This is a genomic window from Streptomyces termitum, assembly GCF_014650175.1.
Classification (GTDB): Bacteria; Actinomycetota; Actinomycetes; order Streptomycetales; family Streptomycetaceae; genus Streptomyces; species Streptomyces termitum.
In genome coordinates this window covers 55,386-170,728 of record NZ_BMUL01000004.1, presented here as the reverse complement: position 1 = coordinate 170,728, position 115,343 = coordinate 55,386, and the positions used below count along the sequence as shown (strand labels likewise).

Sequence of the window (115,343 nt, the reverse complement as noted above, 5' to 3'; positions counted from 1 at the left end):
AGGCACAGCAGGCCCGGCCGCGCGTCCCAGGAGGGGACGACCCGGAAGCCGAGCTCCCGGTAGAGCGCGAGCGGCCCCGGCAGCCGGTCCCACACGGTGAGCCGTACGAGGGGCGCCCCGGCGTCCCGCGCCCGGCGCAGGGCCTCGGTCACGAGCGCCCGCGCGAGGCCCCTGCGGCGGGCCCCGGGCGCCACCCAGAGCCGCTTGACCTCGGGCGCGGCGCCGTCGCGCGCGGCCTTGAGGACGACGCAGCCCGCGGGGGCGTCCGCCCCGGCGGGGGTGGCGAGGAGGACGGTGTCGGCGGCGAAGGCGGCGGCCGGGTCCTCGGTCTCCCGGCGGTACGCGCCGGGCAGCGCGGCGGCGTCGGCGACCGGGCTGCCCTTCGCCTCCTGGTTGGCGAGGTGGTAGGCGGCCAGGAGGGCGGCGAGGTGCGGGTGGGAGCGGTTCTCCTCGATGAGCGCGTTCATGGCGCGAGGATCACACCCGGGTGTTTCCCGGAGGTGACGGACTCTTTGCGGGCGCCTCCCCCGGGCGGGCCGCCGCGCAGGGCGGCCCGCCCGGGAGGGTCACGCCAGGAAGTCGCGGGCGATCTGGGCGGCCACCCGCTCCAGGAGGGGGCCCGCGTTCGGGATGGACCTGGCCGGGTCGGGCTCCAGGGCCGAGAGCGGGTAGGCGCGGCGGATGCCGGCCGCGCCGAGGGCCTCGGGGGCGAGGGCGAGCCGGCCGCAGACCGCGACGACCTCCTTGCCCGCCGCGCGGGCCGCCGCCGCGACGCCCGCCGGGGCCTTGCCGTGGAGGGTCTGCTCGTCGAGGGAGCCCTCGCCGGTGATGACCAGGGTGGCGCGCTCCAGGGCGGGGGCGAAGCCGAGGACCTCCAGCATCAGCTCGATGCCGGGGCGGAAGCCCGCGCCGAGGAGGAGGGCACCGTAGCCGATGCCGCCGGCGCCGCCCGCGCCCGGGGAGGCGGCGAGCTCGGTGGCCCGGGGGCCGATCGCCTTCTCCAGGACGAGCGCGTAGTGGGAGAGGGCCGCGTCGAGGGTCGCCACGTCCTCGGGGGTGGCGCCCTTCTGCGGGCCGTAGACGGCGGGCGCGCCCTTGGGGCCGGTGAGCGGGTTGTCGACGTCGCTGGCCAGGACGAGGTCCACCTCGGCGAAGCGCGGGTCGAGGCCGCTCAGGTCGGCCGAGGCGAGGTCCGCGAGGGCCGCGCCGCCGGGGCCGACGGGCTCGCCGGCCGCGTCGAGGAAGCGGGCGCCGAGCGCGGCGAGCATGCCGGCGCCGCCGTCGGTGGTGGCGCTGCCGCCGACGCCGAAGACGAGCGTGGTGGCACCGGCGTCGAGCGCGGCGCGCAGCAGTTCGCCGGAGCCGTACGTGGTGGCGGTGAGGGCGGCGAACTCGCCGGGGGGCAGGAGCTGGAGGCCGGACGCCTCCGCCATCTCGACGACCGCCGTGGTGCCGCGCAGCGCGTACGCGGCGGTGACCGGTGCGCCGACCGGGCCGGTGACCCGCACCTCGCGGCGCTCGAATCCGGCCGCGACGGCCGCCGCGACCGTGCCGTCGCCGCCGTCGGCGACGGGCAGGGCCTCGACCGAGAGGCCGGGGACGACCTCGCGGAGCCCCGCCGTGACCCGCTCCGCGACCTGCACGGCCGTGAGCGAACCCTTGAACTTGTCGGCCGCCACCAGCACGTGAGCGACCTGAGTTGCTGCTCCGTCCGTCACCTTGCATCCCTTGCTTTCGAACGTGCAGTCGCGCCGTGGCCGACCCTATCCGGAGGGCCAGACGGCGTGCCACCCCCGGATAACCGGACATGTCAGACCATAGTGGGCTCACATGAGCACGGATACGCACGAGCGGTCGACCCCCGAGCGGCACGCGCCCGACGCCACGGTGATCGGCGTCGGCATCGCCGCCGTCGTCGCGGTCGTCGCCTGGGCGGCGCTGGGCGGGGACTCCTTCGACCGCGCCTCCTCCTCGGCCCTGGCCTGGGTCCTGAACAACTTCGCCTGGCTCTTCGTGGTCGCCGCCGACACCTTCCTGGTGCTCTGCGTGGTGATCGCGTTCAGCCGCTTCGGCCGGATCCGGCTGGGCGCGGACGACTCCGAACCGGAGTTCACCAACCTGGCGTGGATCGCGATGATGTTCAGCGCCGGCATGGGCATCGGCCTGATGTTTTACGGGGTCGGGGAGCCGCTCCAGCACTTCCTGAGCCCGCCGCCGTCGAGCGGCGCCCCGGCGGGGACGGGCGCGGCGGCCCGCACGGCGATGGAGTACTCCTTCTTCCACTGGACGCTGACCCCGTGGGCGATCTACGGCATCGCGGGCCTGGCGCTGGCCTACGCGGGCTTCCGCAAGGGCCGGGGCAACCGGCTGAGCAGCGCCTTCGTGCCGCTCCTGGGCGAGCGCCGGGCGGGGTCCTGGCAGGGGAAGGCGATCGACCTGCTGGCGGTCTTCGCGACCGTCTTCGGCACCGCGACCAGCCTGGGCCTGGGCGCCCTCCAGGTCGCCGAGGGCCTGGACATCACGATGGGCGTCGCGGACTCGACCACGACCGAACTGGTCATCATCGCCGCGCTGTCGGCCGCCTTCGTCCTGTCGGCCTTCTCCGGGCTCCACAAGGGCGTGAAGTGGCTGTCGACGCTGAACATCGTGCTGGCCGCCTGCCTGGCCCTCTTCGTCTTCCTGCTCGGCCCGACCGTCTACATCCTGGACACGATCCCGGCCTCGGTCGGCGGCTACCTGCACCAGCTGCTGCCGATGGCGAGCCGGACCGGCGCCTTCACCGACCGGACGTGGCTGGGCGCCTGGACGATCTTCTACTGGGCGTGGTGGCTGTCCTGGGCCCCGTTCGTCGGCACCTTCATCGCCCGGATCTCGCGCGGCCGGACGATCCGGGAGTTCCTGGTGGGCGTGCTGCTCGTGCCGTCCGGGGCGACAGTGGTGTGGTTCTGCGTGATGGGCGGGACGGCCATCCGGCTCCAGTCGACGGGCGCGGCCGACCTGGCGACGGCGGTCAAGGACGGCGCGGAGGCGTCGCTGTTCGCGATGCTGGAGGCCCTGCCGCTGGGCACGGTCACCTCGGTGGTGGCGATGCTGCTGGTGATGACGTACTTCATCACCAGCGCCGACTCGGCCTCCCTGGTGATGGGGTCGCTGACCAGCCGGGGCTCGCTGCACCCGCCGACGTGGCTGGTGGTGACGTGGGGCGTGCTGATGGCGGCCGTGGCGGCGGTGCTGCTGGTGGCGGGCGGCCTGAACTCGCTCCAGACGGCGACGATCCTGGTGGCGCTGCCGTTCGTGGTGGTGATGCTGGGGCTGTGCTGGGCGCTCCTGAAGGAGCTGCGGGAGGACCCGGGCGCGGGCCCGGCCCGGCACCAGGCGCTGCACGGACTGCGGGACGCGGTGCGGACGCTGGTCGGCGAGGCGATGACGGAGCAGAACCCGTCCCGGCACCAGCGGCTGCGCCGGGCGGCCCGGTCCCGGACGGGGTCGGAGGAGGACGAGTGAGCCGTGGCGGCGGGCGTACGCTGACGGGATGACCACCACCGACTACGCCACGTACATCGCCGGTCTGCCCCGGGTCCTGGCCGGTGCCGCCGTCCTCTTCCGGGACGCCGGGGGCCGGGTCCTCCTCGTGGAGCCGAACTACCGGGAGGGCTGGACGCTGCCGGGCGGCACGGTCGAGTCCGACACGGGCGAGTCGCCCCGGCGGGCGGCCCGCCGGGAGACCGCCGAGGAGATCGGGCTCGACGTGGCGCCCGGAGCGCTGCTCGTGGTCGACTGGGTGCGCGGCCCGGCCCGGCCGCCGATCGTCGCGTACGTCTACGACGGCGGGGTGCTGTCCCCCGAACTGCTGGCGGGAATCCGGCTCCAGGAGGAGGAGCTGCTCTCCTGGCGGCTGGTCGAGCCGTCGGAGGTGACCGCCCACCTGCCGGGGAGCCTGGGCCTGCGGGTGCTGGCCGCGCTGGACGCGCTGGCGGCCGGGGGCGGCCCGGTGGAACTGGAGGACGGGCGCCCGTCCCGGGACTGACCCGGGCGCCCCGGGACGTGCGGGCGCCGGGGCGCCGCCGCTCAGCCCTGCTGGGGCTCGGGCGGCAGCGTCTCGCCGGTGCGGTGGCCCTCGTCCCGACTGGCGGTCCTGGCCTCGGTGCGGTGGCCGCGCGCGATGTAGTCGCGGACGACGGCCTCCACGGCGTCCTGCGGGCTGCCGACGCCCGCCAGGACCATGACTTCCACGACGAGTTCCGCGTCGAGCGCGATGTTCACCTTGGCCATGACCGGGAACCTAGCACCGGAAAACCCGTTCGCGGAGCGGTTCGGCGGTGCCTACCCTGCCGGGCATGACCATGGTCGCGATTCTCACCGGTGCCGGCATCTCCACCGACTCGGGCATCCCGGACTACCGGGGGCCGAACGGGCTCTGGCGGCGGGACCCGGAGGCCGAGCGGCTGGTCACCTACGGGCCGTACATGGCCGACCCCGAGGTGCGCCGCCGCTCGTGGCTGATGCGGCGGGACGCGCCGGTCCTGACGGCGGAGCCGAACGCGGCACACCGCGCGATCGCCGCGTACGGGCGCACCGGGAACGCGCTGCGGGTGCTCACGCAGAACGTGGACGGGCTGCACCAGGCCGCCGGGACGCCGGACCGGAAGGTCCTCGAACTCCACGGCACCGTCCGGTCGGTGGTGTGCACGGCCTGCCACGCCCGCTCCCCGATGGCGGAGGCGCTGGAGCGGCTGGAGGCGGGCGACCCCGATCCGGCGTGCCGGGCCTGCGGCGGGATCCTCAAGCCCGCGACGGTGATGTTCGGGCAGAACCTCGACCCGGTGGTGCTGGGGAACGCCATGTCGATCGCCAAGGCGGCCGAGGTGTTCGTCGCGGTCGGCACCAGCCTCCAGGTGCAGCCGGCCGCCTCGCTGGCGGGCATGGCGGCCGAGCACGGGGCCCGGCTGATCATCGTGAACGCCGAGCCGACCCCGTACGACCCGCTGGCGCACGAGGTGCTGCGCGAGCCGATCGGCACCGCCCTGCCCGCCCTGCTCGACCGGCTCGGCCCGCTCGGTTAGAAGAGGGCTCCGGCGGTCGGGCCGCCCGCTTCGAGGGCGAGGAGGCGGCGTTTGCGGTCGAGGCCGCCGCCGTAGCCGGTGAGGGAGCCGCCGGAGCCGACGACCCGGTGGCAGGGGACGATGACGCCGATCGGGTTCTTGCCGTTGGCGAGGCCGACGGCGCGGGAGGCGCCCGGGTTGCCGAGGGCCTCGGCGAGTTCGCCGTAGCTGCGGGTCTCCCCGTACGGGATGTGCCGGAGCTGTTCCCAGACGCGCAGCTGGAACGGGGTGCCCTCCAGGTGGAGCGGCAGGTCGAAGACGGTGAGGTCGCCCGCGAAGTAGGCGTCGAGCTGGCGGACCGCCTCGGTGAAGGGGCGGGGGTCGGGCGCGCCGAAGGTCTCCTCGGGCGGGCGGTGGCGCTGGCCGGTCATGTGCAGGCGGCTGAGGACGCCGTCCACGGCCACCAGGGTCAGCGGCTCGTAGGGGCTGTCCACGACCGTGTGCACGACGGTGCGGGGCATGGGGGACTTCCTTACGCGGGGAGGAGGTTGACGGGGTGGTCGCCGGTGGCCCACAGGTACTGGACGGCGTAGGCGCGCCAGGGGGACCAGTCGGCGGAGCGGGCGGTGAGGGCGGCGGGGGTGCCGGGCAGGCCGAGCCCTTCGGCGGCGCGGCGGACGCCGAGGTCGCCGGGGAGGAAGGCGTCGGGGTCGCCGAGCGCCCGCATGGCGATGAGGTCGGTGGTCCAGGGGCCGAAGCCGGGCAGGGCGAGCAGCCGGGCGCGGGTCTCGGCGCGGTCGGCGGCCGGGCCGAGGGCGAGGGTGCCGTCGGCGAGGGCGGTGACGAGGCCGAGCAGGGTGGTGCGGCGGCCGCGGGGCATGGCCAGGGTCTCCGGGTCGAGTCCGGCGAGCGCCTCGGGGGTGGGGAAGAGGTGGGTGAGGCCGCCCTCGGGGTCCTCGACGGGGACGCCGTGGGCGGTGACGAGCCGGGCGGCGTGGGTGCGGGCGGCGGCGGTGGAGACCTGCTGGCCGAGGACGGCGCGGACGGCGAACTCGGCGGGGTCGACGGTGCCGGGGACCCGGCGGCCGGGCGCCTTGCCGACGAGCGGGGCGAGCAGCGGGTCGGCGCGGAGCCGGTCGTCGACGGCGACCGGGTCGGCGTCGAGGTCGAGGAGGCGGCGGCAGCGGCTGATGGCGTGGGTGAGGTCGCGGGGGTCGGTGAGGGAGAGCCGGCAGGCGATGTGGTCGGGGCGCGGGGCGAGGGCGGCGATGCCGTGCCCGTACGGGAGGGCGAGGGTGCGGCGGTAGGCGCCGTCGCGCCACTCCTCGACGCCGGGGACGGCGGTGGCGGCGAGGTGGCCGAAGAGGTTGGAGGGTTCGAGGGGGGCGCGGAAGGGCAGCCGGAGGGTGAGCGTGCCGGGGGTGTGGGGGGCGGCGGGGCGGGCGGCGCGGGCGCGGAGTTCGCCGGGGGTGAGGGCGAAGACGGCGCGGACGGTGTCGTTGAAGGAGCGGATGGAGGAGAAGCCGGCGGCGAAGGCGATCTCGCCGAGGGGCAGGGCGGTGGTCTCGACGAGGACGCGGGCGGTCTGGGCGCGCTGGGCGCGGGCCAGGGCGAGCGGTCCGGCGCCGAGTTCGGCGAGGAGCTGGCGTTCGATCTGGCGGGTGGACCAGCCGAGGCGGCGGGCGAGGCCGGGGACGCCCTCGCGGTCGACGACGCCGTCCTGGATGAGGCGGACGGCGCGGGCGACGGCGTCGGCGCGGACGTTCCACTCCGGGGAGCCGGGGCTGGTGTCGGGGCGGCACCGCTTGCAGGCGCGGAAGCCGGCCCGCTGGCAGGAGGCGGCGCTGGGGTGGAACTCCATGTTCCCGGGCTTGGGCGGGACGGCCGGGCAGCTGGGGCGGCAGTAGATCCGGGTGGTGCGGACGGCGGTGAAGAAGACGCCGTCGAAGCGGGCGTCCTTGGACTGGACGGCCCGTACGCAGCGCTCGGTCTGGGTGTGCATGGATCCAGGATCGCCGGACGCCCGGCCTCGGGGCTGGCAGGAAAACGACATGGACGTCCGGCGCGGGCGGCGGGCCCGGTCCGGGCCACCGGCCGCTTCCGGGGTCACTCGAAGCGGGTGGGGTCCCCGGCGCCGACGCGGAGGATCTCGGGCTCGTCGCCGGAGAAGTCGACGACGGTGGTGGGGACGGTGCCGCAGTCGCCGGAGTCGAGGACCGCGTCGACCTGGTGGTCGAGCCGCTCCTTGATCTCCCAGCCCTGGGTCAGCGGCTCCTCCTCGCCGGGCAGCAGGAGGGTGCTGGAGAGCAGCGGCTCGCCGAGGGAGGCGAGGAGCGCCTGGGTGACGACGTGGTCGGGGATGCGGACGCCGACGGTCTTCTTCTTGGGGTGCAGGAGCTGGCGGGGCACCTCCTTGGTGCCGGGCAGGATGAAGGTGTAGGCGCCGGGGACGGCGGCCTTGACGGCGCGGAAGACGCGGTTGTCGATGTGCACGAGCTGGCCGAGCTGGGCGAAGTCCGCGCACATGAGGGTGAAGTGGTGGCGGTCGTCGAGGCGGCGGATCTCCCGGATGCGGGTGAGGCCGTCGTGGTTGCCGATGCGGCTGCCGAGGGCGTAGCAGGAGTCGGTGGGGTAGGCGATGAGCCCGCCCTTCCGGAGGGAGTCGACCACGCCGTCGATGATGCGCGGCTGGGGGTTGTCGGGGTGCACGTCGATGTACTTCGCCATGGGGCGAGTCTAGGTTCCGCCGTGGCCGGCGCCCCTGAGGTGCCGCCAGACGGCCTTGGCCGCGTTGTGCCCGGACATGCCGTGGACGCCGGGGCCCGGCGGGGTCGCGGAGGAGCAGAGGAAGACGGCGGGGTGGGGGGTGCGGTACGGCCGCGGGGAGAGGGTGGGGCGCAGGACGAGCTGGAGGCCGCGGGCGGCGCCGCAGGCGATGTCGCCGCCGATGTAGTTGGCGTTGCGGGCGGCGAGTTCCGGGGGGCCGGCGGTGGCGCGGGCGAGGATCCGGTCGCGGAAGCCGGGGGCGAAGCGTTCGAGCTGCCGCTCGACGGCGTCGGTGAGGTCGCCGCGCCAGCCGTGCGGGACGTGCCCGTAGGCCCAGAAGACGTGCTTGCCGTCGGGGGCGCGGGTGGGGTCGACGAGGCTGGGCTGGGCGGTGATGAGGAACGGCGTGTCGGGGGCGGTGCCGGAGGAGGCGAGGCGCAGGGCGGTGCCGATCTCGCGGGCGGTGGGGCCGACCTGGACGGTGCCGGCCCGGCGGGCGGCCTCGGCGGTCCACGGGACGGGCCCGTCGAGCGCGTAGTCGAGTTTGAAGGCGGAGGCGCCGTACCGGTAGTGGGCGTAGTGGTCGCCGAAGCCGGCGATGCGGGCGAGGGCGGTGGGCGAGGTGTCGAAGAGGTAGGCGCGGGCGGGCGGGAGGTCGTCGAGCCGTTTGACCTCGAAGCCGGTGTGGACGGTGCCGCCGAGGTCGGTGAGGTAGCCGGTGAGGGCGTCGGGGATCGCCTGGGAGCCGCCCCGGGGCACCGGCCAGCCGACGGCGTGCGCGGCGAGCGCGAAGACGAGGCCGACGGCGCCGGTGGCGAAGCCGTCGAGGGGGGCGATGGCGTGGCCGACGAGGCCGGCGAGGAGGCCGCGGGCCTTCTCGTCGCGGAAGCGGCGCAGCAGCCAGGAGGCGGGCGGCAGTCCGGCGAGGCCGAAGCGGGCGAGGGTGACCGGGTCGCGGGGCAGGGCGGTCAGGGGCAGGCTCATGAAGTCGGCGGCGAGGGTGTCCCACCGGCCGAGGAAGGGGGCGACGAGACGGCGGTACGCGCCCGCGTCCCGGGGGCCGAAGGAGGCGGCGGTCTCGCCGACGGAGCGGGAGAGGACGGCGGCGGTGCCGTCCTCCCAGGGGTGGGCCATGGGCAGTTCGGGGTGGAGCCACTCCAGGCCGTACCGGTCGAGGGGCATGGTGCGGAAGACGGGGGAGCCCGCGCCGAGCGGGTGGACGGCGGAGCAGGGGTCGTGGCGGAAGCCGGGGAGGGTCAGCTCCTCGGTGCGGGCTCCGCCGCCGACGGTCTCCTTCGCCTCGAAGACGGCCGTGGAGAAGCCGCGCCGGGCCAGCTCCACGGCGGCGGTCAGCCCGTTGGGCCCCGCTCCCACCACGACGGCGTCGAGCAGCGACGTCACCTCGGACTCCTCACGTCGGCCGGCGGTTCGGGAGGGCCAGGATAGGCCCGTGCCCGCCGGCGGGGGCGCGCCGCGTCGGGGAGGCCCCGGTTCCGCTCCGGCGGGCGCGGTACGGGGGCGGTCAGGGCCGGTCCGGGGCGCCGGCCAGGAGGTCGCGGACGCGGGCGGCGGTGGCCGCGTCGCGCGCGGCGGTGAACGGCAGCGCGTTCCCCCCGGTGATCCGGAACGGCTCGCCCGCGACGGTGGTCTGCGCGCCGCCCGCCTCCGCGACCAGCAGGAGTCCGGCCGCGTGGTCCCAGGCGTACTCCCAGGAGAAGGCGACCGCGTCGAGCGCGCCCCGGGCGATCGCCAGGTACTCCAGGCCGGCCGAGCCGCACGGCCGGGGCCGTACGCCCTCGGTGGCCAGGCCGAGCAGGGCCCGCTTCTGGTCGGGGGTGGTGTAGTCGGGGTGCGAGGTGGCGACGGTCAGCTCCGCGCCGGGGGCGGGGGAACCGGAGCGTATCGGCGCGCCGTTCAGGGTCGCGCCGCGGCCCCGGACGGCGACGGCCAGCTCGCCGAGGGCGGGCGCGAAGGTCCAGGAGGCGAGGAGCTCGCCGCGGTGGGCGAGGGCGACCAGGGTGCAGAAGCCCGGGTCGCCGTGGACGAACTGCCGGGTGCCGTCCACCGGGTCGACGATCCAGACGGGCGCGTCGCCGCGCAGCGCCCCGTAGACGGCGGGGTCGGCGTGGACGGCCTCCTCGCCGACCACGACGGAGCCCGGCAGCAGGGCCGTGAGCGTCTTCGTCAGGTGCTCCTCGGCGGCCCGGTCGGCGACCGTCACCAGGTCGTACGGGCCGTTCTTCTCGATGATCTCGTGGTCGGCGAGCTGCCGGAAGCGCGGCGAGATCTCCGCCGCGGCCGCCTCGCGGACCGCCTCCTCCACCTCGGTCGTGCCGCCGTCGAGGACGTGTGCCAGGAACGAATCGATCATGTGTCCAGCTAAGCACGCGGGTCGGACAATCTGTACGGCGCCTCCGCCGCGCGCGAGCGGCCGGGCGCCAACACCCTTCGGCCCCACCCTGACGGTCGGGGTGGGGCCGAAGCCGTTGCACAGGCGCGTGCGGCTCAAGGAGTGAGGAGGTGGACGGCGGGGAGATTCCCGGCCTGTGCCGCGTCCTGGTCGATGCTCAGCCCCGTGTACGCGCCCAGCGCGGTGAACACCAGGGCGGGCAGGCGCGCGCCGTGCTGTTCGTAGAAGGCGGTCACCTCGTCGGCGGTGGCGTCGGGGATGGAGGGGAAGACGGCACCGGCGGCGGTGAGCGTCGTGTCCAACGCCGACTCGCGGCCGGTGGTGGTGCCGAACTCCGCGCGCCGTATCACCTCGTCGCCTTCGACGTGCAGGATCGCGGCGGGCGGGCTGTACAGGTTCCGGCTGGCGCACAGGATCTCTTCGCCCGGGCCGGGCCTCATCGAGGGGACACGGCGGAAGCCGGTTGCCCAGGTCGCGGCATGGTCGTTCTCCAGCACGTACGTCCACTCCCCCTCGCTGCCGTACATCGCGTAGGTGTAGCGGGTGGGATCGTGGCCGGGCGGGGTGGGCCGGCTACGCAGTTCGGCCAGCGGGGTGCGGGCGGCGAGCTGATCGAGGTCGGCCCCGAGGTTGATCAGGAACTCGTCAGGGTCGATGCCTCGGGCGAGAGTGAGGGAAATGCCGCCGCGCATTCCGGGGACGGGCGTGACGGTGTGGGCGTGGGCGCCTATCCAGGTGAGTCCGTTGGCCATGGAGGGGGTCCGTTCGCCGGCGAGGTGGGGTCGAGCTTAGTCGGGTAGCCGGGTCACGTTGCCGTGACCCGGCTACCCGACTTAAGGCGGCCGGAGATCACCGCGCCGGCCGTGCGGCACAGAGGGTCGGGCAGAGGGCGGGCAATCACCTCCCATGGCAGCGGCACCGGCCACCCCGCCGCGAGGAACCCGGACACATCAGACCCTGGTCCCGGAGCGCGACTCCAACCCCGCTGCTAGGGTGAGCCGTTGGTTTCGATCAGGGGTGGGGGACCCATGACGTTCGACGACGAGTGGGCGGCACTCAAGTCCGACGCGCGAGACAGACAGTCGGCGCAGATGAGCCTCAACACGGCTGGGGCCCAGCCCGGTGTTCCGGCATCCGGTACCGATTCCGACCTCGTAGTGCACCGGGACGAGCTGGGCGCGGTCGGTAACGAGGCCTTCCGGATCCACGGCGAGCTGCGGAAGCGTGCTGACGTGGCGGGTGCCGGTGCCGACAAGGCCGGCGCGGGGACCACTGCGCGGGCTGCGGCGGAGTTGCAGGGTCACAACTTCAGCGCGGGTGGCGAGTTGTACACCACGCTCGAAGTCTGGACTTCGCAGGTGAAGACAGTTCTACAGATGTTCGCGCATATCTCCAACCACCTGGACTACTCGAAGAAGTCGCACGCCAACGACGACGTGGAGATCGCCGCCACGCTGAGAGGACGGGACGGCTCCGCGGTGCCGGTGTCGGAGTTGCAGAAGTACGTGAAGTGATCAGAGGGAACGGGACAGCATGGGGGCGTTCTCGTACACGGATCTGATGGAAGCCGACCTGGACAAACTGAGCTCGGCGGCCGAGGACTGGTCCTCGACGGCGGCCGGTCTGAAAAGGTTGATGACCGAGGTCTACAGCGGTCTCCTGCAGTTGTCCGACGGGGCCGACTGGGCTGGGCTGAATGCGACCGTCACCAAGGAGTTCGTCCGCAAGTCGGTCAAGGAGGTCGCGGATCTCCAGATGGAGGCGCAGAGCATCGCGTCAGTCCTCCGGGACGGGCACGCCGAGCTGAAGCAGGTGCAGAAGCGTGCTCGCGAGCTTTCCGCGGAAGCCCGCAAGGGTGATCCTGGCCGTTCGGCGGGCCCGGATCCGGGGCTGTTGGTGTCGGATGGTCCCCACGGGACAGTGAAGGTCATGGAGGCCTTCTGCGGTGTGGAGGGCACGTCCCAGCGGACCAAGGATCTGATGCGGTGGTACGCCGATACCCTCACGGGTCTGGTGGCGCACGCGGCCGAGATCGACGCCGCCGTGACCCGGGCGCTGAAGCGAAGCCACGGCGGCGACCCGCACAACGCGGGGCACGCGACGTACACGTCGCTCGACGAGGACCAACTCCCCCGCGCCACCAAGCTCGCCTCCCTCGGGGGCGATGCGAACACGGCGCAGCGGGCCGAGCTGCGGCGGCTGTGGACATCGCTGAGTCCTCAGGCTCGTGCGGAGTTGTGGACCGGGCACAGGGACGGCCTTCTCGCGGCGGGACTGCTCGCTCCGACCATCAAGAAGGCCGCCCCCGACCGGGGCTCCGGGCCCCACGGTGTCGAAGATCCGGGAGCCGAGGAGCGCAGGACCCGGGAGAAGATGAACCTGATCGCCGAGGCCGCCGACTGGAAGGGCGACAACGACGCCGCGCGGCACATGGCGCACTACCTCGGGAACAGCGGGACGGACATGGAGCTGCCCGTCGACAAAATGATGTCGGACGTGCCCGGCTTCAACGCGCACATCGAGGACGGCATCAGGGAACATCAGGCGGCTTGGCGCGACGACGCTCTCGCGGAGTTCCGGTGCAATGGCGGACAACCCGTCTCGATGCCGGTGGAGACCGAAAACCGGGACTTCTCCTTCACGCGGGACGTGGACAACAACTGGTTCTACGCAGTCGGGTCCACCCGGTCGAACGTGACCGGGGTGGTCACCGTCATAGCGGACGAGAACGGGCAGCCCAAGGTCGGTCTCGACTACCAGGCCAACGCCTGGGACCGCTACAACTGGGACGAGAGCAAAGGCGTGACCATCGATCTCCCGTGGGGCGGCGAAATGAGCATTCCGGACGGTCAGATGGCCCGCCTCCACACCACGGGCATCGCCCAGGAGTTCGACATGGCGGGCAGCAGCTCCGTCAAACACTACGATCTGGGCGGACCCGCCCCGAACCAGGGATCTCTGCCACAGCCGGACCAACCGGGCCGCGAGGGCGACCGGACGGATCCGGGTCGTGAGCAGCAGGAAGCGCGATAGAGGATCACGGATGGACACCTCCCCCCGGCCCGCTGCCGACACCCGGCCCCTGCGCCGCCGTCGTGTGCCGGTCGCAGTCGTCGTCGTTGCGGTTCTCCTCGGCTGCGTCGCCACCGCGATCGGTGTGGTGTCCTGGGTCGCCGATGACGTGTCGTCGGATCTGACGGACCAGGAAATGACGTGTTGCTGGGAAGAAGGGGCCACGCCCGCCTGGATGAGCGACCAGCTCGGTATCCGCATTCCGGAGGGAGCCTCGGACCGGCGGTCGGGCTACAAGACCGGCCAGCGTTACGACACCGGCCTGCTCGCCTTCGTCCTGCCGAGCGAGGACGCGGAGCGGTACACAGGCAGACTCATCCGGAGCGGCACCGAGATGATCGGGAACCTGCACCCCGAGGAGAAGGGCTACCGGCCCGCCGCCGCCTTTGGTCACCTCGGACTGCCCGAACCCGAGACACTCGTCCAGGGCCTCCGGAAGGCCAGCCTGTGCCCGGACGACCTGGCGTCCCCGGAGGGCAAATACCTCCAGCGCTGCGTCGACATCTTCGCCCATGAGTTCACACCCGGCACCACGCGGATCTACGTCCGGTCGACCATCGAGCCGTCCCTCACGCCTCCACCCGCGAGCAGCGCTCCGTAAGCCGTTGCGCGGGCATCGCAGAAAGGCCGGCGGAACCCCTGCTCCGTACCGCTGTCACCCCCAGGAGCACGGGCGCGGCCAGGACGACGGCGTCTGAGCGCACTGCGGCCGAGTGGGAGCGGGTGCGGTTGGTGCCGCCGATCCCGGCGCACTCGGGGTGGCGCGGAGCGCTGCCCCGCCCCGCCGGCCGGCTCGCCGGAAGCCTGCTCGTCATCGCCGCACGCCCGATCCGGCCGAGCATCACCGACAAGGACACCGCCCCCTACGACCCGCTCCTGGTCGGCGGCGCTCTCACCATCCTGCTCTCGGTCGCCGCGGCATCGCTCGCGGCAGTCCTGACCACGCGTTACCCGGCAGGCGTGCCCGCACGCACGCCTATGGACTCCGGTGCTCTGCGGCCTGGCCGCCGTCAAGATCGCCGTCGCCATGGCCTTCCAGGACGACGAACTCATCTCCTCCAACGGGATGCGACGGTCCACGGCTGGTGCGAGGGCCACATCCAAGGTGAGGACGAGTGCCCCGGATGCGACTTCCGGGGCGGACTGCCGAAGAACACCCGGCGCGGCTGACCACCTTGAACGCCGAGGGGCGCCACCGACGTATCGGTGGCGCCCCTCGGCGTTTTACCTCTCGCTCGTCCACTTCAGGCAGATGCCCGCGAAGGCACCGTCGAGGGTCTGTCGAACGAATGGTGCAACTGGGGTTGTTAACGGAGTGAACTCCTCCCAGGCGTTCTCCCGCAGTCGGACGATCACCGGATACTTCTCGCCCCGCGCTCCGGTGAACTCCGCGAAGCGTTCCAGCGCGGCTTCCAGACCCACGAGAACCGCATCAGCGCCCTGGAACCCGGACGCAGTAGCATCCGGGACCGATCGGCGGGCGGGGCGGGAGCCCTCCGCTCCCTTGGGGGCAGGAAGAAGATGCCGAACTTCCCAACTTCCCAGGTCGGAGATGCCCTCCGCATCCACGCGCCAGGGAATTTTCAGGAACTTTCAGTGTTGTCCAAGGGGCTTTCCGCCGCCTCATGCGGCAAGCCTCCGAAAGATCGGTTTCACCCTTCTACCAAGAGAGCACCAGGCGGGCAGGCACGCTCGCGGGGCACTGTTGCCGGCAGCTCTTCCATCTCCCCATGAGGGCATGACCTGGAGCGCGATGCACAATATGCACACCACTGTCCGAATTCCGAGGCCGCGAGGACCAGGGTCCCCGCCACTCGCTGGAAGGGAACGAAACGGTGCACGGTGAGTACAAGGTTCCCGGCGGCAAGCTCGTCGTCGTCGATCTGGATGTCGAGGAGGGCCTGTTGCGCCGCGTGCGCGTCGCGGGTGACTTCTTCCTGGAGCCCGACGAGGCGATCGAGGCGATCGACGGGGCGCTGGAGGGCGCGCCCGCCGACACCGACGCGGCCGGGCTCGCCGCCCGGATCGACGCGGCGCTGCCACCGGGCACCCGGATGTTCGGGCTGACCAGCGAGGGCGTCGGGGTCGCGGTCCGGCGGGCGCTGGCGCACGCCACCGACTGGACGGACTACGCCTGGCAGCTGATCCACGAGCCGCCGCAGGCGCCCGCCCTGCACATGGCGCTGGACGAGGTCCTCACCGCCGAGGTGGCGGCGGGCCGCCGCCCGCCGACCCTGCGGGTCTGGGAGTGGGGCGCGCCCGCCGTCGTCATCGGCAGCTTCCAGTCGCTGCGCAACGAGGTGGACCCGGAGGCGGCCGGGCGGCACGGCGTGCAGGTGGTGCGCCGGATCAGCGGCGGCGGCGCCATGTTCATCGAGCCGGGCAACACCATCACGTACTCGCTCTCGGTCCCCGACGCCCTGGTGCAGGGTCTGTCCTTCGCCGACAGTTACGCCTACCTGGACGACTGGGTGCTGGGCGCGCTCGGCGACATGGGCGTCAAGGCGTGGTACCAGCCGCTCAACGACATCGCGACCGACGCCGGGAAGATCGCGGGCGCGGCGCAGAAGCGGATGGTGGGCGGCGCGGGCGCGGTGCTGCACCACGTGACGATGGCGTACGACATCGACGCGGACAAGATGACCGAGGTGCTGCGGATCGGCCGGGAGAAGCTGTCCGACAAGGGCACCAGGAGCGCGAAGAAGCGCGTGGACCCGCTGCGGCGGCAGACCGGGCTGCCGCGCGAGGCGGTCATCGAGCGGATGATCGCCTCCTTCCGGGAGCGGTACGGCCTGGCGGAGGGCCGGGTCACGGCGGAGGAGCGGGCGCTGGCCGAGGAGTTGGCGCGGAGCAAGTTCGCGACGCCGGAGTGGACCGCCCGGGTGCCGTGACCCCCCGTCCCCCCTGACGGGTGACCCTCCCGCGTGCCGGTCGTTGACGTCGTGGACAGCGCGTCGACGGGTACGGAGGGCACAGTGGGACGGGCGAGAGGACTGGCGGCCGCGCTCGCGGGGACGCTCCTGGCGGCGTCGCCGGTGACGGCCGGCGAGGCGGGGGCGGTCGTCGGGGGCCGGGAGGCGGCCCCGGGGGCGTACCCCTACGCGGTGGCGCTGGTGGACGTGGCGCGGCAGCGGCAGTTCTGCGGCGGGGTGCTGGTCGGTCCCCGGCACGTGCTGACGGCCGCGCACTGCCTGACGGGGTCGTACGCGGACACCGGGCGGGTCGCGGTGCTGCTGGGCGAGCACGACCTGGGCTCGGCGACCGAGTCGCGGTACGCGCGGACGGTGCGCCCGGCCCGGTTCACGACGCACCCGGACTACGACCCGGCCACCCAGCGCGACGACCTGGCGGTGATCACCCTGCCGGCCCCGGTGCGGACGGACGCCGGGGTGCGGCCCGTCGCGCTGCCCGCCGCTGACGAAACGTTCGCTCGGACCCGGCTGGAGGCGGTCGGCTGGGGCGCCACCGGGTACGGCGAGGGCTCCTCCCCCGTGCTGCGGACGGTCACCCTCGACACCCTGACCAACGCGGAGTGCGCGCGGCGCGGCGTCGGCGGCCTCACCCGGGCGCAGCTCTGCACCTGGACCCCCGGCCGCGACACCTGTGTGTACGACTCCGGCGGCCCGCTGGTCCACCGCGACGCCGCCGGGCGCCCGGTGCTGGCCGCCCTCGTCTCGTACGGCCGGGGCTGCGCCACCGACAGTCCGGCGGTCAACACCCGGATCACCGCCCACCTGCCCTGGATCGCCCGGGTCACGGGGCTCCGCCCGAAGGGGTGAGAGGAAACGCGAACGGGCCGTGACCGCCGGTCTTCACCGGTGGGCACGGCCCGTCTGCTGGTGTCCGAGGGGGGACTTGAACCCCCACGCCCGATAAAGGGCACTAGCACCTCAAGCTAGCGCGTCTGCCATTCCGCCACCCGGACAAGGTGTGTGTCGTCCGCCGGTGTTCCCCGCGGCGACAGACATCAATCTACCAGGTGTTCGAGGTGGTTCTCACCCGCGTTTGCGGTGGTCAGGGCGGGCGCCGGGCCGTGCGGACGGGCGGCGGCGCGGGCGGGTGCCGGGGGCGGCGGTGGTCGCCGGGGGCGGAGCGGGGATCCGGGTGGCCGAAGGGCGCTGCCGAGGGGCCGGGCGCGCCGTCCCGGGTGGGGTGCGGAAACGGCCAATGGTGGGGAAGGCCGCCCTCCGGAAGGGTCCGGGGGGCCGGATCGCGGGCGCCGGAAGGGGTGTCGGGCCGGGCCGTCGCGGAAGGATCGTCCGGCGGTCACGCGCCCGTCACACACCCATCGCCGCCCCATCGCACGACCGCGCCCCGGCGTGGCCGGAAAGCGGCGGGATCGGGGCCGTACCGCCTCGTGGGCTTTGATCGCCTCCTTCCCGGCCTCCCATACTGCGCTGGCCGGCGGCGGGCGCTCCCCGCGTCCCCCGGCCGGAAAGAGACCACTCCACCCCGAATCCCGAGCTCCTGGGGGAGACTTGCGCGCACATGTGAAGAGGGCGGGCGCCCTCGCCGCCGCGGCGGCCACGACCGTGGCCCTGCTGGCGGGCACGACCGGCCCGGCGGGGGCGGTCACCGCCGCCGCCCCGGCCGTACCGGACGCCTTCCGCTCCGGCGGCGACCAGCGGATCCCGCTCGTCACCGGCGACCGCGTGGTGGTGAACGCCGCCGGCCGGATGGTCCGCTTCGAGGCCGCCGCCGGCCGCGAGCGGATACCCGTCCAGATCGAACGCGTCGGGGACAGCACCCTGGTGGTGCCCGCCGACGCGCGGCGGCTGATCGCGGCGGGCCGCCTCGACCAGCGCCTCTTCGACCTGAAGGTGCTCGCCGACCCGCGGCTGCGCGCCAGCCACCGCGACGGGCTCAAGCTGATCGTGCAGTACGCGGGCGCCGCCGCCGGTGCGCGGGCCGAGGTCCGCGCCGCCGGGGACACCCGGGTGCGGCGCGTCTTCCCGACCCTCGGCGCCGAGGCCCTCAGCGCCTCCCCCGACGACACGGCCCGGATGTGGGAGGCGCTGACCGAACCGGCCCGCGCCGGGGCGCGGACCGTCGCGCCCGGCATCTCCAGGGTGTGGCTCGACGGGGTGCGCGCGGCGAGCCTGGACCGCAGCGTCCGGCAGATCGGCGCCGACCGCGCCCAGGCCGCCGGTTACGACGGCACCGGCGTCACCATCGCCGTCCTCGACACCGGCGTGGACAAGACCCACGAGGACCTGAGGACCCAGGTGGTGGGCGAGAAGAACTTCTCCGGCTCCCCCGACGCGGTGGACCGGGTCGGGCACGGCACGCACGTCGCCTCGATCGCCGCCGGGACCGGCGCCCGGTCGGACGGCCGGTACAAGGGCGTCGCCCCCGGCGCCCGGGTGATCAGCGGCAAGGTCCTCGACGACGACGGCTACGGCGACGACTCGGCCGTCATCGCGGGCATGGAGTGGGCCGCCGCCGAGGGGGCCGACGTGGTCAACCTCAGCCTCGGCAGCCCGGACAGCCCCGGCGTCGACCCGGTCGAGGAGACCGTCAACCGGCTCACCGCCGCGAAGGGCGTCCTCTTCGCCGTCGCGGCGGGCAACGAGGGCGAGTCCGGCCCGTCGAGCGTCGGCTCGCCGGGCAGCGCGGACGCCGCCCTGACCGTCGGCGCCGTCGACTCCGCCGACCGGCTCGCCCCCTTCTCCAGCACCGGCCCGCGCGCCGGGGACGGCGCCGTCAAGCCGGACCTGACCGCGCCCGGCGTCGCCATCACCGCCGCGGCCGCCGCGGGCAGCGCCCTCGACACCCGGCCCGGCGTCCCGCACCCGGCGCCCGGCTACCTCCAGATCGACGGCACCTCGATGGCGACCCCGCACGTCGCCGGCGCCGCCGCGATCCTCAAGCAGCGGTACCCGGCGTGGAAGGCCGCCGAGCTGAAGGGCGCGCTCACCGGCTCCACCGTCGACAGCGCCGGACTGACCGCCTTCCAGCAGGGCACCGGCCGGGTCCGGGTCGACAAGGCGCTGGAGCAGACGGTCATCGCCGAGCCCGCCTCGCTGAACTTCGGCACCGCCCTGTGGCCGCACGCCGACGACGAGCCCGGCACCCGGAAGGTGACGTACCGCAACCTCGGCACCGGCGACGTCACGCTCGACCTGGCCGTGTCCGGACTGGACCCCGAGGGCAGGCCGGTCCCGGCCGGGTTCTTCGCGCTCGGCGCGCCGAAGGTGACCGTCCCGGCGGGCGGCACCGCCACCGTGGACCTGGTCGCCGACACCCGCGTCGGCACGGCCGACGGCACCTACACCGGGTACGTGACCGCCACCGGCGCGGGCCTGTCCGTCCGCACCGCCGCCGTGGCCGTGCGCGAGGCCGAGTCGTACGACATCACCCTGCGGACCCTCGGCCGGAACGGCTCCGACTCCCCCTCCTACGCGACCACGCTGATCGGCACCGGCGGCCCGGCCGCGGGCTTCCAGGCCCGGATCGACCAGCCCGGCGCCCAGAAGCTCCGCGTCCCCAAGGGCTCGTACACCCTGAGCACGGCCGTCTACGAGGACCCCTCGGACTACGCCAAGGGCACCGACTGGATCTCCCAGCCCTCCCTGGAGGTCACCGGCGACACCACCGTCACCTCCGACGCCCGCACCGCGAAGCCGGTCGACCTGACCGTGCCCGGCATCGACCGGGCGGACTACGGCGGCTCGTACCAGGAGCGCGAGACCCCCATCGGCCGGGTCGGCAACGGCTGGGTGCTGCGCGGCTTCACCGGCTTCCGCACCGCCCACATGGGCCCGGCCGTCACCGACGGCTCCCTCCTCCAGACCTGGGACGCGCACTTCCTGAAGGACGCCACCAGCCAGTACTCGGTGGCCTTCGGCGGCAGGACCGAGCGGGCCGCGACCGGCTACACCCGGCACGTGAAGGCCAACGAGCTGGCCGTCCTCAAGGTGGGCCTCGGCGCCTCCGCGCCCGGCAAGTCCGCGTACGTCTCCCCCTTCGCGCACCTGCCCGGCGCCCCCGAGGGCAACGGCTTCACCGCGCCGCAGCCCGCCCCGGGCACCCGCACTTTCTACGTCTCCACCGCCGACCAGGTCACCTGGGCCACCAAGTTCGAGCAGGCGGGCGCCGAGGACGAGTGGGGCTGGCCGGCCTTCGAGGGCTCCCTCGCCACGCTCCGGCCCCGGCGGTACGAGGCGGGCCGCACCTACCGGGAGACCTTCAACACCGGCGTCTTCGGCCCGCTCCTCGGCGAGGGCATGGGCGTCTTCCGCTCCGCCCCCGACCCGGCCACCGGCGTCCAGCTGATCACCGGCGCGCTGCCGCTGCTCGCCGACGGCCAGGGCCACGCGGGCATCACGGTCTACGGCCCCGCCACCACCACGCTGTACCGCGACGGCGTCAAGGTCGCCGAGAACGACGACGCGCTGACCGGCGAGAAGTCCTTCGAGGTCGGCGCCGGTGAGGCCGAGTACCGGCTGACGACCTCCGTGGAGCGGCCGGCCGTCGTCGGCGCCGCGACCGGCCGGGTCGAGACCTCCTTCACCTTCCGCTCCGGCCAGGTCGCGGCCACCACCGCGCTGCCGGTCTCCACGGTCCGCTTCGCGGCCCCGGTGGACCTCTCCTCGCGCGCCCCGGCGGGCACCCTCGCCCCGGTGGGGGTCACCGTGCAGGGCGCCGCGGCCGGAGCGGGCCTCAAGTCCCTCTCCGTGTCGGTCAGCCACGACGACGGGAAGACCTGGAAGGCGGCCCCGGTCCGGGGCGGCGTGATCCTGGTGCGCAACCCGGCGAAGGACGCCGCGGTCTCGCTCCGGGCGACGGTCACGGACAAGCGGGGCAACGTCTCGACGGTGACGCTCCACCGGGCGTGGTCCGGCAAGTGAGCCCCGTACGGGCATGAGCGGTGACGGGCCCGGCACCTCCCCCGGCGGGAGGTGCCGGGCCCCCTCAGGTGCGGGGGAGGCCGTAGGTGCGGGGGAGGTCGTCCTCCGCCAGGCCCGCCACCATCGCGTGGGCCAGGGTCGCCGTGTGACTCAGGGAGATCAGCCAGGAGGCCACGCCCGCCCCGGCCGCGAGCCGCGCGGCACGGCCCGTCAGCCGGAGGGACGGGGCTCCGGTCGGGGCCCGCAGGACCTCGATCTCGGTGAGGACGGAGCCCGTGAGGCCCACCCCGAGGGCCTTCAGCACCGCCTCCTTGGCCGCGAAGCGGACCGCGTACCGCTCGGCCGGGTCCGCCGGGACCTCGCAGTAGGCCCGCTCGCCGGGCGTGAACACCCGGGCCGCGAAGGCCGGCCGCCGGGCCAGCACCCCGCGCAGCTCCGCCACGTCCGCCAGGTCCGTACCCACGCACACCACCCGGCGGCCGAGCAGCCCCGCCGCCCAGGCCGCGCCGTCCGCCGTGCCGGGCTCCGCGCCCCCGCCCGCCGCCACCGGTCAGCCGGCGGGGGCGGCCGTGAGCAGGCCGTGCCCGACGGCGTCGTTCGGGCAGGTCCCGCCGCAGTCGTCGCCGGTCAGCGTGCGGCCCTCGGTGACCGGGAGGCAGTCCGCCGCCAGGTCGTCGGCGGTCAGCGCCCGGCCCCGGCCGACGCCCCGCTGCACCGCGAGCGCCACCACCCCCGCCGCGTACGCCGTCGCGCCCGAGGTGCCGCTGGACACCAGCCAGCCGTCGTCGGGCGCGGTCCCGTCGTAGGCGCTGTTGCGCCGGTCGAAGAGGCAGCCGGGCTGGGTGGGGAAGACGATGTGGTCGCCGTGGGGCAGCGTCCCGCACGGGCCGGACAGGTCGGGGACGCGGCGGCCGGGGAAGGCCGCGGAGCGGTAGCTGGACGCCAGGTCGGAGGCGCGCAGCGTGCCGTCCGGGCCCCGGTGCACCCCGCCGACGGTGAGCGCGCCGGGGGTCGCCACCGACTGGAACATGGCGGTGCGGCGGTCCGTCGAGCCGTTCCCGGCGGCGAACAGGACCGTGATGCCCCGGCGCAGCGCGTTCGCGACCTCCAGGTGCAGGTGCGGCTCCTCGCGGAGGGTGCCCCAGCTGCACGAGAGGACGTCGGGCGCCAGCGACACCGCCCGCTGGAAGGCCGCCAGCGGGAAGGAGAAGCCCTCGCAGGCCATCTTGACCATGGTCAGCTCGACGCCCGGCGCGACCGCGAGGAGCAGGGCCGACATGGCGGTGCCGTGACCGCGTTCGTCGGCGGCGGGGTCGAGGACGGGGAGCGCCGGGACGACCCGGGTGTCGTAGCCGTGGGCGCGGTGGTGCGGGTGGTCGTAGAGACCGGTGTCGACCATCGCCACGCGGACCCCGTCGCCCCGGATCCCGGCCGCGTGCAACCGGTCGGCGCCCGCGAGGCGGGCCGCGTCGCCGGGGAGACGCAGCCGGGTCCGGCCGGTGTCGGGGAGGGGCGGCGGGAGGGCGCGCACCGCGCCGCCCGGGGCCAGTTCGAAGCCGGAGCGGGGGGCGCGGACCTCCGCGACCAGCTCCGGCAGGAGCCGGGAGGCCAGCGGTCCGGCCGCCGTCAGCTCGTAGCGGGCGGTCTCCCGGATGTACTTGTTGCGGACCGGGCGGACCGGATGGCCGAAGACCTCGGCGAGCAGCTCCGGGGCGCCGCCGACGGTGAGGCCGACGTCGGTGCGGGCCTCGACGGCGAGCCCCGCGCGGGCGTAGGCGTCGGCCAGCCGGTCCACGGTGCCGGGCGCGGGCAGGAAGTCGGTCACGGGCCGGCTCAGGAGCAGCGCGGGCTCGTCGCCGAGGGCGGCGCCGGTGGCCGAGCGGGGGACGACGGTCACCACGCCGTACCGGGCGAAGCGGTCGGTCTCCGGGGCGGTCACGCGGGGACCTCCGCGTCGAGGGCCGCGCGGAGCCGGTCGCGGTCGAGCTTGCCGGACGGGGTGAGGGCGATGTCCCCCTCGGCCAGGAACTCGACGCGGGACGGCAGCATGTAGTCGGGCAGCCGCAGGGCCAGCGCCCGGCGCAGCGCCGCCTCGTCCGTGCCGGGGGCCCCTCCCCCGGTGTTCTCGCTGTCCTTGGCGGCGGCGCCGTCCTTGCGGCCGAGGACGAAGAGGACGAGGGCGCGGCCGGTGAGCGGGTGGGGGACGGGGAGCGCGCAGCAGTCGTCGACCCCGTCGAGGGCGAGGGTCGCCGCCTCCACCTCGGAGAGGTGCACCAGGTTGCCGTTGATCTTCAGCGCGTCGTCGCGGCGGCCGAGGAAGACCAGGGCGCCGTCCCCGGGCCTGCGGCGGACGTAGTCGCCGGAGCGGTAGTAGAGGCCGGCGGCCGGGCGGTCCGGGAGGGTGACGAGGGCGCGGGCGGTGCGCTCCGGGTCGCCGCAGTAGCCCGTCATCACCTGCGGTCCGCCGATGAGGAGTTCGCCGGTCTCCCCGTCCGGGACGGGCCGCAGCCCGTCGTCGGCGACGACCGCGTCGACCGCCGGGAGCGGGTGGCCGATCGGCAGGAACTCCTCGCCGTGCGCGCCCGGCGCGTCGGTGAGGAAGAGGGTGGCGCTGTGCGTGGTCTCCGTCGGCCCGTACCCGTGGACGTACCGCAGTCCGGGGACGAGCGCGGAGAACGCCTCCAGGACCGGCACCGGGCAGGACTCGCCGCCGAACCAGAGGCGCCGCAGGGAGCCGAGGTCCCGGCGTCCGGCGTCGCTGAAGCGGCCCACCAGCATGCGGATCACGGAGGGGACGAGGAGGGTGTCGGTGATCCGCCACTCCTCGACGGCCCGGGTGATCTGGGTGGGCATCCGCAGCCGGGGCAGCAGGTGGACGGTGCCGCCGACGAGGAAGGTGGACCAGAGGTCGACGACGGAGGCGTCGAAGAAGAGCGGCGCCACGTTGAGGAAGCGCATGCCGTCCTCGAAGCCGACGGTCTCCTGCACCCCGGTGAGCAGGGCGCACAGGGCTCGGTGGCTGATGACGACGCCCTTGGGGGCGCCGGTGGAGCCGGAGGTGAAGACGACGTAGGCGTCGTCCCCGGGGGTCCGGCCGGGGACGGCGGGCGGGCGGGGGGCGGCCTCGGCGGCCGGGTCCCAGCCGCCGGTCCCGGCGCCGACGGGGATCACGGTGCCGGCCGGTGCCCCGGCGACGAGGTCCCGGTGGCCGGGGCCGACGAGGGTGACGGTCGGCGCGCAGGCGGCGAGGAGCCGGGCGGTCCGGGCGGCGGGGAGCGACTCGTCGAGGGGGACGTAGCGGGCGCCGAGGCGGAGCGCGGCCCAGAGGGCGGCGACCGAGGCGGTGGACTTGTCAAGGACCAGCGCGACCGTCCCGCCGCGGCCCACGCCGTGTCCGGCGAGGAGGTCGGTGAGGGCCTGGACGCGGCGGGCGAGGGTCCGGTAGGAGACCTGTTCGCCGGTGCCCAGGTCGACGACGGCGGTGGCCGGGTCGTCGCGCCGCCGCTCCAGGATGTCGTCGGCCAGGACGGGCGGGTTCACGGTGCCTCCCCGGGGGGTGTCGGGGCCGCCGGGCCGGGGGCGGCGAGGCGGCGGCGGAGCGCGGCGAGCAGTTCGGGGAAGGTGTCCATCCGCTGGTCGTAGGAGCCGAAGTGGCCCATGCCGTCGAGGGCGGTGAAGGTGCTCCCGGTGAGCGCGTGGAGTTCCTCGGCGACCTCGAAGGGGACCCACGGGTCGTCCTTGGAGTGGAACTGCTCGATGAACCGCTGGTTGGCGCGGATCGCCGCCCAGTCCCAGGGTTCGTCGAAGAAGCCGCTGCGGCGCTCCAGTTCGAAGCCGCAGTCGGTGTGGTGGCCGGCGACGGCGAAGGTGCCGAGGAGCGGCGCCCGCTCCGCGTACCGGAAGGCCGCCAGCGCGCCGGACGAGTGGCCGACGACGACCGTCCGCTCGTCCGGCCGGATGACGTCGGTGAGGTACGGCAGCCAGTACCGCATCCGTCCCTTGATGGGGTCGGGGAAGGTCTCGGCGACCACCTCGGCGCCGAGGGCCTCCAGTTCCCGTCGCAGGTACGGGAACCAGATGCCCTCGACGCTCGCCCCGGCGTTCCCGTGGATGAGGACCACGCGGACGCCCGCCTCGATCTCAGACAGGGGACACCTCGTCGTCGAGGAGCTCCTCCAGGAGTTCCGAGAGGGACCCGAGGGTGGCGAAGTTCTCCGTCGTCAGGAGCTCGGGTTCGAGCTCGATGTCGTAGAACGTCTCGAAGGCCAGGGTCAGTTCGATCATCTGGGTCGAGTTGAGCGACAGGCCGCCGTTGAACAGCGGGGTGGTGGTGTCGAGTTCGACCGTCTGGTGGGGGAAGATCTCGGCGATCACCTTGCGGAGGTCGTCCTCGATCTCCGCGCGGGTCCTGCGGGCGTCCACGGCGGTCAGCTCCCCTCGGGCTGCGCGGGGGCGTCGGCCGGGGGCGCCGACTTCGGGCGGGTCTGGAGGAAGAGCGGGGTGCGCGGGATGTTCTGCTGGTCCTGGTGGAAGGGGTTGCGCTTGTTCTTCAGGGAGAGGTACATGGTGCGGCGGGCGCGGGCCTTCTCCTCGTCGGAGTAGAAGAGGAAGGCGATGTTGCCGGCGTTCTCGCGGCCGTTCTCGGTGAGGGTGAGGTCCTCGTCGGTCTCGATCGCGTAGCCGCCGTCGACCAGCCAGTCGATCTCGCGGCGGTACTTCTCGAAGTTGGCGACGTCGGCCTTGCGGACGGTGCCGAAGACCGGGAAGAAGACCATGACGCGGTTCTCGACCTCGTCCTCGGAGCAGATGCGGCCCTGCTCGATGGGGATGATCCCCTCCTCCACCTCCCGCATCCACCGCTCGACGTCGGTGTGGTTGCGGTAGCTGCGCTCGCCCATGTAGTTCTCGGCGGCCGGGCCGATGCCCAGGGTGTAGCTGGCGCGGTAGCCGTTGCCGCCGCAGGCGTGGTTGAGGCCGATCTCGCCCGGGTCGTCGAGGTGGGTGAAGAAGTTGATGAGGAGCTGCTTGTCGTAGCCGTAGCCGGCCAGGCCCTCCTTGATCCGCCGGTACTGCTCCCGCTCGATGGCGCCCGAGGGCTTCACGTCCGCGACCTTGCCGGCCCGGATCTGCTGGTCGAGGCGGGTGCCCTCCCACTGGTTGAAGCGGTACGTCTGCACGAAGCTGGGGCGCAGCTCGGCGCAGATGCCCTCCAGGTCGGCGGCGAGGACCTCGTCGTCCTGGCCGGGCAGGTTGTACATGAGGTCGAGGGCGAAGGTGCGGATGCCGGCCTTGCGGATGTTCTCGGCGGTCCGGTGGACCTGTTCGACGGTCGCCTTGATGGTGAGCTTGCGGCGGATCTCCTCGTCCAGGGTCTGCACGCCGAAGGAGATGCGGGTGATGCCGAGGGACTTGAGCATCTCGATGTAGCCGTCCTGGGAGAGGCCGAGCGGGCTGCCCTCCAGGGAGATGCCGTCGACCTCGCTGAGGTCGAACTCGCGGTGGACGGCCTCCAGGATGGTGGCCATCGACTCCTGCTCCAGGGCGGACGGGGTGCCGCCGCCGAACTGGACGTACTTGACCTTGGTGCCCTGGAAGTAGCGGGAGCGGGCGTTGCGCTGGATCTCCTTGACCATCGCCTGGACGAAGCGCTTCTGCCGTTCGCCCTGGTACTTGGCGGCCGATTCCTTGAAGCAGGCGCAGAAGTTGCAGAACGCCTCGCAGAAGGGGATGTGGAAGTAGAGCAGGATGTCGGTCCGCTCCGGGTGGGACTGGCGGTCCAGGAAGGAGAAGTACTCGGCCTTCTCGTCCTCGGAGCCCAGGGCGTCCTGGAAGGCGCAGATCTTGGGGTAGAACCAGGTGACGTTGGTGCGCTTCTCGGGGCTCTCGAACTCGTCCTTCAGGTAGAAGTTCGAGTCGAGGCCCAGCATGAAGGGGTTCTCGACGTGGGTCGTCATGTGCTCGGCTCCCGCTCTGTGGGTCAGGAAGGCTGGCTGGACGGCTCGGCGGGGGCCTCGGTGGGCTCGCCCCTGGGGCCCCGGCTCTCGTGGATGACCGGGTACTTCTCGCTCATCTCGCCGTTGATCCCGATCCACTGGAGCTTGTCCTCCGGCAGGTCGATGTCCGCCCAGATGGCCTCGGGCGGGCATTCGGCGACGCAGGCGTTGCAGTCGATGCATTCCTCGGGGTCGATGTAGAGCATGTCGGGGCCCTCGTGGAAACAGCTCACGGGGCAGACGTCCACGCAGTCCGTGTACTTGCAGCCGATGCACTCGTCGGTGACGACGTACGCCATCGTTCTCTCCCTTCCTCTTCCTCTCCTCCGGACGGTTCCCCGGGACGCTCAGGCGTGGACGGGGGCCACTTCGGTGACGCGGCGCATCCAGCCGAAACGGTCGACGGCCCCGCCGCGCCGGATGCCCGCGAGCAGGTCGCGGAAGCGGGCGGTGACCGGTCCGGTGCCGTCCGGGAGCCGGTGCTCCTCGCCCTGGTGGCCGAGGGAGCCGACCGGGACGACGCCGGTGGCGGTGCCGGTGGCGAACGCCTCGGTGACGGTGCCGTCGGCGATGCCCTTGAGGATCCCGGCGAGTTCGACGGGCCGTTCGGCGATCTCGGTGCCGGTGTCCCGGGCCAGTTTCACGACCGAGTCGCGGGTGACGCCCGGCAGGACCGAGCGGTCGAGGGCGGGGGTGGTGAGCACGCCGTCGACGACGAAGAAGGCGTTGAGGTCGCCGATCTGCTGGACGAAGCGCCCCTGCGGGCCGTCGAGCCACAGCACGTGGCCGTAGCCGTAGTTGGCGGCGATCTCGCCGGGCACCACGCCGGGGGCGGTGCCGCTCGCGGTGCGCAGGTCGCCGGTGCCGCCGGGCCAGGCGCGGACGTAGCCGTCGACCGTGGTGGCCCGCAGCGGGCCGGTCTCCGCCGGGCCGGGGAGCGCCGCGAGGACGTAGAAGAGGCAGTCGTCGGCGGGGCCGGCGTCCAGGCCGGTGCCGTCGGCGGCGAGCACCGCGCGCAGCCGGAGGGCGGAGCCGGGTGCGGCCGGCAGCCAGTCGGCGTCCTGCCGGAGCAGGGCCCGGACCGCGCTCCAGACCCGGTCGAAGTCGACCTGCGGGAGGGCGAGGCGGCGGGCCCCGTTGTTGAGCCGCTTGACGTGGCTGTCGGGGCGGAAGACGGAGACGGTGCCGTCCGCGAGGCGGTACGCGGCGAACTCGTCGGCCACGCTCTGGCCGGCGAGGACGGCGGCGGCGGTCGGCCGCAGCGGGGGGATCGCGTCGCGGTCGGCGACGGTGAGGCCCTGCCACTGGCGGCGCTTGCCGGTCCGCATGAAGAAGGCGTGGTCGGTGAGGACGGGCCCGGTCTCCGTGCCCGGCTCGGGCCGGGGGCGCGGGGCGCCGGTGGGGGTGACGGTCAGTTCGCTGCTCATGCGCGGACACCTTCCTTGTCCTGGGGGCCGGCGTCCTCGACGTCGGCCCTCACGTCTGCGAGGACCGAGGCGACGAGGTGCTCGACCCGGTCGAGGTCTCCCTCGAAGTGGATGCGGGCGACGCGGTTGCTGAAGATGTCGCCGGGGTCGAGCGCGGCCCCCGGCTCCGCCTCCGGGAGGAGGCCGCGGAACTCGGGTGCCCGGGTGAAGGGTTCGATGCCGGAGAGGGTTCCGGCGAAGCTCCCGGCCCGGTCGGTGGTGACGAAGGCGAGGCCCGCGCTGACCGGGGAGGGCGCGCCCGGGTCGTGGTGCAGGCCGCGGGCGGCGTCGGCGGTGGCGGCGCACAGGTCCACGCCGGGTCCGGCGAGCACCAGCTCGGGGATGTTGTCCCCGGCCAGCCGGGCCCCGACCTCGATGAGGACCGGGCCGCGCGCGCGGTCGATCCGGGTCTCGATGTGGAAGGGGCCGACGGTGAGGTCGAAGGCGTCGACGACGTGGCGGGCGAACCGCTCCAGGACCTCCCCGTGCGGGGAGTGCCCGGGGGCGGTGGCGATGTGGCCCGTCTCGAAGAAGTCGGGTTCGGCGGAGAGGAACTTGGTGGTGACGCTCGCCAGGTGCGGCCCGGCGGCGTCGACCCAGCCGTCGAGGGAGAACTCGGGGCCCTCCACGTACTCCTCGACGAGGGCGATCCGGCGCGGGCTGGGGTGGAACCTGACCTCGCCGGGGCCGTGCACGACGGCGCGGGCGCGGGCGTACTCCTCCTGGTCCCGGCAGAGGCTCACCATCAGGCTGCCGCCGCAGTCGACCGGCTTGACGACGACGGGGAAGGGCAGCGGGCAGGCGTCCGGCGAGGCGGGGCCGACGGTGACCGAGCGGGGGAAGGGGACGCCGCGCTCCTCGCACCGCCGGCGCATGACGTCCTTCTGGCGGACGGCCTCGGCGGCCGGGGCGCCGAGCGCGGGCAGGCCCAGGATCCGGGCCAGTTCGGCGGCTTCCGGGACGGCGTACTCGAAGCCCGCGACGACGCCGGTGGGCGCGGTGCCGGTCTCGGCGGCGGCCTTCTCGGCGAGCCGGAGCAGGGCGGGCACGCCCTGTCCCGGGTGCCAGTCGGCGACGATCGCGCCGGTGTGCACCTCGGGCGGCAGGAGTTCGGGGAACTGGGTGGGGACGAGGCAGGGGACGCCGGCGGCCACCGTGCGGGCGGTGAGCCGGACCCCGGCCGAGAGGGGCTGGACGACGATCAGCACGGCAGGACCTCCGAGGACGCTCCGGCGAGGAACCGGCCGTCGTCCCCGAGGAAGCTCCAGTCGGGGGCGGGGGCCGGCGGGCGCCGGTCGGCGCGGGACATGAACAGGGTCTGGCGGGGGCGGAGTTCGGCGCCGCGCAGGGACTTGGCCCGGTAGGAGGTGACGCCGAGGTGGACCTCGTCGAGACCGCGCTCCAGGGCGTGCCGGAGCGGGCCGTAGACGGTGGCCTCGAAGTACTCGCCGTGGCCGCCGTGACCGCCGTCGTAGTCGCAGCCGAAGACCCGCATGTGCAGGCCGCGGCCGTGGACGATGCCGAGGGCGAAGGCGACGGGCCGGCCGGTGGGGTCGAGGACCTCGGTGACGACGACGTCGCCGGGGGCGCCGGTGCCGGTGCCTTCCGCCGCCGGGCCGCCGAGGCTGAGGCAGCGGCGGAGGTAGCGGACGGCGCCCTCCTCGGTGAGCTCCTCGCCGTGCCGGACCTGCACCTGCACGACGAGGGGGGCGTACGCCTCCAGGGCGGCCGGGTCGGTGGGGACGGTGCGGGAGCGGTAGCCGGCCGCCGCGAGGCGCTTGAGGTCGCGGCGGACGAGGGAGCGGCGGGAGGCGGGCAGGGCCGCCACGTGGGCGTCGAGGCCGTCGCCGCGCGGCCGGAGCACGGCGGTGGGGAGGCAGGGGGCGGCCGTCGTGGCGACGCCGGGCAGGGCGGCGAGTTCGCGGGCGGCGGCCTCGGGCAGGTACCACCAGGAGACGTGTCCGGCGCCGCGCTCCTCGGCCCGGTCGAGGAGCCGGTCGCAGAGCGCGGACAGCAGGGCCGTGCGGTCGGCGCCGTCGAGGGCGGGGTCGAGGAGGACGCGGTTGTCGTAGCCGGTGCGGGAGCCGGCCAGGACCTGGACGCCGGGGGCGCGGCCGAGCAGGGTGGCCTCGTTGTAGAGGGGGTTGCTGTCGCCGCCGTCGGCGGTGTGGAAGGGGACGAGTCCCCCGGTCCGGCCGTCGTGCGGGGAGCGGCCGACCAGGTAGGCGGTGTCGAAGCCGCGGTCGCCCTCCTGGGAGGCCGTCCAGCGGCGGCAGGTGTAGAAGCCGTGCTCGTCGAGCCAGCCCTCTCCCGGCCGGTGCGCGTCGAGGCGGTCCCGCTCCGTCACCTCGAAGGGTCCGGGGTGGGTCATGAGGGGTTCCGCCTTTCGGTCGTGTACGTGCCGCGGGCCAGGATCCAGGTGGCCACGACGCTCAGGCCCGCGACGAGCGTGGCCGCCACCGGGGCGCTGGTGAACAGCAGCAGGAGGGCGGCGAGGCCCGCCCCGATCGGGATGGTGCCGAAGGCGAAGGTCCGGTAGACGGCGTTGACGCGCCCCAGGACCCCTTCCGGCGACACCTTCTGACGGATGGTCAGCGAGTGGACGTTGTAGTAGGCCATGGCCGCGCCGTAGACGACCATGCTCGCCATGAACCCGGCGGCGCCCCACGGGCCCCGGCCGACCGACCAGAGGGCGGCGAGCAGGGCCGCCTGGGTGACGAGGAGCGCCCAGACCCAGGACCGGGCGCCGTCCCCGCCGCCGTACCGGGCGGTGGCGCGGGCCCCGGCGACGCTGCCGATCCCGGCGGCGCTGAAGCCGAAGCCGAGGAAGGCGACGGAGTGGTCGGCCTCCTGGACGACGGCGATGAACAGGACGCTCAGCGCGACCTGTTCGGCCAGGTTGAACAGGGAGCCGGAGGCGACCAGGCGGCGCAGCGGGTCCGAGGCGGCGACGGCCGTGAAGCCGGCCCGGATCGACGCGGTCTCGCGGGTGGCCCGGTGCCGGGCCGGCCGTCGGCGGGCCCGTACCGCCGCTCCGCCGAGGAGGTACGAGACGGAGTCGACGGCCATCGCGGCGACCGGTCCGAGGCCGGTGACGACGAGGCCGCCGACGGCCGGTCCGGCGGTCTGGGAGACCGCGTTGACCGCCGCCAACTGGCCGTTTGCCCGGGTCAGTTCCTCTTCCTCGACGGTGTCGGGGACGTAGGCGAGGAGCGCGGTGTCGAAGAGGGCGGTGAAGGCGCCGAGGAGGACGGCGGCGGCGAAGAGGACCGCGTAGTCGAGCCGGGAGAGCGCGGCGAGGAGCACCACCAGGGCGAGGACGACGGCACGGGCGAAGTGGGAGGCGTACAGGAGGGGGGCGCGGTCGCGCAGGTCGGCGAGGCGGCCGGCGAAGGGGGTGACGACGAGGACCGGCACGAACTGGGCGCCGCTGAGCAGCGCGATCCGGGACGGCGAGGCGCCGAGGTCGGCGGCGGCGAGGACGGGCATGGCCACCAGGGTGAGCTGGGAGCCCGCCGAGGAGAGGGCCTCGCTGGCCCGCAGGGCCCGGAAGGCCCCGGGGAGCCGCCGTCGGCCGGTGGCGGAGTCCGGCGCGGGTGTCGTCGTCATCGGGCCCTTCCGGTTCCGGCGCCGGAGCGGCGGCCGACGTGCAGGGTGAAGACCATCGGCACCGGGCCGAAGTTCTCGATCAGGTGGAGCCCCTCGGCCGCGGCGGCGGGTCCCGTGGTCACGCAGGCGTCGAACTCCCCGGCGGCGCACAGGGCGGCCGCGCGCGAGTTGCTGCTGGTCAGGGTGATGTCGCCGCGTCCGGTGACGAGGCAGCTGGGGGCCGGGTGGGTGACGATGGTGGCGACCGCTCCGGTGTCGCCGGGCCGGCCCGCGAGGACCATGTCGTGGGTGTCGAGGAGGAAGCTGTCGGCCATCTCCAGCCGGTGCAGGTTGCTGAAGACCAGGTCGTGCAGGCGGGGGTAGACGGCGCAGGCGAGGATCGCCTCGGTGCCGTCGAAGGCCATGGCGTCGAGCCCGTCCTCCACCTCGGGGTGGAGCAGGACGGTGCCGGCGAGGCCCCGTCCGGCGAACCAGTGGTGGGCGGCCTTCTCCAGGTTGGTGCCCGTCGGCCCCAGCGTGTGGATGGTGGTGATGTCCGACAGGGCACGGTCGTGGCTGGTCTTCAGGGCCGTGCTGTCGTTCATGGGCGTCGTCCCCCGTTCGCGTCGGCCGGCGGCACGGGCCGCAGCCATCCGTGGGTGTCGGGCGTGCGTCCTTGCTGGACGTCGAGCAGGGTGCGCCGCAGCAGCGCGGTGACGGGCCCCTCGGTGCCGTCGCCGACCGTCAGGTCGCCGTCGGGGGTGCCGACGCGGCCGACGGGGACGACGACGCCGGCCGTGCCGCAGGCGGCGATCTCGGTCAGCCGGCCGTCGCGGAGGCCGTCGAGGAGCGCGTCGAGCGAGGTGGGCTCCTCGGCGGCCGCCGGTCCGCCGGGGCCGGCGGCGAGGGTGAGGAGCGAGTCGCGGGTGAGGCCGCGGACGATGGTGCCGTCGCAGGGCGGGGTGGTGAGCCGGACCCCGTCCCCGTCGCGCCAGACGAGGAGGACGTTCATGGTGCTCAGCTCCTCGATCCAGCGGCGCTCCAGGCCGTCGAGCCACAGCACCTCGTCGTACCCCCGGGCCTGGGCCTCGGTGCGGGTGAGGAGGCCGGCGGCGTAGTTCCCGGCGCACTTGGACTCGCCGGTGCCGCCCCGGACGGCCCGTACGGCGTCGGTGGCGACGGTCACGGAGAGCGGCCGGAAGCCGGCGCCGAAGCAGGGGTCGGCGGGGTGGGCGAGGATCACGCAGCGCTGGCGGCGGGAGGGCCTGAGGCCGAGTTCGGCCTCGGTGGAGATGAGCAGCGGCCGCAGGTACAGGCTCTGGCCGTAGCCGCCGGGGACCCAGTGCGCGACGGCGGCGACCAGGGCGGCGCAGGCCCGGGTGCAGAGCTCGACGGGCATCGGGGTCATGGCGAGGCGGGCGGCGGAGCGGGCGAGGCGCCGGCCGTGGTCGTCGGGGCGGAAGAGGGAGACCGTGCCGTCGGCGGCGCGGAACGCCTTCATGCCCTCGAAGACGGCCTGGCCGTAGTGGAGTCCCAGGGCGGCGGGGTCCATCGCCAGGTCGGCGTAGGGCGCGATCACGGGCTCGGACCAGCCGGTTCCGGCGTCCCAGTCGACGACGGCGACGCGGCCGGTGGAGTATCGGCAGAAGCCGGGGTCCTTGAGGATCGCCCGGAGCGCGGAGGGGTCGGGGTCGGGGTCGGGACAGGGGGCGGGCGCGGAATCAGACATGGACTTCGGAACCCCACAGGTCGAGCGGTGCGAGCGGGCCGCCGTAGCGGGCGGGCTTGGCCTCCGGCCGTCTGAGGAGGGTCCCGAAGAGGAAGTCGACGGCTTTGGAGCGGTACGCCTCGTCGTCCTCGGTGCGCTCGATGTCCTCGATGAGGCCGATGAGTTCGCGGACGGACGCGACGATCTCCGCCTTGGGGCCGAGGGCGCGGCGGCCTCGGGCGTCCCGGGTGAACAGGCCGTGCGCGGCGAGCCAGGTGCCGAGCGCGAAGCCGGTCCCGGCGTCGAAGTTGCGCAGCGGCTCGGGCTGGGCGGGGTAGCGGAACAGCCGTTCCAGGATGACGTACTCGAAGACGATCGGCCCGTAGGGGACCTCGTCCTCGAAGCAGGCGACGGCCGACTTCATGTCGACCTTGAGCTCTTCGAGGAGGCCGGGGCGCCAGGTCGTCTTGATCGCCAGGTGCTGGTCGAGGGGGCGGGGCCCGGTGTGGTGGAAGTGGTCGTGGAGATAGCCCCAGACACAGCGGGCCTGGTAGACGTCCTCGGGGTCGACACCGGCCGAGACGAGTTCCTCCTCGCCGGCGAAGGGCGAACCGGGGCCGCACAGCCGCTCGGTGATGGCGAGGGTCTGGGCGTAGATGCCGGTGTGCCGGTCGAAGAAGAACCAGGCGAAGTCCTGGTCCGTGCAGCGGGTGGCGGACGGGATGTTCTCCGGGAAGAACACCACGCAGTTGCCCTCGCGCAGGCCCCGGGAGGCGGCCAGCAGCCGGGTCGACTGGAAGACGGCCTTGGGGTGCGGGTAGGCGCTCTGGAGGTACGGCGTGCAGTCGGGGTCCTGGCGGACCACCGAGAACGCCTCGATGTGGACCTCGTGCCGGTCGCTGTTGGGGAGGGTCACCGGGCCGACGTAGGCGGCGGCCTCGCCGTCGGCGGGGGCGGGCACGGTGGCGCGGGTGGCGTCGAAGTGCGGCACGCCCTCGCAGCCGGCGTCCCGCCAGGTCCGCAGGTCCGCGACGGTGGCGGCGATCTGGGCGTCCGGCATCAGGCCGGACGTCCTCCCGACGGCCTCGCACAGGGCGTCGACGGCCTCCCGCACCTCGCCGGTCCGCGCCTGCGCGCCGTCCCCGGACCGCGCGGTCCGCAGCTCTCTCAACCGGTCGGCCGCGGGGACCACGGCATGCTCGAACTCCAGGATCTCGACAGAAGTACGTGGACCCACGACACCCCCATGCGGTCGGTCCCCAGGCCGGAGCCGCGGGGACCCGCCCTCGGTCGCGCCTCGGTGGAAGCGCCGTCGGATCCGGACGCTAGCACCCGAACTCCCTGCCTAACAACGGATGTTCGCATATTGCCGTGGCACTCCCGTGACCTGCGCCGACACCGGGAAACCCGACCCGGACCGGTCCCCCGCCGGTCCCCCGCCGCTCCCCCGCCGGTCACCGGGACGATCTCGGGAGGGCGGGCGGCGGGAGCGCTCAGGCCGGTTTCGCCGCCGGGGGCCGGCGCCGGGCCGTCGTGACGGCCGCCAGCGCGGTGAAGGCGAGCATGACGGAGGCCGTGGACAGGAAGCCCGCGGTGAGCGAGAGCGCGGCGAAGTGGCCCACCAGCGGCATGAGCACGGTGGTGGCCAGGCCGATGGAGAGCATGCGCAGGCTCGCCATCTTCGCCTTCTCCCCGTCGCCCGCCCGCTCCTGAAGGGTCGTCAGGAGCCAGGTGAGGGCGGAGAGGTTGGCGAAGCCCGCCGCGAACAGGGCCGCGAGGTGGACGGCCGGCGCGGACGACAGGCCGAGGACCACGGCCGCCGCGCCCTGGAGCACGCACCACAGCGGCAGCAGCGCGGCCCGCTGGGTGTGCCGGGTGAAGAGGGAGGAGGCGATCATGCCGAGGGCGAAGACCGCCTCCAGCAGGGAGACGTACTGGCCCCGGCCGCCGTAGTGCTCCGCCACCAGCGGGACGACGAGGGTGCTCACACAGGACTGGAAGACGAAGTCGGCGGCGCACAGCACGATCACGCCGAGGACGGTGAGGTCGCCCCGGTGGCGGTGGAACATGGCCCGCCAGTCGCGCAGCGCCAGCGGCAGGGCCGTGCGCAGCACCCCGGCGGCCGGGGCGCGCGGTTCGGGGGCCACCGCCGGCAGGCTCCGTACGAGAAGGGCGACGGCCAGCGCGACGGCGGTGTCGGCCAGCAGGGCGCCCGCCAGGGAGGTGACCAGGAGCAGCAGGCCGAGCAGGGCCATGCCGGTCAGCGCCCCGACCTGGACGGCCACGTTGATCAGGGCGTTGAGACGGGCGCGGCGGGCGGGGTCGACGTGCCAGGCGGTGTACTTGAACAGCGCGGCGCGCTGGACGTTGTCCACGAAGGCCAGCAGGACGACACCGGCGCCGATCAGCACCACCGCGCCGGGCGGCCGGGTCGCGCCGGTCACGGCGAGCCCGGCGACGGTCACGGCGCGCACGAGGCTGCAGGCAGTGTGCACGTGCCGCGAGTCGAGCGCGTCGACGAGGGGCCCGGCGAAGGGCAGGACGCAGACGGCGGCGGCGCCCTGGAGGGTCAGGGCGAGCGCGAAGGCCCGCGGGCTGCCGGTGAGCTGGTACAGGAGCTGGCCGAGGGCGAGCAGGTAGACGCCCATGCCGATGCCCAGGAGGGCGAGGGAGACCAGCAGGACGGGGACGGTCCGGTCGGGGGCGGCCGGGGTCCCGGCGGCCGGGGCGTCCCGGGCGGGAAGGGGGGCGGTGGCCATCAGACGTCCACCCGGAGGTCCACGACGGGGCGGATCTTGCCGCTGGCCGGGTTGCGGTCGAGCTCCCCGGGGCCGTGGCAGGTGACCCGGAAGTCGGCCGGGGCGGCGGCGTCGGCGCTCTCCTCGTAGACCCGGGTGCCGGACAGGAGCGGGAAGCGCGCGGCCAGGTGGGCGCGGAGGGCTTCGGGGTCCAGCGGGCGGGCGGACTCGGTGCGGACGGTGAGCGTGTCGCGGCCGTCCTGCGAGGCGACCTCGGCCTGGAGCTCGGACACGCCGAACCCGGCGGCGGCGTCGAGGAGTTCGGCGTGCAGGAGCGCGCCGCCCATGAGGCGGACGACGCCGTCGGAGCGGCCGTGGTACTCCAGGGTGCGGCCAAAGACTCCGCAGGGGCAGTCGTGCCGGACGAAGCGGCCCCGGTCGCCGATCCGGTAGCGGATCAGCGGCCCCTCGCCCTTCTGGAGGGTGGTGGTGAGCAGTTCGCCCGCGGTGCCGTCGGGCACGGGGCGGCCGTCGTCGTCGACGACCTCCAGGTAGTTGTAGTCGTCGTTGACGTGGTGGAGCATCCCGTCGAGGTGGGCGCACTGGTAGCCGAGCTGGGCGCCGTCGTTGGCGGCGAGGACGCTGGAGACGATCCGGGTGCCGAGGTGCTCGCGCAGCCAGGCGCGGTCGGCGGGGCTCATGGCCGTCCCCAGGTAGAGGACCTTCTCGACGCGCAGCAGCGGGTCCCGCCGGTGGGCCTCGCGCAGCAGCGGGACGAGGAAGGCGGGCACGCCGATGACGGCGTTGGCGTCGAAGCCCCGGGCGAGCATGAGGAGGGAGTCGGGGGTGGCGGCCTGGGCGGTGGTGCAGCATTCGAGGGGCATCCGGCTGAACTCGGTGACCGTCGTGGTCAGGCCGCCGTACAGGTCCCCGCCGAAGAGGGTGTTGACGAGGCGGTCGCCGGGCGCCAGGCCCATGGCGTAGAAGAGGGGGACGGCCTCGCGGACCATGTTGTCCCAGTCCGCGCGGGCGTAGACGATGTAGCGCGGCGTGCCGGTGGTGGAGCCGCTGCGGAGCACCTCGCCGGTGGGACGGGCGCCGCTGGCGAAGCCCCGGCCCTCGGGGAGCGAGTGCGCGGCGAGGGCCGCCTTGTCGAGGACGGGCAGGCCGGGCAGGTCCGCCAGGGTCCGCACCGGGGGCAGGTCGCGGTAGTACGGGGAGCGGCGGGCGCGGGAGACGGTGTGGCGCAGCCGGGCGTCGAGCCGGCCGGTGCGGCGGGGGTCCTCGGCGGCGCGGGCGGCGGCGAGGGTGGTGCCGTGGAGGCGGGTGCGGCGGCTGAGCGCGCCGGTCCAGGAGGCGCGGCAGTCGCTCCGGAGCACTCCGGCGGTGAAGGCGTCCTGGCCGGGCAGCTCCCGTCCGGCCGGGAACCGGGTCTCCAGCGGGTCGGGTCCGGCGGCGCCGGGGGCGGCGTACAGCGCGGGGTCCCAGCCGGTGGCGGCGTGTCCGGCCGGTGTGCCCGGGGTGCCGGGGCGGGCCGCGAGGGGCAGCAGGTCGGGGACGCGCAGCGGGGTGCCGTGCCCGTCCCCGGGGGCGTCGCGGGGGACGGCGCGGAGGGTGGGCAGGGGCAGGCCGGGGCGGTGGAGGAGCGCCGCGAGCCCGTCCCAGAGGCCGGGGTCGCCGGTGCGCACGGTGACGTGGTTGCCGGTGGCCCAGGCGAGCAGGAGGCCGCGCAGGGTGGTGCCGGGGCGGTCGTCGTCGAGGAGGACCGCGCCGACGGGCCGCAGCTCCTCCACGTCGTCGGTGTCGGTGAGCGGCTGCCAGGGGTACTGGGCCAGGCCGCCGAAGAGTTCGTCGAGTCCGTGGGCGAACTCCTCGCGGGCGTCGAGGAGCGGGCGCAGGGCGGTCAGGCCCCGGCCGGCGAGGAGCGCGTCGAGTCCGGAGCCGGGCCGGGCGGCCTCCTCCAGGGCGAGCAGGAGGTCGGTCGGGTAGTACCGGACCACGGGCGCGGCCCCGCCCGTGGCGGAGGCGGGGGTGGGGGCGGCGAGGGTGCTCATGCGGCTTCTTCCGTGGCGGCGGGGGTGGTCATGCGGTGTCCTCCGTAGCGGCGCTCACGCGGCTTCTCACGTGGTGGCAGGGGTGGTTCACGCGGTGTCCTCCGTGACGGCGGAGGTGGTCACGCGGGGTCCGCCATGGCGGCGGAGGTGGTCACGCGGCTTCTTCCGTGGTGGTGGCGGTGGCTTCGGCGCAGGCCGCGAGGTAGGCGCGCAGGGTGTCCGGGTCCGGGTGGGACGCCTCCAGGGCCAGCGGGACGAGCCATTCCTGGTAGGTGATGTGCCGGGCCGCCGGGGTGCCCGGCGGGAGGGTGTGGATCCGGTCCGCGCAGGGGTGCTCGCGCAGGTGCGCGGGGAGGGACACCCCGTGCGGGCGGCCGGCCGGCCGGTGGTGGCCGGGGACGACGAGCCAGCCGTGGTAGCGCCCGCTGGGCGGCAACGGGGCCGGGCGCGGCAGGCCCAGCCGCAGGGCGATCTCGTGCGAGGGCAGGTGGACGCCGGTGTGCCGGAGGTGGGCGTCGACGACCCCGGCCCCGCCCATCCGGTTGGCCGCCTCCAGGAAGACGAGCTCCCCCCGGGGGGTCTCGAAGAATTCGAGGTGGAGCGTGCCCCGGTCGATGCCGAGCGCGGTGACGACGCGCCGGGCGAGGTCCTCGTACCGTGCGTCGGGGGGCAGTTGGTGCGAGCCGAGCGGGGCGCCCCCGGCGTAGTCGGCGGGCTTGCCCACGTACCGGCTCGTGACGCTGTGCACAAGGGTCCCGTCCGCGACGAGGCCGTCGGTGTGCAGGATGTCGCCGTCGACGTACTCCTCCAGTTGGTACGCCCCCGGCTCGGCCAGCGCGCGGTGCGCGGCCAGGGCGCGGCGGGCGCTGGGGAAGACGGAGACGCCCTCGCTACAGGTGCCCCGGCGCGGCTTGAGGACGGTGGGTCCCGACCAGGGCAGCGGTCCCTCGCGCGGCGGCTCGGCGGCGAAGCGGGGGTGGCGGACGCCCGATCCGGCGAGCGCCTGCTTCATGCGGACCTTGTCGTGGGCCAGTTCGGCCTGCTCCGGGGTGGGTCCGGGCAGTCCGAGGTGGGCGCGGACGCGGCAGACGGCGAGGACGCCGAACTCGGAGAGGGACAGCACCGCCTCGAAGCCGTCGGCGGGCGAGGTGCGGGCGACGACGGCCTCGGCGAAGTCCTCGTCGGCCGGGACGGGCAGCCGCCGGGCGGGCAGGCCGGCGGGCAGGTCGGCCAGCCGGTCGGCGTGTCCGGCGTAGGTCACGTCGTGGCGCCGGTGGTCGACGGCCCGGTCGTATCCGGCCTTGCGGTAGGGCAGTTGGTGAAGGACGAGGATCTTCATGCCTGACGCTCCCAGAGGACTGCCGTCCGCGGCACGGGCACGGCGGGAAGAACCCTCGCCCGGCCGCCGGAGGCGGGTCAACGCGGGGCGTGCGGGGATGCCGATGCCGGCCATCGGCCCCTTCGATCGGCCGCCGCCGAGTCGGCCCCGGCCCGGGCGCATCGGAATCTTCGATGGCGGCGATAGCGGTTCTCCATCGGGGACGCGTTGAACCGGGGCGGGCTCCGCCGCGACGATCGGTGCACCGCCTGCGCCGATCCGCCACCCGGGGGTGTCCCATGCCGAAGTACCGCAGCCGCTCGGGGAAGTTCGTCGTCTCCGGGGTCTCGTCCGACGCGCACACGTGGAACCTCGTCTTCCTCCAGCTGATGCTGGAGGAGCGCGGGCACGAGGTGGTCAACCTCGGCGCCTGCCCGACCGACGCCGAGGTCCTCGGGGCCTGTCTGCGCGAGCGCCCCGACGTCCTCGTGGTCAGCACCGTCAACGGGCACGGCCACATGGACGGGGCCCGGCTCGTGCGGGCGCTGCGCGCCCACCCCGGCCTCGCGGAGCTGCGCGCCGTGATCGGCGGCAAGCTGGGCGTGGACGGCGGGACCGGGCGGCACGTGGACGCCCTCGTGGAGGCGGGCTACGACGCGGTCTTCGCGTCCGAGGACGGTCTTGAGGAGTTCGCGGACTTCCTGCGCGAGCTGCGCCCGCGCCGCCGCGCGCCCGCGGAGCCGGTCGCGTGAGCGGCCCCGGCACCGCCGGTACCGGCCGGTTCGCGGCGCACGTGCGCGGGGCCCGGGAGTCGGGGGCGCTGGTCGTGCAGCCGCGGATGGGTTTCGCGGGCGCGGGCCGGATGCGGGAGGGGCTGCGCGCGGTGCGCGACGTGGCGGCGCCCACGGCGGGCACCGTCACCGTGGACAGCTACACGCGCGTCGGGGAGTACGCCCGGGCGCTGGAGGCGCTGCGCTCCGGGACGGAGCTGAACGGCTTCCCGCTGGTGGCCCACGGAGTGGACGGCACGCGCGGGGTCCTGGACGGCCTGGCCTCGGCGGACTTCCCGGTCCAGGTGCGGCACGGCGCGGCACGGGCCGAGCGGCTGGTGGCGACGGCCTGCGCGGCGGGCGCGGACGCCACCGAGGGCGGGCCGGTCTCGTACTGCCTGCCGTACGGCCGGGTCCCGCTGCGGGAGTCGGTGCGCGCGTGGTCGCGGTGCTGCGAGCTGGTCGCGGCGCGGGCGGAGCCGATGCACCTGGAGACCTTCGGCGGCGCCATGCTGGGCCAGTTGTGCCCGCCCTCGATGCTGGTGGCGCTCAGCGTGCTGGAGGCCCTGTTCTTCCGCGAGCACGGGGTGCGCTCGCTCTCCCTCAGTTACGCGCAGCAGACCCATCCGGGGCAGGACCTGGAGGCGCTCGGCGCGCTGCGCCGGCTCGCCGGGGAACGACTGGGCGGCATGGACGGCGCGGACGGCGCCGTGGACTGGCACGTCGTGCTCTACACGTTCATGGGCGTCTTCCCGCGCTCGGCGGCGGGCGCCTTCCGGCTGCTGGAGGAGAGCGCGCGGCTCGCGGTGCGGGGCGGGGCGGACCGGCTGGTGGTCAAGACGCCCGCGGAGGCGCACCGGATCCCGACGGTGGAGGAGAACGTGGGCGCGCTGGAGTTCGCCTCGGCCGTGGCCGCCGACGAGCGGGCCCGCGCCCGGACCCGGCCGGTGCCCGTCCCGGGGCGGTACGGCGTGTACGAGGAGGCGGTCCTGCTGGTGGACCGGGTCCTGGAGCGGGCGCCGACGGTGGGCGCGGCCCTGGAGCGGTCGTTCGCCGCGGGACTCCTGGACGTGCCGTACTGTCTGCATCCGGACAACGCCAACCGGGCGCGGGCCGTGGTGGATCCGTGGGGGGTGCTGCGCTGGGCGGACCCGGGGCGGGTCCCGCTCCCCCGGCGCGCCGGGTCCGGCCCGGAGCCGGAGGCCCGCGGGCCGGTCGGCTCCCGCCGGCTGCTGGACATGCTCGGCTTCAACGCCCGCCGCTTCGACGCGGAGGACGTGCTGGGCCGCCGCCTCGCCGACGGAGCGGCCGCGTGAGCGCGCCCGGGCCCGGTACCGGGCGCCGTACGGCCGCCGCTCCCGGCGGGCCGACGCTGGCGGCGGTGCGGGCGCGCGGGGCGCTGCGCGCCGTGGTCAGCCGGGGCGTGCCGGGGCTCTCGGCGCGGTCGGCGGACGGCGTGTGGTCGGGGCTGGACACCGATGTGGCGCGGGCGGTGGCCGCGGCCGCGCTGGGCGACGCGGGGGCCGTGGAGTGGGTGCCCGCCGCCCCCGCCGACCGGCTCGCGGTGCTGGCGGACGGCGGCGCGGAGCTGACGGTGGCCAACACCACCTGGACGATGGGCCGCGAGGCGGCCTGGCCGATCTTGTTCGCCGCCGTGACCTGCTACGACGGCGAAGGCTTCCTGGTCCGTACGGCGGACGGGATCACGTCCGCCGCCGGACTCGCGGGCCGCGCCGTCGCCGTGCAGGCGGGCACCACGAGCGCCGCCAACCTGGCGGCCTGGTACGGCCCGAGGGGCCTCGCGGTCCGCGTGCGGGAGCATCCGACGCCGGCCGGGGCGCTGGCCGCGTACGCCGGCGGCGCGTGCGCGGCGCTGGTGCTGGACCGGGTGGCGCTGGCCGGGCAGCGGGCGCTGCTCCCCGTGCCGGGCGACCACCTGGTGCTCGCCGAGACCATCTCGCGCGAGCCGATGGCGGCGGCCGTGCGCGAGGACGATCCCGCCTGGCTGCGGCTGTGCCGGTGGGTGGTGAACGTGCTGCTGGCCGCCGAGCACGAGGTGGCGGGGGCCCCGGCGGAAGGCGGCGGGCGGGCGGCGGCCCTGGAGCGGGTGGCCGCGGCGGCGGGCCGGCACGGGCCGGCCGCCGGGCTGGACCCCCGGTGGGCGGCCCGCGTGCTGGCCGCCGTCGGCACCTACGCGGACGTGTACGAACGCGCGCTGGGCCCGGCCTCCGGGCTGGACGTGCCGCGCGGCCTCAACGAGCTGTGGACCGGTGGTGGCCTGCACCACCCGGTTCCCCTGTACTGAAAAATCGAGATCGGAGATCCGTGTGACCCTCGTCAGCGACCCCTCAGCGCCCCGCATCGCCGTCGTCGGGGCGACCGGCGCGGTCGGCGGCACCCTCGTCGAGCTGTTCGAGGAGCGGGAACTGCCCTACCGCGAGCTGTATCTGGTGGCCTCGGCCCGCTCCGCCGGCCGGGAGGTGTGCGTCGCGGGCCGCTACTACACCGTGCGGGACCTGGAGACGTTCGACTTCGGCTCGGTGGACCTGGCGTTCTTCTCGGCCGGCACGGCCGTGAGCGAGCGGTGGGTGCCGGTCGCCACGGCCGCCGGCGCGCTCGTCGTCGACAACACCCGCGCCTTCCGCGCGGATCCGGCGACCCCCCTGGTGGTGCCGCAGGTCAACGCCTCGGAGCTGGACCGGCGGCCGGACAGCGGTGTGGTCGCCAACCCGAACTGCTCGACCATCCCGCTGGTGCGGCTGCTGGACGCGGTCGGCCGGCGCTGGGGACTGCGCCGGGTCGTGGTGAGCACCTACCAGGCGGCGTCGGGGCTGGGGCACTCGGGCATCGAGGAGCTCCAGGAGGCGAGCGGGCTGGCGCTCCAGGACCCGGACGCCGAGCCGCTGTCGAAGCGCTTCTCGCCCTCGCTGGCCTTCAACGTGCTGCCGCAGATCGACGAGGTGCTGGAGAGCGGCTTCACCCGCGAGGAGGAGAAGCTGCTGCACGAGTCGCGGCGGATCCTCGGCCTGCCGGGGCTGGACGTGACGGCGACGTGCGTGCGGGTGCCGGTGGTCAACGGGCACTCGGAGTCGGTGTGGGTGGAGTGCGCGGACGAGGTCGGGCGCGGCGAACTCGTCGCGCTGCTGGGCGCGCTGCCCGAGGTCACCGTGTACGACGGTCCCCTGACGCGGCCGCCGGTGCCGGCCGGTCTGGAGGACCCGGACCGGGTGCACGTGGGCCGGATCCGCGTCTCGCCGAACGACCCCCGGGGCTTCTGGCTGTGGCTGGTCGCCGACAACCTGCGGGTGGGGGCGGCGCTGAACGCGGTGCAGATCGCGGAGGAACTCCTCGCCCGGGGCACGCTGTGAGCGGCGCGGCACGGGTGCTGAAGTTCGGCGGGTCGAGCTTCGCGGGGCCGGACGGCTACGCGCGCGTCGCGGACGCGGTCGGGCGCCGGCTGCGCGAGGGGTCCGGCCCGCTGGCCGTGGTGGTGAGCGCGGGGCCCGGTGAGACGGAGGCGCTGCGGGAGCGGCTGCTGGGCGTCGACCCGCGTCCCGAGGACGAGACCCTGGCCGGGCTGCTGACGCTGGCCGACACCACCGGGGCGCAGCTGCTGGCCGCGGCCCTGCACCGGGCGGGCGTCGGCTCGACGGTGCTGGCCGGGGCCCGGCTGGGCCTGGTGTCGGACGCGGTGTTCGCGCGGGCCCGGCTGGTGCGCACGGACCCGGGGCCGCTGGCCTCGGCGCTGGCCGCGCACGAGGTGGTGGTGGTGCCGGGCGGGCAGGCGGTGGACGGGCGGGGGCGGCCGACGTGGCTCGGCAAGAACAGCTCGGACCTGTCGGCGGTGGCGGTGGCCGCGGCCGTCGGCGCGCGCCGCTGCGAGATCCACTCGGACGTGGACGGCGTCTACAGCGCGGACCCGCACCTGGTGCCGGGGGCGCGGCTGCTGCCGCTGGTCTCGTACGACACGGCCTCGCTGCTGTCGCTGCACGGCGCGAAGGTGATCCACCGGCGGGCCGTGGAGATGGCCCGCCGGTGCGGTGTGGAGCTCGTCCTGCGGCACGCCCTGCCGCCGTTCGCGCGGGGCAGCCGGGTGGGCGCACGGGGCGCGCCGGTGTCCGCCGTGGTCCTCGACCGGCGCTCGGCGGCGCTGCGGTACCGGACCGAGGAGGAGGCCGACCGGGCGTTCGCGGCGCTGCGCGCGGCGAACGCGGAGGCGGTGCGCCTCGACGGCGGCCCGCTGGTGGTGGCCGTCGGCGGTTTCCTGGACCTCGCGGAGTTCCACCGCCGCCGGGGGCTGGTACCCGGGGAGGCCGCGGGCGTCCCGGTGACGGTGCTGCGCGGCCCGGTGGCGACAACCCGGCTGGCGGCCGACGCGGACGGGGCCGTGGCCCTGGCGCGCCGGCTGCACGCCACGTTCGACGAAGGCCCGGCCGGTACGGGCCGTCCCCTGAGACTCGCGGGAGTGTGAGGCACATGACCATGACCGTCGCCGACATCCTCGGCACCCGGCCGGGCAGCGGTTCCGCGCTCGCCGTCTGGGAGCTGCCCGACTCCGTGCGGGAGGCGGTGGGGCGGGACCTGGCGCTGCTGGACTCCCCGGCCGCCGACCTCGACTGGGCCACGGCCCGCTGCCACCAGGTCTTCGCCCGGCTGCCCACGGAACTGCTGCGCGGGCTGCTGGACTTCGGCCGGCACCCGGACACGCCGGGGGTGGCGCTGGTGGGGAACCTGCCGCAGGACCCCGTACTGCCGCCCACCCCGTCCGACGGCCGGCCGAGCCCCGCCAAGGAGTCCTTCGTCTCCGAGGGGGTGCTGCTCGGGCTGAGCGGGCTGCTGGGCGAGCCGGTGGGGATGCTCACCGAGAAGGACGGCCGGATCGTGCACGACGTGGTGCCCGTCCCGGGCGGCGAGCACACCCAGACCAACCAGGGTTCGCGGGCCTTCCTGAACTTCCACAGCGACATCGTCCACGACCCGGTGGGCCGCTACGACCTGGCCGGGCCCGACTTCCTGGTGCTGAACTGCCTGCGCGCCGACCACGCGGGCGAGGCCGTCACGTACTACGCGGACGCCCGCGACATCACGGCCTCCCTCGGCGACGACGTGCTGACGACGCTGCGCAGCCCGCTGTTCCGGCTGAACGCCCCCGGCGGGTACGTCCGGGCCCACGCCGACGGGCGCGAGGTGCTCTCCGATCCGGTGCCGCTGATCAGCGGTGCGGAGGCCTTCCCGGAGATCACCGTGGCGGCCAACGGGGTCCGTCCGCTGACCGGCGCGGCGGACACGGCGCTGCTGCGGCTCCAGGAGGTCTGCCGCTCGGTGGCGCAGCCGGTGCCGCTGCGGCCCGGCCAGGCCCTGCTGGTGAACAACCGCAAGGGGGTGCACGCCCGTTCGGTGTTCACGCCCCGCTACGACGGGATGGACCGCTGGCTCCAGCGCACCTATGTGCGGCGCAGCCTGTGGACCATCCGCCACCGCGCCTCGCCGACCGCCCGTCGCGTCCACTTCTGAGCCCCCTCAGGCGGCGGCGGTGGCGGCCGGCCGGTAGTACTCGGACATGAAGGCGACCGTCTGGTCGACGAACAGGCGGGCCTCCCGGGACAGTTGCCTGCCGCGCCGCCAGGCGAGCTGGGTGAACACCTCGAAGGGGGGCTCCCAGTCGAGGACGGCGAGCCGGCCGTCCTCCACGGCCTCCGCGACGGTCATCGCCGGCAGCAGGCCGATGCCGAGGCCGGCGGCCACGCCCCGCTTGACCGACTCGATGTTGCCGAACTCCAGGAAGGAGACCGGTTCCCCCGAGCCGTCGTTCAGCTCGGCCTCGAACAGCTCGCGGTAGGCGCAGCCGGCCTCGGGCGCGAGGACGGCGGCCGCGCGCAGGTCCCGCGTGGTGAGGGAGCGTTCCCGGGCGAGGAGGTGGCCGGGAGCGGCCACCAGGGCCAGCGGCTCGGAGCCCAGCACGGCGGTCTGCACCCCGGGGTGCTCCGTCTCGGCCTCCATGAGGAAGCCCAGGTCGAAGGAGCCCTGGCGCAGCGCGTGGCAGGTCTCGGCGCACAGGCTCGGGCGGAGCACCAGCTGGAGCAGCGGGTAGCGGTGGTGGAAGTACTCCAGGACGGGGGGCATCCGGTAGGAGATCAGGCTCTCCGTCGTGCCGATGACCAGGCTCCCGGAGGGGTCGCCGGGACCGGCGGTGGCGCCCCGCGCCTCGTCGGCGAGGGCGAGGATCCGCTCGGCGTACGGCATCAGGCGCTCACCGGCCGGGGTGAGCCGGATCCGGCCCCGGAGCCGTTCGAAGAGCTCGACCCCGAGCGAGACCTCCAGTCCCTTGATCTGCGCGGTGACGCTGGACTGGGCGTACTTGAGCTCGGTGGCGGCCCGCGTGAAGCTGAGCAGTGTCGCCACCCGGTGGAAGGTCGTCAGCTGTCGGATGTCCACGTGGTCTCCTCCCGTGGTTCGAGGCCGGTCTCCCCCGCCGTACGGTCCGGTCAGCCCCAGCCCATGTCGTCTTCCGGGGCCTCGCCGGTCCCGCCGGTACCGGTGCCCTGGGCGGGCTGGGTGACCGGGGCGACGGGCCCGTCGGCCAGGACCGTGGCGGTCGCGGCCCCGCCGGCCGGGAGGAGGAAGGCGGCGGCGAGGGCGAGGGCGGCGGTCTTGGCGGCGATCGGGGCGAAACGGGCGCGGAGCATGAGCGGGTCCCATCCAGGAGTCGGGGTGCGGATCTCGACCCCCCTGTCGCACGTCCCGCGGTTGACGTGGTCCAAGAGGCTGTACCGAGTGTTTCCGGCGGCTGTTTTCCGCCGTGGCTCAAGCATGCTTCGAGGGGCGGGCGGAGGTGAAGGGAGAGTGGCTGGCCCAATTGGGCCCTGGCCCTTTCAGTCCACCGGGGCGCCGGTGGCGCGGGAAGCGCCCGGGCGGTTCCGCCCTCTCGATAGGCGGCCCTCCGTTTGGCATGATCAGGACGGAGCGACCTGTCCGCTCTGCTCAGTAGGGGGATGCAGTGCTGGAGTCATTGGGGTTGGACGGCCCCACAGAATCCGTCTATCGCACGATGTTGGCCCATCCGGGAGACGACGCCACCGCGTTGGCGGACCGGACGGGACAGACGAAAGAGGACATCCACCGGGCGTGGGAGCGGCTGGCCGCGCTGTCCCTGGTGGTCCACGACCGGGCCGATCTGCTCGACCATCCGCGCGCGGTCAGCCCCGAGCTGGGGCTCGAACACCTGCTGGCCCGCCAGCAGGCGGAGTTCGCGGCGCACCGGCAGCGCATCGCGGCCTCGCGGGCGGCGGCCTCCCAGCTCATCTCGGAGTACGCCGGTCTCCAGCCGGCCGCCGCGAACACGGGGGTGGAGCACCTCAACGGGGTGGAGCAGATCCGGGCCCGGCTGGCCCGCTTCACCAACGAGGTGGAGCGGGAGGTGATGGCCTTCGTGCCGGACGGCGGGCAGAGCGAGGAGAACATGGCCGCGGCCCGCCCGCTGAACGAGCGCCTGCTCAAGCGGGGGGTGGTGATGCGGACGATCTACGTGGACGCGGTCCGCAACAGCCCGCCGACGGTGGAGCACGTGAACTGGCTGACCGGCCACGGCGGACAGGTCCGCACGGTGGCGGTCCTGCCGACCCGGATGACGATCCTGGACCGCAGGACGGCGATCATCCCGCTGAACAGCGAGGACAGCCTCGCGGGGGCGGTGGTGCTGACCGGTCAGGGGACGCTGACCGCGCTGTGCACCCTCTTCGAGAGCGTGTGGGACCAGGCGCAGCCGTTCGGCGAGGCCGCGGCGCCGCGCGGCGGCGACGACGGGCTGAGCCGGCAGGAGGCCGCGGCGCTGCGGCTGCTGGCCGAGGGGCACACGGATGAGGGGATCGCCAAGCGGCTGGGGGTCTCGCACCGCACCGCGCGCCGGATCGCGACGGTCCTGATGGAGCGCCTGGGCGCGCGGAGCCGCTTCGAGGCGGGGGTACGGGCGGTCCGCTGCGGCTGGCTGCCGTACGAGCCGTGACCGGCGGCCCGCGACGCCCCGGCGGCCGGTCGTGACGCCCCGGCGGCCGGTACCGGTGCCCCGGTGGCCGTTACCGGCCAGGGGGCCGGCGGGCCGGTGTCGGTCAGGGCTCGTGGGCCGGGGGCTGCGGGCGCAGGGCCGTGAAGGCGCCCGCGCGGTAGAGGAGGGGGAGGCGGTCGGCCGGGCCGGGGTCGCCCCCGACCAGTTCGGCGACCACGATGCGGTGGTCGCCCGCCGGGACCCGCGCCGTCACCCGGCACTCCAGCCAGGCGAGCGCCCCGGAGAGCACCGGGCTCCCGCAGGGGCCGGGCGACCAGCGCGCCGCGGCGAACCGGTCGGCGCCGCTGCGGGCGAAGACGGCGGCCAGCGCGGCCTGGTCCTCGCCCAGCAGGTGCACCCCGACGTACGCGGCCCCGGCGACCGCCGGCCAGCTGGAGGCCCCGGTGGAGATCGCGAAGGCCAGGGCCGGCGGCTCCGCGGAGACCGAGATCAGCGAGGTCGCGGTGAACCCGTGGGGGCGGCCGTCCGCCCCCCGGGCCGTGATCACCGCGACGCCGGCGGCGTGCTGGCGGAAGACCGCCCGCAGCAGGGCGTCACGGGCGGGCCGGGCGGCCCGGGGAGTCTCCGTGACGGTCATCCGAGCCGGCCTTCCGCGCGCGGCTCGGCGAGCACGGCGGCGATGTCCTTGGCGCCGGTGCCCTGCATGACGGTGAAGTGGGTGCCGGGCACGAGCCGGGTGCGGACCGGGCCGTCGGCGTGCCGCTCCCAGCCCCGGCGGAACCACTCCAGGTCGCCCGGGTCGTCGGCCACGAGCAGTTCCACGGGCCCCCGGTAGGGGGTGGCCCGCCAGGTGGAGGCCGCCCTTGTCATGGCGGTGAACATCCGGGCCCGGGCCAGGATCTCGTCGTTCTCCCCGGTGCGGACCAGGCCCGCCTCGGCGAGCCGGCCGAGCACGGCCTCGTACGCGGCCTCCTCCGGCAGGTCGCGCACCTCGGCGGGGTCGAGCCGCAGCGGGGGCCGGCCCATGGAGAGGGCGAAGCTGTCGGCGAAGGCGCAGACCGACTCCGCGTGACCGAGCGGTTCGGGCAGTTCGGCCGGGGGCTGGGTGTCGACGAGGGCCAGCAGCTCCACCTCGGCGCCCTCCTCCTGGAGGAGCGAGGCGATCGCCCAGGCGATGCCGCCGCCCAGCGACCAGCCGAGCAGGTGGTACGGGCCTTCCGGCCGGACCTCGCGGATCGCGTCCCGGTAGCGGCGGGCCAGCCGGTCGAGGGACTCCTCGGGAGCTCCGGGGACGATGGGCGCGGCGTCGACGCCGTAGACGGTGCGGTCCTCCTCGATGTGCCGGGCCAGCGGGAAGTAGGAGGCGGAGGTGCCGGTGCTGGAGTGGACGCAGAACAGCGGGGGCAGCTGCCCGGTGCCGGACCTGAGGAGGGTGAGGGTGCCGCCCGGCGGGGGCACGGCCCCGGCCGTGGCCGCCGGGGCGGTCTCCTGGTCGGCGGCGGCGGCGAGTTCGGCCACGGTCTGGTGCTGGAAGAGCTGGCGGGCGGTGACGCGCACGCCGCGCTTGTTGGCGAGGTCGACGGCCCGGATCACGGTGATGGAGTGGCCGCCGAGGTCGAAGAAGTTGTCGTGGATGCCGACGGCGGGCACCTCCAGGAGCTGTTGCCACACCTCGGCCAGGATCTTCTGGGTGGGGGTGACGGGTGCCTGCGCGGGGCCGCCGGAGGCGGTGGCGGCCGGGTCGGGCAGCCGGAAGCGGTCCACCTTGCCGTTGGCGTTGAGCGGGAGCGCGTCCAGCACCGTGTAGCGGGCGGGCACCATGAACTCGGGGAGCCGCTCGCGCAGGTGGGCGCGGAGCTCGTCGGCCCCGGGGGCGTCCTGACCGGAAGCGGCCACCACATAGGCGGCGAGGTAGGGGGCGCCGGCCGGGCCGCGGGCGGCGACCACGCAGGAGCCGACGCCGGGGGCCTCGCGCAGCGCGGTCTCGACCTCGCCGAGTTCGACGCGGTAGCCGCGTACCTTGACCTGGTCGTCGCCCCGGCCGAGGAACTCCAGGCGGCCGTCGGGCAGCCACTTGGCGAGGTCGCCGGTGCGGTACATGCGGGCGCCCGGGACGAGGTCCTGCCGGAACGGGTCGGGCAGGAACCGCTCGCGGGTCAGCTCGGGCAGGTTGTGGTAGCCCCGGGAGACGCCGTCGCCGCCGATGTGGAGCTCGCCGGGGATCCCGGCGGGCAGCGGTGCCCCGTGCGGGTCGAGGACGTAGACGGCGGTGTTGGCGATCGGGGTGCCGACGGGGACGGTGGGGGCCCCGGTGTCGCGGCCGTCGACGGCCCCGGCGGTGGACCAGACGGTGGTCTCGGTGGGCCCGTACATGTTGTACAGGCCGGCGCCGGTGGCCTCGCGCAGCCGCAGGGCCAGCGCGGTGGGCACCGCCTCGCCGCCGACGAGCAGGACGTCGAGGGCGCCGAGGGCCTCGCGGGCCGCGCCGGAGGGGTCGTCGAGCATCAGCTGGGCGAGGGAGGGCGTGCACTGGAGGTGGGTGACGCCGTGCTCGGCGATGAGTTCGGCGAGCGAGGCGTGGTGGCCGGGGCGGGCGGACGGGCCGTCCTCCTCCGCGTCCCGTCCCCGCGGGGCCTCGGCGAGGACGCGCAGCCGGTCGAGGTGGTCGAGGCCGCCCAGCACCTCGTCGGTGTCGATGCCGAAGTCGACGAGGCAGGCGAGTTCGTCGACGCCGATGGCGGAGAGCCGGTCGATGAGTTCCAGGCAGTCCTCGGGGGTGCCGAAGAGGCCGCTGGTGTGGACGTACCGGTCGAAGGCGTGGCCGAGGAGGGCGTCGAGGTCGTCCTCCGCGAGGTTGCGGGGGTCCACGTCGACGCCCATCCGCTGGCCGAGCACCCGGACCAGGTCCAGGGAGGTGCGCAGGTAGTCGATGAAGGGTTCGCGGACGAGCTCCAGCGCGCGGTCGCGGTCCTCGCCGAGGAAGGTGTGGAGCATGAGGGTGACCTTGCCGCCCTCGGTGCCGAAGGTCTCCCGCCAGGTGTCGTGGTAGAGCCGGATGGAGTCGGCGAGCTGGTCGAGGTCCTGGCCGAGCAGGTGGGTGAGGATGTTGGCGCCCTGTTCGGCGGCGGCCTTGAAGGTGGCGGGGGTGCCGCCGGAGGAGAGCCAGACGGGCAGTTCGGGCTGGACGGGCCGGGGCCGGATGCGGATCTCGACGTCCTCGCCGTTGCCGGCGGTCAGCGTGGCGGGCTCGCCACGCCACAGCGACCGCACGGTCCGCACCCCGTCGATCATGACCTGCTTGCGGTCCTCGTAGTTCCCGGGGGCGAAGACGAAGTCGTCGTGGAGCCAGCCCGAGGCGAAGGCCATGCCGACGCGGCCGCCGGAGAGGTTGTCGACGACGGACCACTCCTCGGCCACGCGCACCGGGTGGTGCAGCGGCATGACCACGCTGCCGGAGCGGATCGCGACGTTCTCGGTGACCATGGCGAGGGCCGCGGCGGTGACGGAGGGGGCGGGGTAGAGGCCGCCGAAGGCGTGGAAGTGGCGCTCGGGGGTCCACACGGCGGAGAAGCCGTGCCGGTCGGCGAACCGGGCGCCCTCCAGCAGGAGCCGGTAGCGGTCGCCGCCGGGGGCGTCGTCGCCGGAGTCGCTGGCGAAGTAGAAGAGGCCGAACTCCATCGGGCGGGTGCGCCGGGCGGGCGCCGAACGCAGGAGTTCGTGCGGGCGGCCGGAGGCCACGACCACCTTGAAGCCCCGGGTCAGCGTCCAGAACATCTCGACCTCGGACATGTCGAAGGAGATGCTGCTGATCGCGAGCCAGGTGCCCGGCGAGTGCTCGCCGACCCGGTCGTCCAGACCCCGGAAGAGGTTCAGGAGCTGGGCGTGCTCGACCATGACGCCCTTGGGGCGGCCGGTGGAGCCGGAGGTGTACGTGACGTACGCCAGGTCGTGCGCGCCGACGGCGACCCCCGGGTCGGTGTCGGGGACGTCGTCCGGGAGGCCGGCGGAGAGGTCGAGGAGGGCGGGGGCGGGGCCGTCGGCGAGGGCGGCCGCGGCGGTGAGCCGGGCGGTGCTGTCGGCGTCGACGAGGACGGCGGCGGGGCGGGCGTCGCCGAGGACGTGGCCGAGGCGGGCCGCCGGGTGGTCGGGGTCGAGGGGGACGAAGGCCGCGCCGGACTTGAGGACGCCGAGGAGGCCGGCGGGCATGTCGGGGCCGCGGGTGAGGCAGACGCCGACCAGGGTGCCGGGGCCGGCGCCGAGGGCGCGCAGGCGGTGGGCGATCCGGTTGGCGCGCCGGTCCAGGGCCGCGTAGTCGAGGGAGGCGCCGCGGTGGACGACCGCGGTGGCGCCGGGGGTGCGGGCGACCTGCGCGGCGAAGGCGGCGGGGACGCCGCCGTCGGTGTCGACGGGGACGGCGGTGTCGTTCCAGTCGACGACGATCCGCTCGTGCTCGGCGGGGGTGAGGACGGCGAGTTCGGAGAGGCGGGCGCCGGGGTGGGCGACGGCGCTCTCCAGGACGCGGCGGTAGTGGCCGACCATCCGCTCGACGCGGTCGGCGTCGTGGAGTTCGGTGGCGTACTCGGTCATCAGGTCGATGCCGCCGGTGGAGCGCTCGGAGAGGCCGATCGTCCAGTCGAACTTGGTGGTGCCCATGTGCAGGGGCAGGCCGGTGAGTTCGATGTCGCCCATGCGGACGGTCTCCACCGGGGTGCCCAGTTGGTAGATCGCGTGCTGGAAGAGGGGGTTGCGGCTCTGGTCGCGGTCGGGGCGCAGGTCGCCGACGAGCTGGTCGAAGGGGAGTTCCTGGTGCTTGTGCGCGTCGGAGACGGTGTCGCTCGTGCGGGCCAGCAGCTCGCGGAAGGTGGGGTCGCCCGCGGTGGAGGTGCGCAGCACGACGGTGTTGGCGAAGTAGCCGATGAGCGGCTCGAACTCGGTGCGGGTGCGGCCGGAGAAGACGGAGCCGAGGGCGATGTCGTCCTGGCCGGTGTAGCGGGACATGAGGGCGGCGAGTCCGGCGACGGCGACCGGCAGCAGCCGGGTGCCCGCGCCGCGGGCGAGGGCCTCCAGGTCGCGGTGGAGGGCCGGTTCGAGGTGGGCGGCGACCTCGGCGCCGGTCCATTTCGGATCGGCGGGGCGCGGCCGGTCGGACGGGAAGGCGAGGGCGGGCATGCCCTCCAGCCGTTCGCGCCAGTAGGCCAGGTCGCGGGCGCCGGCCTCGCCGGCGAGCCGGTCCCGCTGCCAGACGGCGTAGTCGGCGTACTGGATGGGGAGTTCGGGCAGGACGGGGGTGCGTCCGGCGCGGCCGGCCAGGTAGCACTCGGTGAGTTCCTGCACCATGCGGGTGGTGGACCAGCCGTCGGTGGCGATGTGGTGCATGGACAGCACGAGGACGTGTTCGTCGGGGCCCTGCTTGACGAGGGTGGCGCGCAGCATCGGGTCGGCCGACAGGTCGATGCGGCGGCGGGCCTCGCGGGAGGCCCGCTCGCGGGTGCGGGCGTCGCGCTCGTCGGCGGGCAGCCCGGAGAGGTCGAGCAGTTCCAGGGCGGCGGGGGCGGGCGCGTCGACGATCTGGCGCGGGCCGTCGGGGGTGGCGAGGTAGCGGGTGCGCAGGGTCTCGTGCCGGGCGACGACGGTGCTCAGGGCGGTGCGGAGCAGGGGGACGTCGAGGGGGCCGCGCAGGCGCAGCGCGAGGGGGGTGTTGTAGAAGGCCAGCCCGTCGGACCACTGGTCGAGGAACCACAGGCTCTGCTGCACGGAGGACAGCGGCAGGGGCTCGTCGCGGCCGGCGGCGGCGATGCGGTCGCCGGCCTGCCGCGGCTCACGGTTGGCGCGCAGCTCCCGCAGGAGCGCGGCGCGCTGCTGCGGGGTGAGCTGTGCCAGTCGGTCGTTGACGTTTCGCGGCATGCCGGGGCTCCTCGTCGACGTGTGTGTCTGGCCCGAAGCCTGGCCGGGGCGGGCGCGCGGGTGGAGTCGGGGGAAATCCGGACTCCTTCGGCGCGGCCCGGACCGGCAGCGTGATCGCCGGTCATACGCATCATTGCTGAAGGGGCGATCGTGACAAGTACGGGAGTGACCGCGCCGGACGGGGCCGTCCGCATCCGACCGCCGGCCGGCGACTGCGCCGAGGGCCTGGCCCGGGAGACGGCCCGGACCGGTTTCGCCTGCCTGCGCGGCGACCGGGTCCGGCAGCTGCTGCCGGCGGACGCCCTGGAGGAGTTCCGCGCGGCCTGGGAGGACCTGGAGCCGGACACCGGCATCCCCGGCGGGAAGCTGTTCCGGCTGCGCCGCTACGGGCGGCTGCGGGTGGAGGTGGCGGCGGACGGCTCGACGTCGTTCGCGCCGCTGCCGCACACCGCGTTCCGCCAGGACGTGATCCGCATGTGGCGGGGGCGGGAGCGGGTGTTCGCGCCGGTCCCGCCCGAGGTGCTGCTGCACGAGGGGATGCTCGCGCTGGTGGGGATGGACGCCCGGGCGGCCACCCGGCTCGGCGGCACGTCCGCGTGGGAGGTCGGCGTCCACCTGATCCGCGTCCTGGCCGAGCCGGGCGGCGAGGGCGAGCCGACGCCGGAGGGCCGCCACCGGGACGGGCACGCGTACATCGGGATGCACCTGCTGCGCCGGGACCGGTGCGGGGGAGGTCTCTCGACGGTGCACCCCGAGGGCGGCGAGCCGGTCCGGCTGACCCTGCTGGACCCGCTGGACTCGATGTTCGTCGACGACTCCCGGGTGACGCACGAGGTGTCCCCGATCGGTCCGCTGGGCGGCACGGCGATCCGCGACATGCTGCTGGTGGACCTCAATCCGGCCGTTCCGGCCGGCGGGTGACGCGGGCGTGGGCGCCATGGACCGCCGCGAGGAGACCGCGCTGCTGCGCTCGCTCGTCGGCATCCCGTCCGTGTCGGGCGGGGAGGCCGCCGTCGGGGCCTTCCTGGTCTCGGCGATGGACCGGCTCGGCTTCGACGCGCACCTCGACGCGGCCGGGAACGCGCACGGCTCGGTGGGGCCGGCCGACGGCCCGCGCCTGATGCTGCTGGGCCACATGGACACCGTGCCGGGCGAGGTGCCGGTCCGGCTGTCGGGCGACGTCCTGTACGGGCGGGGCGCGGTCGACGCGAAGGGGCCGCTGGCCGCGTTCGTCTGCGCGGCGGCCCGCCTCGCGGACACCACCGGCGCGCGGATCACGGTGGTCGGCGCGGTGGACGAGGAGCGCACCTCGACCGGGGCCCGCCACCTGGCCGGGCTGTCGCGGCCGGACGCCCTGGTGATCGGCGAGCCGAGCGGCGCCGACTGCGTGGGCATCGGCTACAAGGGCGTCTTCCGGTTCCGGATGGACGCCGAGCAGCCGGCCGCCCACACCAGTTCGCCCGAGCCGACGGCCGCGGAGCTCGTCGCCGACTTCTGGTTCGGCGTGCGGGCCTGGCTGGCGGAGCGGTACGGCCCCGGGGCGGCGCCCGCCCTCTTCGACCGGGCGCTGCCCTCGGTGATCGCCCTGGAGGGCGGTCTGGAGCGGGCCTCGGTCGAGGTGTCGTGCCGGGTGCCGGTGCACTTCGACGCGCCGGCCTTCCGGGCCGCGCTCGCCGGGCTGGCGGGCGGGCGGCGGATCACCGTCGTCGAGCACGTCGAGGCGGTGCGCTCCCCGCGGACGGACCCGGTGGTCAAGGCGCTGTCGGCGGCGATCCGCGAGGGCGGCGCCCGGCCGGCGGCGAAGCTGAAGCTGGGCACCGCCGACTGGAACGTCGTCGGCCCGGTCTGGGGGGTGCCGACGGCGGCGTACGGCCCCGGCGACTCCCGCCTCTGCCACACCGGCGACGAGCACATCGCCCTGCCCGAATACCTCACTGCCATCGACGTCCTGACGGCGGCGCTGCCGCGGCTGGAGCGGTCGGTGGCCACTCTGCGCACCACGACCGGTGCCCTCGACTGCATGGGAGGCGGCACGCCGTGACCACACGACGACCGTTGGCGGTACTGACCTCGCGCGTTCGCCTGGAGGAGCGTCTCCTCCTGGCCGAACTGCGCAAGCGGGACATCGAGTTCGAACAGCTCGACACCCGGCGCCTGACGTTCCTCCTCGACGGTTCCGACACGCTCCCCTACCGGGGCGCGCTGAGCCGCGAGATCTCGCACACCCGCAACGCGTACGCGAGCCGGCTCCTGGAGCACCAGGGCGTGCCGGTGCTCAACAGCTCGCGGATCATCAACCTCTGCGGGGACAAGCTGCTGACGACCCTCGCCCTGCGCGAGGGCGGGCTGCCCACGCCCCGGGCGATGGTCGGGCTGGTCCCGGACTCGGCCCTGGACGCCCTGGACGGCTTCGGCTATCCCGCGGTGGTCAAGCCGCTGACCGGCTCCTGGGGCCGGATGGGCGCCCGGCTGCACGACCACGAGGGCGCCGAGGCGATCTTCGAGCACCGGGCGGCGCTACCGGGCCCGCACCACCGGATCACCTACGTCCAGGAGTACATCGACAAGCCCGGCCGGGACATCAAGGCGTACGTCTTCGGCGGCGAGGTGGTCGGCGCGATCTACAAGATCTCCGAGAACTGGCGCACCAACACGGCGCTCGGCGGCCGCACCGAGGTGTGCCCGCTCACCGACGACCTGGTCAAGCTCCTCACCCGGACCGCCGAGGCGATCGGCGAGGGCGTCCTCGGCGTCGACGTCATCGAGCACCGGGACGGCCGGATGGTCGTCAACGAGGTGAACCACACACCCGAGTTCCACGGTGCCATCGAGGTCCTGGGCACCGATCTGGTGGGCGCGTACGTGGACTACGTCGAGGCCCGGCTCGCCGCCTGGGAGGAGGAGTGAGCGCCGGACCGGGCCGGCTGGCCGCCGTGCCGCTGGAGGGCCCGGTGCCCTTCGACGGCCGGATGCTGGAGCTGCCCGGCGGCCGCTGCGACTGGCTGCACCTGACGGTGCGCGCCCGGGAGGCCGCCGAGGTGACGCTGTGGCTGCACTTCGCCGGCGGCACCGACCCCGAGACCGCCGGCGTCCCGGCGGGAGAGGCCGTACGGCTGCGCGTGCCGGTGACCCGGCGCGACGCGCTGGAAGGCGTACGGCTGCCCGAGCGGGAGGGGATCGACCTCCTCGCGCTGACCACGGTGGCACCGGCCCCGGCCGGCCTGCCCGATCCCCACGAGAGCGGTCTGGTGACGACATGAGCGGCACACTGGCGATGTTCGGCGGCGCCAAGTCGCTGCGCCGGCAGGACATGGGCAAGGAGCTCACCGGCTGGCCGGTGATCACCGAGGAGGAGCACGCGGCGGTCCGCAGCGTGCTCGACGGCGGGCTGTTCACCTCCAACGACGCCGGGCGCGGCGAGGTGTCCGCCCTCCAGCGCGACTGGGCCGCCTACACCGGGACGCGCTACTGCGCGGCCGTCTCCAACGGGACGGCGGCGCTGGAACTGGCGCTGGCCGCGCTGGACCTGGAGCCGGGCTCCGAGGTGCTGGTGCCCGCGCTCACCTTCATCGGGACGGCGATCCCGGTGGTGCAGCGGCTGCTGGTGCCCGTCTTCGTCGACGTGGACCCGGTCACCTTCACCATGGACCCCGAGGCGGCCGCCGCGGCGATCACCGAGCGGACCCGGGCGATCGTCGTGGTGCACCTGCACGGCCTGCCCGCCGACATGACGGCGCTGCGCGCGCTCGCCGACCGGCACGGGCTGAAGCTCGTCGAGGACGCCGCGCAGGCCCAGGGCGCCGAGTACCGGGGCCGCCGGGCCGGTTCGATCGGCGACGTGAACGCCACCAGCCTCAACGTGGTCAAGAACCTGCCGACCTGCGGCGAGGGCGGGCTGATCACCACCGACGACGAGGAGCTGTACGAACGGATCGTGCTGCGCCGCCAGTTCGGCGAGGACCTGCGGGCGGGCCGGGACCGCGACTACATCTCGCGGGTGCTGGCGGGCAACGAGAAGCTGAGCGCGGTGCAGGCCGCCTTCACCCGCCGCCAGCTGGCCCGGCTCGACGAGTACCACGCGCTGCGCGCCAAGAACGTGGAGTCCTTCCTCGACCGGATCGGCCGGCTGCCGGGGCTGATCGTCCCGCGGGTGCCCGCCGACCGCACGCACGCCTGGCACATCCTGCGGCTGCGCTTCTCCGCGGCGGGCCTGGGCCGTCCCGAGCTCTCCGACGGCGCCCTGCGCGCGGTGCTCCAGCGGGCGCTGAAGGCGGAGGGCGTGCCGGTGGCCCCGTACCAGGTGGTGCCGGTGCCGGGGCAGCGGGCGTTCCGCGAGCTGTCCGGCTTCGGCGGCTATCCGTGGCGGATCGAGGGCGCGGCGCGCCCCCGGCACGACATCGCGGACTTCCCCGTCTCGCTGGCCGTGATCGAGGACTCGGTGACGATCCAGCGGATCCACCTCAACCCGGCGGCGGGACCGGTCCTGGACCGGTGCGCGCTGGCCTTCGAGAAGGTCTGGGACCGGATCGACGACCTGCTGCCGCTGGCGCGGGCGATGGAGTACCGCCCGCCGTGGCACGCCGCGGTCAGCACCCCGGAGGAGAACGCGTGAGCATCCTGGCCGAGCCGTCCCCGGTCCCCGTCGCGGCGGAGCCGCCGGACCTGGCCGCCCTGGCGCACGAGGTGCGCGAGCTCGTGCTGCGGATGGGCACCACCGCGCACGGCACCCACGTCGGCGGCAGCTTGTCCGCGGCCGACGTGCTGACCGTCCTCTACCACGAGGTGCTGCGGCTGCGGCCGGAGCGGCCCGACTGGGACGGCCGCGACTGGTTCGTGCTCAGCAAGGGGCACGCGAGCGCCGCCCTGTACGCCGTGCTGGCCCAGCGCGGCTTCATCGACCGGGCCGAGCTCGCCACCTACGGCGCGCCCGGCAGCCGGCTGGCCGGGCACCCGCTGCGGCGGCTGCCCGGGGTGGAGTTCCCGACCGGCTCCCTGGGGCACGGCCTGTCGCTGGCCTCCGGGGTCGCGCTCGGGCTGCGCCGCACGGGGCGGCCGGGCCGCGCCTTCGCCCTGCTCGGCGACGGCGAGCTCCAGGAGGGCTCGGTGTGGGAGGCCGCGATGAACGCGGGCCACCACGGGCTCGACAACCTGGTCGCGGTCGTCGACCGCAACGGGCTGCAGATCTCGGGCTCCACCGAGGAGTGCGTGAGCCTGGAGCCGCTGGGCGACCGGTGGCGCAGCTTCGGCTGGGCGGTGGAGGAGGTGGACGGCCACGACCTGGACGCGCTGCGCGCGGTGTTCGCCGGGCTGCCGGACGCCTCCGGACGGCCGACGGTGGTGCTGGCGCGGACGGTGAAGGGCCGCGGGGTGCCCCTGTTCGAGGGCAAGAAGAAGTCCCATTCGGTGCGGCTGACGCCTCGGCTGCTCCAGCGGGCCATGACCGGTCTGAACGCGAGGAGGGCACGATGACCGCCACGATGCCGGAGACGGCCCCGGCACCGGCCGGGACGCCGACCGGGGACGCCGGGCCGTCCTGGGAGGAGCGGTACGCGGTGCCCGCCCGCGAGGTGTACCGCCGCACGCTGCTGGAGCTGGCCAGGGCCGATCCGCGGATCGTCTGCGTGGACTCGGACATGGGCGGCCTGGAGACGCTGTTCGGCGAGGAGCTGCCGGAGCAGTACGTCAACGTCGGCATCGCCGAGGCCAATCTGATGGGCGTCTCGGCGGGGCTGGCGGCGACCGGGCTGCTGCCGTACGCGAACACCCTGTCGGGGTTCGCGGCGGCCCGCGCCTGCGAGCAGGTCAAGATCGACGTCGCGGGGAACGGCCTCCCGGTGCGGATCGTCGCGACGCACGCGGGCCTCTCGGCCGGGCACTACGGGCCCACCCACCACGCGGTGGAGGACCTGGCGATCCTGCGGACGCTGCCGAACCTGACCGTGGTGGTGCCGGCGGACGCGGTGGAGACCGAGTACGCGGTGCGCGCCACGGCCGGTCTGCCGGGCCCGCTGTTCCTGCGGCTGGGCCGGGCCGCGACGCCGCTCGTGCACCAGGAGCCGTACGAGTTCACCGTCGGCAGGGCGCGGGAGCTGCGGGCGGGCACGGACGTCACGATCGTGGCGACGGGCCCCCACCCGGTGTCGATGGCGCTGGAGGCGGCGCGCGAGCTGGCGGCGCGGGGCGTGTCGGCCCGGGTGCTCAACATGCACACGATCAAGCCGCTGGACCGGGAGGCCGTGCTCGCGGCGGCGCGGGAGACCGGCGGCATCGTCACGGTCGAGGACCACCTGGTGGTGGGCGGCCTGGGGGCCGCGGTCTGCGAGGTGGTGACGCAGGAGGCGCCGTGCCGGGTGCACCGGATCGGCGTGCCGGACCGGTTCTTCGACCACGTGGCCGACGAGCGGGAGCTGCTGGAGCTGGCCGGGGTCTCCTCCGAGCGGATCGTCGCGGCGGCGGCCTCCCTGGCCGCCGCGCGGTGAGCCGTACGGCGGGCGCCCCGGCCCCGGTTCAGGGGCGCGGGGCGCGGGCCGCCGGGGCGCGCCACCAGGCCAGCAGGCCGGGGTGGACCAGCCGGGGCTGGGCGAACGCGGCGATCCGCGCGGCGGGCCCGGCGAAGAACAGGCCGTCCCCGGTGCGCCGGTCGGCGCGGGCCGCCAGCGCCGCTTCGGCCTCCGGCCACCGGGCGGCGGCGGTGCCGGGCAGCACGTCGATGCCGAGCAGCCCCTCCTCGGGGCCCTCGGGCAGCGGCGCGCCGGTGCGGCAGAGGGTGCCGTCCGGTGCGGCCCACCAGGACACCGCCCGGCCGTCGCCGACGGGGGCGCAGGGGCGGCCGGGCTCCGGCGGGGCGGACGGGTCGCGCACCATGTGGACCTCGGAGAGCGGCTTGTCGGCGGCGCCGAAGTGGCGCACCGTGCGGAAGCCGACCCGGGCGTAGAAGGCCGGGTTGCCCCGCTCCACCACGGCGTCGAGCACCACCCGCCGGGCGCCCGCGGCCGCGGCCGCGGCCTCCAGGCGGCGCAGCAGCAGCCGGCCGAGGCCCGCGTGGCGCACCCGGGGGGAGACCGCGAGGCGGCGCACCTCCCAGTCGCCGTCGGGGCGGACCACGGCCCGCACCGCGCCGGCGGTCGCGCCGTCGAGGGAGGCCACCCACAGGCCGTGGCCCGCGGCGAGGTCCGCGCGGACGTCGGCCGCCCGCTCGCGGGCGCCGTCGGCGACGGGCAGGCCGGGGACCGGGTCGCCCGCGGCGTAGGCGTCCGCGGTGACCGCCGCCACCGCCTCGCAGAGTCCTTCCGGGGCACCGGCGGCGGAGTCGAGGAATCGTATCTGGATATCGACGGCAGTGGCCGCCTTTTCTGTGGTGAGCACAGCCGCAACATAGTGGATGTGATGGGATTGGGAAACACCGTCGTCAATCTGTCCGCGCATTTCAACAATCGCGGAATACAGCCTCCGGACACGTCCGGGGAGTACGGGTTCAATATCTGGCGCAATACTTTTCCGGCGGAGGAACTTCCGGAGCCGGGCTCCCTGGTGGAGCTGGAGGGGACCGTCTTCGCGTTCCCGGCCCGGGACACCGGCGCCGGGGACAACGTCCGCTGCCGGGGCCAGCTGGTGGAGCTGCCGGCCGGCCGCTGGGACTGGATCGGCCTGGTCGGCGCCGCCGAGCGGCGCACCGAGGACGAGGTCGAACTGCACCACGCGGACGGCACGGTGCGCCGGGAGTGGCTGCGGATGAGCGACTTCTGGCCCCAGACCGCCCCGTACTTCGGGGAGCCCCTGGCCTTCTCCACGAGCGGCATGCGCTATCCCCGCCACACCCACCGGCACCACGCGCCGTCGCTCTGGCAGCAGCGGGTGCCGGTGCGGGTGCCCGCGCCGCTGGCCGCGGTGCGGCTGCCGGACAACCCGGCGATGCACGTCTTCGCGATGACCGTCACTGCGGACGAGGAGAGCCGTCTTGCGCGTTGAACTGGGACCCGTCGGCTACTGGCGGCACGAGCTGTCGCACTGCCTGCACACGACGGCCGGGGTCCTCCTGGACTTCCACGGCCTGGACCCGGTGCAGGCGCTGGGGGCCGGCTGGGGCTTCGACTACCCGGCGGGCGACGTCCGCCGCGAGGAGTACTACTTCCCGGGCGCGGCCGAGGACCTCTTCGGCGGGCTGGCCCCCTTCCACGACGTGCGCTCGCGCTGGCACGAGCCGGCCGGCGCCCGGGAGGGCTGGGAGCAGGTGCGGGCCGCGCTGGTGGCGGGCACGCCCGTCGCGGTGGCCGCCGACAACTTCCACCTGCCGTTCCGGCCGGCCCACCGCGACGTGCACACCAACCACCTGATGGTGCTGTACGGCTTCGACGACACCACCGGCGACGTGTTCGTGGCCGACCCGGTGCCGCCCGCCTTCCAGGGGACCATCCCGCTGGCCGCGCTGGAGGCGGCCCGGGACTCCGGCAATCCGGTCCACCACGACCGGGACCTGTTCTTCACCGCGAACCCGATCGCCAACCGCTGGCTGGAGGTGCGGATCGGGCCGGAGCAGCCGGCCTTCGACCCGGACTTCGTGGACCGGGTGACCGCCGCGAACCTGCGCGGGCTGCGGGCGGAGCCGGACGCGGCCGACGTCGCGGCGGGCCGGCTGCGCGGGCTCGCGGGGCTGCGCTCCTTCCTGGTGGAGGCGGTCGACCGGCTGCCCGGCGACCCGGCCGCGGGCGACGAGGCCTTCGTCGTCATCGGGCCGGTCCTCGCGGTGACCGGGCTGCACGCGGAGTTCCTGCGCGCGGCGGGACGGCGCTTCGGCGAGCCGCGGCTGGCCGAGCTGGCGCGCGAGGTGGACCGGGTGGCCCACCACTGGTCGGCCCTGCGCATCGCGGTGGCCACGGCGGGCCCGGACCGGGCCGCCGCGGTGCCCGCGCTGCTGCGCCGCACCAGCGCGCTGCTCGACGCCTACGACCGGGCCCTGGACGGCCTCCAGGCCCGCCTCGACCGCCGCAGGGCCGCCCTTTCGGGCGCGTAGGGGTTATCCCCGACTGACTGCGCGAAGGCGCGCCCGGCAGGCTCGACCTGCGGCGAAAACGCCCGCGCAAAGAATTCCGAATACCGCATGGAAAGGATGCCGTCTTGCTCAAGGAAGCATGCCCGGAGTGCACCGGGGACGTCTCCGTCGCACCCGAGGTGGAACTCAACGAGATCGTCGAGTGCGCGGAATGCATGGCGGAGCTCGAAATCGTTTCGCGGGAACCGCTGATCATCGCCCTGGCTCCCGAGACCGAAGAGGACTGGGGTGAGTAGGGGGTGATCCGCGCCGGGATCGTCGGCGGGGCCGGGTACATCGGGGGCGAACTGCTCCGGATGCTGCTCGGCCACCCCGAGGTCGAGGTGGTGGCCGCCACGTCGACCCGCCTGTCCGGCAGGCGGGTCGACGGCACGCACCCCAACCTCCGGGGTCTGACCGACCTCAGCTATGTCGCACCGGAGCAGCTGCCCGAGTGCGACGTCCTCTTCTTCACCGCCTCCAGCCTCGACGACCCCGCCGGGCGGGCCGGGCTCGCCGCCCGGGGCAAGGTGGTCTTCGACCTCAGCGCCGACCTGCGGCTGAAGGACCCCGCCCTGTACCGCAGGCACTACGGCCGGGAGCACCCGGCGCCGGAGCTGCTCGCGGACGCGGTGAGCGGTCTGCCCGAGCTGCACCGCGAGCACCTGCGCACCGCCGATCTGGTCAGCGTGCCGGGCTGCATGGCGAGCGCGTCGATCCTGGCCCTGAACCCGCTCGCGGCGGCGGACCTGATCGAGTCCCGGGTGACCGTGGACGGCCGGGTGGGCTCCAGCGGTTCGGGCGCCTCGGCCGGCGAGATGAACCTGCACTCCGAACGCAGCAACGTCCTGCGGGTCTTCGCGCCCCTGGGCCACCGCCACCAGGCCGAGATCAGCCAGGCCACCGGCCTGGACGCGCGGATGACGGCCACCGGGGTGGACGCCGTGCGCGGGGTGCAGGTGGTCGTCCGGGCCACCGCCCGGCCGGGCGTCACGGAGGCGGCGATCCGCGCGGCCTACCGCGCGGCGTACGCGCGGGAGCCGTTCGTGCGCGTCATCGCGCAGAAGCGCGGCAACTACCGCTTCCCCGAGCCCAAGCTGCTGCTCGGCTCCAACTACTGCGACGTCGGCTTCGCCTACGACGCGGCGAGCCGCGAGCTGCTGGTGATCGGGGCGCTGGACAACCTCGTCAAGGGCGGGGCGGGCAACGCCGTACAGAGCATGAACATCCGCATGGGCTGGGACGAGCGGACCGCCCTGGGCTTCCCGGGGCTGCACCCGATCTGACCGCGCCGGGCCCGCGCGACCGGGCCGGTGCCGGCGGGGCTCCTCCCCCGGTGGCGCCGGGCCCCCGCCCGGCCCCGTTCCCCTTCGCAAGCGCCGTACCGATCCGAGAGGCAGCGACACATGATTCACCCCGTCACCGTCGTCAAATGCGGTGGCAGCCCGGCGATCGACCGGGACGCGATGTGCGCCGACATCGCGTCCCTGGCCGCCGCGGGCCGCCGTGTCGTGCTGGTGCACGGCGGGGCCGCCGAGGTCGACCTGCTGGCGGAGCGGCTCGGCGTGCCCCAGCGCCGGCTGACCACGCCCAGCGGCTCCTCCAGCCGCTACACCGACCCGGCCACCCTGGAGGTGCTCCAACTGGCGCTCGCCGGGAAGGTCAAGCCCGCCCTGGTGGCGGCGCTCGGCCGGTACGGCGCCCGCGCCGCCGGGCTGACCGGCCTCGACGGGGCCACCGTCACGGCCCGGCGGACGGCCGCGCACCGCGCGGTGCTCGACGGCCGCACCGTCATGATCCGCGACGACCACAACGGCCGGATCCGCGCGGTGGATCCGGCACTGCTGAACCTGCTCCTGGACGCCGGCGTCGTGCCCGTGCTGTCCCCGCCGGCCCTCGCCGAGGACGGCACGGCGGTCAACGTGGACGCCGACCGGGCCGCCGCCGCCGTCGCCGCCGCCCTGGGGGCCGAGCGGCTGGTGCTGCTGACGGGCGCGCCGGGCGTGCTGGCCGACCACCGCGACGAGTCCTCGCTGCTGCCCGAGTACCGGGTGCCCGCCGAGGGCCCGGTCGGGGACGCGGCCGTGGGCGGCATGCGGGCCAAGCTCCAGGCGGCCCGGGAGGCCCTGCTCGGCTCGGTGGCCGAGGTGGTGGTGGCCGACGGCCGGGTGCGGAACCCGGTCTCCGGCGCGCTCGGCGGCGCGGGGACCACCGTACGGCTGGCCGCCGTACACGAGACGGGCGGCGCAGCGCCGCTGACGACGACGGGGAGCTGACGACGATGGCCGAGACGACGACCGGGGCGGCAACGGCCGCCGCCACCGCCTCCGGGGCGAGCGCGCGCAGCCTCGCCGACACCCGCAAGGCGCTGCTCGCGCTGCGCGAGCGGCAGCGCACCGCGGTGCGCACGACGAGCGCCTCGATCACCCCGGCGGCCCGGGACCGGGCCCTGCCGCTGTCGTTCACGCAGCAGCGGCTGTGGTTCCTGAACCAGTGGTCGCAGGGCAGGCCGGTCTACAACGCGCCGTCGGTGCTGCGGCTGCGGGCGCCGCTGGACCTGCCGGCGTTCCGGCGGGCGCTGACGGCGCTGGTGGGGCGGCACGAGATCCTGCGCACCCGCTACCCGGAGCTGAACGGGGTGGCCCACCAGCACGTGGACCCCGCCCCCGCCGAGGTCCCGCTGCCCGTCACCGACCTCGGGGCGCTCGGCGCGGCCGAGCGGGAGGCGGCCGTCGAGGCGCACGTGCGGGCCGAGGTCAGGCACTCCTTCGACCTGGCGGCCGAGCACGCGCTGCGGGTGTCGCTGGTGCGGCTCGGGCCCGAGGAGCACGTCCTCGTCCTGGCCATGCACCACATCGCCACCGACGGCTGGTCCACCGACATCCTGACCCGCGAACTCGTCGCCCTCTACCGGGCCGAGATCGCCGGATCGGCCTCCGGACTTCCCGAACTCCCGGTGCAGTACGCCGACTTCGCGGTGTGGCAGCGCGGCCACCTGAGCGGCGAGGTACTGGACAAGCAGCTCGCGTACTGGCGCGAGCGGCTGGCGGGCGCCGCGACGCTCGACTTCCCCTCCGACCGCCCCCGGCCCGCCGACCCGACCCGGGACGGCGCCACGCTCACCGAGATGCTGCCGGACGAACTGCTGCGCGGACTGCACCGCACGGCCCTCGCCGAGCGGGCCACCCTGCTGACGGTGGTGCTCGCCGCCTTCACCGCGCTGATGTCCCGCTACACCGGCCAGGACGACATCGTCCTCGGCTCGGTCTTCTCGGGCCGCACCCGCCCGGAGATCGAGAACCTCATCGGCTTCTTCTCCAACACCCTGGTCCTGCGCACCTCCACGGAGGGCGACCCGACCTTCCGCGAGCTGCTGCGGCGCACCGGCGAGACGGTGATGGGCGCCCACTTCCACCAGGACCTGCCGTTCGGCACCCTGGTGGACGAGCTGGCCCCCGAGCGCGACCCGAGCCGCAACCCGCTCTTCCAGACCTGCTTCACCCTCCAGCACGCGGCGGCGGCCGAGGCCGAGGCCGGCGGGCTGTCCGCCGAGCCCTACCCGGTCGACCCGGGCACCGCCCGCTTCGACCTGGCGGTGCAGCTGACCGAGGTGCCCGGCCAGGGGCTGCGGCTGTGGGCCGAGTACTCCACCGAACTGTTCGACACCGACCGCATCGAGCGGCTGTTCGGGCACTACGCCCGGCTGCTGCGGGCCGTCACCGAGAACCCGGACCTGCGGCTGAGCGAGCTGCCGCTGCTCACCGACGGGGAGCGGCGGCGGCTGGTCCACGACTGGAACGACACGGCGCGCGCGTACGGCTCCGAGGAGCTGTGCCTGCACCAGCTCGTCGAGGCCGTGGCCGACGCCCACCCGGACGCGGTGGCGGTGGTGCACGAGGGCACCTCGCTGACCTACCGGGAGCTCGACGAGCGGGCCGACCGGCTCGCCCACGCGCTGCGCGCGCGGGGGGTCGGGCCCGAGTCGGTGGTGGGCGTGCTCGCCCGGCGCGGCCCGGTGCTGCCGGTGGCCTTCCTCGCCGTGCACAAGGCGGGCGGCGGCTACCTGCCGCTGGACCCGGACCATCCGGCCGAGCGCCGGCGGCTGCTCCTGGAGGAGGCCGGCGCCCTCGTCACCGTCACCACGGCCGACCTGGCCGCCGGGCTGCCGGACGGGACGACCGCCGTGCTCGCCGACGACCCGGCGCTCGCGGACGGGCCCGCGCCCGGCCGGCCGCCTGCTTCGGCGGGCCCGGAGAACCTCGCGTACGTGATCTTCACCTCGGGTTCGACCGGCCGCCCCAAGGGCGTCCAGGTCGAGCACCGTTCGATCGTGAACTTCGCGCGGGCCATCACCGAGCTGTTCCGGATGGGCCCCGGGGACCGGGTGCTCCAGTTCGCCAACCCCTCGTACGACGTCAGCCTGTTCGACTTCTTCTCCGCGCTGACCAGCGGCGCCGCCCTGGTGCAGGCGCCGCGCGAGACCCTGCTCGACCCGGACCGGCTGACCGCCCTGATGCGCGACGAGCACGTCACCGTCGCCGACCTGCCGCCCGCGGTGCTCGGGGCGCTCGACCCGGCCGCGCTGCCGGAGCTGCGGACCCTCTTCGTCGGCCTGGAGGCCTTCCCCGGCGAACTCGTCAACCGCTGGAACACCCCCGGGCGCGAGTTCCACAACGGGTACGGCCCCACCGAGGCCACCGTCGCCTGCCTCGACCACCGGTGCCCGCACACCGTGCACGACGCGATGCCGCCCATCGGCACCCCGCTCGCCAACTACACGGCGCACGTGGTCGACCGGTTCGGCGCCCTCGTGCCCGTCGGCGTGCCGGGCGAACTGCTCGTCGGCGGCGTCGGGGTGGCCCGCGGCTACCTCGGCAATCCCGAGCTGACCGGGCAGAAGTTCGTCCCGGACCCGTACGGCCCCGACACCGGCGCCGACGGGGAGCGCGGACGGCTCTACCGCACCGGCGACCTCGTGGTCCGCCGGGCCGACGGGAGCCTGGAGTTCCGGGGCCGCGTCGACCAGCAGGTCAAGATCCGGGGACTGCGCATCGAGCCCGGCGAGATCGAGCAGGCGCTGACCGCCGAGCCGGAGATCGCCGAGGCGGTCGTCGTCGCCCACGGCGAGGGCGCCGACGCCCGGCTGGTGGCGTACCTGGTCGCCGCTCCCGGGGCGGCCGTGCCGGACGAGGGGGAACTGCGCCGGCGGCTGGGCGGACGGCTGCCCGCGCACCTGGTGCCCGCCCTCTTCGCGGTGCTCGGCGAACTGCCGCGCGCGGCGAGCGGGAAGCTGGACCGGGCCCGTCTGCCGGAGCCCGGACAGGCCGTCGGCGCGGTGGAGTTCGAGGCCCCCTCGACGCCCACGCAGCTCGCGCTCGCCGGAATCTGGGAGGAACTCCTGGGCCGGGGCGGCTTCGGCGTCCACGACGGCTTCTTCGCCGTCGGCGGCAACTCGCTCAAGATCACCCAGTTCGCGGCCCGGATCCGGGAGCGCTTCGGCGTCGACCTGGAACTGCGCGACCTGTTCGTCCACACCACCCTCGGGCAGCTCGCCGACCTGGTCGAGGAGCGGGAGCTGGCCGCGGCCGACGACGCCGAGCTGCTGGCCCTGCTGGAGCGCGCCGAGGCCGGTCCGGACGGTGCGCGGTGACCGGCGGACACCCGGGGGCCCTGACCCCGGCCGAGGAGGAGTTCCGGGGGCGGGTGCGCGCCCTGCTCGCCGAGGAGCGCGTCCGCGCCCTGGCCGCCGAGATCGCCGCCTACCCGCCGGACACCGAGGCCGCCCGGCTGCCGGTGCACCGCTGGCTGGGCGAGCGGGGCTGGCTCGCCCCGAACTGGCCCGAGGAGTACGGCGGGGCCGGTCTGGGCGCGGCCGAGGCCGCCCTCGTCACCGAGGAGATGACGCTCGCCGGGATCCCCGACGACGTGCACGTCCTCGGCATCGACATCGTCGGCCGGTTCCTGCTGGAGGTGGGCACCGAGGAGCAGAAGAAGCGGTACCTTCCGGCGCTGGCCGCCGGCGAGGAGATCGCCACCGTCCTGTTCACCGAGCCGGAGGCCGGGTCCGACCTGTCGGCGCTGCGCACCACCGCGCGCCGCGACGGCGACGGCTGGCGGCTGTACGGCCGCAAGTCCTTCAACATGAAGTCGCAGTTCGGCGACGTGGCGCTGTGCGCGGCCCGCACCACCGAGTCGTCGGTGGCCATGCACGGCATCACCCTCTTCCTGCTCCCGCTGCGCTCCCCCGGCGTCCACGTCGAGCCCCTTCCGTCGCTGTGCAACGACCGGTTCACCGTGGTCGTCGTCGACGGGGTGCGCCTGACCGGGGCCGACGTCGTCGGCGAGGTCGACAACGGCTGGGCCCTGATGAACGACCTGCTCCAACTGGAGCGCACCGGGATCGACTTCCACGCCAAGGCCCGCCGCCTGCTGGACCTGGTGACCGAGCGGGCGGCGGCCACCGGCCGCCTCGACGACCCGGCGTACGCACTGCCGCTGGCCGCGCTGGACGCCCGGCTGCGCGCCGGGCACGCCATGGCCTGGCAGCAGGTGCGCAACCTCGAAGCGGGCCGCCCGGACCCGGTCGGCTCGGCGATGGCCAAGTGGTACGTCACCGAGCAGATCCGGCCCGTGCTCGACCTCGGCCTGGAGATCTGCGGGCTGGAGGGGGTGCTGACCGCCTGGGACGGCGCCGCGCCCGACGGCGGGGTGCTGGAGGCGGCGCTGCGCATGGGCCCCTCGCACCGGCTGGCCTCGGGCACCTCCGAGGTCATGCTCTCCCTCATCGCCGCCAACGGCCTGGGGCTGCTGTGAGCCCCCGCGCCCTCGGCCGGGGAGGGACCCCGGCGCGGGACGGGACCCGCGTCCCCGGCGCCGTATCGAAACCGACCCGACCGACACCCCCGACCGTGGCAGAAAGCGCAGGTCATCCATGATGCGCGGAGCACCCGACCCGTACGCGGCCGTGCCCGGCGAGCTGAGGGAACTGTTCGGTCCCGAGCTGGCGCCGGTGCTGCGCCGCCTCGGGGAGCGGCCGCGCGGCGCGGCCGACGGGCCCTCGGCCCGGCTCGGGGAGGAGGACGCCGGCACCCGGGACGCGGTGTGGGCCACCCTGGCCGAACTGGGCGCCCTCGGCCCGCGCGCCGAGGAGGAGCGGACCGCCCTCGCCGGACTGATGGGCGCCGCCCTCTACCAGAGCCCGTACGCGGACACCGTGACGGCCGCCGCCCTGCTCACCGCCACCGGCGACCCGGCGTACGGACCGCTGCTCGACGCGGCGGCCCTCGGCGCGGCCCCGCTGGCCCTCGCGGTACGGGAGGACGGGCTGAGCGGCCCGGCCCGGCCCGGGGCGCTCACCGTGCGCCGGGAGGCGGACGGGTACGCGGTCGACGGCCGCCGGCCCTTCACCGCCTTCGCCGCGGACTGCGGCCACCTGGTGGTGGTCGGCACCCGGTCCGACGGGGAGACGGTCCTGGCGCTCGTCCCCCGCGAGCAGCCCGGGGTGCGCCTGACCCGCCGCGACGACATCGGGCGCGGCGACCTGTACGCGGTCGGGCTGGACCGGGCGGCCGTGTCCGGGGCCGTCCACCCGGTGGGCGCGCTCTGGCCCGGGGTGCTGGCCGCCGCCCGCGTCCGGCACGCCGCCGCGCTGGCGGGCGCCGCCCGGGCCGCGGTGGACCTGGCCGCCGAGCGGCTGAGGTCGCGGCACGCCTTCGGCGGGCCGCTGGCCCGGCAGCAGGCGCCCGCCCACCGGCTGGCCGCGCTGGCCGCGGAGGCGGCGACCGCGGCGGCCTTCGCCCGCGCGCAGGCCGCGGCCGCCGACCGGGGCCGGGACGTGCGCCGCGGCGGGGCGCAGGCCCTGTACCTGGCGGGCGAGCTGGCCCGGCGGGCGGCCGCCGAGTCGGTGCACCTGCACGGCGCGCACGGCATGACGGAGGCCGGCGACGCCCAGCTGTTCCTGCGCCGCGCCGCCGTGGACTCCCAGTGGCTGGGCACCGGCACCGAGCTGCTGCGCGAGGCGGCGGCGTCCGCCCCCGTCCCGAACCCCCGCTGATCCGAAAGGCCCCGCCATGCACGACTCCCCGCTGGACCCGGTACCGCTGCTGCGGGACCTGATCCGGATCGAGACCGTCAATCCGCCCGGCGACGAGGGGCGCCTGATCGCCCACCTCGAACGGCTGCTGGTCGCCGAGGGGATCACGGACTACAAGGTGGTCGGCCCCAGCGCGGACCGCACCAACCTGGTGGTCCGCTTCCCGGGCCGGGGCGAGGCCCCGCCGCTGCTCCTGCACGCGCACGCCGACGTGGTGCCGGTGACCGGGCAGGAGTGGACGCACCCGCCGTTCGAGGGGCGGCTCGTGGACGGGGAGGTGTGGGGCCGCGGCGCGATCGACATGAAGGGCGGCCTCGCCATGATGCTGTCCGCGCTCTTCCGGCTGCGCGCGGCGGGGGAACGGCCCGCCGGGGACGTGATCCTCGCGGTCGTCGCGGACGAGGAGGACGGCAGCGGGGCGGGCGCCGCGTTCCTCGTCGAGCGGTACCCCGAACTGTTCGAGGGGGTGCGGTACGCGATCGGCGAGGAGGGCGGCGCCGGGATCGAACTCGCCGGCATCCGCTTCCACCCCGTGGTGGTGGCCGAGAAGCGGCCGGGCTGGCTGCGGCTGACCCTGCGCGGGCCCGGCGGGCACGCCTCGCGGCTGGCCGCGCCGGGCAGTCCGACGGCCCGGCTCGGTGCCGTGCTGACGGCGCTGAGCGGGGCCCGGCTGCCGCGCCACCAGATGCCGGCCGCCGACCGCATGCTGGCCGCGCTGGCCGGGGCGCTGCCGGAGCCGCTGGCCGGGGCGGTGGCCCGGCTGCGGGAGGACCGCGAGGGCGACGCGCCGCCCGGGGGGCTGCCGCTGAACGAGGCGCTGCAACTGGACTCGGTGCTGCGGCACACCGTCAACCCGACGGTGGTCCGCACCGGACACAAGATCAACATGATGCCCGCGGAGATCACCGTCGACGTCGACGGACGGATCCTGCCCGGGGAGTTCGAGGTGGCCGACCTGGTCGCCGAGATCCGCGCCCTGATCGGCGGGGACGGCGACGGCGACGACGCCATCGGGATCGAGCTGCTCCACGAGGACCCCCGGGTCCGCCCCGAGCTGATCGCCGAGCCCGAGTTCGGGCCGTTCTACGACCGGCTGGAGGCGATCTTGCGCGAGGCCGACCCCGAGGCGGTCCCGCTGCCGGTGATGAGCCCCGCCACGACCGACGCCACCGTCTTCGCCCGCCTGGGCATCCGCTGCTACGGCTGGCTGCCGCTGCTGCTGCCCGCCGGGAGCCCGCACCGCCGACTGCTGCACTGCGCCGACGAGCGGATCCCCGTGACGGCCCTGGAGTTCGGCACCCGCTGCCTGACCGAGCTGCTGCGCTCCCACCCCTGACCCGCCCCACCGCACGACGCCGACACCCGCCGACCTGACGACGAAGGCCAGTGACGCCATGTCCTCCGAGTTCCTCTCCCCGCAGCGCGCCGCGCTGCTCGCGCAGCTGCGCCGCGGGCGCGGCCTCGGCTCCGCGCCCGGCGGCATCACGCCCCGGCCCGACCCGGACGCCCCCGCCGTCCCCTCCTCCGGACAGCGCCGCCTCTGGTTCTTCGACCAGCTCCAGCCGGGCAGCGCCGCGTACACCGTCGCCTGCGGCGTGTGGCTGCGCGGCCCCCTGGACCGGCCCGCGCTGGAGGAGGCGCTGACCCGCGTCACCGAGCGGCACGAGGTGCTGCGCAGCGTCCTGCGCGCCGACGGCGAGGGCGGCGTACGGACGGTGGTGCTGCCCGCCGCGCCGGTCCCCGTCCGTGTCGTCGAGGCCCCGGACGCGGCCGGGGAGGAGCTGGTGCGCCGGGCCGGGCGGGTCGCCGCCGAGCCCTTCGACCTCGCCGCCGGGCCGCTGCTGCGCTGCACGCTGCTGCGCGGGGCCGACGGCCCCCGGCTGCTCGTCCTCGCGATGCACCACGCCGTCTCCGACGGCTGGTCGCTCCAGGTGCTGATCCGCGAACTGGTCGAGCTGTACGGGGCGCGGGCCGAGGGACGCGAGCCGCGCCTGCCCGACCTGCCCGTCCAGTACGCCGACTACGCGCGGTGGCAGTCGGCGTGGCTCTCCTCCCCGGCCGCCGCCGCGCAGCTGGAGCACTGGCGCGCCCGGCTCGACGGGGCCGTCCTCGCCGACCTGGCCACGGACCGGCCCCGGCCGGCCCGCTCCGACTTCTCCGGGGCGCACGTCCGCTTCGCGGTGGAGCCGGCGGCCGGGGCGCGGCTCCGCGCCCTCGCCGACCGGCTGCGCACCACCCCCTTCACGGTCGCCATGGCCGCCTTCACCGCGGTCCTCGCCCGCTTCACCGGCCAGGACGACCTGGTGGTCGGCACGCCGGTGGCCGGCCGGGGCCGGGCCGAGACGGCCGCCCTCGCCGGGTTCTTCGTCAACACCCTGCCGGTCCGTGTCGACCTGTCCGGGGACCCCTCGCTGGAGGAGCTGGCCGGACGGCTGCACGGCGAGGTGCTGGACGCGCGGGCCCACGCCGACGTGCCCTTCGACCACCTGGTCGAGGAGCTGCGCCCGCAGCGGGACGCGGGCGGGCGCAGCCCGCTGGTGCGCTACCTGTTCCAGTCCGACGAGAGCCCGTGGGAGCCGGTCGCGGTGGGCGGTCTGGAGATGCTGCCGGTCCGGCTCGACACCGGGACCGCCAAGTTCGACCTGGCCGTCGACCTCGCGCCGCGCGCCGACGGCGGCTTCGACGGGCTCGTCGAGTACAGCACCGAGCTCTTCGACCCGGCCGCGGTGGAGCGGATCGCGACCGCGCTGCGGCTGGTCCTCGAAGGGGCGGGCGCGGAGGCGGACCCCGGGCGGGCCGCCACCGCCCTGTCCGGGCTCCCGGTGATGACCGGGGCGGACCGCGCCGAACTGCTGGAGCGGTGGAGCGGCGTGCGGGTGCCGGCCGTCCCCACGGACACCGCCACCGTGCACGGGCACATCGAGGCCCAGGCCGACCGCACGCCGCTGGCCACCGCCGTGCAGTTTGGCGGGGAGCGGCTGAGCTACGCCGAGCTGGACGCGCGGGCCAACCGGCTCGCGCGGGAGCTGCGGGCGCGCGGCGCGGGTCCCGGGGAGCTCGTCGGGGTGGCCCTGCCGCGCGGCCTGGACCTGATGGTGGCGCTGCTCGCGGTCCTCAAGTCCGGGGCCGCCTTCCTCCCGCTGGACGCGGGCTATCCGCCGGCCCGTATCGCGATGATGCTGGAGGACGCCGGGGCCCGGATCGTCGTCACGGACCGGGAGGCCGTGCCCGCCGGGCTGACGGAGGCCGCCGGGGCGGCGGGGGCCGGGGTGCTGTGCGTGCGGCGCGACGCCGAGGCCGTCGCCGCCCGCCCGGCCACCCGCCCGCGCGTGGGGACGGGCGCCCGCGACCTGGCGTACGTGATCTTCACCTCGGGTTCGACGGGACGGCCCAAGGGGGCCATGAACGAGCACGGGGCGGTGGTCAACCGGCTGCTGTGGATGCACCGGGCGTTCGGACTGGCCGAGGGCGAGGGCGTGCTCCAGAAGACGCCCGTCGGCTTCGACGTCTCCGTCTGGGAGCTGTTCTGGCCGCTGATGGTGGGCGGCCGCTGCGTGCTCGCCCGGCCCGGCGGCCACCAGGACCCCGAGTACCTCTGCGAGGTGATCGCCTCGGCGGAGGTCACCACCGTCCACTTCGTGCCCTCGATGCTGGCCGCGTTCACCACCGCGAGCCGGCTGCCGTCCGTCCGCGGCACCCTGCGCCGCATCGTGTGCAGCGGGGAGGAGCTGCCCGCGGCGCTGGTCACCGAGTGCGCCGGACTGCTGCCGGAGACCGGGGTGTTCAACCTCTACGGGCCCACCGAGGCCGCCGTCGACGTGACCTGGTACCCGTGCGCCGAGGGGTACGGGACCCGGGTGCCGATCGGCCGCCCCATCGACGGCGCGCACGTGTACGTGGCCGACCGCGCGGGCCGGCCCGTCCCCGTCGGCGTGGCGGGCGAACTGCTCCTGGGCGGACCGGCCGTGGGCCGGGGCTACTGGCGCCGCCCCGGGCTGACCGCCGAGCGGTTCGTGCCGGACCCCTTCGGCGCCCCCGGGGCCCGGCTCTACCGCACCGGCGACCTGTGCCGGTGGCGGGCGGACGGCACCCTCCAGTACCTGGGCCGGATCGACCACCAGGTCAAGCTGCGCGGGATGCGGATCGAGCCGGGCGAGATCGAGGAGGCGCTGCGCACCCACCCGGGCGTGGACTCGGCGGTGGTCTCGGTGCGCACCGGCGGCTCCGGGACCCCGGTCCTGGTGGCGCACGTCCGGCCCGCGCGGGAGACCGGCGCCGGGGAGGCCGGTGCCGGGAAGGCCGGTGCCGGAGAGGCCGGTGCCGGAGAGGCCGGTGCCGGAGAGGCCGGTCCGGCGGACGCGGGGGCCGGGGAGACCGGTGCCGGAGAGGCCGGTCCGGCGGACGCGGGGGCGTGGGCCGCCGTGCTCCGCGCCCATCTGCGGGAGCTGCTGCCCGCCCACATGGTCCCCACCGCCTTCGTGGCCGTCGCCGAGTGGCCCCTCGGCCCGAACGGCAAGCTCGACCGGCGCCGGCTGCCGGACCCCGGGCCCGCCGCGTCCGGGACGGGCGGGGTCGCGCCGGCGACGCCGGTGGAGAGCGAGCTGTGCGCGCTCTGGGCGCAGGTCCTCGGCGTCCCCTCCGTCGGCGCCACCGACGACTTCTTCGACCTCGGCGGGCACTCGCTGCTCGCCACTCAGCTGCTGGCCCGGATGCGGGCGCGGTACGGGGTGGAGCTGCCGCTGGGCCGGCTGTTCGCGGCGCCGACGGTGCGCGCGACGGCCGCGGCCCTGGCGGAGGCCGGGCGCCGTCCGGCCGCCGCCCCGGCGCTGCGGCGCGTCGACCGGTCCGCCTACCGCGTGCCCGCCCCTTCGACTGCGGAGTGATTCCCGACATGACCCAGACACAGCCCCAGACACAGACACAGGCGCAGGCACAGGCCGAGGTCCCGGCGCCCGAGGAACTGTTCGTCCTGCCCGCCTCGTTCGGCCAGAAGCGGATGTGGCTCCTGGAGCAGGCCGGCAACGGGACGGCGCTCTACACCGTGCGCGCCGCCCTGCGGCTGCGCGGCCCGCTGGACCACGGGGCGCTGGAGCGGGCCCTGACCGAGGTCGTCGCCCGGCACGAGGTGCTGCGCACCGTGCTGCGGCTGGACGGCAACGACATCGCCCAGGTCGTGCGCGCCCCCGGCCCGGTGCCCCTGCCCGTGGTGGCGGTGCCCGCCGGCCCGGAGGCGGCCTCGGCGCTGGCCGGGGAGCTGAGCCGGGAGCCCTTCGACCTGGCCGCCGGACCGCTGCTGCGCTGCACGCTGCTGCGACTGGCCGAGGACGACCACGTCCTGCTGGCCCTCGTCCACCACAGCGTCTGCGACGGCGTCTCGCTCGGCGTGCTGCTGCGCGAGCTGACGGCCCTGTACGAGCCCTGCCTGCGCGGCACCGCCCACCCGCTGGAGGAACTGCCCCTCCAGTACGCGGACTACGCCGTCTGGCAGCGCGAGCAGGTGGCCTCCGGCGCCCTGGAGGAGCAGCTCTCCCACTGGGGCGAGCGGCTCGCGGGGGTGCCCGAGCTGCGGCTGCCCGCGGACCTGCCGCGCCCCGCCGTGCGGGCCTGGTCCGCGGTGTCGGCGCCGGTCAAGGTGGCGGCCCCGGTGGTGCGGCAGCTGCGGCTGACCGCCCCCGGCGGCGGGGTGACCGCCTCGATGGCGGCCCTGGCCGCGTACGCGGTGGTGCTGTCGCGGTGGAGCGGGCAGCACGACCTGGTGGTGGGGCTGCCGGTGGCCGGGCGCTCCGAGGTGGACCTCGAACCGCTGGTCGGCTTCTTCGTGAACACCCTGCCGATCCGGGTCGACCTGGCCGGGGACCCGTCCTTCGGCGAGCTGCTGGGGCGGGTGCGGGACCGGTGCGTGGAGGCGTACGCGCGGGCCGACGTGCCCTTCGAGCTGATGGTCGAGCGGGCGCATCCGGACCGGCGGGCGGGCCGGCTGCCGCTGGCGCAGACCCTGCTGAACGTGCAGCGGGCCGTGCCGCCGGGCCTGGCCCCGATCACCGGCGTGACGCTGGAGCCCTTCGAACTCCCGGACACGGCCCTCCAGTTCGATGCGGTGGCGGACCTGGTGGAGCGGGGCGACGCGGTGAGCGGGCACGTGTCCCTCTCCGCCGACCTCTTCACCGCCGAGACGGCCGAGCTGGTGGCGCGCTCCCTGGCCTCGGTGCTGCGGGCCGCCTCGGCGGCCCCCGGCACCCCCCTGTCGGCGCTGCCCTGCCCGGTGGCCGACGCCCGCGCCGCCGCGCCCGGCGCGGTGGACGAGGACCACGGGGCGCCCGGGGCGTACGAGACACACGAGGAGTCCCGTACCGGCGACGGACGGCCCCGGACCCCCGGCGAGCACCTGCTGGCCGCCCTGTGGCGCGAGGTGCTGGAGCTCCCCGAGGTCGGGGTGCACGACGAGTTCTACGCGTCGGGCGGGAACTCGATGCGCGCCGTGCGGATCGTGACCGCCGCCCGCGAGCGGGGGCTCGAACTGCCCCTGGACCGGATGCTCGGCCAGCACACCATCCACGAGGTCATCGCCCACATCGAGGCGGCCGCGCCCGCCGCCGTACCCGCCTGACAGGAGACACCCCCGTGACCACCCAGACCACCGCGCCCGCGGCCAAGGACTACTCCGTACCGGTGCTGCCCGGCACGGGGGACACCGACTACGCGCGCTACATGCGCACCGAGACCCTGCTCTCCCTCCAGCGCCGCCCGGAGGAGGTCATCCACCGCGACGAGCTGCTGTTCCAGGTGGTGCACCAGTCCACCGAGCTGTGGCTCAAGCTCGCCTGCCAGGAGCTCGCCGACAGCACCCGGCTGATCGACGAGGGCGCCTTCGACGGGGCCGTACGGCTCCTGGAGCGGGCCCGGCTCGGGGTCCGGCTGGCCACCGACCAGCTGGAGATGATGCGCCGGCTGTCGCCCTGGGACTTCCAGACCATCCGCACCGTCCTGGGCCACGGCTCCGGCTTCGAGTCGCCCGGCTGGGCGGCCGCCCGCCGCGCCACCGCCCTGCTCGGCGAGGCCTTCGACCGCGCCGTGGACGAGCGCGGCGTCGACCTCGCCGAGGTCTACCGCACGCTGCCCGACACCCCCGTGCACCGCCTCGCCGAGGCGCTGATCGGCTGGGACGAGGGGATCTCCCTGTGGCGGGTGGAGCACTGCAAGATGTCGCTCCGCCTGCTGGGCGAGGACGTCCTCGGCACCAAGGGCATCCCCATCGGGGTGCTGACCCGGCTGATCAGCCACCAGTTCTTCCCGCGGCTGTGGCTCGTCCGCACCGAACTCACCCACACCGGCCCGATGGGCGACGCCCCGCCGGCCGCGACGCCCCCGGTCCCGGAGGCGGCCCTTCCCGAGGAGAGACCCGGAACATGAAAGCGCTCAACGACTGGCTCGCCGCGCCCGCGCCGGACCGCTTCCCGTACGCCGCCGTGGTCGCGGCCTACCGGGAGGGCGGCAAGCACTTCGTGCCCGCCGCCCTGCTGGACCTGCTCGACCGGGCGCGCCGGGCGTCGGCCGCCGGGAACGGCCCGGACGGGGACGGCGGGGACGGGGACGACGCGGCGCGCGAGGTGCTCGCCCGGTTCCTCGACACCGCCCTCGACAAGTACGACGGCCGCTACGACTACCCCACCTACACCGCGCTGTCCCTGCTGGCCCCGCCCTCCGGCGCCGGCCCCGAGGAGACGCGCCGGCACCGCGACCGGCTCGTGGTGCACCTGCTGGGCGACCTCGCCCGCTTCGAACGGGCCGCCCTGGACGGGGAGACGGCGCTGCTGCCGCTGCTGCGCCCGTCCCCGCTGCTGGTCGGCAAGCGCCACCGGCTCGCGCTGCGGGTGGCCGCCCCGGCGCTGGCCCGGCTCGACCTGCCCGGCCCGGTGCCGGGCGAGGACCCGGAGCGCGCGGCGCGCCGGCTGTGGGAGACGGCGGACGCCTCGATGACCGGCCGCGAGCGGCAGGTGCTGGAGCTGAGCATGCTGCCGGTGCACGTCACCCACGACGAGTACCTGTTCCTCCGCGTGCTCCAGGCGTTCGAGGCCACGTTCACCGTGCTGGCGGCCGAGCTGCGGGCGGCGATCGAGGCCCTCGACGCGGGCCGCGGGGCGTCCGCCGCGGAGCGGCTGCGGCGCGCGGCGGCGGCCCTGACCGAGTCCGCGCCGCTGTTCTCGCTGCTCGCCACCATGCAGGCGGAGGCGTTCCGGGTGTTCCGGGAGTTCACCGAGGGCGCGAGCGCCATCCAGTCGCGCTCGTACAAGCTGGTGGAATCCCTGTGCCGGACGCCGGACGCCGAGCGGCTCCACTCGCACGCCTACCGCTCGGTGCCGGAGGTCCGCGAGCGGGTGCTGGCCGGGCAGCGGACGCTGGACGACGCCTACGCGGACGCCCTGGCCGGGCCGCGCGCCGGGCGCGGCCGGGTGCTCCCGGCGACGGCCGCGATGGAGGAGTTCGCCTCCGCGCTGCGGCGCTGGCGCCAGACCCACTACCGGCTGGCCGTGCGGATGCTGGGCAGCCGCACCGGCACCGGATACACGGAGGGGACCCCCTACCTCGGCGAGGTGCGGAAGATCCCCGTGTTCGATTCCGTGCGGCACGGTGCTCAGGAGCCGGAGGAGGCCACCTCCGCGGCCTGACCGCCGTCCCGGTCCCCGTGCTCCCCGCCCGCCCGCTCCGGGACGGCGCGCAGCGTCCGCACCGGGCGCCCGGCGATCGGCACGACCGAGAGGAACAGCAGGACCGGTGCGACGGCGAGGGCGGTCCTGGCCCCCGCGTACTGGGTGAGCAGTCCGGCGCAGGTGGTGCCCGCGGTGAGCATCCCGAAGCTGATGAGCCGGTAGGTGGCGGTCGTCCGCGCGTACAGGTGCGGGGCGGTCAGCCGCTGGCGCAGGGTCACCGCGATCACGCTGCCCGCGGAGGCGCCGCCGGTGCCCAGCAGATAGGCGAGGGCGCTCACGGGCAGGTCACCGCCGCCGCCGTCGACGGTGAGCAGCAGCGGGTAGGGCGTGGTGGAGAAGACCAGGACGGTCAGGAACGCCGGGCCGAAGCCGAGGCGGCGCAGCAGGCGCGGGGCGGCGAGCGCCCCGGCCACGGCGCCGATCCCGCCGGCCACCATGACCAGGCCGAAGTCGGCGCTGTCGTGGCCGGTCTCGCGGACGAAGCGCATCAGGAAGGCCAGGTTCAGCAGGGCGATGCCCGCGTTGTAGACGCCGGCGTGCACGGCGACGGCGCGCAGCGGGGGGTTGTCGAGGACCGAGCGCAGCCCTTCGCCGAGCTCCTTGCGCAGGTCGCGCGGGGCGGTGGAGCGGACGGCGGTCTCGCGGTGGCGGATGAGCATCAGGGCGCTGGCGGAGGCCAGGTAGGACAGGGCGTCGAAGACGAGGGTGGCGGCGGGCCCGAAGAGGGCGGCGAGCCAGCCGGCGAGGCCGGGTCCGGCGGTTCCGCCGACGGCCTGATTGGCCGTCACCAGACTGTTGGCCGACGGGAGTTGCGCGGTCGGGAGGAGCCGGGGCAGGTAGGCGGTGGCGGCGATGTCGTACACCGCGCTCAGCGAGCCGCCGAGCAGGGCGATGAGCCACACGTGCCACAGGGCGAGCCCGTCGAACAGGGCGAGGACGGGGACGGCCAGCACCAGGGCGAAGCGGACGAGGTCGGTCGCGATCATCACCGGGCGGGCGGGGCGGCGGTCGAGCCAGACCCCGACGAAGAGGGGCAGCAGGAAGAACGGCGCCATGTAGAGGGTCTGGAGCAGGCCGACCTGCGTGCCGGTGGCGTGCAGTCCGGTGACCATCAGCAGCGGCAGCACGAACTCCGTGATCTTGGAGCCGAACTGGGAGACGGCGTCGCCCGCCCACAGGGCCCGGTAGTCGCGGTCGGCGCGCAGCGGGTGGCGGGGGCGGACCGCCCCGCCGCCGTCCCCGCCGCCGTCCCCGGCGCGCGGTTCGGTCCGTGGTGCGGTGCGCGGTCCGGCGTCCGGTGCGGTGCGCGGCTCGGTGCTCGTCATGGTGACCTTCCCGGTCTCTCGGTGTTCTCGGCGTGCTCGACGGGCTCGGCGTGTTCGGCGTGTTCGGCGTGTTCAGCGGGCTGCGGGAGACCGGGGTCCGGGCACCCTGACGGACTCTCACAGCCCCCGCGCGCACGGGGCAGTCGGGGAAAGTCCCGATCGAGCCGGACCGGACGGCTGCGCCAGGGTGTGCACCGTTGACCACGGTGTGATCGAGGTGAGGTCGTTACATGAACTGGCGAGACGTACTTTCCGGTACGGCACAGGAACGCCCGCACACGACGGCCTTCCGCTTCCACTCCGAGGAGCCGGGCGAGCCCGAGGTGCTCGACTGGGCCGGGCTCGACGGCCGGGCCCGGACCGTCGCCGCGCACCTGGCGGAACTCGGGCTGGCCGGGCGCTGCGCCGTCCTGCTGTTCCCCGCCGGACTGGACTACGTGGCCGCCTTCTTCGGCTGCCTGTACGCGGGCGTCGTCGCGGTTCCCGCGTACCCGCCGAGCCGGGGCGTCCGCTCCACCGAGCGGCTCGCCGCGATCGTGCGCGACAGCGGCGCCGAGGTGGCCCTGACGACCGGGGTGATCCGCGACCGGCTCGCCCCACGCCTGGCCTCCGCCGACGGGGTGCCGCCGCTGCGGCTGGTGGCGACCGACGCGCTGCGCGCCGAGGACGCGCCCGCCTGGCGGCCCCCGCGCCTCGGCGAGGACGCGACGGCCTTCCTCCAGTACACCTCCGGCTCCACCTCGACGCCGCGCGGCGTCGTCCTGACCCACGGCAACCTGCTGCACAACACGGCGATGATCGGCCGCGTCTTCGGGCTCGACGCCGGCATGCGCGGGGTGTCGTGGCTGCCGATGTACCACGACATGGGGCTGATCGGCTCGGTCATGGGCACGGTCCGGGCGGGCGGCACGATGTCGCTGATGGCGCCGAGCACCTTCGCGCGCGACCCGCTGCGCTGGCTGGGCGTGGTCGCCGAGGAGCGGGCGACCGTCACCGGCGGCCCCAACTTCGCCTACGACCTGGCGGTCGAGCGGACCACCGAGGAGCAGCGGGCCGCGCTGGACCTGTCCGCGTGGCGGGTGGCGTACAACGGCGCGGAACCCGTCCGCCCGGCCTCGCTGCACCGCTTCGCCGAGGCCTTCGCCGTGTCCGGCTTCCGCCCGGACGCCTTCCTGCCCTGCTACGGACTGGCCGAGGGCTCCCTCCTCGTCACCGGCGGCCCGGTGGGCACCGGCTTCCGCACCTGCGCGCCGCCCGCCGGTTCCGGCGCGACCGGGGAGCTGGTCGCCTCCGGCGTGCTGCCGCCCGAGCAGCGGCTGGAGATCGTCGACCCGGAGACCCGGCGCCCGGTGGCCGATGGCGGGATCGGCGAGGTGTGGGTGGCCGGGCCCAGCGTGGCGCGCGGCTACTTCAACCGCGCCGACGCGGTGGCCGACACCTTCGGCGCGCTCGTCGAGGGCGGCGACGGCACCGGCTTCCTGCGCACCGGCGACCTCGGCTTCCTCGCCGGCGAGGGCGACGCGCGCGAACTGTACGTCACCGGACGCCGCAAGGACCTGATCATCGTCCGGGGCCGCAACCACTACCCCCAGGACATCGAACTGACCGCCGAGCGCTGCTCGCCCGCGCTGCGGTCCAACGGCGGCGCCGCCTTCTCCGTCACCGGCGCCGACGGCGCCGAGCGGCTGGTCGTCGTCCAGGAGCTGATCCACGGCCACGGCCTCGCGGACCCGGCGGAACTGGCCCGCGCCGTCCAGGCGCGGGTGGCCGAGCTGCACGAGGTGCGCCCGCACGCCGTGGTGCTGATCCGCACCGCCTCGCTGCCCCGGACCTCCAGCGGCAAGGTGGCCCGGCACGCCTGCCGGGCGGCCTACCTGGCGGGCGACCTGCTGGTGACCGCCGTCCACGCCGACGCGGAGCCGCCCGCCGCACCGGAGGCGGGACCGGCCGCCGAGGCCCCGGTCCCGGACGCCTCCGACCGCGAGGCGGTCCTGTCCCACCTGCGGCGGACGGTCGCCGCCCTGCTGCGGACCCGCCCCGAGGAGGTGCCCGCAGACGCCTCCCCGGCGGCGCTGGGCCTGGACTCGCTGGACTCCGTACGGCTGCTGCACCGGTTGCAGCGGGAGTTCGCGCTGGACCTCGGCCCGGAGCGGCTCCTCTCGCTGACCCTGGCCGAAGCGGCCGACGCCGTCGCGGCCCGCGCCGCCGACGGGACCGGCGGCACGGCCCCCGTACCGCTCACCGCGACGGAACCCGGGGACGGTCCGCTCTCCCACGGGCAGCGGGCGATGTGGTTCCTGGACCGGATGGACCCCGGCAGCACCGCCTACCACCTGGCCGCCGCCGCCGAACTGTCCGGCCCGGTGGACCCGGCCGCACTGCGCCGCGCGCTGGGCGCCGTCGTCCGCCGCCACCCGGCCCTGCGCACCACCTTCCCCGAGGTCGGCGACGGCCCGGTGCAGCGCGTGCACGCCGCGCTGGAGCCGGAGTTCACCGAGACCGACGCGAGCGCGTGGTCCGGGGAGCGGCTGCGGGCCGAGCTGACGGCCCTCGCCCACCGGCCCTTCGACGTGGCGGCCGGGCCGCTGCTGCGGGTGGCCCTGCTGCGCCGCGCGGACGGCCGGCACCGGCTGGTCGTCTCCCTGCACCACCTGGTCTGCGACCTGTGGTCCCTGGAGGTCCTGCTGCGCGACCTGGGCGCGCACTACGCGGCCGAGACCGGCGGGCCCGCCCCCTCGGCCCGGCCCGTGCCCGGCTTCGGCGCGGCCGTGGACCGGCAGTCCGCGCTGCTCGCCGGGCCGCAGGGCGAGCGGCTGCGGGCGTTCTGGGAGCGCGAGCTGGCGGGCGCCCCGACCGTGCTGGAGCTGCCCGCCGACCGCGTCCGGCCGGCCGTGCGGCGCGCCCCGGCCGGGGTGCGGCGCTTCCGGCCGGCGCCGGGGACGGCCGCCGCGCTCGGCGCGCTGGCCCGCGCCGAGGGCACCACGCTGTACACCGTCCTGCTGACCGCGTACCAGCTGATGCTGGGCCGGACCGCCGGGCAGTCGAGCCTGCTGGTGGGCTCCCCCGTGCACGGCCGCGAGCACGCCGACGCGGCGGAGGTGGTCGGGCCGTTCCTGAACACGGCGGTGCTCCGCGCCGACCTGGTGCCGGGCGAGTCGTTCACCGCTCTGCTGCGGCGGGCCGCGCGGAGCGTGCCGGAGGCCCTGCGGCACGCCGCGATGCCGCTGTCGCTGCTCGTCGAGCGGAGCAGGGCGGCCCGCGACACGAGCCGCACCCCGCTGGTGCAGGCGCTGTTCACGCTCCAGTCCGGGCCGCTGGCCGCGTTCGTCCTCGGCGATCCGGCGGCGCGCTTCGACCTGGGCGGGCTGGAGATGCGGCCGGTGGCCCTGGACCAGCCGCACGCGCAGATGGACCTCCAGCTGACCTTCGCCGAGGTGGACGGCGCGCTGAGCGGGCAGCTCCTGTTCGACCGCGACCTGTTCGACGAGGCGACGGCCGAGCGGCTGGCCGCCGGGCTGTGCGCGCTGCTGGACGCCGTCGCCGCCGACCCGGAGCGCCCCGTCGCCCTGCTGCCGCTGATGCCCGCCGCCGAGCGGGCGGCCGTCCTGCGCGGCCCCCACGACACCGCCGTGCCGGGCACCTCGGACGTGCCGGTGCACGAACTGGTGGCGGCGCGGGCCGCGCTCGTCCCGGACGCGCCGGCGCTGGCCTTCGACGACGCCGAGCACGCGCTCGGGCCGGACGGGGCCGGGCCGGACGCGGACCGGGTGCGCGCGGTGCGGACGCTGAGCTACCGGGAGCTGGACGCGGCCGTGAACCGGCTGGCCCGGCTGCTGCTGGCGCGGGGACTGCGGGCCGAGGAGACCGTGGCCGTACGGCTGCCGCACGACGAGACGATGGTGGTGGCGATGCTCGCGGTGCTGCGGGCCGGCGGCAGCTACCTGCCGGTCGACCCACACCTGCCCGCCGGGCGGATCGCCTATCTGCTGGCCGACAGCGGGGCCCGGATCGTACTCACCGACTCGTCGGTGGACCGGGGAGAGACCGGGGACGACCCCGGCCGCGTCACGCTGCGCCTCGACCGGCTGGCCGGGGAGCTGGCGGCGCTGCCCGCCGACCCGCCGCCGGTCCGCGTCCGCCCCGACCAGGCGGCGTACCTGCTCTACACCTCGGGCTCGACCGGCCGTCCGAAGGGGGTCCAGGTCCCGCACGGCGCCCTGGCCAACTTCCTGGCCGCCATGGTGCGGCTGCTGGAACCCGCCGAGGGCGGCCGGCTGCTGGCCGTGACCACCTTCTCCTTCGACATCTCCGCCCTGGAGGCGTACCTGCCGCTGATCACCGGCGGCTGCGCGCACATCGTGCCGCGCCGGATCGCGGCCAGCGGCGAGCAGTTGCGGGCGCGGCTGGAGTCCGGCGCCTTCGCCCTGATGCAGGCGACCCCGGCGACCTGGCGGGCGCTGTGCGAGGCGGGCTGGACCGGCACGCCGGGCCTGGCGATGGTCAGCGGCGGCGAGGCCCTCTCCCCCGGGCTGGCGCGCACCCTGCTGTCGTTCGGCACGGGCACCCTGTGGAACCTGTACGGGCCGACCGAGACCACGGTGTGGTCGACCGGCACCCGGGTCGCCGAGGTGCCGGGGGCGGCCACCCCGCTGGGCGACCCGGTCGCCAACACGCGGGTGTACGTGCTCGACGCGGCGCTGGAGCCGGTGGCCCCGGGCGCGGCCGGTGAGCTGCTGATCGGCGGCGCCGGGCTGGCCCGGGGCTATCGCGGCCGGCCGGGGCTGACGGCGGCGGCGTTCGTGCCGGACCCGTACGGGGACGTGCCGGGCGCCCGGCTGTACCGCACCGGGGACCTGGCGCGGCGCACCCCGGACGGCCGGACCGAGCTGCTGGGGCGGGTCGACAACCAGGTCAAGGTCAACGGCCACCGGGTCGAACTGGGCGAGATCGACGCGGCGCTGAGCCGGCTGCCCGGGCTGAGCCAGGGCGTGGCCACCGTGCACCGGCCCGCGCCGGACGCCCCGGCGGAGCTGGTGGCGTACGTCCGGCCGGCCCCGGGCGCGGCGGGCGGGTCCGGCTCCGACGAGCGGGCCGCAGCCCGCGCGCTGCGCGCGGAGCTGGCGCGGGTGCTGCCCGCCTACATGGTGCCGACCCGGTACGTGTGGGTGGCCGGCTTCCCGCTGAACACCAGCGGGAAGGTGGACCGGGGGGCGCTCGCGCCGCCCGCGCCCGAGCGGGCCGGGGCGGGCGCGGAACCGGTCACCGCGACCGAGCGGGAGCTGGCGGTGATCCTCGCCGACCTGCTCGGCACGGAGGCGATCGGCCGCACCGACAACCTCTTCGACCACGGCGCCCACTCCCTGCTGATGTCCCGCTTCTCGGTGCGGGTGCGGGAGGCGTTCGGGGCGCAGCTGCCGCTGCGGGTGATGTTCGAGACGCCGACGCTGGAGCACCTGGCGGCGGCGGTGGACGCCCTCGGCGCGGCGGGGCGGAGCGACGGGGGCGGCGGCCGGATCAGCCGGATCGACCGCACCCGGCAGCCCGGCCTCCCGGCCCCGGGGGCGGCCCCGGGCGGGTCCCCGGCCGGGGGCAAGGACGCGCTGCGGGCCCTGCGGGCCGCGCGCCTGATCGGCAGCAGCCGGAACGGCTCATGACGTACGTGGAGACTCCGATGACCCTGACCCACCCCGAGCAGATCGTGTTCCCGGCGACGCACGCCCAGCAGCGGATCATGATCGTCGAGCAGCTCTATCCGGGCGGCTCCGCCTATCACGTGCCGTTCGCGGTGCGGCTGCGCGGACCGCTCGACACCGCCGCCCTGACCGGCGCCGTCCGGGAGGTGGTGCGCCGGCACGAGTCGCTGCGCACCGTCTTCCGCACCGTCGACGGGGTCCTCGGCCAGGTCGTCGAGGAGGACCACCTCGTCGGGGTGCCGGTCCGGGACCTGACCGGCACCCCGGCCGCGGCCGACCCCGAGGCGCTGGCGGCCCTGGTCGCCGAGGCGGCGGCCCTCCCCTTCGACCTCACGGGCCGGCTGCTGCGCGCCGAGCTGCTGCGGCTGGCCCCGGACGACCACGTCCTGGCCGTCACCATGCACCACCTGGTCTCCGACAGCTGGTCCTGCGGGATCTTCGTGGCCGAACTGGCCGCCGCCTACCCGGCGCTGCGGGCCGGCGCCCGGCCCGGACTGCCCGAGCCCGAGGTGCAGTACGTCGACTACGCGGCCTGGCACCGCGAGCGGCTCGACGAGGAGCGCACCGGGGAGCTGCTCGGCTACTGGCGCGAGCGGCTCGCCGGGATGCAGCCGGTGCTGGAGCTGCCCTCGGACCGGCCCCGGCCGCCCGTGCAGTCGTACCGGGGGGCGACCCTGCCCGTGCGGCTCTCCCCGGAGGTCTCGGCCGCCGTCCGGCGGACCGCCCGCGCCCTCGGGATCACCCCGTTCGCCCTGCTGCTGGCCGCCTTCCAGACGGCGGTGGGCCGCTGGACGGGGGGCGAGGACATCACGGTCGGCAGCGGGGTCGCCCACCGCACCCCGCAGGTGGAGCAGGTCATCGGCTGCTTCATCAACGTGCTGCTGCTGCGGGCCTCGCTGGCCGGGAACCCGCGCTTCGCCGAGCTCGCCGCGCGGGTGGGCGAGACGGTGCTGGACGGCCTGGAGCACCAGGACCTGCCGTTCGACCGGCTCGTGGAGGAGCTGGCGCCCCAGCGGAACCTGAGCCACCAGCCGCTGGCCCAGGTGATGTTCCTGCTCCAGAGCGCGCCGCTGCCGGACGTGGCGCTGGACGGCCTGGAGCTGTCGGCCGTCCCGGTCCGCCGCAAGGCCACGCACCTGGACCTGAACGTCCAGCTCTGGGACTCCGGCGCCTGCTTCGAGGGGGTCGTCGACTACGGCACCGACCTCTTCGACGAGGCCACCGTCGCCCGGATGTGGACCCAGTACACGACCCTGCTGGAGGCGGCCGCGACCCGCCCCGACGACCGGATCGGGGAGCTGCCCCTGCTGCGCCCCGAGGACGAGCACACGCTGGTCACCGCGTGGAACCGGACCGCCGCCGAGGTCCCCGCCGAGCTCACCCCGGCCCTGGTGGAGGCCCGCGCGGCGGCCCACCCGGAGGCCCCGGCCGTGGTCGGCGAGGCGGGCGTCCTCACGTACGGCGAGCTGAACGAGGCGGCCAACCGGCTGGCCCGGCTGCTGATCGCGCGCGGGGCGGGCCCCGAGCGGACGGTGGCGCTGATGCTGCCGCGCTCGGCGGAGACGGTGACGGCCGTGCTGGCCGTCCTCAAGTCCGGGGCGGCGTACGTGCCGGTGGATCCGGTGCTGCCGGCCGACCGGATCGCGTACCTGCTCGCCGACGCGGCGCCGTCGTCCGTGCTCACCACCACGGCCGTCCCCGAGGGGGCGACGGGCACGGCCGAGCGCCTCGACCTGGACGCCCCCGGCACCCGCGCGGCGCTGGCCCGCTGCGCGGCCGACGACGTCACCGACGCCGACCGCCGGGCCCCGCTGCGCCCGGACCACCTCGCGTACGCCATCTACACCTCGGGCTCGACCGGCCGGCCCAAGGGCGTCCTGATCAGCCACGGCGCGCTCGCCGACTATCTGGCGACCTGCCGCCGGGACTACCCGGGCCTGTCCGGCTCGGCGCTGCTGCACTCGCCGGTCTCCGTCGACCTGTCGGTCACCACCCTGCTGGGCCCGCTGACGGCGGGCGGCCGGATCGTGCTGGGCGGGCTCGACGGCCGCACCGACGAACTGCCGGGCGGCGCGGGCCGGTTGTCGCTGCTGAAGGTGACCCCGAGCCATCTGCCGATCCTGCTGGGGCTGCCCGAGGCGTACGCGCCCACCGGCGACCTGGTCATCGGCGGCGAGATGCTCACCGCCGAGGTCCTGGACCGGTGGCGGGCCCGCTTCCCCGGCGCGGTGGTCACCAACGAGTACGGGCCGACCGAGGCCACCGTCGGCTGCGTCGCCCTCCGGGTGGGCCCCGCCGAGGCGCTCGCGCCGGGCCCGGTGCCGATCGGCCGGCCCATGGCCAACTCCCGTGCGTACGTGCTGGACCGCGCGCTGCGGCCGGTGCCGGTCGGGGTGGCGGGCGAGCTGTACGTGGCGGGCGACGGGCTGGCCCGCGGCTACCACGGGCGGCCCGCGCTGACCGCGTCCGCGTTCCTGCCCGACCCGTTCGGGGAGCCGGGGCGGCGGATGTACCGCACCGGGGACCTGGCCCGCTGGACGGCGGACGGCCGCCTGGACTACCTCGGCCGCATCGACGACCAGGTCAAGGTGCGCGGGTTCCGCATCGAGCTCGGCGAGGTCGAGGCCGCCCTCGCGGCGCTGCCCGGGGTCCGGGAGGCCGTCGTCGCGGCGGTCCGGGAGGCCGACGGGACCGCCCTCGCCGCCTACTACGTGCCGGACGGCGGCGCGGAGCCGGCGGTCGGCACGCTGCGGGAGCGGCTGCGCCGGACGCTGCCCGAGCACATGGTGCCCGCGCACTTCGTGGCGCTGGAGGAACTGCCGCTCGCGGTCAGCGGCAAGGCCGACCGGAGCGCCCTGCCGCCCGTCGGCACCACCCGGCCGGCCCTCGGCGCGGCCCAGCCGGCCCCCCGCACGCCGGTGGAGTCGCTGCTGGCCGAGGTGTGGGGCAGCGTGCTCCGCGTCGACGGGGTGGGCGCCCTGGACGACTTCTTCGAGCTGGGCGGCCACTCGCTGGCCGCGACCCGGATCGCCGCGCTGACCACGGAGGTGTTCGGGGTGGAGATCCCGCTGCGGGAGGTCTTCGCGGCCACCGACGTGGCGAGCCAGGCGGCCCTCGTGGAGGCGGCCGGCCGGGAGCAGGGCGTGGACGTCGTGGCGATCGCGCGGCTGGCCCTGGAGATCGGCGAACTGAGCGAGGACGAGGTGGAGCTGCTGCTCGCGGGCGGGGGCACCGATACGGACACGGACGCTGGAGGCGGTCGGGAATGAGCGGAGACAGGTGCCTGCACGAGCTCGTGCAGGACTGGGCGCGGCGGATGCCCGAGGCGCCCGCGCTGCGCTTCGAGGGCGAGCGGTGGAGCTACGCGGAGCTGAACGGGCGGGCCAACCGGCTGGCGGCGCACCTGCGCCGGATGGGCGTGGGCCGGGAGTCGGTGGTGGGCGTGCTCATGGAGCGCGGCCCCCGGCTGCCGCTGGCGATGCTCGCGGTCCTCAAGGCGGGCGGGGCGTATCTGCCGATGGACCCGGCGCAGCCGGCGGACCGGCTGGGCTATCTGATGGGCGACGCGGGCTGCGAGCTGGTCGTCACCACGACCGACCTGGCCGGGCGGGTGCCCGAGGAGGCGGCGGCGGTCTGCCTGGACGATCCTTTCACGGCGGACACGCTGGCTGCCCTGCCCGCGACCGACCCGGAACTTCCCTCGCACCCGGACCAGTTGGCGTACGTCATCTACACGTCGGGGTCCACCGGCCGTCCCAAGGGGACGCTGCTGGGGCACCGGGGCGTGGTCAACCTGACCTCGCACATGGCCCGGCAGTTCGCGATCGGGCCCGGTGACCGCTGGCTCCAGCTGACGACGCCCTGCTTCGACGTGAGCGTCCTGGAGATCTTCGGCGCGCTGACGACGGGGTCCTGCCTGGTGCAGGGCTCGGCGCTGACGCTCCTCGACCCGAGGGCGCTGGGCGCCCTGATGCGCGACGAGGGCGTCACCATCGGGGTGTTCACCACCGCGATCCTGCCGCTCCTTGACCCGGAGCGGCTGCCCGCGCTGCGGGTGCTGAACGTGGGCGGGGAGCAGCTGAGCCGCTTCCAGGCGGACCGGTGGACCTCGCCGACCCGGATCGTCAACAACCAGTACGGGCCCACCGAGGCGACGGTGGCCTGCACCGAGCAGCGCCACGAGCCCCGGCTGGGCCGGCCGAAGCCGCTGATCGGGGAGGCGATGCCGAACCTGGAGGCGTACGTGGTGGGGCCGGAGGGCCGCCAGGAGCCGCCGGGCCGGTACGGCGAGCTGCTGGTCGGCGGCCCGTGCCTGGCCCGGGGCTATCTGAACCGGCCGGGGCTGACGGCACTGAAGTTCGTACCGGACCCCTTCGGGGCGCACGGGGCCCGGCTGTACCGGACGGGCGACCTGGTGCGCCGGGCGGCGGAGGGCGACGGCCTGGAGTTCGCCGGGCGGATCGACACCCAGATCAAGCTGCACGGGCACCGCATCGAGCCGGGCGAGGTCGAGGAGGTCCTGCTGACGCACCCCCGGGTCGAGGACGCGGTGGTGGACCTGGTGCGGCCGGACGACGGCGGCGAGGGCGTCCTGACGGCCTTCGTCACCGGCCCGGACGCCCCCTCGCTGGCCGAGGTCCACGCCCATCTGCGCACGGTCCTGCCGGTGTACATGCTGCCGGGCCGGGTGGTCGTCCTGGACGAGGTCCCGCTGACCCCCAACGCGAAGGTGGACCGCCGGGCCCTCGCCGCGGCGGCGCGCTGACCCGGGGGCGTGCCCCCCGGGCGGCTCCCCCCGGTCAGCGGGCCGGGGCCTCCTGGGGGACCCGCAGGCGGGCGTCCCACAGGAACTCGTAGAACGGGCGGTGGTGGGCCGCGAAGCGGGCCAGCTCCGGATGGTTCTCCGCGGTGTGCCGGTAGGCGGTGCGGGCCTTGGAGAAACCGGTGCTGTTGCTGACGGCCACGTGCCAGCGGTCGGTGCGCCGCCATTCGCCCCGGGCCGTCGCGTCCCAGCTCAGCGTCTCGGGGCGGAAGGGGATGCCGACGGCCTCGCAGTACGCGGCCATCGTCGCGGCGGGCCGCTCCACCAGGTCGTCGGAGTCGACGACCACGGGCGGCTCCCCGCCGGCCGCCAGGACCGCCAGGTACATCTCGTGCAGTCCCTCGACGCCGACGTCCGAGAGCTCCATGTCGGGCTGGAGCGCGTAGAACGAGGAGACGATCTCCTCGGGGCGGCGCAGCAGGAAGGTGTGCCGGGTGCCGGCGAGGAACTCCCGGTCGGCGAGGACCTCGGTGTAGCGGTGGTCGGTGGTGTCCTTGAAGAACACCGGCCGGTGGCGGGCGAGTCCGGCGATCGCGTCGATCAGCTCGCGCTCGGAGCGGACGGCGGTGCCCTCGACCTCGGTCTCCCCGAAGTCCGCGATGTTGCAGAACGGCTCGTGCAGCGCGGTGATGTCGCCGTGCTGGAGCATCGACCGGAAGAACGCGGTCGAACGTGATCGTGGTGCCGCCCAGAGCGCTGTCGCCGGCATGTCCCCGCCTTCGGGTCGAGATGTCCAAGGGTGACGCGGGGCGCGCCGGTTCCGCCGCTTCGGCGTCCCCGGTGGCCCCGGTGGAACCACTCCACCGCGGCCCGCTCCCGACCCGCTATCGGCCCGCTGCCGGGCCGCTCCCCGGGGCCGGTGGCGGGCGCGTAGCGAACGGATAGCGGAACGGCTGTCGGGAGATTCCCCGGCTTATGCCCGGACGGCTCGGATGCGACCGTCGGGGCGCAGGGTTCCGCCGAGCATGGGAACGGACGACATGAGCGATGTGATGGATCCGCTGACCCGGGCCGGGGCGCCGGGCGAGGAGGGGCCCGGCGGGGGCTCGCCGGAGGGCGGGCCGGACGCGGGGGCCGCGGCCGGGGCGCCGGACGCGGGCGGCCCGGCGCGGCGCGGCTCGCGCGGGTGGCGCAGGCTGCGGGTGACGGCCTGGTGCCTGACGGTGCTGCTGGTGGCGGTGGTGTGCGCGACCGGGCTGGCCGCGACCTGGATGGTGCGGGCCTCGTACCCGCAGGTGGCGGGCGAGCTGTCGGTGGCGGGCCTGCACGGCCGGGTCACGGTGGCGCGGGACGCCTCGGGGGTGCCGCAGATCTACGCGGACGATCCGCACGACCTGTTCCTCGCGCAGGGGTTCGTGCACGCCCAGGACCGGTTCTGGGAGATGGACGTGCGCCGCCACATCACCTCCGGCCGGCTCGCCGAACTGTTCGGCGAGAGCCAGGTGGAGACCGACTCGCTGATCCGCACGATGGGCTGGCGGCGGGTGGCCGAGCGGGAGATCGCGCTGCTGGACCCGCGGTCGCGGGCCAACCTCGACGCCTACGCGGCCGGGGTGAACGCCTACCTCGCCGACCGGCGGGGCGCGGACCTCAGCGTGGAGTACCCGCTGCTGGAGCTGGGCGGCCTGGACTACACCCCGGCCCCCTGGACCCCCGCCGACTCGGTGTCCTGGCTCAAGGCGATGGCGTGGAACCTGAACGCCACCCTGTCGGACCAGGTGCGGCACGCCCTGCTGGCCACCACGCTGACCGACGCCCAGGTCGACTCGCTGTTCCCGACGTACGACTTCTCCCGCTGGCGGCCCATCGTCGAGCCCGGCGACAGCCAGGGCACGGTGCCCGCGGCACCGGCCGGCGCCGGGGCCTCCGCCACCGGCGCGGCGGCCGGCGCGGCCCGTGCCGCGTACGGGCCGATGGCCGGCGCCTCCGACGCCCTGGCCGGCATCGACCAGGTGCTCGGGCCGCGCGGTTCGGGCATCGGCTCCAACTCCTGGGTGGTGGCGGGCAGCCGGACGACGACCGGCAAGCCGCTGCTCGCCAACGATCCGCACCTGTCTCCCTCCCTGCCCGGCGTCTGGTACCAGGGCGGCCTGCACTGCACCACGACCGGCCCGTCCTGCCCGTACGACGTCTCGGGCTTCGGCTTCGCCGGAATGCCCGGCGTCATCGTCGGCCACAACCGGGACATCGGCTGGGGCGTGACGAACCTGGCGCCCGCCGACACCGACCTGTTCGTGGAGCGCGTCACCGGCTCCACCTACCAGTACAAGGGTGCGCAGCGGCCGCTGGAGACCCGCCGGGAGGTCCTGAAGGTCGCGGGCGGCCCCGACCGCACGATCACCGTGCGGTCCACCGTCCACGGCCCCCTCATCTCGGACGCCTTCCCCAAGGCGAAGTGGGTGGCCACCGAGGGCCGCATCCCCGGCGTGGAGCGCACGGGCGGCGCCGAGTACGCGGTGGCCATGCGGTGGAGCGCCCTGGACCCCGGCCGGACCATGGACGCGGTGTTCCGGCTGAACACCGCCGGGGACTGGGACTCCTTCCGGGCCGCGGCGGCCCTGTTCTCCTCCCCCGCGCAGAACCTGGTCTACGCCGACCGCCGGGGCCACATCGGCTACCAGGCGCCCGGCCGGATCCCGGTCCGCGGCAAGGGCGAGGGCCGCTGGCCGGTGCCGGGCTGGACCGGCGAGTACGACTGGCGGGGCTTCGTCCCCTTCGACGCGCTGCCCCGCTCCTTCGACCCGGCGTCCGGCTACATCGTCACCGCGAACAACGCGGCGGCCGGCCCCCAGTACCCGTACAACCTGACCCGCAACTGGGGCGACGGCTACCGCAGCGAGCGGATCGCCCGGCTGATCGAGGGGGCGGGCAAGCTGGACGCCGCCGCCATGCAGCGCATCCAGCTCGACGACCGCAACGAGAACGCGGCCGTCCTCACCCCCCACCTGCTGGCCGTCACCCCCGGCGAGAAGGCCCGCCCCGCCCAGGACCTGCTGCGCGGCTGGGACTTCGGGCAGGGCGCCGACTCGGCACCGGCCGCGTACTTCAACGCGGTCTGGAGCAACCTGCTGAAGCTGACGTTCTACGACGAGCTCGACGGCAACAGGGCCCAGCTGCACGTCGACGGCGGCGGCCTCTGGTACGACATCGTCCGCGAGCTGCTGACCGCGCCGGACGACCCCTGGTGGCGCAACAGCCGGGACCCGCGCGGCCTGCGCACCCGCGACGACGTGCTGCGGGCCGCCATGGACGACGCCGCGAAGGAACTGTCCGGCCGGCTCGGCGCCGACCCGTCCCAGTGGCGCTGGGGCGCCCTGCACACCCTGACCCTGCGCAACGACACCCTGGGCACCGGCGGCCCCGCCCCCGTGCAGTGGCTGCTGAACCACGAGCCGGTGGAGGTCGGCGGCGGCTCGGCCACCGTCGACGCGACCGGCTGGGACGCCTCCCAGGGCTACGAGGTGAACTGGGTGCCCTCGATGCGCATGGTCGTGGACTTCGCCGACTTCGACGCCTCCCGCTGGATCAACCTGACCGGTGCCTCCGGGCACGCCTTCCACGACACCTACGCCGACCAGACGGAACTGTGGCGCAGGGGCGAGACCCTCCCCTGGCCCTCGACCCGGTCCGCGGTCACCGCCGCGACGAAGGACCTCCTGACCCTCCGCCCCGAAGGAGCGTGAGCAGACCCGATGACACTCCTGACCCCCCTCCCCGCCGCCCCGCCGCACCCGGCCCCCCGGCTGTGCACCTGCCGGCCCGGCGCCACCGTGTGGCTGACCGGCCTGCCGAGCGCGGGCAAGACGACGATCGCCGAGGAGCTGGCCGGGCGGCTGCGCCGCGAGCACCGACGGGTGGAGGTCCTCGACGGGGACCGGATCCGTACGTTCCTCTCCGCCGGCCTCGGCTTCTCCCGGGACGACCGCGACACCAACGTACGGCGGATCGGGATGGTCGCCGAGGTGCTGGCCCGCAACGGGGTGCTGGTCCTCGTCCCGGTGATCGCCCCGTTCGCGGACAGCCGCGAGGCCGTCCGCGCCCGGCACTCCGCCACCGCCACCCCCTATCTGGAGGTGCACGTGGCCACCCCGGTGGAGGTCTGCTCCGTCCGGGACGTCAAGGGCCTGTACGCCCGGCAGGCGGCGGGCGAGATCTCCGGACTGACCGGCGTCGACGACCCGTACGAGGCACCCCAGGCACCCGACCTGCGCATCGAGTCGCACACCCAGACCGTGCGCGAATCGGCCTCGGCCCTGCACGCACTGCTCACCGAGAGGGGCCTCGCATGACGGCGACCGTACGGGCCGCGGAGGCGGCCGGCTCGCTCTTCGCACTCAGCCACCTCGACTCCCTGGAGTCGGAGGCCGTGCACATCTTCCGCGAGGTCGCGGGTGAGTTCGAACGACCGGTGATCCTCTTCTCCGGCGGCAAGGACTCCATCGTCATGCTCCACCTGGCGCTGAAAGCCTTCGCCCCCGCGCCGGTCCCCTTCACCCTCCTGCACGTCGACACCGGCCACAACTTCCCCGAAGTCCTCGCCTACCGCGACCGCGTGGTCGCCGAGCACGGACTGCGCCTGCACGTCGCCTCCGTCCAGGACTACATCGACGCCGGGAAACTCCGCGAACGCCCCGACGGCACCCGCAACCCCCTCCAGACCGTCCCCCTCACCGAAGCCATCCAGCACCACCGCTTCGACGCCGTCTTCGGCGGCGGACGCCGCGACGAGGAAAAAGCCCGCGCCAAGGAACGCGTCTTCTCCCTGCGCGACGAGTTCTCCCAGTGGGACCCCCGCCGCCAGCGCCCCGAACTCTGGCAGCTCTACAACGGCCGCCACGCCCCCGGCGAACACGTCCGCGTCTTCCCCCTCTCCAACTGGACCGAACTCGACGTCTGGCAGTACATCCAGCGCGAAGCCATCGACCTCCCCGCGATCTACTACGCCCACCACCGCGAGGTCTTCGCCCGCAACGGCATGTGGCTGACCGCCGGCGACTGGGGCGGCCCGAAGGAGCCGGAGACGGTCGAGACGCGGCTGATCCGCTACCGCACCGTCGGTGACATGTCCTGCACCGGCGCCGTCGACTCCGACGCCGTCACCATCGACCAGGTCATCACCGAGGTCGCCGCCTCCCGGCTCACCGAGCGGGGCGCGACCCGCGCCGACGACAAGATGTCCGAGGCCGCGATGGAAGACCGCAAGCGCGAAGGGTACTTCTAGCCGTGAACCCCACCCAGACCCCCCTCGCCGCCGGTACCTCGCTGCTGCGCTTCGCGACCGCGGGCTCCGTCGACGACGGCAAGTCCACCCTGGTCGGGCGGCTGCTCTACGACTCCAAGTCGGTGCTGGCCGACCAGTTGGAGGCCGTCGAGCAGGTCTCGCGCGGCCGGGGCCAGGAGGCGCCGGACCTGGCGCTGCTCACCGACGGGCTGCGGGCCGAGCGCGAGCAGGGCATCACCATCGATGTGGCGTACCGCTACTTCGCCACCCCGCGCCGCCGCTTCATCCTCGCCGACACCCCCGGCCACGTGCAGTACACCCGCAACATGGTCACCGGCGCCTCCACCGCCGAACTGGCCGTGGTCCTCGTCGACGCCCGCAACGGCGTCGTCGAACAGACCCGCCGGCACACGGCGGTCGCCGCCCTGCTGCGCGTCCCGCACGTGGTACTCGCGGTGAACAAGATGGACCTGGTCGGCTACGACGAGTCCGTCTTCGCCGCCATCGCGGCCGAGTTCGCCGACTACGCCCGCGGCCTGGGCGTCCCCGAGGTCACCGCCGTCCCGGTCTCGGCGCTCGCCGGGGACAACGTGGTGGAGCCGTCCGCGCACATGGACTGGTACGGCGGCCCGACCGTCCTGGAGCACCTGGAGACCGTCTCCGTGGACCACGACCCGCAGGGCGATCCGGCCCGGCTCCCGGTGCAGTACGTCATCCGGCCGCAGACCGCCGAGCACCCCGACTACCGCGGCTACGCGGGTCAGATCGCCTCCGGCATGCTGCGCGTCGGCGCCCCGGTGACGGTGCTGCCGTCCCGGGTGACCACCACCATCGAGGCCATCGACACCCTCGACGGCCCCGCCGAGACGGCGTGGGCGCCGCAGTCGGTGACGGTGCGGCTGGCCCACGACGTCGACGTCTCCCGGGGCGACATGATCGCCCCGGCGGACGGGCCGCCGCCGGTGACCCGCGACCTCACGGCCACCGTCTGCCACGTCGCGGACCGGCCGCTGCGGGTCGGCGACCGGGTGCTGGTCAAGCACACCACCCGGACCGTCAAGGCGGTCGTGAAGGAGATCCCGTCCCGGCTGGCGCTGGACGATCCGGCGCGCCGCACGGCCGTCGAGGAGCTGCGGGCCAACGACATCGGCCAGGTCGTGGTCCGCACCGCCGAGCCGCTCGCCCTCGACCCCTACGCGCGCTCCCGCCGCACCGGATCGTTCCTGCTCATCGACCCGGACGACGGGACCACGCTGACGGCGTGCATGGCTACGGAGCCGCTCTCCTGACGTCCGCGCCGGCGCCGAGGGCGCCGTGGACCAGGGCGCAGAGCAGCTCCTCGGCACCCTGGAGGTAGAAGTGCCCCCCGGGAAGGACCCGGGTCGTGAACTTCCCCGTGGTCAGCTCGCCCCAGGTCTCCAGCCGTCCGGGCGGGCAGCCGGTGTCCCGGTCGCCGCCGAGCGCGGTGACCGGGACACCGGTGCGTGCGGGGTCGCGGACCGGCAGGTAGCCGGTCAGCAGCCGGAAGTCGGCGCGCAGCGAGGGCAGCAGCAGCTCCCGCAGCTCGGGGATCTCGTACACCTCGGGATCGGCGCCGCCCTGGCGCCGGGTGTAGGCGACCAGCGAGTCGTCGTCGAGTCCGGGCAGGTCGTCGCGGTCGCGGTGCGGCGCGGCCGTCCCCGACACGAACAGGTGCACGGGGGTGGCGTGCGGGGCGGTGCGGGCGAGCCGGAGCACGGTCTCGTAGGCCACGAGCGCGCCCATGCTGTGGCCGAAGACGACGGTCGGCAGCGCGGGCAGCGCCGCGAGGGCCCCGGCGACGGCCCCGGCGGTCTCCTCCATCGTCTCGCTGCACCGCTCGGCCAGCCGCTCCTGGCGGCCGGGGTACTGCACGGCGATCAGTTCGACGCCGGACGGGACGTGCCGGGCCCAGCCCTGGTAGGCGCCGGCCGCGCCACCGGCGTGCGGGAGGCAGACGACGCGGGCGCGGGAGGGCCCCGGGGCCGGGGCGCCCGGGACGGCGAGGCGCCTGAGCCAGCGGGAGGCGCCGTCACCGGCCGGTGTGGCGTACGCGGTCACCCGAGCTCCCCGCGCTCCACGCAGAACTCGTTGCCCTCGGGGTCTCCCAACACTCCATAGTTCATGTTCTGGAGTGTAGCCATGGTGGCATCGGTGCTGGTCAGGGACGCTGTGGAGACCGAAACCCCCTCTTCGGTCCCTACAGGGAGCGTGACCAACGAACCTCGAAACCCCCTCGCGGGCACGGTCTACGAAACGCGGACCCTCCGGGGTGTGCGGTGCGTACGCCTGTCCGTTCTGACTGACGAGACCACCAGCCCCGAGCGGCAGCGCGAGGCCGACGACCGCGTTGCGGCAGAACTCAACATCGACTTCGGGTCCGGTGACGCGCTCCGCGAGGCCGTAGACCTTGACGTGAGCGCGTCTACGTTCGGACCGTTCGAGCGCCCGGAACTCGGCGGATGGCTCAACCGGCCCGACGAGTACGACGCGCTTGTCTGGTGGCGCTTTGACCGCGCCATCCGGTCCATGGCGCACATGCACGAGTTGGCGAAGTGGGCACGCGAGCACCGGAAAATGCTGGTGTTCGCCGAGGGCATCGGCGGGGGCAAGTTGGTCTTTGACTTCCGGAACCCCATGGACCCCATGGCCGAGTTCCAAATGATGATGCTCGCCTTTGCGGCACAGGTGGAGTCGCAGAGCATCAAGGACCGCGTTACCGGGGCCATGGCAGCCATCCGCCGGATGCCGCTCCGGTGGCGCGGCGGTAAGCCCTCGTACGGCTACATGTCCGCCCCCATGCCCAAGGAACACGGCGGTATCGGGTGGACGCTGGTTCCGGACCCCGACGCGGTGGCGATCATTGAACGGATCGTCCGCGAGCTGTTGGAAGGCAAGACCGTTTCGGCTATCGCTGCGGGGCTCAACGCAGACTCCATCCCGAGCCCGCGCGACCACTGGGCGTTGAAGAAGAAGCGCGAGACCGGCGGGAAGACCGGCGGGGCCAAGGGGGCGCACGTCGTCCGCGACGTGTTCAAATGGGCTCCCGCCGTCATCACGCGGATGCTGCGGAACCCGGCGCTGCTCGGCTGGAAGATGCACAAGGGCAAGCCCGTGCGCGACGCCGAGGGCAACCCGATCATGTCGACGGAAACGCCCATCCTCACCCGCGAGGAGTTCGACCGCATCGGCGCGGTTCTCGACTCCCGCAGCATCGACAACACGGACCGCCGGGACACGGACGCGCTGCTGTTGCGCGTGGTCCACTGCGACTCTTGCGGGGGCCGTATGTACCTCAGCAAGCAAGAGGGCAAGCACGGTAACTACAAGTGCAACTTCCACGCCCGGGGCGTGGAGTGCACCGCCCCCGCACACGTTCGCGCGGACTGGGTGGACGACTACGTGACCGCCGAGTTCCTGCGGGTGGCCGGACCGGTCCAGACGACTCATGTTGTCGAGATTCCCGGGTACGACCCCGGGCCGGAGCTGCGCGCGACCGTGGCCGAGTTCGAGGAACACCAGCGGCAGGAAGGGCGCCAGAAGTCGCAGCACGCCGCGCGAGCGTGGCAGGAACGCGCGGACGCGCTCGACAACCGCATAGCCGAGCTGGAGTCCCGGGAGAAGCGCGAGCCTCAGCGCGTCGTCACACCGACCGGCCGGACGTTCGCCGACGAGTGGGCGGAGAAGGACACGGCGGGCCGGCGAGCGCTGCTCATCGAAGCGGGCGTGCGGCTGGACGTGCAGCGGGGCACCCGTGGCGGATGGCGGAAGCTGGACGTACGGCGGGTCACGTTCACCATGTCCGGGGAGCTGGACCCCGCAGTGGACGAACTCGGCGGGACCGCGACAGCCCTTGAGTCAGAGGTGCGCGGCGACTCCCCGACCGAGGGCGTCTCCGTACGGCTGGCCGAGCCCGTCCGGGAACTGGTCGCCGCATAGCCGCACGCACCCGCTACAGCCCTCAAGAGCCCCGGACGGTCTGCGTCCCGCCGGGGTTCTGGCATACCCGCAGGCGGGCATACGCAGCTTCGCAGGCCGGCTCGCCCTCGGCGGATCACTGGGCAGCGGGAGGCGAAAAGGTGTTGAGGGTGTCGAACTTCGACTGTTTTTGGGGAAGCCAAGAAAAACCTAGAGAGAAGAGAAACCGGGGTCTCCGTCGTCACCCTCAACACCCCTTCCCTGCTCTCCGTCCGCCGTTTGGCGGGTGCCGACGATCCCGGGCAACTGAAATGTTGCACACATCACACGTGGTGTCCAATTCGTCCGACCTGAATAGTTTTGCGGACCATCCTCGGTCCCTACTGTCTGTAGATCAGGAAGCGGCCCGCCTTCGCGGAACAAGCGGGTAGCTTCCGCCCTCCGCAACCACCGGGAGCACCGCTACGGCCGCTTTCCCTGAACCAGTGAGGAACGATGGACACCACACGCCACATTGAGGTCTGCGCACTGCTGCGACGCGCTGAGAGCGCCGCACAGGACGCCCTGAACGGCGACCAGGCCGCCGCACGAACCACACTCGCACTCGTCACCGACGCACGGCAGCGAGCCGAGGACACGGGGCCCGGTACGTGCGCGCACCCGAACTGCTCCAACGAACTGCACTACGTAGGGCGGGGCCGCCGTCCGCTGTACTGCTCGGCGGACTGCCGCACGGACGTCTACCAGGCAACGCAGATGGCCGCGCGTGCGCTAATCGCGTAACACGCTTCATTCGCCCACAATCTCACAACTCCACCCACGAACCCCTGACGTGCCAAAACGCAGGGGGTTTTTCATGCCCAGAGACAAGGACAAGACATGAGCAATCCTCTTAACGGAGTCGCTTTTCTGGACGGCTTCGCAGACAACGACCGGAACCGCGCTATGGATTTCAAGCGGAACGAGCATATGGAAAGGCTCGCCGCCCTGCGCGACTCGCAGCCCGACGCGTACGACCGGATCAGCCCCACAATCCGAATGGGCCTCGGGTACTACGAGAACGACAAGAAGAATGCCATTGCCCACGGTGTCGATGTGAACAAGGGGAACAACTGATATGACTACCAACGAAATCCAGAAGGCCGCTGAGCGCGTAGCCAAGCTCCGCGCACAGGCGGAAAAGCTGTCCGCCCCGCTCGCTGACGCACAGGCCGAGTTGGCATCGGCGCAGGAAGCCGAAGCGACTCGCAGGGCCGAGCGCGGAGAAATTTACGACCGCGACTTTTCCCGCAACTATTCGGACCGCGCCAGGGAAGCTGCAAGCTCCGGCGACGGTGCCCGAGACCGCTTTTACGAACTCCTGGCAGAGGAACCCTGGTTCGCCGCCTATGTCGAGTTTCGTGCAGCCCGTCACAAGCGCAGGCACGTTCTCGATGAGGCGCAGCGAGCACAGCGGGCCTTGCAGGAAGTCGTGACCGTTCCAGAACAGCGCTACTACCCCGTTGCCATTCTCAACGACATTGAGAGCCACGCCGAAAAGATCGCTGCACAGAAGGCAGCAGAGTTCGCCGAAGAACTCCGGAAGACACGGGATGATTTCCTGGACAGCAAGGACTGATGATGGCGGTTGACGCACTCGACCCCGGGCCGAACGGGGATTACCCGCACTTCCCCCGAGATGCGGAAGGGCGGCCCGCGTGGGCCGATACGGCAACGGACGCTGAGACCGTGATGCCGAGGGGAGTTCAGCGAATGCGGCACGCGGGCCGGCTCACGGTTATCGACCTCACACCACGCCATCCGGACGGCACTCCGATAGACCCCCCGGTGATCCCTCCGAACGGCCCCCATGCCGCGTAAGCCCCGCACCCCTTGCCCGATACCCGGATGCCCCGAGTTGACGGCAGGGGGCCGCTGCAAGGAACACCAGCGACAGGCCAACAAGGAACGCGCCTCGCGTGGTGGTGCTGTCTACACCACGCAATGGCAGCGCACGCGGCGGGCATATCTGTATGCCAATCCGTGGTGTGTGCTGTGCGGCAAGTCCGCGAATGTGGCTGACCATTTCCCGCTTAGCCGACGCGAGTTGATAGCACACGGCGAGGCGAACCCGGACGCGTGGAAGCATCTTCGGCCGCTCTGCTCGACGTGCCATAACCGAGAGACAGCACGAAATCAACCAGGTGGTTTCGCTGCCGAAGCGCGTTCACGCCGCGAAGCGACCGAGCGCCCGCCGTACTGACCAGGGGGTGACTCCCGACCCCGCTGATTCCTGAGCGGCAGGGAGGCAAAAAGCTAGCGCCGCAGCTACCGCCGTTTGCGCGGAGCCATCGCCCCTAGCTCAACCAAGCCCCGCCCTACTCCCGTACGTCCGGGGTGGGGCGGGGCTTCCGCTTTCTCGGCCGAGGGACCGTCATGCCGCCTTGCGCTTCGCCACCTCATGAGTGCGCTCGCGAAGATCGCGGACCACGGATGAGGTTCGCGGCATGATCAGGTTCCGCAACGTGTCGAAGTGCTCGTCTCCCCGGGCGGTCGACAGAACTTCGTAGTCATCGAGGAATCGTCCCCATGTCACACAGGATTCCTCGACATGGCCGTACTCGAACTGCCTCTGTGCGAGTACGGCACGTGCGTGCATTCTTCCCTGTCGTTCCGAAGGAGACATGACGCGAATGGACGAACGGAGGGATGAGATCGAGGCTGCCAGGTTCCGTGACTCGTAGTGCACATGCGACACGTGGAACAGGAACGCGGCCTGGTCGTACCCGCCGACGGCATCGCGTCGGGAGTCTGCCTGGGAGAGGGCCCTTTCCGCTTCGTTGAGCCTGGTGACCGCCCCCCGGTGGTCACCGACCATGGCGGAAGCGTGGGCTTGTTGCCCGCGCAGGAAGGCGACGAGCCGGGGGCCTGCCTGGGGTGCCGCTTCGGCGGCGGAGTCGGCGTACTCCAACGCCTTCCGCCCGTATCGGAGATGGGAGGCTTGCAGGCTCATCCCGCGCAGAGTCCGGCAGTAGGTGAGCTTGTCGCCGGACTCCCTGGCCAGATCGAGCGCGTGCAGGTAGTAGGTCTGCCCCAAACCGTGCGCCCGTTCGTACATGGCCATCCACCCCGTGAGGTAGGTGAGGTCCGAAGCGGCGGACAGCATGTCGCGGTGAACAGCGGCCGTGGCATCGGCGCGCAGGTAGCCCGCTACCGTGTTCACGAGGAACGCCGCAGCCATCGGCCGCGCGTGGCCTCCCCCCAGGTCGTCCAGGATGTCCGCCACCTTGTCCGTCATGCGGCGGACGGTCTCGACCTCACCCCGTCCGATACGTCCGGTCGGGCGAGCGAGGCGGTCCCGGTCGTCGGCGTGTGCCTGGGATACCAGGGCAGAGAAGGCCGGAACGGTGAGCGCGGCGGAGTACAACCCTGCCGTTAAGAGCTTGCGGCGGGACGGGTCCATGTCTTCCTTCCCGAGGTTGATCAGGGATTCCACAGTGTCGCGCCGAGACCCGCCCGGATCACTCGCCGGCCGTTCCCATCCTGCTTCCGCGTAGGTCACCGGTCGCCCCAACCGACGTTCCAGAACAGCAATGATCACTGCTCTGACCTGAGGTTTCGGCTGCGATCCCTGTTTCCACTGAGAGACGGAGGGCTGGCGGTAGTTTAACTCCAGCCCCACTTCCAGGCCCAAGCGGTTCACGGCGTGCGCGAACTTCGTCTCCGAGTATTTCGCCTGTTCAAGGAGGGTGCAGAACCCTTGATTACGCCGTGCTTCGGAAGCTCCCGGCATGCCAACCCCTAGAGCGCTTATGAGTCTTATGTTTTGGCCTCCCCACAACGGTACCGGCCCATGCGTCCCTCGCGGTTAGCTCGACGTACACAAGCGAACCGCAGAGGCGGGAACAGTTCGTTCCCGGAGGAGGTGAAGCATGGATTCAGACAAGTGGTCTCCCGCCGTTCAGCGTTACGCGGTGGACGCCAGTGACGACGAACCGAGGCTCGGCAAGGTGACCCGCTGCACCGAGGAGGGGGTGTTTCTGCTCCCTCCGGGTGGTGGTCGGGAGTGGGAGGCGGTGCCCGAGAAGGTGCGGCAGCCCACCGCCGACGAGTGGGCGCGCATCCGCACCCTCACCACACCCGTGCCGAGGGCAGCCCCGTGATTGGGCTGGGACAGTGGGAGTTCGGGTACGTCCTGCACCGGATTCAGCCGGACCCCGCGACCTCCCCGTCCGCCACGGCCGACTGCCTGACCGAGGGGTGCGAGTGGACGTCCGCCACGCACGCGGACGCTGACGCCGTTAACGCCGAGTGCCTTCGCCACACCGGTCTGAACCCGCAGCACGACAGGTTCGGCCGCGCGTTCGCGGACGTCGCGGTCGTGCACCGAATGGACCCCGTGTGAGGGGTACGGGCCGGCTCCGCTCCGCCACATGGGCCGCCCTCGGCCTGCTGCTCGTCTCCCGCTGAACCCCGCTCTCCCCGCCCCTGCGGTCCCGTCCTGGCAGGGAGAGCGGCCCCACCCCCGAAAGTGAGAAGCCATGTCGCGCCGCGTGTCGGCAGTCCCTTTCCTGGCCCCCGACGGCGACGACGACCTGTTACGTCTGCCGGCGCAGGACATCCGCGTAGGCGACACCGTCCGCGTCGCGGGTGCATGGCGCGTCGCGGGCGCGGTCCTCCGCCGTACCGGCGCTTCGCACGTCTGGATACACGTGGACTGGCAGAGGCCCGCCGGGTCCCGGACCGTCTTCCACAGCCACACCGCCGTGTCGCTCAGGCCCGGCATGGGGCCCGTCGTCGAAGAGGCCAGGCGCGTCCCCGTCTTCACCTACAGCACGGAAGGGGAGGTGTGGGCATGAGCGGAGAAGCGCGCCCCCTCGCCTACCGGGCGGAGATCAGGGCGGAAGGACTGGTGGCGGGTACCGGTTGCAGCGCGCCGTGGCTGCTCGGCTGCTACCAGACGCTCTCACCGGTACTCGCCCTGCGGTGGCTGCAAAACGAGGTCGTGCGGCTCGCGTCCCGCCTCGACCCGGACCCGGCACAGTCGCCGTGGGCGCCGCCGACCACGCTCCGGGAAGCCGCACCCGCCCCCGACGCCCCCGCCGAACTGCGCGTGTGGGCAACGGACCCAAAGGAGCGGCGCGCGGCATGGGAGCGGGTCCGGGCCGATGAGCCTTTCTTTACGGTCGTGCCTGACGTGGACTGCGTCTATGGCCTGAGCGTCTGGCCGCTGTGGCACTCCGCCGAACTGGAGCCCCCGGCCCCGCCACGCCACATCTCGCTGCGGGGCCGGTTCCTCGCCGACCACTGACTCCCGCCCCCGCCGCAAGGGCCCCGGACAGGACCGTACGGGGCACGCGATTCGCTCTGTGGCAGGGGCGGGGCACCGCTCCTGCATCCGGGGGACTTCCCGGGGCTGCCGGTACCCATCACGGCCGGCAGCCCGACGGATGCGGGTTCCGGTTCCGTGTGACGGCGGAACCGTGCACCACCCCCGAGCCCGACCGGGCCGGGACCGACACAGAAGAAGGGAGGGACCCCGTGTCCGAACTCACCGAGCCGACCGAGGACCCGACGACCAGCACCAGCGACACCGAGCCGGCGCCCGAGCCGACCGACGACGGCCAGGCCGACGTCGACCAGGCCGCGCGCCTGCTGCTGGCCGCGTAGCGCTCCCAAGCCCCCGTTCCGGCCGGTCTCATCCCTGCCAGGCTGCCCGGCCGGAACGGGTCACCCCGACGAGAAAGGCACCGCGCATGAGTACAGACGTACATGCACTGCTCTCCCCGGCAGGGTTCGGGGGTGTCGTCGCCACAGTGACCGACAACAACCCCGGCATGGCCGAGGGTACGGCCGAGCGGATCGTGGTGGAAGCGCTCAAGTTCGTGTCCGCCGCCGTCGCCTTCCCCACCGCCAGGATCGTCCCCTCCAAGGTGGTGGACGAGGGATGGCACGCCCTCATCCTGCACACCGCCCTGTACGCCGAACTGTGCAAGAAGCTCGGTCGGTTCGTGCACCACTACCCGGAGCGCCCCGACCCCGAGCGGTACGACCCGCACGTCATCACGCGCACGCTGGCGACCATCGAGCAGGCGGGCCACACGCCCGACGAGGAGCTGTGGACCAGCCCCGCCCAGTCCTTGGTCCCGGTGGGGGCGTCCTGCCAGCACACGCCCCCCGGCGGCTGCGGGCCGATCAACCCCGGCAACTGCGCGTCGCACTGCAACAACGGGTCCGGCAGCGGCGAAGAATAGGCCGTCCGCCCCCTGATGAAAGGAAGCGCGTGAACGCGAACCAGGCACGAGAAGTAGCCGCTGTGCTGCGGGAGTTCGGCATCCCCGGGACCGTCGCCCCTGTCGACCCGGACAACGCGGCGGGACGGTGGAAGGTGTACGACACCGCCGACCCGGCCACGCGTACCGACATCACCGCTGACGCACTGGCAGCCCTCGCCGCAGCGGTCCGCGCCTCCGGCATCCACCCGGGCGAGCGGGGGAAGGGACAGGGGCCGACGAGGGGGTTCATCGTCCCCCCGACCGACGACTGACCCCGCTCGGCCGGCGAACTCCCACTCACCCGAGAGGAGAGGACACCGTGCACCACAGACCCGATGAAGACAGCGGCGACAGGCGGAACAACCAGCCCGAGCCGCAGGGGCCGCCGAAGGTCCCCGCTCCGAAGTAGGACCCCGGCACGGCGGGACACCTGTTCGTTCCGCCGTGCCGGACTTCCCAGCTCCCCGCCCTCACGGGCGGGGCGTGCAGTCCTGCGAGTGATGAGCCGCCCGAGCGACCACGGGCGGTGGACACCCCGCGCGGCCCCGCCCTGACACCGGGCGCTGCGTAGCGCCGCCCGCGCCTCCCCCAACGCCCGGCGGCGAGGACCGCACACGGGGCCCGCCTGTCTGACCGGACCGGGCGGGCCCCGTTGTTCCCTCCCCGAAAGGCGCCCCGTGCCCACACGTACCGGGTCCGCCTCACCACCTACGGAGAACCCCATGAAGGTATGCCGCGTCGAGCGCCGACTCCCCTACGCGGCTCTGCTGTGCACCCTGCACGCCGCCGGAGCGACGGAGGACGAGTACCCGCCGCGCCACGAGGCCGCGAGCCGGTGCGAACTGAGCCGGGAGCACGACGGCCCGCACATCGCACACCTGTACTCCCGGGGAACAGACCCGGAACTGTGGGCGCAGTGGGAGGGCGAGGACGACGAGATCCGGTTCGTCCACCACCTTCCGTGCGTGGAGCCGAGCCCGCACGCGGACCCCATCCACCGATGGGCATGCACCCTTCCCGCAGACCACGACGGCGGGCACTCCTGGGAAGCCGAGGGCTACGACATCGGTCCCGACGAGGGTCCTCTCTACGTGCCCTGACCCCTGAGGACGAGCAAAACGCCCCGTTCGGCCAAGTGCCGGGCGGGGCTCTGTCGTTGGTGCTGACCTGCGAGTACTCTTAGAACTGGTAGTCAGAAGTGTTGGGGTCCGCGAGGACGGTCCAGCCGCTGCCGTCGGGGCGGACGCGGTCGGCGACCAGGGTGGCGCCGAGGGACGTCGCGCGGGCCACCTCCTCGTCGCGGGTGCGGCCGTGCGGGGTGAGGTCGAGGTGGACGCGGTTCTTCGCGCTCTTGCCCTCGGGGACCCGTACGAAGAGCAGCGTCGGGCCGCCCGCCGGGTCCGCCAGCACCGCCTCGGGGTCGCCCGGCTTGTCGTCGTCGGCCAGCGGGCGGCCCAGCAGGGCGCTCCAGAACAGGCCCAGGTCGTAGGGATCGCCGGTGCAGTCGAAGGTGAGGGTGCGGATGCTCGGGTACATCGTGGTTCTCCGTGGGCGGTTGGGGACGGTGACCGGCCGGACGGCGGTGCCGCCCGGCCGGAACTCAGGATGCCCCGACGAGGGCCCGCTCGGTGGGGCGGGTGCGGGTGCGGGGCCGGGCGACCAGGGTGTTGCGGCCGATCATGTTGGCGATCTCCGCCCGTGACGAGATCTCCAGCTTGGCGAAGATGCGGCCGAGATGGGTCTCCACCGTCTTGTGGCTGACCCCGAGGGTGCGGGCGATCTGCCGGTTCGTGCAGCCCTGGCTGACCAGTTGGGAGATCTCGTACTCCCGCTGGCTGAGCATGTGCGCCTCCTCGGCCGGGGCCCGCACCGAGGCGGCCTCCTCGGTGGCGGCGGCGACCTCGCGGGCGAGCCGGGCCGCCCCGCAGGCGGCGGCCGCGTGGCCGGCCGCCGTCAGGTGGCGGGCGGCCTGCTCGGTCTCGCCGAGCCGCAGCCGGGCGCGGGCCAGCGCCAGCCGGGCCCGCCCCTCGTCGGCGGCGTGCCCGCGGGCGGCGGCGGAGACCAGGGCCTCCTCGGCCGCGGCGAGCGCCTCGGCGGGCCCGTCGGCGACGGTGGCGGCCAGCAGCAGCGCCCGGGCGCGCGGCCCGGCGAGCCCGGTGCGCGCGGCGAGCGCGCGGGCCTGGCCTGCGGCGGCGCGGGCCGCGTCGGTACGGCCCACCGCGCGCCGGGCCCCGCACAGGATCTCGGCGAGCGCGAGCCGTCCGGCGGCGTCCAGCGGCGCGGTCGCCGGGTCGGCCAGCGGCGCCCCGGCGAGGGTCTCCAGGCTGCCGAGGGCGTCCCCGGCGGCGAGTTCGGCGGCGGCCAGCGCGAGCCGGGAGCGGTACCAGGAGAAGCCGTCGGCGGCGGCCAGCGCGCAGGCGGCGCGGGCGACCGCCACGGCCGTCTCCGGGGCGTGGACCTCCAGGGCGACCCGGGCGCGCACGCACAGGGCCAGCGCGCGCGGCTCCTGACCACCCGCCAGTTCGGAGCAGCGCACGGCCTCTTCGGCGCGGGCGGCGGCCTGCGGGAAGCGGCCCTGGCGCAGCAGCAGGGCGGCCAGTCCGGCGGCGAGCGCGGTGGCGGCCGGCCACTGGCCGGTGGCGCGGGCGGTGTCGAGGCCCCGGGTGAAGTGCCGGGCGGCGGGCCCGTACCGCTCCAGTCCGGTCTCCAGCCGGGCCAGGTGGTCGAGGGCGTCGAGGCGCAGGGCGACGGCGTGGTCGGGGAGGGCGTCGGCGGCCCCGGCCGCGTCGCGGGCGTCGCGCAGGGCTTCGGAGACCTCTCCGGCGGCCAGCCGCAGGGTGCCCCGGACGGCGAGGGCGTGTGCGTGGAGCGCTCCACCGGCGCCGTGCGCGGCGGCGGCGCGGACGGCCTCCTCCGCCCAGGCGGCGGCCCGCTCCGCGTGGTCAGGGCCGGCCGTGGCCGCGAGGGCGGTCCGCAGTGCGGCGGTCCGCAGCGGGTCGGGGCCGCCGGGGGCCGGGCGCGCGGTGAGCTCGTCGAGGGCCGCGCGGCGGATCTCTCGGGCCATCGGCAGGTCCCCGGCGAGTTCGGCGAGGCGGGCGCGCGGTTCGGCGGTGTCCGCCGCTCCGGCGCCCCGTTCGGCGGCGTCGAGGAGCTGCTCGCGGGCGGCGAGGGCGGTGCCCGCCAGGTCGGCGCGGCCGCAGCGGAGGGCGGCGTCGGCCGCCGAGGCGAGCAGCTCCCGGCGGCGGGCCCGGTGGGCGGGGGCGGCGGGCAGCAGCCGGGCGGCGGCGGTGTACCAGCCGGCCGCCGAGGCCGGGTCGGAGGCGAGCGCCTGGCGGGCGGCGGCGGCGAGTTCGGCCGCGCCGTCCTCGTCCCCGGGCCGGCAGGACTGCTCGGCGTGGCGGGCGCCGCGCGGCGCGGGGCGGCCGAGCTCCCGGTGGTGCGTACGGGCGCGGCGGTGGGCGGCGAGGCGCCAGCCGCCGGGGACGGCGCTGTGCACGAGGTGGCCCAGCAGGGGGTGGCGGAACTCGACGTGGCCGGGGAGCGCGCAGGCGCGCAGCACGTCCGCGGCGAGGAGTTCGTCGACGGCGGCGAGGACGGCGGCGCGGTCGAGTCCGGCGACGGCGGCGAGCGCGTCGGGCTCGGCGGGCTCGCCGAGGACGGCGGCGGCGTGCGCGACCAGACGGGCCCGCGGGCCGAGGGCGTCGACCTCGGCGAGGAGGGGGGCGGCGGCGCGGGCCGGGTAGGAGGTGCTGCCGGGGGCGTCGCCGGGGCAGGTCCCGGGGCCCGCGCAGGCGGCGGCGAGCAGGGCGAGCAGCCGGGGGACACCGGCGCCGTCCCGGTGCAGGGCGGCCCGGTGGCGGGCGCACAGCCCGGCCCCGGCGAACTCCTCGGCCCCGGCCCGGTCCAGGGGGGCCAGGTCGAGGTGCTCGGTGGTACGGCCCGGGTGCGGCGCGGTCAGCGCGGCGAGCAGTCCGGGCGGGCACTGGCGCGGCCGGTAGCCGAGGACGATCAGGGTGCCGTCCCCGGGCGCCTCAAGCAGCCCGGCCAGCGCCCGCCGCGCCGCCCCGTCGCACCGGTGCACGTCGTCGACGATCACGACGACGGGCGCGGCGGACGCGGCGCGGGCGGGCGGGAGGGCGGCGAGGGTCCGGGGGAGGGCTTCGGGCGTCGTGGTGTGGACGCGGGCGCCCGCCCCGGCCGCCCACGCGGCGATCTCGGCGAGCAGCCGCGTGGTGCCCAGGCCCGGTTCCCCCGCGATGCCGACGAGGGCCGGGCCGTCCGCGAGGGCGGCGAACCGCCCGCGGACGGCCGCGAGTTCCCGCTCGCGGCCGATCAGCGGTCGTGTCGAGCCGGTGGTCACCGAGGCCCCGCTCCGGTGGCGGCCTCGGCGTCCTGCGCCATGGCCCGGCGCAGGCTCAGCGGCCGCATGTCCGTCCAGACCTCGTCCACGTGGGCGACGCACGCCTCCTTCGAGCCGCTGAAGCCGGTGGCGGTCCAGCCCGCCGGGACCTCACGGAGCCGGGGCCAGATCGAGTACTGCTCCTCGCCGTTGATCACGACGTCGTACAGGCCCTCGTCGTCGTCCTGGAACACGGTCCAACCTCCAAGGATCGCTGGTGATCGCTTCGACAAATGCCCGGTCAGCGTCGTGCGGCGGGCCGCGCCACCGCAACGGAGCGCCGATGGAGGGTCCCGAACCCCTCCATCGGAGAAGCCGATCGGGCCATGTCGGAGAGGGTGCGCGGGGCGGCGCCCGGCGGCCGGCTCCGGGCCCATCGCCGGGGCCGATCCCACGCATCGCGAACCCCGCACCGCACTCCCTGGCCGCCCCGGTCCGGCGGCCCGTAGCCTGCCCGCGGCCGCCCCCGGACCAACGGGCGGCCGGGAATGGGGGATTCGCAGATGAACATCGGCCTTCTGGGACCGCTGGAACTCACCCGGGACGGCGCGCCGCGCCCCCTCGGCGGTCCCCGCCAGCAGATCGTCCTCGCGGTGCTCGCCCTGCACGCGAACCGGGTCACGCCGCGGGAACTCCTCGTCGACGCCATCTGGGGGGACGCGCCGCCCGGGACGGCGCGCACCCAGGTCCAGTCGGCGGTCTCCGCGCTGCGCAAGATCTGCGCGCGCGCCGGACGGCCCGACGCGATCGAGACGACCCCGGCGGGCTACCGGCTGCGGACGGCGGACGGGGAGCTGGACGCCGACCGCTTCGCCGGGCTCCTCGCGCGGGCCCGCGCGCACGCCGCCGGGGGCGAGCCCGCCGAGGCCGCGCGGTGCCTGCGCGAGGCGCTCGCCCTGTGGCGGGGGCCGGCCCTGCTGGGCCTGGACAGCGATCCGGTCCGCCGCGGGGCGACCCTGCTCGACGAGCAGCGGCTGACAGCCCTGGAGGAGCTGGCCCGGCTGGACCTCGCGTCGGGCCGGCACGCCGAGATCACGGGCGAGCTGTTCGCGCTGGCGGCGGCCGAGCCGCTGCGCGAGGGGGTGCACGCGAGCCTGATGCTGGCGCTGTACCGGTCGGGCCGCCAGGCGGAGGCGCTGGAGGTGTACCGCGGGCTGCGGGCCGTGTTCGCCGCCGAGCTGGGCATCGAGCCGGGCCGCGCCCTCCAGGAGCTGGAGGCGGCCGTCCTGAACCGGGACCCCTCCCTCGACGCGGCCCCGGCCCCCGCCGCCGCCCGGTCCGGCGACGGGACCGCCGTGGCGCCCGCCGCGCCCACGGGCCCGGTACGGCCCGAGCAACTGCCTTCGGATCTCCCGGACTTCACGGGCCGTGGCGCGTACCTGACCGAGCTCGTGGAGTTCCTCGGCGGCCCGGACGGGAGTCCGGGCGCCGTCGGCGAGCCGGTGCGGATCGCGGGGATCTGCGGGAAGGACGGCATCGGCAAGTCGAGCCTGGCCGTGCACGCGGCGCACCGGCTGCGCGAGCGGTTCCCCGACGGCCGCCTGTACGCCTCGCTGGGCGACGGCGACGGCACGGGCGGCCCCTCCGGGGTGCTGGCCGGGTTCCTGCGCGCCCTCGGCGTGCCCGCGCACGCGGTGCCCGAGGGCCCCGGCGAACGCCGCGCCCTGTACCGGAGCCTGCTGGCGGGGCGGCGGGTGCTGATCGTCCTGGACGACGCGGCCGACGAGGGCGCGGTCCGCGAACTCCTGCCGGGCGACGCCTGCTCGGCGGTCCTCGTCACGGGCCGCTCCCCGCTCACCGGTCTGTCCGGCATCCGGCAGATCCGGCTCGACGTCCTCGACGAGGCGCACTCGGTGGAGCTGCTCACCCGGATCGCGGGCGCCGAGCGGATCGCGGGCCAGCTCCCGGCCGCCCTGGAACTGGCCGAGTTCTGCGGCGGCCTGCCGCTGGCCCTGCGCGTGGTGGGGGCCCGGCTGGCGTGCCGCCCGCACTGGACGCTCGACCGGCTGGTACGGCGCTTCCGCGACGAGGCGGGCCGGCTCGACGAGTTCTCGTACTGCGGGATGGAGCTGCGCTCCCACATCACGCTGGCCTACCGGGCGCTGGACCCGGAGCCGGCCCGGCTGCTGCGCCTGCTGACGCTGCTGGACACGGCGGACTTCCCCGGCTGGACGGCGGCCGTGCTGCTCGGCACCGATCCGGCGGGGGCCGAGGACGCGCTGGAGGAACTGGTCCACTCCCAGCTCCTGGACCTGGTGCCGGACGGCGGCGGCGACGGCCCGGTCACCGGCGCCTGCACCACCGCCCGCTACCGCTTCCACGGCCTGATCCGCGTCTTCGCCCGGGAGCGGCTGCTGGCGACGGAGGACCCGCGGGAGGCCGAGGAGGCGCTGCGGCGCGTCCTGGAGACCTGGCTGTCGCTGGCCGCACGGGCCCACCGGCGCGAGCACGGCGGGGACTTCCTCGTCCCGCGCGGGCCCGCCGCCCGGCACCGCGCCCTGCCCGCCGGCGCGGTGGACGAGGTGCCGGCCTCGCCCGGCCCGTGGTGGGAGCGGGAGCACGACGCGCTGGTGGCGGCGGTACGACGCGCCGCGGCGCACGGTCTGCACGAGACGGCCTGGGACCTCGCGGTGACGTGCGCCGGGCACTTCGAGACCCGCGCGCACACCGAGGACTGGCGCGAGTGCGCCGAACTCGCCCTGGCCGCCTGCGAGAAGGCGGGGAACGTACGGGGCGCCGCCGCGGCGCGCGCGAGCCTGGCCGCCCTGCACCTGTTCCGGCACCGGGCCACCGAGGCGGAAGCGCTGCTGGCCGGGGCCGGGGAGGGCTTCCGGGCGTGCGGGGACCGGCACGGGACGGCCCTCGTGCGGTGGCTCTCCGCGCGGGTCCGCGCCGTGCGCGGCGAGCACGCCGCCGCGGCCGGGGCGCACGCCGCGGCCGCGGCCCTGCTGCGGGAGGCCGGCGACCGGGCGGGCGAGGCGCTCGCCCTGGTCGGGGAGGCCGCCGCGCGGCTGGAGGAGGACGGGCCGGGCGAGGCGCGGGAGTTGCTGACCCGGGCGCTGGGGCTGAGCCGGGAGACGGGCTCGCTGCGCGCCGAGGCGCACACGGTGCGCGGTCTGGGCGCCCTGTACCTGCGCACCGGGGAGGGCGAGCTCGCCGGTCAGGCGTTCAACTGGGCGCTGCG

General features: G+C 74.9%; 92 protein-coding genes, 1 tRNA gene and 1 pseudogene (1 of these 94 only partly in view). 55 read left to right on the top strand and 39 right to left on the bottom strand.

The window, feature by feature from the left end:
* Nucleotides 1-47: 47 nt before the first annotated feature.
* Both IE219_RS31645 and IE219_RS09320 read right to left on the bottom strand, forming a co-directional pair.
* Nucleotides 48-467 (bottom strand): annotated as a pseudogene (locus tag IE219_RS31645) (GNAT family N-acetyltransferase); the annotation flags it as partial.
* 99 nt (nucleotides 468-566) lie between these two features.
* Complete coding sequence (locus tag IE219_RS09320; protein WP_189976123.1) at nucleotides 567-1,718, bottom strand: glycerate kinase; 1,152 nt, start codon at nucleotides 1,716-1,718, stop codon at nucleotides 567-569.
* Between the two features lie 112 nt (nucleotides 1,719-1,830).
* Between IE219_RS09320 and IE219_RS09315 the strand changes: the two genes are divergently transcribed.
* Nucleotides 1,831-3,504: a BCCT family transporter gene (locus IE219_RS09315; RefSeq protein WP_189976122.1), complete on the top strand. Its 1,674-nt coding sequence runs from the start codon at nucleotides 1,831-1,833 to the stop codon at nucleotides 3,502-3,504.
* A gap of 28 nt (nucleotides 3,505-3,532) precedes the next feature.
* Nucleotides 3,533-4,027: an NUDIX domain-containing protein gene (locus IE219_RS09310; protein ID WP_189976121.1), complete on the top strand. Its 495-nt coding sequence runs from the start codon at nucleotides 3,533-3,535 to the stop codon at nucleotides 4,025-4,027.
* A 41-nt stretch (nucleotides 4,028-4,068) separates the two neighbouring features.
* On the opposite strand, the gene IE219_RS09305 is transcribed toward IE219_RS09310, so the two are convergent.
* Entirely contained in the window at nucleotides 4,069-4,272 is a 204-nt protein-coding gene (locus IE219_RS09305; protein WP_189976120.1) for a type II toxin-antitoxin system VapB family antitoxin, read from the bottom strand.
* A gap of 65 nt (nucleotides 4,273-4,337) precedes the next feature.
* On the opposite strand from IE219_RS09305, the gene IE219_RS09300 reads away from it, so the two are divergent.
* Entirely contained in the window at nucleotides 4,338-5,063 is a 726-nt protein-coding gene (locus IE219_RS09300; protein WP_189976119.1) for an SIR2 family NAD-dependent protein deacylase, read from the top strand.
* Here IE219_RS09300 and IE219_RS09295 read toward each other — a convergent pair.
* The 6 genes from IE219_RS09295 to IE219_RS09270 all read right to left on the bottom strand — a co-directional run bounded on the left by IE219_RS09295 (nucleotide 5,060) and on the right by IE219_RS09270 (nucleotide 10,970).
* Nucleotides 5,060-5,563, bottom strand: coding sequence for a methylated-DNA--[protein]-cysteine S-methyltransferase (locus tag IE219_RS09295; protein ID WP_189976118.1), 504 nt, complete (start codon nucleotides 5,561-5,563; stop codon nucleotides 5,060-5,062). The genes IE219_RS09300 and IE219_RS09295 overlap by 4 nt on opposite strands.
* A gap of 11 nt (nucleotides 5,564-5,574) precedes the next feature.
* A complete protein-coding gene (locus IE219_RS09290; protein WP_189976117.1) occupies nucleotides 5,575-7,044 on the bottom strand; it encodes an AlkA N-terminal domain-containing protein in 1,470 nt (489 codons plus the stop codon).
* Nucleotides 7,045-7,148: 104 nt separating this feature from the next.
* Nucleotides 7,149-7,769 carry an L-threonylcarbamoyladenylate synthase gene (locus tag IE219_RS09285; RefSeq protein ID WP_189976116.1) on the bottom strand — a complete coding sequence of 207 codons (621 nt, stop codon included), beginning with the start codon at nucleotides 7,767-7,769 and terminating at the stop codon, nucleotides 7,149-7,151.
* 9 nt (nucleotides 7,770-7,778) lie between these two features.
* Nucleotides 7,779-9,209, bottom strand: a complete 1,431-nt coding sequence (locus IE219_RS09280) for a phytoene desaturase family protein (RefSeq protein ID WP_189976115.1) — start codon at nucleotides 9,207-9,209, stop codon at nucleotides 7,779-7,781.
* A 121-nt stretch (nucleotides 9,210-9,330) separates the two neighbouring features.
* Complete coding sequence (locus IE219_RS09275) at nucleotides 9,331-10,179, bottom strand: inositol monophosphatase family protein (protein ID WP_189976114.1); 849 nt, start codon at nucleotides 10,177-10,179, stop codon at nucleotides 9,331-9,333.
* Between the two features lie 134 nt (nucleotides 10,180-10,313).
* The gene (locus IE219_RS09270) at nucleotides 10,314-10,970 is read right to left on the bottom strand and encodes a hypothetical protein (RefSeq protein WP_189976113.1); all 657 of its coding nucleotides are present in this window, start codon (nucleotides 10,968-10,970) and stop codon (nucleotides 10,314-10,316) included.
* Nucleotides 10,971-11,246: 276 nt separating this feature from the next.
* Here IE219_RS09270 and IE219_RS09265 point away from each other — a divergent pair, with 276 nt between their 5' ends.
* From IE219_RS09265 to IE219_RS09245, 5 genes are all read left to right on the top strand, one after another.
* Nucleotides 11,247-11,732: a hypothetical protein gene (locus IE219_RS09265; protein WP_189976112.1), complete on the top strand. Its 486-nt coding sequence runs from the start codon at nucleotides 11,247-11,249 to the stop codon at nucleotides 11,730-11,732.
* A 46-nt stretch (nucleotides 11,733-11,778) separates the two neighbouring features.
* Entirely contained in the window at nucleotides 11,779-13,251 is a 1,473-nt protein-coding gene (locus tag IE219_RS09260; RefSeq protein ID WP_229849677.1) for a hypothetical protein, read from the top strand.
* 10 nt (nucleotides 13,252-13,261) lie between these two features.
* Nucleotides 13,262-13,891: a hypothetical protein gene (locus tag IE219_RS09255; RefSeq protein WP_229849676.1), complete on the top strand. Its 630-nt coding sequence runs from the start codon at nucleotides 13,262-13,264 to the stop codon at nucleotides 13,889-13,891.
* A 1,234-nt stretch (nucleotides 13,892-15,125) separates the two neighbouring features.
* Nucleotides 15,126-16,181 (top strand): lipoate-protein ligase LplAB, encoded by a 1,056-nt coding sequence (lplAB, locus tag IE219_RS09250; RefSeq protein WP_189976110.1) that lies wholly within the window; start codon nucleotides 15,126-15,128, stop codon nucleotides 16,179-16,181.
* An 84-nt stretch (nucleotides 16,182-16,265) separates the two neighbouring features.
* A complete protein-coding gene (locus IE219_RS09245; RefSeq protein WP_189976109.1) occupies nucleotides 16,266-17,069 on the top strand; it encodes a serine protease in 804 nt (267 codons plus the stop codon).
* Between the two features lie 58 nt (nucleotides 17,070-17,127).
* Here IE219_RS09245 and IE219_RS09240 read toward each other — a convergent pair.
* Nucleotides 17,128-17,215: transfer RNA gene (locus IE219_RS09240), tRNA-Leu, on the bottom strand.
* Nucleotides 17,216-17,768: 553 nt separating this feature from the next.
* On the opposite strand from IE219_RS09240, the gene IE219_RS09235 reads away from it, so the two are divergent.
* Nucleotides 17,769-21,140 (top strand): S8 family peptidase, encoded by a 3,372-nt coding sequence (locus IE219_RS09235; RefSeq protein ID WP_229849675.1) that lies wholly within the window; start codon nucleotides 17,769-17,771, stop codon nucleotides 21,138-21,140.
* Between the two features lie 64 nt (nucleotides 21,141-21,204).
* Here IE219_RS09235 and IE219_RS09230 read toward each other — a convergent pair whose 3' ends face one another.
* From IE219_RS09230 to IE219_RS09150, 17 genes are all read right to left on the bottom strand, one after another.
* Nucleotides 21,205-21,687, bottom strand: a complete 483-nt coding sequence (locus IE219_RS09230) for a holo-ACP synthase (RefSeq protein ID WP_189976108.1) — start codon at nucleotides 21,685-21,687, stop codon at nucleotides 21,205-21,207.
* Nucleotides 21,688-21,690: 3 nt separating this feature from the next.
* Nucleotides 21,691-23,079 (bottom strand): S8 family serine peptidase, encoded by a 1,389-nt coding sequence (locus tag IE219_RS09225; protein WP_189976107.1) that lies wholly within the window; start codon nucleotides 23,077-23,079, stop codon nucleotides 21,691-21,693.
* A complete protein-coding gene (locus IE219_RS09220) occupies nucleotides 23,076-24,680 on the bottom strand; it encodes an amino acid adenylation domain-containing protein (RefSeq protein WP_189976106.1) in 1,605 nt (534 codons plus the stop codon). The genes IE219_RS09225 and IE219_RS09220 overlap by 4 nt, the downstream gene beginning before the upstream one ends.
* Nucleotides 24,677-25,261 (bottom strand): RBBP9/YdeN family alpha/beta hydrolase, encoded by a 585-nt coding sequence (locus IE219_RS09215; protein WP_189976105.1) that lies wholly within the window; start codon nucleotides 25,259-25,261, stop codon nucleotides 24,677-24,679. Before IE219_RS09215 ends, IE219_RS09220 begins: the two co-directional genes overlap by 4 nt.
* 19 nt (nucleotides 25,262-25,280) lie before the next feature.
* On the bottom strand, nucleotides 25,281-25,562 hold the full coding sequence (locus IE219_RS09210) for an acyl carrier protein (protein ID WP_189976104.1): 282 nt from the start codon (nucleotides 25,560-25,562) through the stop codon (nucleotides 25,281-25,283).
* A 5-nt stretch (nucleotides 25,563-25,567) separates the two neighbouring features.
* The gene (locus tag IE219_RS09205) at nucleotides 25,568-27,094 is read right to left on the bottom strand and encodes a coproporphyrinogen-III oxidase family protein (protein ID WP_189976103.1); all 1,527 of its coding nucleotides are present in this window, start codon (nucleotides 27,092-27,094) and stop codon (nucleotides 25,568-25,570) included.
* Nucleotides 27,095-27,117: 23 nt separating this feature from the next.
* The gene (locus IE219_RS09200; RefSeq protein WP_189976102.1) at nucleotides 27,118-27,432 is read right to left on the bottom strand and encodes a 4Fe-4S dicluster domain-containing protein; all 315 of its coding nucleotides are present in this window, start codon (nucleotides 27,430-27,432) and stop codon (nucleotides 27,118-27,120) included.
* A 48-nt stretch (nucleotides 27,433-27,480) separates the two neighbouring features.
* Nucleotides 27,481-28,560, bottom strand: a complete 1,080-nt coding sequence (locus IE219_RS09195; RefSeq protein WP_189976101.1) for an aminotransferase class IV — start codon at nucleotides 28,558-28,560, stop codon at nucleotides 27,481-27,483.
* A complete protein-coding gene (locus IE219_RS09190; RefSeq protein WP_189976100.1) occupies nucleotides 28,557-29,807 on the bottom strand; it encodes an ATP-grasp domain-containing protein in 1,251 nt (416 codons plus the stop codon). Before IE219_RS09190 ends, IE219_RS09195 begins: the two co-directional genes overlap by 4 nt.
* The gene (locus IE219_RS09185) at nucleotides 29,801-30,970 is read right to left on the bottom strand and encodes a GNAT family N-acetyltransferase (RefSeq protein WP_189976099.1); all 1,170 of its coding nucleotides are present in this window, start codon (nucleotides 30,968-30,970) and stop codon (nucleotides 29,801-29,803) included. The genes IE219_RS09190 and IE219_RS09185 overlap by 7 nt, the downstream gene beginning before the upstream one ends.
* Complete coding sequence (locus tag IE219_RS09180) at nucleotides 30,967-32,208, bottom strand: MFS transporter (RefSeq protein WP_189976098.1); 1,242 nt, start codon at nucleotides 32,206-32,208, stop codon at nucleotides 30,967-30,969. The genes IE219_RS09185 and IE219_RS09180 overlap by 4 nt, the downstream gene beginning before the upstream one ends.
* Entirely contained in the window at nucleotides 32,205-32,792 is a 588-nt protein-coding gene (locus IE219_RS09175; RefSeq protein ID WP_189976097.1) for a type 2 periplasmic-binding domain-containing protein, read from the bottom strand. Before IE219_RS09175 ends, IE219_RS09180 begins: the two co-directional genes overlap by 4 nt.
* Nucleotides 32,789-33,916: a branched-chain amino acid aminotransferase gene (locus tag IE219_RS09170; protein WP_189976096.1), complete on the bottom strand. Its 1,128-nt coding sequence runs from the start codon at nucleotides 33,914-33,916 to the stop codon at nucleotides 32,789-32,791. Before IE219_RS09170 ends, IE219_RS09175 begins: the two co-directional genes overlap by 4 nt.
* On the bottom strand, nucleotides 33,909-35,132 hold the full coding sequence (locus IE219_RS09165; protein WP_189976095.1) for a DUF6421 family protein: 1,224 nt from the start codon (nucleotides 35,130-35,132) through the stop codon (nucleotides 33,909-33,911). The genes IE219_RS09170 and IE219_RS09165 overlap by 8 nt, the downstream gene beginning before the upstream one ends.
* A 256-nt stretch (nucleotides 35,133-35,388) precedes the next feature.
* Entirely contained in the window at nucleotides 35,389-36,654 is a 1,266-nt protein-coding gene (locus tag IE219_RS09160; RefSeq protein WP_189976094.1) for an MFS transporter, read from the bottom strand.
* Nucleotides 36,654-38,687: a phenylacetate--CoA ligase family protein gene (locus IE219_RS09155; RefSeq protein ID WP_189976093.1), complete on the bottom strand. Its 2,034-nt coding sequence runs from the start codon at nucleotides 38,685-38,687 to the stop codon at nucleotides 36,654-36,656. Before IE219_RS09155 ends, IE219_RS09160 begins: the two co-directional genes overlap by 1 nt.
* Nucleotides 38,688-38,838: 151 nt before the next feature.
* Nucleotides 38,839-40,026 carry an ATP-grasp domain-containing protein gene (locus IE219_RS09150; protein ID WP_189976092.1) on the bottom strand — a complete coding sequence of 396 codons (1,188 nt, stop codon included), beginning with the start codon at nucleotides 40,024-40,026 and terminating at the stop codon, nucleotides 38,839-38,841.
* Between the two features lie 278 nt (nucleotides 40,027-40,304).
* Here IE219_RS09150 and IE219_RS09145 point away from each other — a divergent pair, with 278 nt between their 5' ends.
* The 6 genes from IE219_RS09145 to IE219_RS09120 are packed head-to-tail and all read left to right on the top strand — an operon-like array spanning nucleotide 40,305 to nucleotide 46,289.
* Nucleotides 40,305-40,757 (top strand): cobalamin B12-binding domain-containing protein, encoded by a 453-nt coding sequence (locus tag IE219_RS09145; RefSeq protein WP_189976091.1) that lies wholly within the window; start codon nucleotides 40,305-40,307, stop codon nucleotides 40,755-40,757.
* Complete coding sequence (locus IE219_RS09140) at nucleotides 40,754-42,091, top strand: methylaspartate mutase (protein WP_189976090.1); 1,338 nt, start codon at nucleotides 40,754-40,756, stop codon at nucleotides 42,089-42,091. The genes IE219_RS09145 and IE219_RS09140 overlap by 4 nt, the downstream gene beginning before the upstream one ends.
* Complete coding sequence (locus tag IE219_RS09135) at nucleotides 42,088-43,080, top strand: transporter substrate-binding domain-containing protein (RefSeq protein WP_189976089.1); 993 nt, start codon at nucleotides 42,088-42,090, stop codon at nucleotides 43,078-43,080. The genes IE219_RS09140 and IE219_RS09135 overlap by 4 nt, the downstream gene beginning before the upstream one ends.
* A gap of 22 nt (nucleotides 43,081-43,102) precedes the next feature.
* A complete protein-coding gene (locus tag IE219_RS09130) occupies nucleotides 43,103-44,143 on the top strand; it encodes an aspartate-semialdehyde dehydrogenase (protein WP_189976088.1) in 1,041 nt (346 codons plus the stop codon).
* Complete coding sequence (locus tag IE219_RS09125) at nucleotides 44,140-45,246, top strand: amino acid kinase family protein (protein WP_189976087.1); 1,107 nt, start codon at nucleotides 44,140-44,142, stop codon at nucleotides 45,244-45,246. The genes IE219_RS09130 and IE219_RS09125 overlap by 4 nt, the downstream gene beginning before the upstream one ends.
* Before the next feature lie 5 nt (nucleotides 45,247-45,251).
* A complete protein-coding gene (locus IE219_RS09120; RefSeq protein ID WP_229849674.1) occupies nucleotides 45,252-46,289 on the top strand; it encodes a Fe(II)-2OG oxygenase family protein in 1,038 nt (345 codons plus the stop codon).
* A 6-nt stretch (nucleotides 46,290-46,295) separates the two neighbouring features.
* On the opposite strand, the gene IE219_RS09115 is transcribed toward IE219_RS09120, so the two are convergent.
* Both IE219_RS09115 and IE219_RS09110 read right to left on the bottom strand, forming a co-directional pair.
* Entirely contained in the window at nucleotides 46,296-47,210 is a 915-nt protein-coding gene (locus IE219_RS09115; RefSeq protein ID WP_189976086.1) for a LysR family transcriptional regulator, read from the bottom strand.
* 50 nt (nucleotides 47,211-47,260) lie between these two features.
* The gene (locus IE219_RS09110) at nucleotides 47,261-47,461 is read right to left on the bottom strand and encodes a hypothetical protein (RefSeq protein WP_189976085.1); all 201 of its coding nucleotides are present in this window, start codon (nucleotides 47,459-47,461) and stop codon (nucleotides 47,261-47,263) included.
* Nucleotides 47,462-47,772: 311 nt separating this feature from the next.
* Here IE219_RS09110 and IE219_RS09105 point away from each other — a divergent pair, with 311 nt between their 5' ends.
* Complete coding sequence (locus IE219_RS09105; RefSeq protein WP_189976084.1) at nucleotides 47,773-48,777, top strand: helix-turn-helix transcriptional regulator; 1,005 nt, start codon at nucleotides 47,773-47,775, stop codon at nucleotides 48,775-48,777.
* Nucleotides 48,778-48,880: 103 nt separating this feature from the next.
* Here IE219_RS09105 and IE219_RS09100 read toward each other — a convergent pair whose 3' ends face one another.
* Entirely contained in the window at nucleotides 48,881-49,414 is a 534-nt protein-coding gene (locus IE219_RS09100; protein ID WP_189976083.1) for a flavin reductase family protein, read from the bottom strand.
* Nucleotides 49,411-54,681 carry a MupA/Atu3671 family FMN-dependent luciferase-like monooxygenase gene (locus IE219_RS09095; protein ID WP_189976082.1) on the bottom strand — a complete coding sequence of 1,757 codons (5,271 nt, stop codon included), beginning with the start codon at nucleotides 54,679-54,681 and terminating at the stop codon, nucleotides 49,411-49,413. The genes IE219_RS09100 and IE219_RS09095 overlap by 4 nt, the downstream gene beginning before the upstream one ends.
* 150 nt (nucleotides 54,682-54,831) lie before the next feature.
* Here IE219_RS09095 and IE219_RS09090 point away from each other — a divergent pair, with 150 nt between their 5' ends.
* The 7 genes from IE219_RS09090 to IE219_RS09060 are packed head-to-tail and all read left to right on the top strand — an operon-like array spanning nucleotide 54,832 to nucleotide 61,160.
* Nucleotides 54,832-55,602, top strand: coding sequence for a 2OG-Fe dioxygenase family protein (locus IE219_RS09090; protein WP_189976081.1), 771 nt, complete (start codon nucleotides 54,832-54,834; stop codon nucleotides 55,600-55,602).
* Nucleotides 55,603-55,618: 16 nt separating this feature from the next.
* The gene (locus IE219_RS09085) at nucleotides 55,619-56,722 is read left to right on the top strand and encodes a M20/M25/M40 family metallo-hydrolase (RefSeq protein ID WP_189976399.1); all 1,104 of its coding nucleotides are present in this window, start codon (nucleotides 55,619-55,621) and stop codon (nucleotides 56,720-56,722) included.
* Complete coding sequence (gene lysX / locus IE219_RS09080) at nucleotides 56,719-57,588, top strand: lysine biosynthesis protein LysX (RefSeq protein ID WP_229849673.1); 870 nt, start codon at nucleotides 56,719-56,721, stop codon at nucleotides 57,586-57,588. Before IE219_RS09085 ends, lysX begins: the two co-directional genes overlap by 4 nt.
* Nucleotides 57,585-57,941 (top strand): hypothetical protein, encoded by a 357-nt coding sequence (locus IE219_RS09075; RefSeq protein ID WP_189976080.1) that lies wholly within the window; start codon nucleotides 57,585-57,587, stop codon nucleotides 57,939-57,941. The genes lysX and IE219_RS09075 overlap by 4 nt, the downstream gene beginning before the upstream one ends.
* Nucleotides 57,938-59,293, top strand: coding sequence for a DegT/DnrJ/EryC1/StrS family aminotransferase (locus IE219_RS09070; protein ID WP_189976079.1), 1,356 nt, complete (start codon nucleotides 57,938-57,940; stop codon nucleotides 59,291-59,293). Before IE219_RS09075 ends, IE219_RS09070 begins: the two co-directional genes overlap by 4 nt.
* Nucleotides 59,290-60,150, top strand: coding sequence for a transketolase (locus IE219_RS09065; RefSeq protein WP_308434016.1), 861 nt, complete (start codon nucleotides 59,290-59,292; stop codon nucleotides 60,148-60,150). Before IE219_RS09070 ends, IE219_RS09065 begins: the two co-directional genes overlap by 4 nt.
* Nucleotides 60,147-61,160: a transketolase family protein gene (locus IE219_RS09060; RefSeq protein ID WP_189976078.1), complete on the top strand. Its 1,014-nt coding sequence runs from the start codon at nucleotides 60,147-60,149 to the stop codon at nucleotides 61,158-61,160. Before IE219_RS09065 ends, IE219_RS09060 begins: the two co-directional genes overlap by 4 nt.
* Before the next feature lie 28 nt (nucleotides 61,161-61,188).
* Here IE219_RS09060 and IE219_RS09055 read toward each other — a convergent pair whose 3' ends face one another.
* Nucleotides 61,189-62,046 (bottom strand): GNAT family N-acetyltransferase, encoded by an 858-nt coding sequence (locus tag IE219_RS09055; RefSeq protein ID WP_229849672.1) that lies wholly within the window; start codon nucleotides 62,044-62,046, stop codon nucleotides 61,189-61,191.
* A 21-nt stretch (nucleotides 62,047-62,067) separates the two neighbouring features.
* On the opposite strand from IE219_RS09055, the gene IE219_RS09050 reads away from it, so the two are divergent.
* From IE219_RS09050 to IE219_RS08990, 13 genes are all read left to right on the top strand, one after another.
* A complete protein-coding gene (locus IE219_RS09050) occupies nucleotides 62,068-62,649 on the top strand; it encodes a beta-sandwich domain-containing protein (RefSeq protein WP_506004923.1) in 582 nt (193 codons plus the stop codon).
* The gene (locus tag IE219_RS09045) at nucleotides 62,639-63,691 is read left to right on the top strand and encodes a BtrH N-terminal domain-containing protein (RefSeq protein ID WP_189976075.1); all 1,053 of its coding nucleotides are present in this window, start codon (nucleotides 62,639-62,641) and stop codon (nucleotides 63,689-63,691) included. The genes IE219_RS09050 and IE219_RS09045 overlap by 11 nt, the downstream gene beginning before the upstream one ends.
* 104 nt (nucleotides 63,692-63,795) lie before the next feature.
* Nucleotides 63,796-63,966, top strand: coding sequence for a lysine biosynthesis protein LysW (locus IE219_RS09040; protein ID WP_189976074.1), 171 nt, complete (start codon nucleotides 63,796-63,798; stop codon nucleotides 63,964-63,966).
* Between the two features lie 3 nt (nucleotides 63,967-63,969).
* Nucleotides 63,970-64,995, top strand: coding sequence for an N-acetyl-gamma-glutamyl-phosphate reductase (argC, locus tag IE219_RS09035; RefSeq protein ID WP_189976073.1), 1,026 nt, complete (start codon nucleotides 63,970-63,972; stop codon nucleotides 64,993-64,995).
* 120 nt (nucleotides 64,996-65,115) lie between these two features.
* A complete protein-coding gene (locus IE219_RS09030; RefSeq protein WP_189976072.1) occupies nucleotides 65,116-65,985 on the top strand; it encodes a [LysW]-aminoadipate kinase in 870 nt (289 codons plus the stop codon).
* A 5-nt stretch (nucleotides 65,986-65,990) separates the two neighbouring features.
* Nucleotides 65,991-69,359, top strand: a complete 3,369-nt coding sequence (locus IE219_RS09025; RefSeq protein ID WP_189976071.1) for a non-ribosomal peptide synthetase — start codon at nucleotides 65,991-65,993, stop codon at nucleotides 69,357-69,359.
* Nucleotides 69,356-70,522 carry an acyl-CoA dehydrogenase family protein gene (locus IE219_RS09020; RefSeq protein ID WP_189976070.1) on the top strand — a complete coding sequence of 389 codons (1,167 nt, stop codon included), beginning with the start codon at nucleotides 69,356-69,358 and terminating at the stop codon, nucleotides 70,520-70,522. The genes IE219_RS09025 and IE219_RS09020 overlap by 4 nt, the downstream gene beginning before the upstream one ends.
* A gap of 118 nt (nucleotides 70,523-70,640) precedes the next feature.
* Nucleotides 70,641-71,762 (top strand): acyl-CoA dehydrogenase family protein, encoded by a 1,122-nt coding sequence (locus IE219_RS09015; protein ID WP_189976069.1) that lies wholly within the window; start codon nucleotides 70,641-70,643, stop codon nucleotides 71,760-71,762.
* A 16-nt stretch (nucleotides 71,763-71,778) separates the two neighbouring features.
* Nucleotides 71,779-73,137 carry a M20/M25/M40 family metallo-hydrolase gene (locus IE219_RS09010; protein ID WP_189976068.1) on the top strand — a complete coding sequence of 453 codons (1,359 nt, stop codon included), beginning with the start codon at nucleotides 71,779-71,781 and terminating at the stop codon, nucleotides 73,135-73,137.
* A 58-nt stretch (nucleotides 73,138-73,195) separates the two neighbouring features.
* Complete coding sequence (locus IE219_RS09005) at nucleotides 73,196-76,684, top strand: non-ribosomal peptide synthetase (protein ID WP_189976067.1); 3,489 nt, start codon at nucleotides 73,196-73,198, stop codon at nucleotides 76,682-76,684.
* Between the two features lie 8 nt (nucleotides 76,685-76,692).
* A complete protein-coding gene (locus IE219_RS09000; protein ID WP_189976066.1) occupies nucleotides 76,693-78,408 on the top strand; it encodes a condensation domain-containing protein in 1,716 nt (571 codons plus the stop codon).
* Nucleotides 78,409-78,422: 14 nt separating this feature from the next.
* The gene (locus IE219_RS08995) at nucleotides 78,423-79,211 is read left to right on the top strand and encodes a tryptophan 2,3-dioxygenase family protein (RefSeq protein ID WP_229849671.1); all 789 of its coding nucleotides are present in this window, start codon (nucleotides 78,423-78,425) and stop codon (nucleotides 79,209-79,211) included.
* Entirely contained in the window at nucleotides 79,208-80,467 is a 1,260-nt protein-coding gene (locus IE219_RS08990; protein WP_189976065.1) for a tryptophan 2,3-dioxygenase family protein, read from the top strand. The genes IE219_RS08995 and IE219_RS08990 overlap by 4 nt, the downstream gene beginning before the upstream one ends.
* Here the strand turns inward: IE219_RS08990 and IE219_RS08985 are convergent.
* The gene (locus tag IE219_RS08985) at nucleotides 80,434-81,834 is read right to left on the bottom strand and encodes an MFS transporter (RefSeq protein WP_189976064.1); all 1,401 of its coding nucleotides are present in this window, start codon (nucleotides 81,832-81,834) and stop codon (nucleotides 80,434-80,436) included. The genes IE219_RS08990 and IE219_RS08985 overlap by 34 nt on opposite strands.
* Nucleotides 81,835-82,064: 230 nt before the next feature.
* Between IE219_RS08985 and IE219_RS08980 the strand changes: the two genes are divergently transcribed.
* The 3 genes from IE219_RS08980 to IE219_RS08970 are packed head-to-tail and all read left to right on the top strand — an operon-like array spanning nucleotide 82,065 to nucleotide 92,292.
* Nucleotides 82,065-87,488: a non-ribosomal peptide synthetase gene (locus IE219_RS08980; RefSeq protein WP_189976063.1), complete on the top strand. Its 5,424-nt coding sequence runs from the start codon at nucleotides 82,065-82,067 to the stop codon at nucleotides 87,486-87,488.
* 17 nt (nucleotides 87,489-87,505) lie between these two features.
* A complete protein-coding gene (locus tag IE219_RS08975) occupies nucleotides 87,506-90,796 on the top strand; it encodes a non-ribosomal peptide synthetase (RefSeq protein ID WP_189976062.1) in 3,291 nt (1,096 codons plus the stop codon).
* On the top strand, nucleotides 90,793-92,292 hold the full coding sequence (locus IE219_RS08970) for an amino acid adenylation domain-containing protein (RefSeq protein ID WP_189976061.1): 1,500 nt from the start codon (nucleotides 90,793-90,795) through the stop codon (nucleotides 92,290-92,292). Before IE219_RS08975 ends, IE219_RS08970 begins: the two co-directional genes overlap by 4 nt.
* Nucleotides 92,293-92,326: 34 nt before the next feature.
* On the opposite strand, the gene IE219_RS08965 is transcribed toward IE219_RS08970, so the two are convergent.
* Entirely contained in the window at nucleotides 92,327-93,058 is a 732-nt protein-coding gene (locus IE219_RS08965; RefSeq protein ID WP_189976060.1) for a sulfotransferase-like domain-containing protein, read from the bottom strand.
* A 271-nt stretch (nucleotides 93,059-93,329) separates the two neighbouring features.
* Between IE219_RS08965 and IE219_RS08960 the strand changes: the two genes are divergently transcribed.
* From IE219_RS08960 to IE219_RS08945, 4 genes are read left to right on the top strand one after another with little or no spacing between them, the layout of a single operon-like run.
* Entirely contained in the window at nucleotides 93,330-96,032 is a 2,703-nt protein-coding gene (locus IE219_RS08960; protein ID WP_229849670.1) for a penicillin acylase family protein, read from the top strand.
* A gap of 9 nt (nucleotides 96,033-96,041) precedes the next feature.
* Complete coding sequence (gene cysC, locus IE219_RS08955) at nucleotides 96,042-96,638, top strand: adenylyl-sulfate kinase (RefSeq protein WP_189976059.1); 597 nt, start codon at nucleotides 96,042-96,044, stop codon at nucleotides 96,636-96,638.
* On the top strand, nucleotides 96,635-97,570 hold the full coding sequence (cysD, locus tag IE219_RS08950; RefSeq protein ID WP_189976058.1) for a sulfate adenylyltransferase subunit CysD: 936 nt from the start codon (nucleotides 96,635-96,637) through the stop codon (nucleotides 97,568-97,570). Before cysC ends, cysD begins: the two co-directional genes overlap by 4 nt.
* Nucleotides 97,571-97,572: 2 nt before the next feature.
* Nucleotides 97,573-98,859, top strand: coding sequence for a sulfate adenylyltransferase subunit 1 (locus tag IE219_RS08945; RefSeq protein ID WP_189976057.1), 1,287 nt, complete (start codon nucleotides 97,573-97,575; stop codon nucleotides 98,857-98,859).
* Here the strand turns inward: IE219_RS08945 and IE219_RS08940 are convergent.
* The gene (locus IE219_RS08940; RefSeq protein WP_189976056.1) at nucleotides 98,840-99,649 is read right to left on the bottom strand and encodes a thioesterase II family protein; all 810 of its coding nucleotides are present in this window, start codon (nucleotides 99,647-99,649) and stop codon (nucleotides 98,840-98,842) included. The two genes, IE219_RS08945 and IE219_RS08940, sit on opposite strands and share 20 nt — an antisense overlap.
* Before the next feature lie 81 nt (nucleotides 99,650-99,730).
* Here IE219_RS08940 and IE219_RS08935 point away from each other — a divergent pair, with 81 nt between their 5' ends.
* The 3 genes from IE219_RS08935 to IE219_RS08925 all read left to right on the top strand — a co-directional run bounded on the left by IE219_RS08935 (nucleotide 99,731) and on the right by IE219_RS08925 (nucleotide 103,124).
* Complete coding sequence (locus IE219_RS08935) at nucleotides 99,731-101,527, top strand: recombinase family protein (protein WP_189976055.1); 1,797 nt, start codon at nucleotides 99,731-99,733, stop codon at nucleotides 101,525-101,527.
* A gap of 858 nt (nucleotides 101,528-102,385) precedes the next feature.
* Complete coding sequence (locus tag IE219_RS08930; protein WP_124270057.1) at nucleotides 102,386-102,622, top strand: hypothetical protein; 237 nt, start codon at nucleotides 102,386-102,388, stop codon at nucleotides 102,620-102,622.
* Nucleotide 102,623: 1 nt separating this feature from the next.
* On the top strand, nucleotides 102,624-103,124 hold the full coding sequence (locus IE219_RS08925; protein ID WP_189976054.1) for a hypothetical protein: 501 nt from the start codon (nucleotides 102,624-102,626) through the stop codon (nucleotides 103,122-103,124).
* Between the two features lie 795 nt (nucleotides 103,125-103,919).
* Here the strand turns inward: IE219_RS08925 and IE219_RS08920 are convergent.
* The gene (locus IE219_RS08920; RefSeq protein ID WP_189976053.1) at nucleotides 103,920-105,278 is read right to left on the bottom strand and encodes an NsdA family TPR-like regulatory protein; all 1,359 of its coding nucleotides are present in this window, start codon (nucleotides 105,276-105,278) and stop codon (nucleotides 103,920-103,922) included.
* A gap of 139 nt (nucleotides 105,279-105,417) precedes the next feature.
* Between IE219_RS08920 and IE219_RS08915 the strand changes: the two genes are divergently transcribed.
* The 8 genes from IE219_RS08915 (at nucleotide 105,418) to IE219_RS08890 (ending at nucleotide 108,860) form a co-directional block, all read left to right on the top strand.
* Entirely contained in the window at nucleotides 105,418-105,648 is a 231-nt protein-coding gene (locus IE219_RS08915) for a hypothetical protein (RefSeq protein ID WP_189976052.1), read from the top strand.
* Complete coding sequence (locus IE219_RS32635) at nucleotides 105,552-105,890, top strand: DUF7848 domain-containing protein (RefSeq protein ID WP_444545642.1); 339 nt, start codon at nucleotides 105,552-105,554, stop codon at nucleotides 105,888-105,890. Before IE219_RS08915 ends, IE219_RS32635 begins: the two co-directional genes overlap by 97 nt.
* Nucleotides 105,891-106,038: 148 nt before the next feature.
* Complete coding sequence (locus IE219_RS08910) at nucleotides 106,039-106,344, top strand: hypothetical protein (protein ID WP_189976051.1); 306 nt, start codon at nucleotides 106,039-106,041, stop codon at nucleotides 106,342-106,344.
* Nucleotides 106,341-106,796, top strand: coding sequence for a hypothetical protein (locus tag IE219_RS08905; protein WP_189976050.1), 456 nt, complete (start codon nucleotides 106,341-106,343; stop codon nucleotides 106,794-106,796). Before IE219_RS08910 ends, IE219_RS08905 begins: the two co-directional genes overlap by 4 nt.
* Nucleotides 106,797-107,026: 230 nt before the next feature.
* Nucleotides 107,027-107,155, top strand: coding sequence for a hypothetical protein (locus IE219_RS32240; RefSeq protein ID WP_268256837.1), 129 nt, complete (start codon nucleotides 107,027-107,029; stop codon nucleotides 107,153-107,155).
* Nucleotides 107,156-107,241: 86 nt separating this feature from the next.
* Entirely contained in the window at nucleotides 107,242-107,739 is a 498-nt protein-coding gene (locus tag IE219_RS08900; RefSeq protein WP_189976049.1) for a glycine-rich domain-containing protein, read from the top strand.
* Nucleotides 107,740-107,768: 29 nt separating this feature from the next.
* Entirely contained in the window at nucleotides 107,769-108,032 is a 264-nt protein-coding gene (locus IE219_RS08895; RefSeq protein WP_189976048.1) for a hypothetical protein, read from the top strand.
* A gap of 450 nt (nucleotides 108,033-108,482) precedes the next feature.
* The gene (locus tag IE219_RS08890) at nucleotides 108,483-108,860 is read left to right on the top strand and encodes a hypothetical protein (RefSeq protein ID WP_189976047.1); all 378 of its coding nucleotides are present in this window, start codon (nucleotides 108,483-108,485) and stop codon (nucleotides 108,858-108,860) included.
* Between the two features lie 79 nt (nucleotides 108,861-108,939).
* Here IE219_RS08890 and IE219_RS08885 read toward each other — a convergent pair whose 3' ends face one another.
* The 3 genes from IE219_RS08885 to IE219_RS08875 all read right to left on the bottom strand — a co-directional run bounded on the left by IE219_RS08885 (nucleotide 108,940) and on the right by IE219_RS08875 (nucleotide 112,353).
* Nucleotides 108,940-109,296 carry a VOC family protein gene (locus tag IE219_RS08885; RefSeq protein ID WP_189976046.1) on the bottom strand — a complete coding sequence of 119 codons (357 nt, stop codon included), beginning with the start codon at nucleotides 109,294-109,296 and terminating at the stop codon, nucleotides 108,940-108,942.
* A 64-nt stretch (nucleotides 109,297-109,360) separates the two neighbouring features.
* The gene (locus IE219_RS08880) at nucleotides 109,361-112,120 is read right to left on the bottom strand and encodes a helix-turn-helix transcriptional regulator (protein ID WP_189976045.1); all 2,760 of its coding nucleotides are present in this window, start codon (nucleotides 112,118-112,120) and stop codon (nucleotides 109,361-109,363) included.
* Entirely contained in the window at nucleotides 112,117-112,353 is a 237-nt protein-coding gene (locus tag IE219_RS08875; RefSeq protein WP_189976044.1) for an MbtH family protein, read from the bottom strand. The genes IE219_RS08880 and IE219_RS08875 overlap by 4 nt, the downstream gene beginning before the upstream one ends.
* Nucleotides 112,354-112,662: 309 nt before the next feature.
* Between IE219_RS08875 and IE219_RS08870 the strand changes: the two genes are divergently transcribed.
* On the top strand, nucleotides 112,663-115,343 hold the 5' portion of the coding sequence (locus IE219_RS08870) for an AfsR/SARP family transcriptional regulator (protein WP_189976043.1). Its footprint extends 454 nt past the window's final position; the window shows 2,681 of its 3,135 coding nt (coding positions 1-2,681); its start codon is at nucleotides 112,663-112,665; its stop codon lies beyond the right edge, outside the window.

What these genes read in the sequence shown, in the direction of transcription:
- IE219_RS09315 (WP_189976122.1), top strand. Translation starts at nt 1,831, where the DNA reads ATGAGCACGGATACGCACGAGCGGTCGACCCCCGAGCGGCACGCGCCC.
- IE219_RS09310 (WP_189976121.1), top strand. Translation starts at nt 3,533, where the DNA reads ATGACCACCACCGACTACGCCACGTACATCGCCGGTCTGCCCCGGGTC.
- IE219_RS09305 (WP_189976120.1), bottom strand. Translation starts at nt 4,272, where the DNA reads ATGGCCAAGGTGAACATCGCGCTCGACGCGGAACTCGTCGTGGAAGTC.
- IE219_RS09300 (WP_189976119.1), top strand. Translation starts at nt 4,338, where the DNA reads ATGACCATGGTCGCGATTCTCACCGGTGCCGGCATCTCCACCGACTCG.
- IE219_RS09295 (WP_189976118.1), bottom strand. Translation starts at nt 5,563, where the DNA reads ATGCCCCGCACCGTCGTGCACACGGTCGTGGACAGCCCCTACGAGCCG.
- IE219_RS09290 (WP_189976117.1), bottom strand. Translation starts at nt 7,044, where the DNA reads ATGCACACCCAGACCGAGCGCTGCGTACGGGCCGTCCAGTCCAAGGAC.
- IE219_RS09285 (WP_189976116.1), bottom strand. Translation starts at nt 7,769, where the DNA reads ATGGCGAAGTACATCGACGTGCACCCCGACAACCCCCAGCCGCGCATC.
- IE219_RS09275 (WP_189976114.1), bottom strand. Translation starts at nt 10,179, where the DNA reads ATGATCGATTCGTTCCTGGCACACGTCCTCGACGGCGGCACGACCGAG.
- IE219_RS09270 (WP_189976113.1), bottom strand. Translation starts at nt 10,970, where the DNA reads ATGGCCAACGGACTCACCTGGATAGGCGCCCACGCCCACACCGTCACG.
- IE219_RS09265 (WP_189976112.1), top strand. Translation starts at nt 11,247, where the DNA reads ATGACGTTCGACGACGAGTGGGCGGCACTCAAGTCCGACGCGCGAGAC.
- IE219_RS09260 (WP_229849677.1), top strand. Translation starts at nt 11,779, where the DNA reads ATGGAAGCCGACCTGGACAAACTGAGCTCGGCGGCCGAGGACTGGTCC.
- IE219_RS09255 (WP_229849676.1), top strand. Translation starts at nt 13,262, where the DNA reads ATGGACACCTCCCCCCGGCCCGCTGCCGACACCCGGCCCCTGCGCCGC.
- IE219_RS09205 (WP_189976103.1), bottom strand. Translation starts at nt 27,094, where the DNA reads ATGACGACCCACGTCGAGAACCCCTTCATGCTGGGCCTCGACTCGAAC.
- IE219_RS09200 (WP_189976102.1), bottom strand. Translation starts at nt 27,432, where the DNA reads ATGGCGTACGTCGTCACCGACGAGTGCATCGGCTGCAAGTACACGGAC.
- IE219_RS09195 (WP_189976101.1), bottom strand. Translation starts at nt 28,560, where the DNA reads ATGAGCAGCGAACTGACCGTCACCCCCACCGGCGCCCCGCGCCCCCGG.
- IE219_RS09185 (WP_189976099.1), bottom strand. Translation starts at nt 30,970, where the DNA reads ATGACCCACCCCGGACCCTTCGAGGTGACGGAGCGGGACCGCCTCGAC.
- IE219_RS09180 (WP_189976098.1), bottom strand. Translation starts at nt 32,208, where the DNA reads ATGACGACGACACCCGCGCCGGACTCCGCCACCGGCCGACGGCGGCTC.
- IE219_RS09175 (WP_189976097.1), bottom strand. Translation starts at nt 32,792, where the DNA reads ATGAACGACAGCACGGCCCTGAAGACCAGCCACGACCGTGCCCTGTCG.
- IE219_RS09170 (WP_189976096.1), bottom strand. Translation starts at nt 33,916, where the DNA reads ATGTCTGATTCCGCGCCCGCCCCCTGTCCCGACCCCGACCCCGACCCC.
- IE219_RS09160 (WP_189976094.1), bottom strand. Translation starts at nt 36,654, where the DNA reads ATGGCCACCGCCCCCCTTCCCGCCCGGGACGCCCCGGCCGCCGGGACC.
- IE219_RS09155 (WP_189976093.1), bottom strand. Translation starts at nt 38,687, where the DNA reads ATGAGCACCCTCGCCGCCCCCACCCCCGCCTCCGCCACGGGCGGGGCC.
- IE219_RS09150 (WP_189976092.1), bottom strand. Translation starts at nt 40,026, where the DNA reads ATGAAGATCCTCGTCCTTCACCAACTGCCCTACCGCAAGGCCGGATAC.
- IE219_RS09145 (WP_189976091.1), top strand. Translation starts at nt 40,305, where the DNA reads ATGCCGAAGTACCGCAGCCGCTCGGGGAAGTTCGTCGTCTCCGGGGTC.
- IE219_RS09120 (WP_229849674.1), top strand. Translation starts at nt 45,252, where the DNA reads ATGACCATGACCGTCGCCGACATCCTCGGCACCCGGCCGGGCAGCGGT.
- IE219_RS09110 (WP_189976085.1), bottom strand. Translation starts at nt 47,461, where the DNA reads ATGCTCCGCGCCCGTTTCGCCCCGATCGCCGCCAAGACCGCCGCCCTC.
- IE219_RS09100 (WP_189976083.1), bottom strand. Translation starts at nt 49,414, where the DNA reads ATGACCGTCACGGAGACTCCCCGGGCCGCCCGGCCCGCCCGTGACGCC.
- IE219_RS09095 (WP_189976082.1), bottom strand. Translation starts at nt 54,681, where the DNA reads ATGCCGCGAAACGTCAACGACCGACTGGCACAGCTCACCCCGCAGCAG.
- IE219_RS09085 (WP_189976399.1), top strand. Translation starts at nt 55,619, where the DNA reads ATGGACCGCCGCGAGGAGACCGCGCTGCTGCGCTCGCTCGTCGGCATC.
- IE219_RS09070 (WP_189976079.1), top strand. Translation starts at nt 57,938, where the DNA reads ATGAGCGGCACACTGGCGATGTTCGGCGGCGCCAAGTCGCTGCGCCGG.
- IE219_RS09060 (WP_189976078.1), top strand. Translation starts at nt 60,147, where the DNA reads ATGACCGCCACGATGCCGGAGACGGCCCCGGCACCGGCCGGGACGCCG.
- IE219_RS09050 (WP_506004923.1), top strand. Translation starts at nt 62,068, where the DNA reads ATGGGATTGGGAAACACCGTCGTCAATCTGTCCGCGCATTTCAACAAT.
- IE219_RS09030 (WP_189976072.1), top strand. Translation starts at nt 65,116, where the DNA reads ATGATTCACCCCGTCACCGTCGTCAAATGCGGTGGCAGCCCGGCGATC.
- IE219_RS09025 (WP_189976071.1), top strand. Translation starts at nt 65,991, where the DNA reads ATGGCCGAGACGACGACCGGGGCGGCAACGGCCGCCGCCACCGCCTCC.
- IE219_RS09015 (WP_189976069.1), top strand. Translation starts at nt 70,641, where the DNA reads ATGATGCGCGGAGCACCCGACCCGTACGCGGCCGTGCCCGGCGAGCTG.
- IE219_RS09010 (WP_189976068.1), top strand. Translation starts at nt 71,779, where the DNA reads ATGCACGACTCCCCGCTGGACCCGGTACCGCTGCTGCGGGACCTGATC.
- IE219_RS09005 (WP_189976067.1), top strand. Translation starts at nt 73,196, where the DNA reads ATGTCCTCCGAGTTCCTCTCCCCGCAGCGCGCCGCGCTGCTCGCGCAG.
- IE219_RS09000 (WP_189976066.1), top strand. Translation starts at nt 76,693, where the DNA reads ATGACCCAGACACAGCCCCAGACACAGACACAGGCGCAGGCACAGGCC.
- IE219_RS08990 (WP_189976065.1), top strand. Translation starts at nt 79,208, where the DNA reads ATGAAAGCGCTCAACGACTGGCTCGCCGCGCCCGCGCCGGACCGCTTC.
- IE219_RS08985 (WP_189976064.1), bottom strand. Translation starts at nt 81,834, where the DNA reads ATGACGAGCACCGAGCCGCGCACCGCACCGGACGCCGGACCGCGCACC.
- IE219_RS08980 (WP_189976063.1), top strand. Translation starts at nt 82,065, where the DNA reads ATGAACTGGCGAGACGTACTTTCCGGTACGGCACAGGAACGCCCGCAC.
- IE219_RS08975 (WP_189976062.1), top strand. Translation starts at nt 87,506, where the DNA reads ATGACCCTGACCCACCCCGAGCAGATCGTGTTCCCGGCGACGCACGCC.
- IE219_RS08970 (WP_189976061.1), top strand. Translation starts at nt 90,793, where the DNA reads ATGAGCGGAGACAGGTGCCTGCACGAGCTCGTGCAGGACTGGGCGCGG.
- IE219_RS08965 (WP_189976060.1), bottom strand. Translation starts at nt 93,058, where the DNA reads ATGCCGGCGACAGCGCTCTGGGCGGCACCACGATCACGTTCGACCGCG.
- IE219_RS08960 (WP_229849670.1), top strand. Translation starts at nt 93,330, where the DNA reads ATGAGCGATGTGATGGATCCGCTGACCCGGGCCGGGGCGCCGGGCGAG.
- cysC (WP_189976059.1), top strand. Translation starts at nt 96,042, where the DNA reads ATGACACTCCTGACCCCCCTCCCCGCCGCCCCGCCGCACCCGGCCCCC.
- cysD (WP_189976058.1), top strand. Translation starts at nt 96,635, where the DNA reads ATGACGGCGACCGTACGGGCCGCGGAGGCGGCCGGCTCGCTCTTCGCA.
- IE219_RS08935 (WP_189976055.1), top strand. Translation starts at nt 99,731, where the DNA reads ATGGTGGCATCGGTGCTGGTCAGGGACGCTGTGGAGACCGAAACCCCC.
- IE219_RS08930 (WP_124270057.1), top strand. Translation starts at nt 102,386, where the DNA reads ATGAGCAATCCTCTTAACGGAGTCGCTTTTCTGGACGGCTTCGCAGAC.
- IE219_RS08925 (WP_189976054.1), top strand. Translation starts at nt 102,624, where the DNA reads ATGACTACCAACGAAATCCAGAAGGCCGCTGAGCGCGTAGCCAAGCTC.
- IE219_RS08920 (WP_189976053.1), bottom strand. Translation starts at nt 105,278, where the DNA reads ATGCCGGGAGCTTCCGAAGCACGGCGTAATCAAGGGTTCTGCACCCTC.
- IE219_RS08915 (WP_189976052.1), top strand. Translation starts at nt 105,418, where the DNA reads ATGGATTCAGACAAGTGGTCTCCCGCCGTTCAGCGTTACGCGGTGGAC.
- IE219_RS08905 (WP_189976050.1), top strand. Translation starts at nt 106,341, where the DNA reads ATGAGCGGAGAAGCGCGCCCCCTCGCCTACCGGGCGGAGATCAGGGCG.
- IE219_RS08900 (WP_189976049.1), top strand. Translation starts at nt 107,242, where the DNA reads ATGAGTACAGACGTACATGCACTGCTCTCCCCGGCAGGGTTCGGGGGT.
- IE219_RS08890 (WP_189976047.1), top strand. Translation starts at nt 108,483, where the DNA reads ATGAAGGTATGCCGCGTCGAGCGCCGACTCCCCTACGCGGCTCTGCTG.
- IE219_RS08885 (WP_189976046.1), bottom strand. Translation starts at nt 109,296, where the DNA reads ATGTACCCGAGCATCCGCACCCTCACCTTCGACTGCACCGGCGATCCC.